This window comes from Paraburkholderia susongensis (assembly GCF_900177725.1).
Lineage (GTDB): Bacteria > Pseudomonadota > Gammaproteobacteria > Burkholderiales > Burkholderiaceae > Paraburkholderia > Paraburkholderia susongensis.
The window spans coordinates 57,672-159,244 of sequence record NZ_FXAT01000017.1 but is presented as its reverse complement, the minus strand read 5'-3'; the positions used below and the strand labels follow the sequence as shown (position 1 = coordinate 159,244).

The following is a 101,573-nucleotide window of genomic DNA, read 5'->3' as shown; positions in this document are numbered from 1 at the left end:
GATGGATTTCTGCCTGTCTCGCGACAGGCGAAAACCTTCCTCTAATACTTGGTGTGAGACTCTTGATACTTTCGCTTCAGCCAGCTCCCGAAAGAGCCGGCCCGCATCCCGCATCAAGTGCCCACACTTATCGGCTGTAGGTTTTTAAAGATCGGTCACAACACCCGCGGTACCCCAACTATCCGGCACCGCTTCGTTTGCGTCGCTGCGTCTGCAGCAGAGAAACGAGATTATGGAGAGCCCACCACAACACGTCAAGCCCCATCTCACAATTTATTTAAAAAATCGAAGCGCTTAAAAAAGGAGCACTGTCACACCAGACTCAATTTAGTTAGTCATCCGATTTAATTAAAAGACTCACCAACCATAAGAACCGAAGAACACCAGAGGAGAGAGAACCTTCAGTGATGAATTTTTGCACTCAGACGAGGACCTCTCACTTACCGCCCTGGCTGAGAAGCTTCGCGGCTATCGCCTGCACACTCTTACTCCAATAGAGAGAACACCAACGCCGAGGTTGCTCAACAGGAAAAGGCGGCGGATATCCAATAGAAGATTCGCAAAAAGCCGCCTGCGAGCTTTTCCACAGAAAATGTTCGCAAGCCTGTGGATAACCACTCCACAACCCCGCCAAGTCATTGAAGCAAAACCGTTCTCTCGCGCTGCGCACGAAGCACGACCGCCTGTGCCGCCATGCCTCGCGCCCAATCTCGAACCGACCCCATCGTCGCGAGTGAAATCGCGATCATCAGAACGTTCACGCGCGCGCCGGCGCAGCCAACATAACTGTAAGCAAGCCCCCTCCCAGCCCATTTAACGCGACTGTCGCATTCGCGCAGCAGACTCTCCCGGCACGGCCGGAATTTCCGATTCAATAGTTTGCTAACGAATATTTTGGAAATACAATACCGCCCATGTCGAATCTCGATGCCCTGCGCCGCACGGTAAGCAGCACCCTGGTCGTCGCTGCCCGAAAGTGGCGACGCACGAGTCATGGCGTGCTGGCGGCCTTCAACGTCTCCGAAGCGTGCGCGACGCCGCTTCTCACCGCGAGCCGGCTTGGCTCGGCGGTGCGCCAGGTCACGCTGGCCGATCACGTCGGCATCGAAGGGCCTTCGCTCGTGCGGCTGCTCGATCAGTTATGCGCGGCGGGTCTGATGCGCCGCGAGGAAGATGCCGAAGACCGTCGCGCCAAGACCGTCGCGCTCACCGACGAAGGCCGCGCGGTCACCGCGAAGATGGAAGAGGAGCTGGTCACGTTGCGCGCACAGGCGCTCAAAGGCGTATCGCGCGACGACCTGGAAGCCGCGTTGCGCGTGCTGGACGCGTTCGCGACGGACGCCGCCGGACGCGCCGAGCCAGGTGGCGAACGCGACGCGCATGCAAGCCGCATGCCGCATGCGCGCTCCGATCCGGCAAAGCATGGGCCGATACAACGTGAAACGACGAAGCGCGATGCACCGAAGCGTGAATCGCCGCAGCGCACATCGTCGGTGAAGCGCGAGCCCGCGAAGCACGCCCCCCTTGCCGGCCAGAGCGGCCAAACCGGCCAGGGCGCGAGTAAAGCCGCCGGCAAAACGCGCGGCGCCGTCAAGGCGCGCAAGTCCACCAAAGGCGGCGCCCGCGCCACGGCGCCGCACAACGCCGATTCCGCGTAAAGGTTTATGGTCTACCCCACCCTTCGCGACTGGCTGTTCTCGGTCAAGACTTTCTTTGCGGCGATGCTCGCGCTCTACATCGGCCTCGCGTTCGAGCTGCCGCGGCCGTACTGGGCGATGGCTACCGTCTACATCGTGTCGAACCCGTTCATCGGCGCGACCCGCTCGAAGGCGATCTATCGCGCACTCGGCACCGCGCTCGGCGCATCGGGTGCGGTACTGCTCGTGCCGCCGTTCGTCGAATCGCCGTATCTGTTCAGCGTGGTCGTCGCGATCTGGACCGGCACGATGCTGTACCTCGCGGTGTCCGACCGCACCGCACGCAGCTACGTGTTCATGCTCGCCGCCTATACCATGCCGATCATCGCGCTGCCCTCGGTGACGAATCCCACCGGCGTGTTCGATCTCGCGGTCAGCCGGACCGAGGAAATCCTGGTGGGCATCGTCTGTGCGAGCATCGTCGGCAGTTCGCTGTTTCCGAGCCGTCTCGCGCCGACCATCATCGAGCGCACCGATGCCTGGTTTCACGACGCCGCGTTCTACGCAACCGAAACGCTGTCGGGCCGCATCGCCAGTTCGGCGATCTCGGGCGCGCGTCAGCGGCTCGCGAGCACGACCAACGGTCTGGAACTGCTGCTGAGCCAGCTCGCCTACGATCACACCCAGCCCGACGTGCTCGCGCGTGCGCACGGACTGCGCGGGCGCATGCAATTGCTGCTGCCGATCATGTCGTCGCTCGCCGATCCGCTGCTCGCGCTCTACAACAGCCGCCACAGTTGGCCCGACGGTCTCGAAGCGCTGCTCGCCGACGTAATCAAGTGGTTCAACCAGCCGCTGCCCGCGCCGAGCGAGGGCTACCGCGCGGACGAAACCGCCAACGCGCTGCGCGAGCGCATCGCCGCGATGCGCCCGCCCGCCGCCGCGCTGGCGCATTGGGACGGCGCGCTGCTGTCGAACGCGCTGTGGCGGTTGAAGCAGGTGATCGACGTATGGCAGGACTGCCGCTCGCTGCGCATCATCATCACGCGCGAGGAAGGCTCGTGGCGGCCGCACTTCCGCCATTGGCGGCTCGGCGGCACCGAGCGCTTCTACGACCGCGGCATGATGCTGTTCGCGACCGTCTCGGTCGGGCTCGCGGTGATTCTCGCGTGCGCACTGTGGATCAGCTCGGGCTGGAACGACGGCGCGAGCGCGGTGACGCTCGCGGCGGTGGCCTGCTGCTTCTTCGCCGCGCTCGACGAGCCCGCGCCATTCGTGTTTCGCTTCTTCGTCGCGACTGCCGTCAGCGTGCTGGCCGCGGGCGTCTATCTGTTCGTCGTGCTGCCGCAGGTACACGATTTCCCGATGCTGGTCATGATGTTCTCCGTGCCGTTCATTCTGGTCGGCACGCTGATTCCGCGCCCGCAATTCAACATGGTGACGGTGCTGGTCGCGGTGAACACGGCGACCTTCATCAGCATTCAGGACGCATACGACGCCAACTTCCTCACGTTCATGAACGCGAATCTCGCGGGCCTCTCCGGCCTGCTCTACGCGTATCTGTGGACGCGCGTCACGCGCCCGTTCGGCGCTGAACTCGCCGCAGCGCGCCTGTTGCGCTCGAGCTGGGCCGACGTCGCGCTGACCGCGTCGACGCGGCCGATCGAAGACCCGCGCAATCTCGCCGCACGCATGCTCGACCGGCTGATGCAGCTGATCCCGCGTCTCGCCGCGACCGACGACCACCGCCATCCGTCGATCGAGAGCTTCCGCGATCTGCGCATCGCGTTCAATGCGCTCGATCTGCGGCGCCTCACGCGCAAGCTCGGCGGCGAAGCGCCGGCCGCGATCGATCACGTGCTGGATGGAGTGCGCACTTACTACGAGAGCTGCGTCTCCCGACGCCGCCGCGAGCCGGTGCCGGATAGCCTGATGTCGTCGATCGACGCGGCCGTCGCGCGCGTCACCGCGCAAGGGCTCGCGAATGCCGCGGCGCCGACCGAAACCTCGCAGACCTCGGCGCGCCAGTTGCGCGACGCGCTGCACGCGCTCGTCGGCTTGCGTCTTTCACTGTTTCCGGCCACGCTCACGAAACCGACGCCAACCGAACCGGAGGCTTCCGCGTGATGCGCCCGTTCAGCCGCCCGTTCCCCCTTTTTTCCAGTTCCCGCGATGATCGGTGAAATCGATATCTTCGGCGTATTCGTGCCGTCCGTGCTGGTCCTGATGTTGGTCGCCTATCTGATCAACCTCGCGATCCGCACCGTGCTCGCGTACGTCGGCTTCTACCGCTTCGTCTGGCATCGCTCCATCTTCGATCTCGGCATCTATGTGCTGGTGCTGGGCCTTGTCGTCGTCGTTTCGCACAGACTAATAACGTGAAAAAAACCTGGTTCTCCGTCGGTCAGATTCTGTTGACCCTGATCGTCGTAGTGATCGCAGCGCTCGTGCTGTGGAAACTGGTCAACTACTACATGTTTGCGCCGTGGACCCGCGACGGACACGTACGCGCTGACGTGATCCAGGTCGCGCCGGATATCTCGGGGCTAATTTCATCGGTCGAGGTGGCGGACAACCAGCAGGTCAAGCAGGGCCAGGTGCTGTTCGTGATCGACCAGGCGCGCTACACGCTCGCGCTGCGCCAGGCCGAGGCGACCGCGCTGCAACGCCGCGCGACGCTCGACCAGGCGCGCCGCGAATACGCGCGCAACCGCCAGCTCGGCAACCTCGTCGCGACCGAGGTGCTCGAGGAGAGCCGCTCGCGCGTCGAAACGGGCGAAGCCGCGCTCGCCGACGCAAACGTCGCGATCGACACCGCGAAGCTGAACCTCGAACGCTCGACGATCAGGAGCCCGGTCGACGGCTATCTGAACGATCGCGCGCCGCGCGTCGGCGAATTCGTCTCGGCGGGCCGCGCCGTGGTCGCGGTGGTCGACATGCATTCGTTCCGCGTCGACGGCTATTTCGAGGAAACCAAGCTGCGCGGCATCGACATCGGCCAGCCGGTCGACATCACCGTGATGGGCGAGCCGACGCCGTTGCGCGGACACGTGCAGAGCATCGTCGCCGGCATCGAAGACCGCGACCGCACGCAAAGCGCGAATCTGCTGCCGAACGTGAATCCCGCGTTCAGCTGGGTGCGGCTCGCGCAGCGCATTCCGGTGCGCGTCGCGCTCGACGAGGTGCCCACCGACTTCCGCATGATCGCGGGCCGCACCGCGACGGTGTCGGTGCGCGATCTGTCGCCGGTCAGAAGGCGGGCGGTGTCGGGAACGGCGGGGGCCTCGGGCTCGATGGCCGCTTCCGCCGCGCCGGTGGCGCCTGGGTCGGCCGTGGCTTCCAGTTCCGCTGCGTCGGCCGCGGCTTCGGCGGGCGCCTCGCAATGAAGCTCGCGCGCGCCCTGTCCTCGCTCGCGCGGCTGCCCGCGCTGCCGCCGCTGCGCCCACTTCGTCCGCTGCTTCCGTTGCTCCCGCTGTTGCCGCTCGCCGTCGCGCTGAACGGCTGCATCAACGTCGGCCCCAACTACGCGCTGCCGAAGCAGGCGCTCGTCAACGCGCCGCTCGCCAATGGAGCGCTCGAAGGCGCCGACCCCACGCTGACGTCGACCCGCAACATGCCGACCGTCTGGTGGAAGCTATACGACGATCCGGTGCTGAACGGCCTCGTCGACGAAGCGCTGAAATCGAACACCGACTTGCGCGTCGCGGCCGCGAATCTCGCGCGCTCGCGCGAGGCGCTGGGCGTCGCTCAAGCCCAGGGCGGCTTTTCGGGCAGCGCGTCGGCCGTGGTCGAACGCGCGCAGGAATCGGCCGAGCAATACCTGCTCACCGAGAAACTGCCGGTCGTGAACGAAGCCGACCTCGGCATCAACGTCTCGTACGAAATCGATCTGTTCGGCAAGCTGCGCCGCGGCGTCGAAGCGGCATCGGCGGACACCGAGGCGGTGGAAGCGGCGGGCGACCTCGCGCGCATCACCGTGGTGGCGGACGTGGTGCGCTCCTACGTCGAGCAATGCTCGGCGGCCGAGGAGCTGCGCATCGCGCAGCAATCACTCACGCTGCAGAAGGAGCGGGTGGACGTGTCGCGCCGTCTGCGCGACGCGGGCCGCGGCAATCAGACCGAAGTCACGCGCGGCCAGACCCAGGTCGAGAACCTGGCGGCCGACATCCCGCGCTACACGGCGCGCCGCAAGATCGCGCAATACCAGCTCGCGGCGCTGCTCGCGCGTGCGCCGTCCGATCTGCCGCCAGCCGTGCTCGCGTGCGACCGGCTGCCGCAAATCAGCCAGCCGATTCCGATCGGCGACGGCGCCGCGCTGCTGCGCCGCCGCCCGGACGTGCACGAAGCCGAGCGTCAGCTCGCGGCGTCGACGGCGCGCATCGGCGTCGCGACCGCGGCGCTCTATCCGAGCGTGAGCATCGGCGCGTCAACCGGCTTCACCGGCGTTCTCGAAGACATCGGCACGTCGCCGACGGCGCGCTGGGCCTTCGGTCCGCTCATCAGTTGGGACTTCCCGATCAACGGCGCGCGCCAACGCGTGCGCGAAGCGGAAGCATCGAGCCAGGCCGCGCTCGCGAAGTTCGACGGCGTGGTGCTGACTGCGCTGCGTGAAACCGAGACCAACCTTGCGACCTATGCGTCGGACTACGAGCGCGCCGAATCGCTGCGCGCGGCGCTGAAGTCGGCGGCGCAATCGGCGGATGAAACGCATCGGCTGTATCTCAGCGGACGCGAGTCGTTCATCTCCGATCTGGACGCGACGCGCACGCTGACAGCGGCGAAATCGCAGTTGGCGGCCGCGGAAGGCCAGGTGGCGGCCGATCAGGTCAACCTGTTCCTCTCGCTCGGCGGCGGCTGGGAAGTCGGGGGACAGAGTACGCCGGGCGAAACGCCGCCGCAGCTGAAGGCCACACCTGTCGCGGCCAAGGCGGCAGCAGCCACGCCGGCAACCGCAACCAGCAAAACACCCTGACCGACTTACCTTACGAATTATTTTTGAAAATCTTTCTTTTTGCTTTCGTTTTCGGTTAAATACGTGACACCACTACACGCTACGGGGTCACATATGTCGCCATTCATGCAGGGGGTCGTCACGTTGGGCGGATGCATCGGCATCTTTACCGCGGTGGTCGCCATGGTGGAGATGTTGGCGAACTGAGTCTGGGCTGCTGAGGGCGGCATGAGGGTGTTCAGCCTTGGCGTTCCTTTGCCCCCTTCGCCTCCTTCACCCCCTTCGCCGCCAGATGAATCGCCGCCCTCACCCGCGGATACGTGCCGCAACGGCACACCACCGGCGTCATCGCCGCGTCGATATCCGCGTCGGTCGGATTCGGCTTGTGCTTCAACAACGCGCAAGCCGCCATCAATTGCGCGCTCTGGCAATAGCCGCACTGCACCACATCGAGTTCGATCCACGCCGCCTTCAGTGCTTGCGCCTCGCGGCCCTGCATGCCTTCGATCGTCGTGATCTTCTGCGTGTGCAGGCTCGACATCGGTGTCTGGCAGGCAAAGCACGCGACGTCATCGAGATTGATCGTGCACGCGCCGCAGATGCCCACGCCACAGCCGAACTTCGTGCCGGTCATACCGAGATCGCAACGCAATACCCATAGCAGCGGCATGTCCGGCGCGGCCTCGATCTGCACCATGCTTCCGTTGATATTCAGTATTCCCATGTTTTTCTCCTGAATCGCGTGGCCTCGGCCAACCCTTCTTCCCATCAGGCGAGCTTCAACGGCAGAGTGCGCAAACGCTGCCCGGTCAACGCAAACACCGCATTGGCTACCGCCGGTGCGATCGGCGGCACGGCTGGTTCGCCGACGCCCTGCGGATGCAACTGGCTCGGCATGATGTCGGTTTCGATCACCGGACATACATTCATCCGCACGACCGGAAAATCCACGAAGTTCTTCTGCTGCACCTGACCGTTGACGATCGTGATCTCATTCTGCAACGCGCTGGAAAGGCCGAACACGATGCCGCCTTCCATCTGCTGGCGGATCAGATTCGGATTCACCGGCAAGCCGCAATCGATCACGCACACCACGCGATGCACGCGAATCTGCCGGTTCGGGCCAATCGACACCTCCGCGACCTGCGCGACGACGCTGCCGAACGCCTCGTGCAACGCTACGCCACGCGCGCAAGGCGCGCCGTCAGCGGCATGCGCGAGCGGACGTCCCCAGCCCGACAAGGCTTCGACACGTTTTAGTACGGCCAGGTGACGCGGATGCCGCGCGAGCAGCATCGCGCGAAACGCGACCGGATCCTGGCCGGCTGTGACGGCGGCTTCGTCGGTGAAGCTCTCGGTGAAGAACGCCTGGTGCGAATGGCCGACCGAGCGCCAGAAGCCAACCGGCACCGGCAACTCGACGATCTTGTGCGACACGCGCGCGGCGGGCCATTCGTACGGTTGGTCGAACGCGCCTTCGCAGGTGGTCTTGTCGATCGGAATGCGCGGCACTCCGTAGTAGCGCGCGAGCGATTCCGGCACGATCGCCTGGCCCGCCGACCTCGCTTGCCACGCCACCAGCTTGCCGTGCTCGTCGAAGCCGGCCTGGAGCCTGGCCGCACATGCGGGCCGGTAGAAATCATGCGTGAAATCCTGCGCGCGCGACCAGATCGTTTGCACCGGACGACCCTCCGCCTCGCGCGCAATCGCCGCGGCCTGGACGATGAAATCGAGTTCGAGACGCCGCCCGAATGCTCCGCCCAATAACTGCAGCTGCATGTCGACCAACTCAGCATCGATGCCGAGCGCCTTCGCCACGTGCTGCCGGGCAAGCCCCGGCACCTGCGTCGAAGCCCACACAGTGGCGGCGCCGTCCGCAACCTGCACGGTGCAGTTGAGCGGCTCGACGGCGCCATGCGCGAGATACGGCACGTGGTACATGGCGTCGATCGTGCGCGCCGCGCGGCTCATCGCACTGTCGACGTTGCCGCGATGAAAGTACACATGAGCGCCGGTGTCATCGAGCGCGTCGACAAGGCGGCGCTCGATCTCCGCGCTCGACACCTTCGCGGCCGCGTCTTCCTGCCAGTCCACCGCGATCGCCGTGACGGCGCTCATTGCGCGATAGGGGTTGTCCGCGATCACGGCCACGCCGCCGGTTCCGCCCGCATACGGCGCTACGGCGAATGCCTTGATGAAACCCGGCGTTTTCCGCGCGGGTGTGTCGTCGAAATGCGCGACGGTGCCGCCGAGCGTCGGGCACATCACGACGCTCGCGTACAGCAGACCAGTAGGCAATACGTCGATGCCGAAGCGCGCCGTGCCGTTGATTTTCGACGCCGCTTCGATGCGGCGCACGGGCTGTCCGATCAGCCTGAAGTCGGCGGGCTGCTTCAATGCGACCTTGCGCGGCAGCGGCTGCTGCGCCGCCATCGACGACAACTCGCCGAAGCTCGCCTTATGGCCCGACGCGTGCAGCACATAGCCCTTTTCCACGCGGCATTCGCCGGACGCCACATGCCACTGCCCGGCCGCCGCGCCGATCAGCATCGCGCGCGCCGATGCGCCGGCCTCGCGCATCGGCGTCCATAGGTCGTTGATGCTCGACGAGCCGCCCGTCATCATCGTGCCAAACTCGCCCACCGCCTTGCGCGTGATCCACACGGCGCCGCGCTTGACGAGACTATCGTCGTCGGGGCGGAACGGCAGATCGTCGACGATGCTCTGCACGCTGTTGTAGATCCTGTCGATCGGCGCTTCATCCACACGCACTTGCGACCAGTCCGCGTCCAGTTCCTCGGCGAGCAGCATCGCGAGGCCCGTGTGAATGCCCTGCCCCATCTCCGCCTTGCACATCATGATCGTCACGCTGTTGTCGGCGGCGATCTTGACCCAGCCATTGAGCGCGATCTGCGAGCCTTGCGCCGGCAGTGGGGTCGAGGTGGTCAGACGCTGCCGCGGCGGCAGCACGGACCAGCCGACCAGCAGCGCGCCGACCGCGCTGGCGCCGCCGAGCAGGAAGGTTCTGCGCGTTAACATTGCATGGCTCGATGGCTTGGCTCGATCGGCTCGCACGATGGCGGGACAGCGGCGAAAGCGCACAGACGCCCGACCGTGTTGGCGGACCATGTTTGCGCTGCGTTCGCGAATAGTAATAAGACGGACAGGCGGGCGGGAGACTTAAATGCGCGCGCCCGCTTCAAACGGCCAGCGGGTACGGGAATACGCGCGATGAAGGCGGGGGAAGGAAATCGTGGGGTGTTTCATTAACTGCAAACGGCGAATCGCGATTCGCCATTCGCGAACCGCAAAGCGCAAAGCGCGGCTGCGCGACAGCGGCGTGCCGGGTTGCGCCGGCACGCCTCGCGTGTTGCAACTCCGCTCATCAGCGGCGGTTCGAGCCCGACATCACGTCGATCCACACGGCCAGCACGAGGATGCAGCCCTTCACGATCATCTGCCAGTAGGCATCGACGTCGAGCATCGACATGCCGTTATCGAGGCTCGCCATCACGAGCGCACCGATCAGCGCGCCGTACACGGTGCCCGAGCCGCCGCGCATCGACGTGCCGCCGATAAAGCACGCGGCGATCGCATCGAGTTCGCCCATCGTGCCCGCCGACGGCGAGCCGGCCGCAAGCCGCGCGGTGTTGATGATGCCGGCGAACGCGCACATGAGCCCCATCAGCGCGAAGATGACGAGCTTCACGCGATCGGTGTTGACGCCGGAGAGCCGTGTCGCCTCGAGGTTCGAACCGACCGCGTAGATGCGGCGCCCGAACACGGTCTGTGTCGCGATCCACGTGAAGATGCCGAGCAGCGCGAGCAGCAGCAGCACGGGCACCGGAATGCCGCCGTAGCGGTCGAGCGTGGCGACGAAGCCCGCGAGTATCGCGCCCGCGCCGATCACCTTCGCGACGTCCTGCCAGAGCGGCACGACGCGCAACTGATAACGCTGACGGTTCGCGCGCTGCCGCATCGTCAGGAATGCCAATAACAGGAACAGCACGACCGCGAGCGTGTCGCCCGCGAGCCGCGGCAAGTAGCCCTGGCCGACGAACACGAAGCCGTCCGACACCGGTGCGATCGTCGAGCCGCCGGTGATGCCGAGCAGGATGCCGCGATACGCAAGCATGCCGCCGAGCCCGACGATGAACGACGGCACGCGCCGGTACGTCGACCACCATCCGTTGAACACGCCGACCGCCACGCCGAGCAGCATCACCACCGGTATCGTCACGCCGATCGGCCAGTGGCGGTTCACGTCGAGAATCGCCGCGACGCCGCCGAGCAGGCCGAGCAGCGAGCCGACCGACAGATCGATTTCACCCGCGATGATGACGAACACCATGCCGCACGCGAGCATGCCGGTAATCGACATTTGCCGCAGCAGGTTCGATATGTTGCGCGGCGTCACGAACGCGCCGTGCGTGAGCACTGAAAAGAAAGTCCAAATCACGGCGACGGCAATCAGCAAGGCGAGAATCTTGTAACGTGCAAATAGCTGCTGAATACGCTGTGTGCCGCCGAATGCGCCTCGCGGCACGGCATTGTCGGTGCGTTGGGAAGTCACTTCGGGAGTCATGCGGCACTCGCTGCGGTTGGGTTCGAAGATAGATGCACAGGGCGGATCGCGGCGCCGAGTATGTCCTCCTGCGTAAGGCCGTCGTTGACGAAGTCGCCGCGCAACTCGCCTTCGCCGATCACGAGCACACGGTCGCTGATGCCGAGCACTTCCGGCAATTCAGACGACACCATCGCGATCGACATGCCACGCTGCGCCAGTTGGAAAATCAGTTTGTAGATTTCGTATTTCGCGCCGACGTCGACACCGCGCGTCGGTTCGTCGAGAATCAGCACCTTCGGATCGGTCAGCAGCATGCGCGTGAGCACGGCCTTCTGCTGATTACCGCCCGAGAGGCTCGCAATCGACAGCATCGGGTTCGCGGCGCGCACCGAAAGCCGCTTCATTTCCGTGTGAATCGTGTCGAGTTCGGCCGCGGAATCGATGCGCCCGCCCGACGCGAAACGCTGCAACACGGCGAGCGTGATGTTATGACCGACGCTCAGGCCCGGCACGATGCCGTGACGCTTGCGATCCTCGGGCACCATCGCAATGCCCGCGCGAATCGCGTCGATCGGCGCGCGAATCTTCAGCGGCTTGCCGTCGAGCACGACACTCGCCTCGCTCATACCCGCATACGCGCCGAAGATCGCCTGCATCAGTTCCGTGCGGCCCGCGCCGACGAGCCCGGCCACGCCGAGAATTTCGCCGCGCCGCAACGCGAACGACACGTCGTCCACGCGCTTGCGGCGCGGATTCGTCACGTCGAAACAGGTCACGTTACGCGCTTCGAAGACGACGTCGCCGATTGGATGCGGCTCGCGCGGAAACAGGTTCTTGATCTCGCGGCCCACCATCAGCGCAATGATGCGGTCGGTGGTGAGTGAATGCATCGGCTCGGTCGCGACATGACGGCCGTCGCGAATCACGCTGATCGTGTCGCAAACAGCCGCGACTTCGTCGAGCTTGTGCGAGATGTACACGCAGGCAATGCCGCGCCGCTTCAGATCGCGCACGATGTCGAGCAGAATCGCGATTTCGGACGCGGTCAGCGACGACGACGGTTCATCGAGAATCAGCAGCTTCGCACGCTTGTTCAGCGCCTTCGCGATCTCGATCAGTTGCTGATGGCCGCCGCCGTAGTTCATCACCGGCTGCGCGGCGTTGATGCCGCTAATGCCGAGTTCGCCCAGCAGTTCGTCGGCGCGCTGATACATCGCCGCGTAATTCATGCGCCCGCCGGGCAGCGTGATCTCATTGCCGAGAAAGATGTTCTCCGCGACCGACAGCTCCGGCACCAGCATCAGTTCCTGGTGAATGATGATGATGCCGGCGCGCTCGGTATCGCGCACGCTCGTGGCCTTGAGCGGCTCGCCTTCCCAGGTGATTTCGCCCTCCCAGGTACCGTGCGGATAGACGCCCGAAAGCACTTTCATCAGCGTCGATTTGCCCGCGCCGTTCTCGCCGCACAGGCCCACGCATTCACCCGGCGAGACGGTCAGGTCGATGCCGTCGAGCGCCTTCACGCCGGAAAACGCTTTGACGATGCCACGCATCGTCAGTAGAGGTTGCGTCATTCGCTATGCCTCGCTGCAAGGTGGGCGGGTGCGGACAACGCTTCCCGGCGCCATGGCCCGGGAAGCGTGGCAATCACGCCGCGCCCGTCTTTCGTCTTATTGGCTCGCGAGCTGCGCCTGCGTGTAGAAGCCGTCCTTCACGACGAGGTCGACGTTGGCCTTCGTCAGCTTGGTCGGCTGCAACAGCACCGTATCGACCTTCTTCTTGCCGTTGTCGTATTGCGCATTGAACGCCGGCTTTTCGCCCTTCGCAAGCGCCACCGAGAGCTTCGCCGCTTCACCCGCAATCAGCTTGAGCGGCTTGTAGACGGTCATCGTCTGCGTGCCGGCCATCACACGCCTGACGGCCGCGAGGTCGGCATCCTGGCCCGAAATCGGCACCTTGCCCGCGAGGTTCTGGGCGGCCAGCGCCTGGATCGCGCCGCCGGCGGTGCCGTCGTTCGAGGCGACGACGGCGTCGATCTTGTTGTTGTTCGCAGTCAACGCGTCCTCCATGATGCGCAGCGCCGTCGAAGCGCTCCACTCCGGCACCCATTGCTGGCCGACTACCTTGATGTCGCCCTTGTCGATCGCCGGTTGCAGCACCTTCATCTGCCCCTGGCGCAGCATCTTGGCGTTGTTGTCGGTCGGCGCGCCGCCGAGCAGGAAGTAATTGCCCTTCGGCCGCACGTCATAGACGCCCTGGGCCTGCATTTCCCCGACCTTCTCGTTGTCGAACGAGATGTAGGCGTCGATATCGGCATCGAGAATCAGGCGGTCATACGAGACGACCTTGATACCCGCTTTCTTCGCTTCGGCGACCACGTTGCCGAGCGTCTTCGAATTGAACGGCACGATCACGATCACGTCGACGCCGCGTGAAATCAGGTTTTCGATCTGCGAGATCTGACGCTCCTCGCTCGCATCGGCCGATTGCACCGACACTTTCGCGCCGAGCTTTTCCGCCGCGGCGACGAAATAGTCACGATCGCGCGACCAGCGCTCGACGCGCAGATCGTCGATACAGAAGCCGATTTCCGGGTGATCCTTGCTGGCGTGCGCGAGCGGCGCGGCAAGCGACAGGCTGGCGAGCACTGCTCCACACAGCAGCGAACCCAGTACGTTACGACGCATTGCGAATTTCATTTCCGTCTCCTTGTTGTGATAGCCGGAATACCGGATGGGTCGGTCTGCGCTGCGAGCCGCAGAACCGGATAAGCAACAACCCACAAGCTTCCTGTTTCGCGCGATCAGCGTGGCCGCGCGATCTTTGTGTGATGCTTCATTTCGTGCATGCAGTACTTCAGGCTGCCATTGCGCGCACCGGAGTGCGTTTCAATGTCCGCTATAAATCGCCTGATTCACGATGTTCTCCATGCGCTCCTGCTGCCCGCTCGCATGTTGCGGATTGAGCTCGCGCGCGATGGTGTCCGATGCGAGTGCCGAGAGCGAGTACTCGCCGGACAGGATCTTGCGGCCGAACTCCGTGTCCCAGCCCGCGTAACGCTGACGCTTGAACTGCTCGAGGCTCTCGTTTTCGATCAGCACCGCCGCGCGCTCGAGACCGAGCGCGAGGTTGTCGATCGCACCGATGTGACCATGAACCAGGTCTTCCGCATCGACACTTTGCCGGCGCACCTTCGCGTCGAAGTTCATGCCGCCCGTCGTGAAGCCGCCGTGGCGCAGAATTTCGTAGAACGCGAGTGTCAGTTCCTCGACACTATTTGGGAATTGATCGGTATCCCAACCGTTTTGCTGATCGCCGCGATTTGCGTCGACGCTGCCGAAAATGCCGAGCGCAAAAGCCGTCGCGATTTCGTGATGGAACGAGTGTCCCGCAAGCGTCGCGTGATTCGCCTCGATGTTCACGCGAATCTCTTTCTCGAGCCCGTGTTGCAGCAAAAAGCCGTGCACGGTCGCGACGTCGTAGTCGTATTGATGCTTGGTCGGCTCCTGCGGCTTCGGCTCGATCAGCAGCGAGCCCTTGAAGCCGATCTTGTGTGCATGGTCGACCACCATGTGCAGGAAGCGCGCGAACTGCTCGCGTTCGCGCACGAGGTCGGTATTGAGCAGCGTGTCGTAGCCTTCGCGGCCGCCCCACAGCACGTAGTTTTCACCGCCGAGCCGCAGCGTCGCGTCGAGCGCATGACGCACCTGAGTCGCGGCAAATGCGAAGATCTCCGGGTTCGGGCTGGTTGCAGCGCCGCCCGCGTAACGTGGATGCGAAAACAGATTCGCCGTGCCCCACAACAGCTTGATGCCGGTATCCTGTTGCTTGCGCGCGAGGTAGTCGGACACGCGCAGGAAGTTTTCGCTGTATTCCTTGACGCTCGCGCCTTCGGGTGCGACGTCGGTATCATGGAACGTGTAGTACGGCGTACCGAGCTTCGAGAAGAACTCGAACGCGGCGTCGGCTTTCTGCATCGCCCGTTCCATTGCGTCACCGGGCTGCTGCCATGGGCGCCGGAACGTGCCCTGCCCGAAGATATCGACGCCGGGCCACACGAACGTATGCCAGTAGCACACTGCAATGCGCAGATGCTCTTCGAGCGTCTTGCCGAGCACTTTCCTGGTTCTGTCGTAGTGGCGGTACGCAAACGGGTTGTCCGATTGCGGACCTTCATAGCGAATCTCGGGGATGTGTTCGAAGTAGGACATCTGCGTCTCCTTGTTATGTTGCACCGCAACCCGCGCGACGGCGCCGCGCCAGCCGACGAAGTGACGCCATGCTGCCGCTTGCACGATGTGCCGGCAATTGCGAAATTGCTCAGTACGCTTGATGTTTCTTACCGCCCGCGCGTTTGTTTACTACGAGCGCGCAATTCGGGGCCTAGAATAACCAGACGCTTAAAAACGGGGCTGCACGCGAGCCCTCGACAGAAAGGAGACAAAGGCGCCGTGGCGACTCCAGCCGCACGCCGATTACCGCCATGACCCGCCCGCAAGCACCCCAGACGAGCCATCGGATCGCCCTGCTCTTCAACGCGAACAAGGTCTACGACCGCGAAATCATCACCGGCATCGGCAATTACCTGCTGTCGACGCGGGTCGCATGGGACCTCTTCCTCGAAGAGGACTTTCGCTGCCGGCTCGCGGGCATCGAGCGCTTCGACGGCCACGGCATCATCGCGGATTTCGACGATCCCGCCGTCTACGAAGCGCTGCGCGGCTGTCCGTTGCCGGTGGTCGCGGTGGGTTCGTCGTATGCGGACCCGGCGCAGTACCCTGAGGATTTACCCTATATCGCGACCGACAACAGCAAGCTCGTGTCGCTCGCCTACACGCATCTGATCGGCGCGGGCCTCGAGAACTTCGCGCTGTACAGCCTGCCGCAGGCGCAGGAAAACCGCTGGGCGCAGCAGCGCGAACTCGCATTTGCCCATTTGCGCAGCGTCGACGGACATGGCGCCGCGCAGGTCGGCAGCGAGATCTATCGCGGCCTGTCGACGAGCGCGCCGTCATGGAACCAGGCAATCGAGCAGCTCACCGCATGGCTGCGGCAACTGCCGAAGCCGGTCGGCATCATCGCGGTGACCGATGCGCGCGCAAGGCACCTATTACAGGCCTGCCTGATCGCGGGCATTGCGGTGCCCGAGGAAGTGGCGATCATCGGCATCGACAACGATCCGCTCACCCGCACGCTCACGCGCATCCCGCTTTCCTCGGTCATTCAGGGCACCGAGGAAATGGGCCGCACTGCTGCGCACATCCTGCATCAGATGCTGCACGGCGCGCGTTTTCCGGGGCGCCGCATTCTCGTGCCGCCGGTCGGCATCAACGTGCTCGAATCGACGCGGCATCAGCCGCTTGCGAGTCCCTATGTGATGCGCGCGCGGCATTTCATTCGCCAGTACGCATGCCAGGGCATCCGCACCGAACAGGTGGCCGATTATGTGGGCGTGTCGCGCTCGTCGCTCGAAGAGTACTTCCGGCGCGAGCGGCAGTGCACCGTGCATCAGGAAATCCTGCGCCACAAGCTCGACGTCGCGAAGTCGCTGCTCGCGAAACGCGATGCGTCGAGCGCCGAAGTGGCGATTCGCTGCGGCTTCACGTCGCTGCAATACATGTACGCGGTGTTTCGCCGCGAACTCGGCTGCACGCCGCGCGAATACCAGGAGCGCGTGAGTTCGGAGCCGACGAAAGCGGCGGGCTGAGCACATTTTTTATTTTTTCTCCGCATTCACCACATGATCAGCATCGCACAACTTTCTTCCGAGCCGTGGGGCACGCTGCACGGCGGCGATCGCGTCCGGCTCTACACACTGCGCAACGCGCACGGCATGAAAGTCGCCATCAGCGACCTCGGCGCGACGCTGGTCTCATGGCACGCACCGGATCGCGCGGGACGTCTCGGCGACATTCTGCTCGGCCACGACACGCCCGCCGAATATGTCGCGGCCACGACCTACATGGGCGGGCTGATCGGCCGCTGGGCGAACCGCATTGCCGGCGCGCGCTTCATGCTCGACGGTATCGAGTACACGCTCGATCGCAACGAAGGCGCGAATCTGCTGCACGGCGGCACGGTCGGCTTTCATCGCGCGCTGTGGGATGTGAGCGAGGATGACGGCGCGTTGCTGATGCGCCTCGAGTCGCCCGAAGGCGACGCGGGTTTTCCGGGCAACGTGACCGTGCAGGTGCGCTACTCGCTCGACGACGACGGCACGCTCACGATCGGATACGAAGCGATCACCGATGCGGCGACGCCGCTCAATCTGACGAGCCATCCGTACTTCAATCTGACGGGCCGCGCGGGCACGGATATTCGCGGCCACGTGCTGTCGATCGACGCCGAACGCTTTTTCGAAGTCGACGCCGCAATGATTCCGTGCAAGCTCGCCGACGTCGCGGGCAACGCATTCGACTTCCGGCAGAGCGCGCCGCTCGGCGCGCGGCTCGACTGGCCGCACACGCAACTCGCGCGAGCCGGCGGCTTCGATCATTGCTACGTGCTGCGCGATGCGGACGAAGGCGGCGCGGGCACGGGCGGCGCGAATGAAAGCACGCCACAGGTGCGTCAGGTTGCCCGCGCGTACGACCCCGGCAGCGGACGAGAGCTGACCGTCTCGACCGATCAGCGCGGCTTGCAGTTCTACACCGGCAATGCGCTGAACGGCGACAGCGGACGCGGCGGCGTGCGTTATCAACGGCATGCGGGTTTGTGCCTTGAAGCAGGCAGCTTTCCGAATCAGGTCAATATGACCGGGCAGGATGAAGTGATCGTGCGGCCCGGCGCTACTTACCGGCAAATAACCGCTTATCGCGTCGATGTACGCAAGGGAGTTTGAGCAATTTTGCGCTGATTGCCCCGTTCCCTTACGAACGGCGGAACGCCGCTATTACAACGAGCCGACTTGTTGTTTGGGTCAATACTGAATTAACTGCCTGGTGGTTTCCCTAAGGTTCATTGCTTTCTAGACTCCGTTAATGGGTGCCGGTATTGCCGCGGTGCCGATAAACAATGTCGGAGGAAAACATCATGAAATCGCTTATCCAGGCGGTCGCATTCGCGGTCGTTATTGCCGCGCCGGTTGCATCGTTCGCGCAATCCCAGCAGCCGGTCACACGCGCGGAAGTCAAGGCTCAACTGCAGCAACTCGAACAGGCCGGCTACAACCCGGCCGAAGCAACGGACGCCTCGTATCCCGCCGATATTCAGGCGGCCGAAGCGCGCGTCGCCGCACAGAACGCCATGGCGCACGGCGACACCACGGGCTATGGCACGCCGACGACGGGAATGTCGCAATCGGGCGGACAGCATCCGATGGTGACGAACCCGGCGGATCAGTGACGCATACGGCGACCGTATAGCAGCGGGCACAAGCAGGTGTTCGGGGAAGCCGCTTGCGTACTTTCGGCGCTTTGAGCGCTTTCTGCACTTTGAGCGCTTGCGGTGCTTGTGTAGTGTTTGCGTTTTGCCGCGGCTAACGCAGCTCTTGCAGCCCTTTTTGCAGTCCCTGTGCACGTGAAGCGGGCGCATGCTTTTCGAAGCATGCGCCCGCTTTTGTATTCTGCGCACGACTCATGAAGTGAAGACGGCAAGCTTCAGCGATGCGAACATCGCCGATTCATCGCGTTGAGCGCACAGTTCATGTTGACGAATCTGGTCAACAATGCGTTCGATACGGAAATAAACTTCCCTGTGGTAAATCCCGATGTTGCACGATCAACGAGGGGGCGTCGGCTCCCTCATTTCATGGAGACATGCCATGCCCCGCAACGCCGCTGAAAAACGCGCCGCCTTCCGTGCCCTGCATACGTCCGGTTGTTTCGTGCTGCCCAATCCCTGGGATGCGGGCAGCGCGCGTTATCTGCAAACCCTCGGTTTCAAGGCGCTCGCCACGACGAGTTCCGGTTTTGCGTGGTCCACCGGACACGCCGACAACACGCTGCCGCGTGAAGCGGTGCTTGCGCACTTGCGCGCCATCGTCGAGGCGACCGATCTGCCGGTCAACGCCGACTTCGAGAACGGCTTTGGCCGGGATCCGCAAGGTGTCGCCGAAAGCGTGAAGCTCGCGGTCGCGACTGGTGTGGCGGGCCTATCGATCGAAGACTCGACCGGCGACCCTGCGGCGCCGCTCTTTCCCGTCGACATTGCCGTGCAGCGCATCAGCGCGGCGCGCCGGGCCATCGACGAGACGGGCGGCGACACGCTGCTGATCGGCCGCGCGGAAAATTTTCTCACCGGCAAGCCCGATCTCGACGAGACGATAGCGCGCCTGAAGGCATACGCCGCGGCGGGCGCCGATTGCCTGTACGCGCCCGGCATCCAGACGCCCGCGCAGATCGAGGCGGTGGTCGCCGCAGTTGCGCCCAAACCATTCAACCTGCTGATCGGCTCGACGTCGAAGCTCACGCTGCAGGACGTGGCGGCGCTCGGCGTGCGGCGCATCAGCGTCGGTGGCGGGCTCGCCCGCGCCGCGTGGGGTGGCTTCATGCAGGCCGCCCAGGCGCTCGCCGACGGCCGCTTCGACTTGACCGGCGCAGCGCCCGGCTCGCAGCTCAACGAGCTGTTCAGTCGCGGCGCGTGACGATAAGCACTTTGCCAAAGCGTTCGCATCATGCGTTGCTCGTAGCGGAAGCGGCCGGCGTTTCCAATGCGAAAAAGCGCGCGAACGCCTTGCGCATCTCACAACGTCCCACCTCCTATCCCGCCGCGGGCCGCATCGGCACTGAACAGGCGCACTCAAACCGGTGTACGCCGCCCGTCAGCCCCGCCGCCCGTCCCTGCCGGATGCGTCCGTTGCGTCAAATGTTATGATCGGAAACATCACTCGCCACGATAAAACGCGGACCCGAACCAGCCGCAAGCCTCATGGACACCCACCTCACCAAACCCATCGACCCTTCCACCACCGACCTCGGCCGGCGCGTGCGCACCGCCCGTCAGGCGCAGGACCTGACGCTCGAAACCGCGAGCCGCCTCTGTGGCGTTTCGCGTTCGACGCTGTCCAAAGTCGAAAACGGCCTGATGTCCCCCACTTTCGACGTGCTGCAGAAAATCGTTCTTGGACTGAAGATCGAAATCGGCGAACTGTTCGGCTCCACGCCGAAAGTGAGCGCGAGCGGCCGGCGCGCGCTGACCCGCAAAAATGAAGGCCAACGCCACGCTTATCGTGGTTATCAGATGGAATTGCTCGCCACCGATCTCGCGCACAAAGCGATGCTGCCGTTTCGCATCCGCATTTCCGCGCACACGCTCGATGCGTTCGACGACTGGGGCCGCCACGAAGGCGAAGAGTTCCTGTACGTGATCAGCGGCAGCGTGTGTCTCTATTCGGAGCTGTACGCGCCGACGCACCTGAACGCGGGCGACAGCCTCTACTTCGACAGCCGCACGGGCCATGCCGCGGTGTCCACCAGCGAAGAGGACGCGGAAGTGTTGTGGATGGCGACCAACGCGGACCTGCCGCAAACGCCGTCAATCGCCATTGGTTCGACGAAGAAATAACGCGCGGCGCGGTACGTGAATGCGCGGCATGTGAATACCCGGGGCGCGCTCATTGCACACCTCGCGCGCGCGAGGCACCTCACATCTGGCGCGCCGCCAGCGCCCGCTGCGCGAGTTGTGCAATATGCAACGCGTGCTGCCCCGTGCCATGCTCGATCTGTTCGCGGCAACTGAAGCCGTTGGTCAGCACGAGCGTCTGCGCATTCTCCGCGGTCGCTTCACGCACCGCCGGAAACAGCTTGTCCTCGCCGATCTTCTCCGACAGCGCGTGATGCTCGACGTTAAAGCCGAACGATCCCGCCATTCCGCAGCATCCCGTATCGAGCAGTTTCCATTTCACCCCGAGTTTGTTCAGCAGCGCCGTATCGCCCTGCATGCCGAACAATGCTTTCTGATGACAATGGCCGTGCACGACCACGTCGGCCGCAAGCGTCGGCCAGTCGAACGGCTGACGCGCGACGAAATCGGAAAACAGGAAGGTCTGCGCGGACAACTTCTGCGCCAGAGCGTGATCGGGCAGTTGCTTCAGCAGCTCGTCCTTGAACACAGACAGGCAACCAGGCTCGAGACCGACCAGCGGCACGCCGGCGGCGATATCGTCCGCGAGGTCGTCGACGATATGTGTGAGCAGCTCGCGCGCGCGTTCGAGCAAGCCGAAGTCGTATAGCGGCCTCCCGCAACACAGGCGGCTCTTCGGCAGCACGACTTGCCAGCCCAGTTGCGTCAGCACATCGGCGGCGGCCCGCGCGACCTCGGGCGTGAAATGGTCGTTGAACGTATCGACCCAGAGGATCACTTTCTTCCCATCGCCGCACGTGTCACTTCTGGATGTGCGCAGCGCGCTCTGTCTGTAAGTCGCCGCGGCGAATTGCGGCAACGCACGCGCCTGCGCGACACCCGCCACCCATTTTCCGAGCGCAGACAAACCCGGCGCCGTCGTCATGAAGTTCGTCAGACGCGCAAAGCGCGCCGCCCACGGCGCCCATTCACCGATCCGTCCCATGAAGAGCGCCTGACGCGGCCGCCGGTTCTTTTCGTAGTAATGCGAAAGAAACTCCGCCTTGTACGACGCCATATCCGTATGCGTCGGGCAATCGGACTTGCAGCCCTTGCATGCGAGGCAGGTGTCGAGCGCCTCTTTCACCTCGCGGCTGTGCCAGCCATCGGCGATCACCTCGCCTTGCAGCATCTCCCAGAACAGATGCGCGCGGCCGCGCGTCGAGTACTTCTCTTCGCGCGTCGCGCGGTAGCTCGGGCACATCGTGCCGCCTTCGAGCGAGCGGCATTTGCCCATGCCGATGCAGCGCTCGATCGCACGCTGAAAACCGTCCCCCTCCTGACTCGCGAACGCCAGCTTCGTATGCAGCGTCACCGGCTTGTATGCGGGGCCCATGCGCAGGTTTTCGTCGGCGCGATAGGCATGCACGACCTTGCCCGGATTCAGGCGGTTAGCCGGGTCCCAGATCGCCTTGAATTGCTCCATCGCCTGCATCAGCTCGGGGCCGTACATGATCGGCAGAAACTCGGCTTTCGCCTGGCCGTCGCCGTGTTCGCCCGACAGCGAGCCGCCGAATTCGACCACGAGTTCCGCGGCTTCGCGCAAAAATCCGCGCCACGTCGCGACGCCTTCGGCGCTGCGCAGATCGAACGTGATGCGCGCATGCACGCAGCCGTCGCCGAAATGGCCGTACAGGCTCGTCTCGTAGCCGTAGCGATCGACGAGCGCCTGGAACGCGCGCAGATAATCGCCGAGCCGCAGCGGATCAACCGCCGCATCTTCCCAGCCGACCACGGGGTCGGGCCGGTTCGGATCGACCGACAACGCCACCGCCGACGCGCCTGTCTCGCGAATCGACCACACCTTCGCCTGCAACGTGCGGTCTTCGACGAGCATCGTCGAGATGTTCAGCCCCGCTGCCCCCGACGAGAAATACGCGGCAGCGGCCTGTGCCTGCTGCAACACCGCGTCCCGTGTGTCCGCGCCGAATTCGAGCACGACCCACGCGTCGCCTTCGGGCAGCAAGGCGATTTCGTCCTTCTTCAAGCCGCGCGCCTGCAAACCACGAATGATCGCGCGGTCGAGCCCTTCGATCGCGATCGGCTCACAGCGCATGAAATGCGGCACCGCATCCGCCGCCGTGTAGATGTCCGTAAAACCGGCCACGACGATCACGCGTTTCGCCGGACTCTTCACGAGGCGCACTTTCGCCTGCAACGTGACGGCGCAAGTGCCTTCGGTGCCGACCAATGCACGCGCGACGTTAAAGCCGTTTTCCGGCAGCAGCTGATCGAGATTGAAGCCGGACACGCGTCGCTTGATCTGCGGGAATTTCGCGCGAATCTGTTCGGCGTAGGTGTCGCGCAACTGCTTGAGCGCCGCGTAGATTTCACCCTGGCGGCCACCTGCGGCGATGATGCGTTCGAGTTCGCCGTCGGACGTCGGACCGACCCAGAAGCGTGCGCCGTCGAAAGTCGCGACTTCGAGCGCCTCGATGTTTTCGACCGTCTTGCCGGCCATCACCGAATGTGCGCCGCACGAGTTGTTGGCGATCATGCCGCCGAGCGTGCAGCGGCTGTGCGTGGCCGGATCGGGCGCGAACGTGAGGCCGTGCTGCTCGGCGGCATCGCGCAGCGTGTCGCATACGACACCTGGCTCGACGATCGCCGTGCGTGCCACCGGGTCGACCGACACCACGCGGTTCACATACTTGCTTGCGTCAGCCACGACGGCCACGTTCACGCACTGGCCGTTCTGCGACGTGCCGCCGCCGCGCGCGAGAAACGGCACGTCGTTGCGCCGGCAGGCGGAAAGCGTGGCGAGCAGATCGTCGATGTCGGCGGGCACCACGACGCCGAGCGGGATTTGCCGATAGTTCGACGCATCCGACGCATACAATGCTTTGGAACCCTGATCGAAACGCACCTCACCGCGCACGTGCTGGCGCAGATCGCTTTCGAGCGCCCGCAAGACGGCGGCGCTGCCCGCGAACGGCGTCGCGCCGCGCGCCTGATTCGGCGTAACGCGCTGGCCCGAGGTTTCCTTCGCCTGCATGCTTACGCGCTGCTCTTCATCCAATGACGTCCCCACTGCGCACCTCGTCTGCGATGCCTGGCCCACGCGCCGCCATGTTGCGCTCAGGCTGCCTGGCTTGCGGTCATCCTGAAGATGCCCTGTGCATTGCCCGCGTCGAAACGCAGGTCCGTTTCCCAGCGGCGCGCGTCCTGATCGAAACTGCGCTTGCGCGTGATGAATTCGTAGAACGAGCCCGGCACGTCGCGCGTGACGACGCTGCCATCGGCCGCGCGAAATTCACGCTGCACGATATCCGCGCGATACGCGGTCTGGAATACGCGCCCGGAACGCGAATGCTCGACTTTCGGCTTCATTGGACGCCCCTTGGCCTTCTCGTCGTCCGACAGCTTGAAGACGTCCGCGACGCGATCCGTCGCGTGATTGAACGCATTGCCTTCGGTCGCGATCCACGCCATTTCCGCCGATTCCTTCAACAATACTTCGTAATCGGCTTCCCGTGGCATATCGTGCTGACGCGCGAAGGCGCCGACGATCACCGGCAGCAGTTCATGCGCCGCATCGAGCGGCAGCACGCCGTCGCGCTCGAGTTCCCACAGCAGGCCGCTCGCGCGCGGCGTCAGCGGATCGCGCGACGCGCCGATCACGTTCGTCACCGCCTGCTGGAACGCCGCGGAAAAACGCTCGGGATGCAATTCGCTGACGAAAAACTGCGCGATCTCATCGGGCGCATCTTCGTGTGCCCACGCACGGCCCGTCATGCCGAGACGATCGAGCGGATAGCGGCCGTTGATACGAAAGCCGAGCGGCCCCAGGATGCGCGCGAACGCGGCCTCGCCCGGCGGCAGCGCACCGCTGTGCGGCCAGCGCACGGTACGCAGCGCGCCGTGATCGAAGTACACACCGCCGCCGCCCGCCACCGTTTCCTCGGTATAGCGGCGGCCGTTCTGCGAGCGCGCGAGCAGGTCGCCGAAGAGCGCCATGTTCATCGCCTGCGCGAGTTCGGCGCGCGTGACGCTGCCGCTCTCCCATTCATCGAGCACGCGCGGATGGTTCAGCGTGGCGAAGAGCCGCGCGGTTTTTTCCGCGCCCAGCAGTTTCAGCAGCAGTTGTTCGACATTCGCATTCTTGAAGTTTCGCATTCGGGATCTCCACGCAGCGCGGCAATCATGACGGGCGAGATTATTCAAAATCCACTGCATGGCCGTAAAGCGAGATAAAATCGCCACTTGATGCGTTTTAGGAATTAACGTGCGAAAGTTCAAGATTCCCAACATGGGCGCGCTGCTCGCTTTCGAAGCCGCCGCGAGGCACGAAAGCTTCACGCATGCGGCACGCGAACTGTTCCTCACCGAAAGCGCGGTGTCGCGGCAGATCAACACGCTCGAGGGCAATCTCGGCGTGCGGCTCTTCGTGCGCGTCAAGCAGCGCGTGGTGCTGACGCGGGCCGGCAAGGTCTATAGCGCGCAGGTGCGGCGCTCGCTCGAACAGCTCGACCGCGACACGCTGTCGATCATCGCGCATGGCAGCGGCGGTGGTTATCTGGAACTGGCGGTATTACCGACGTTCGCGTCGCAATGGCTGATTCCGCGTATGGCCGCATTCAACGAACAGCACCCGGACGTGCGCGTGAACATGGGCGTGCGCACCGCCACGTTTCCGTTCGCCGACACGCCTTTCGAAGCGGCGATCCACTATGGCAAGCCGACATGGCCGGGTACGTCGGCGGACTTTCTGTTCCGCGAGGAAGTGGTGCCGGTGTGCGCGGCGAGTCTGCTGAAGCGGCCGATCCGCAACCCCGCCGAACTGCTGAACTATCCGCTGCTGCATTCCACGACGCGGCCGGATGGCTGGGCAACATGGTTCACCGAGCTCGACGTCGACGACAACCGCACCATGCAGGGCGTGCGCTACGAACTCCACACGATGCTGATCAGCGCGGCCGCGGCCGGCCTCGGCATTGCGCTCGTGCCGCGCTTTTTCGTCGACAGGCAGTTGAAGCAGTTCGGCCTCGTGATTCCGTTCGACACGCCCGCCGTCGCCGACACGGCGTACTACCTCGTCTATCCGACCGAATTGAGTCACGGCAAGCCGCTCGCGAGTTTCCGCGAGTGGCTGTTGCGGGAAGCCGCGGCGTATGGCGCGCTTTATCCTGAGTTGGCGCAAACGCCGGAAGGAGCGTGATCTAACGCGCGATCACGCATACACGCAACACATACGCGCCACGTCTAGCCGCGCTCGCGCGCCTGCGCGAGCGCGGCTAGATTGCCTTCGCCGAAGCCATGATGCCCCTGGCGCTGCACGATCTCGAAGAAGATCTCGCCGGCGCGGCGGCGCACGAAGGTCTGGAAAAACAGCAGCGGCACGCCGTGCGCGCCGATTTCGCCATCCACGAGAACGTGCGTGCGCCGCAGCCGCTCGACGTCGAGCCCGTGGCCCGGCAACCGCGCATCGAGCTGATCGTAATAGCGCGGCGGCGGCTCGACGAATTCGACGCCGTTCGCGAGCAGGTGCTCGACGCACGCGAAGATGTCGTCGGTGGCGAGCGCGATGTGCTGCACGCCTTCGCCCGGATGATCGGGCAGATAGTCGTGCATCAGGCTGGTCCGGCGCGTGCCTTCTTCATAGAGCGGCACGCGGATCGCGCCGCACGGCGACACCATCACGCGCGATTCCGCCGACACGTGCCAGTTCGCATGCAGTTCGTGAATCTCGCGGAAGTTGAGCAGATCGCGATAGAAGTCGATCCATTCCTGCATGCGGCCTTCGCCGACGGTTTGCGTCAGATGGTCGACCGCGACGAGGCCGCTGCCCGTATGGTTCAGATCGGCTTGCGCCGTGTCGATTTCGATGGGGCGGAAATCGATGTCGAAGATCGAAATATCGCCGAGGCCGCCACGCTGGCCGCCGCGCCCGCGCCAACGGTCGACGAAATAGATGTGCGAATCGCCGATGCCCTGGATCGCCGGAATCAGCAGTTCGCCCACGCCGAGGCGCTCGCCCTCGAATTCCCATGCACCGAGTTCCACCGCGCGCTCGAACGCGCGCTGCGCGTCGGCGACGCGAATTCCGATCGCGCAGATGCCGACGCCGTATTCCTCGGCATAGCGCGCGGCAAACGAATCGGGTTCGGCATTGATGAGGAAATTCATCTCGCCCTGCCGGTACAGCGTGACGTCCTTGCTGATATGACGCGCGATGGCCTTGAAGCCGAGCCGCGTGAAGGTCTCGCCGAGCGAGCGCGGATCGCGCGCGGCAAACTCCACGAATTCGATGCCGGCCGTGCCGAGCGGATTGTGCTCAGGTGCGGACACGGCGCGCAGCGCGGCGTCTGGAGTGGGCAAGTCGCTAGGCATGGCAATCTCCTTGTACGGTCTTTCGACGCGGCGGCCGGTCTTTCCGGGGTTCGGCGCAAACCGTTCCGGCTGTTCGCGATGTGGTGCTCAATGCAAGACGTGCGCGTGGTGTGCCGCAGCCTGGACGGGCTGCGGCGGCCTTCGCACCGTGTTTGTACACCGGGTCGCGGGACGTTCGCAACCTTCATTTTGTACTGGATGGTTCATCCGTCAAGCGATCGGGCACTCGGCACCTGCTGCTTTGCCGCTCATGCCGCTCATGCCGGCTGACCGGTCACTCGCCTCGATTGCGCGGCCCGCTGCCCTGGCTACGCTTGCGCGCAAGCTTACCCGGCGCTTTATCCACGGCGTGGCGCGTGTTTTTAGCCGCATCCTTGCCCGTGGTCTTGCCTGCCCCCGCCGCCATCCTCCGCTGCGCGACCTCGCGCACCGCCTCGATAAACGCGTGCCCCACCGCCGACGGCTGCGTATCCGAGCGGCGGATCAGCCCCACTGGCTCGCCGGTGCCCGCGAACGGCAAGGGCAGCCGCACCAGCATGCCATGCGCCAGTTCGTATTCGACGGCGCTCAGCGGCACGAACCACACCGCGTCGTTCTCGAGCGTCAGCGCGCGTCCCGTCGACACCGACAGCACCTCGACGAACGCCGACAGCGGCGGCACGCCCCACGCGCCAAGCAGACTCTCGGCCGACTGGCGGATCAGCGTGCCGAACGGCGGCAGCACGACGGGAAATGCTTCGAGCGAGGTGGCGGGCAGACCCGCGCCCTGCGCGAGCGGATGCCCGGCCCGCACCACGGCGATCAGCGGCTCGGTGAATAGTTGCTCGAAGCTGAGGCCGACCATCCGCTCCGGGTCCGCGAGGCGGCCGATCGCGAATTCGATCGAACCCGCCTTCAGACGCTCGAGCAATTCCGGGTTCGCGCCGGTCGCAAGACGCACGATCACGCGCGGCCACTGCGCCGCGAACTGCCTGAGCACGGGCGGCACGAGCACCGCCGCGACGGTCGGCAAGATGCCGATTTCGAGCGTCGCGGCAGCCGCGCCCTCGGCGCGCGCGAGCAGATCGACGCCTTGTCGCAGCGCGCTGACACAGGCGCTCGCATGCGGCATGAAAAGCTGCCCCTCGCGCGTGGGCACGGCGCCATGACGGCCGCGCTCGAACAGTTTCACGCCGAGAATCGCCTCGAGTTCGGCAACCGTCTTCGAAACGGCGGGCTGCGTGACGGACAGGCTGTCCGCCGCCCGCTGGACGCTGCCGAACTGCGCGACAGCCAGGAAGCACTGGAGATGACGGAATTTGACGCGGCTATCCGCGAGACTGCGTTGCATAACGGAAGGTTATACGAAACGAACGAAAACGTCATTTTGCATAACCGCTAGCTTTGGATAAAGTGCCTGTCATAACGTCGCACCTCACGATTCCTCCCACGGAGACACTTCATGGAAGACTCTTCCCTCACCCCGCGCGATTTCGCGTCCCATCCTGAGTACATCTATCCGCCGTACGGTTCGTCGGTCAAGCGCGGCCCCACGCGCCCGCTGATCCCGCTGAAGGAACGTCTGCGCGACCAGCGCGTGCCGGTCTACGGCACCGACGACCTCGATCCGCTCGACGCCGATCTGACGCGCAACGCGGTGCGCAACGGCGAGCCGCTCGGCGAGCGCATCATCGTGACGGGCCGGGTGCTCGACGAAGGCGGCCGTCCGGTGCGCAACACGCTGGTCGAAATCTGGCAGGCGAACGCTGCCGGCCGCTACGTGCACAAGGCCGACCAGCACGACGCGCCGCTCGATCCGAACTTCCTCGGCGCGGGCCGCTGCGTCACCGACAACGAAGGCCGCTACCGCTTCCTGACCATCAAGCCGGGGGCGTATCCGTGGGGCAATCACCCGAACGCATGGCGTCCGCAGCACATCCACTTCTCGCTTTTCGGCGACCACTTCGGCTCGCGCCTCGTCACGCAGATGTACTTCCCCGGCGACCCGCTGCTCGCGTTCGACCCGATCTATCAAGGCACGCCGGAGCAAGCCCGTGAGCGCATGATCTCGAAGTTCTCGCTCGACATTACGCAAGAGGCCTACGCGCTCGGCTACGATTTCGACATCGTGCTGCGCGGCCCGAACGAAACCCCGATGGAGCGCTAAGCCATGACGACCCTCAAGCAAACGCCTTCGCAAACCGTTGGCCCGTACTTCGCCTACGGTCTTTGCCCGCAGCAATACGACTTCGACTACAGGAGCCTGTTCACGCCCGTTCTGGCCGAGCGTGAAGCGGCCGGCGAGCACATCACGATCGTCGGCCAGGTGTTCGACGGCGACGGCAAGGTGGTCGGCGACGCGATGCTCGAAATGTCGCAAGTGGACGCGAGCGGCCGCTATCCGGAGTCGCGCGCGGAAATCCAGAAGAGCGGCTTCAACGGTTTTGCACGCGTCGGCACGGGCACGGACGCGCACAAGCGCTTTGTCGTCGAAACGGTGAAGCCTGGCCGCGCGAACCCCGGCGAAGCGCCGCACATCAACGTGATCCTGACGATGCGCGGCATGCTGCTGCACACGTTCACGCGCATCTATTTCGAGGACGAAGCGCAGGCGAACGGGCAGGACGCCGTGCTGGCGTCGGTGCCGGCCGAGCGCCGCAACACGCTGATCGCGCGTCGCGACCCGAACAACGCGAGCGTGTTCCGCTTCGACATCCACATGCAGGGCGATAAGGAAACCGTGTTTTTCGATCTTTGAAGCGGCTTTGAAGCGATTTTTTAACACTTTCATATCGCTTTCAAATAAACTCGGCTTGATCCGTCAAGCGACTGGATCGCGAAACTCCGAGTAGTTGAAGTTGAGCCCGCCTTGCGCGGGCTTTTTTTTCGGCTTTTTTCCGTGCGCCCGGCAGCGGCGAAGGCATCGCATTGGGCGGCGCACGATTTTTTGGCATGCGTGACTTCAGCCTCGCTATTAGCGGACAATGCGGTACTCGCTACCGGCCCGTCATGCGATGCACCATCGGCGGGCCGCCCTTCCGGAGACACGACAATGCCCGCCTCAACCGCCATCCTCACGATTCTCGCCGCGCTGCTGCTAGGGGCGATGAGTCCGGGACCGAGCTTCGTCATCGTCGCGCGCAATGCGATCGGCCTGTCGCGCGGCGACGGTCTGGCGACGGCGCTCGGCATGGGTATCGGCGGCGTGTTCTTCAGCGGCATTGCGCTGCTCGGCCTCTACACGCTGCTGGCGTCGGTCGAATGGCTGTACGTCGGCCTGAAGGTGGCCGGGGGTCTCTACCTCATCTACCTCGCGTCGAAAATCTGGCGCGGCGCCGCAACCCCGCTCGCGTTCAACGCAACGCACACCGGCGGCGGCAATCCGCGCAAATCGTTCTGGATCGGCCTCACCACGCAGCTCAGCAATCCGAAGACGGCTGTCTACTACGGCAGCATCTTCGCGGCCCTGTTGCCGCAGCATCCGCCGACGTGGTGCTACTTTGCGCTGCCGCCCGCGATCTTCGCGATCGAAGCCGGCTGGTACACGGTCGTCGCACTGTGCTTTTCGAGCAAACGTCCGCGCGAAATCTATCTGCGCTGGAAGGCGTGGATCGATCGCGTCGCCGCCAGCGCGGTCACCGCGCTTGGATTGCGGCTGATTCTGAATGCACACAAGGTGGGTATCTGATCAGCCCTTGCCCTCCGCCTTGATGCGCGCGCGCAATTCGAACTTCTGGATTTTCCCCGTCGACGTTTTCGGCAACTCGCCGAAGCGCACTGCTTTCGGCAATTTATAGCCGGCCAGAAACAGCCGGCAGTGCGCGATGATTTCCGCCTCGGTCGCCTGTGCGCCTTCCTTCAGCTCGATGAACGCGCACGGCACCTCGCCCCACTTCGGATCGGCCATCGCGACCACCGCCGCCACCGACACCGCCGGATGGCGATACAGCGTGTCCTCGACCTCGATGCTCGAAATGTTCTCGCCGCCCGAAATGATGATGTCCTTGCTGCGATCGCGAATGCGGATATAGCCGTCGGACGTGCGCACGCCGAGGTCGCCGGTATGGAACCAGCCGCCCTGAAAAGCCGCTTCGGTCGCGCGCTCGTTCTTCAGATAGCCCTTCATGCAGATGTTGCCGCGAAACATGATCTCGCCGAGCGTTTCGCCGTCGTCCGGCACCGGTTCGAGCGTGTCCGGGTCGAGCACCGCGACCGCCGCCTGCAGGTGATAACGCACGCCCTGCCGCGCGGTCAGATCGGCGCGCGTGTTGTCGTCGAGCGCATCCCACGCGTCCTGTTTCGCGCAGACGGCGGCGGGCCCGTAGGTCTCGGTGAGCCCGTACACGTGCGTCAGATCGAAGCCGATCTCCTTCATCTTCGCGATCACGGCGGGCGGCGGCGCCGCGCCCGCGACCATCGTCGAGACGCGATGCGTGATGCCCTCGCGCCATTCGGCCGGCGCATTGGCGAGCGCGTTCTGCACGATCGGCGCGCCGCAATAGTGCGTGATGTGTTCGCGGCGAATCAGCTCGAACACGGTCTTCGCGTCGAATTTGCGCAGACAGACGTTCACGCCCGCGCGCGCGGCCACGGTCCACGGAAAGCACCAGCCGTTGCAGTGGAACAGCGGCAGCGTCCACAGATAGACCGCGTGTTTCGGCATGTCCCATTCGAGGATATTGCTGAGCGCGTTCAGATACGCGCCGCGATGGTGATAGACCACGCCCTTCGGATCGCCGGTCGTGCCCGACGTGTAGTTGAGCGCGATCGCCTCCCATTCGTCGGCGGGCGGAGTCCATTCGAAGGCCGGGTCGCCGGCTTGCAGGAACGCTTCGTAATCGGTCGTGCGGATGAACTGCGCGGCGTCGGCGGGCTGCGCGTCAGCCACGCTGATGATGCGCAGCTCGGGAAACTCGAGCGCCGCGCGATGCGCAAGCTCGCCGTATTCCGTGTCGACGATCAGCACCTTCGCCTCGCCGTGGCGCAGCATGAACAGCAGCGACGCGACGTCGAGCCGCGTATTGAGCGTGTTGAGCACGGCGCCCGCCATCGGCACGCCGAAGTGCGCCTCGATCATCGGCGGGATGTTGGGCAGCAGCGCGGCGACCGTATCGCCACGGCCGACGCCCGCCTGCGCGAGCGCGCTTGCGAGCCGCCGCGCGCGTTCGTCGGTCTCGCGCCAGGTGCGGCGGATCTCCCCATGGACGACCGCCAGCCGCTCGCCATACACTTGCGCGGCGCGCACGAGGAAGTCGACCGGTGTCAGCGGGACATAATTGGCCTCGCGCCGCTCGAGACCTTCGTCGAACATGTGCTTTGTCATTGCATCGTCTCCTGAGGCGCGAGCCGCGCCGCTGATTGTTCTGATTCTGTTCTGATTCGTGGACCCTAGCCTAGCAATTGTCATCGCGTACTGTCTGTCATTCAAATGACAGAGTAGCGCTCCCGAACCGGCCCGTCCGGAACCACTCCCAGACCGCTTATGAACGACGCTCCGCTCACCGTCCGCGCCGACACCCGCCCGCCCCAGCGCACCGTGCACAGCGAGCCCGCCAGCCTCGCGCGGCTCTTCGAGCATTGCGCGTGGTTTCGCGCGCTCGCCGCCGAGCATCAGGCGATGGTGCTCGCCACCGCGCACGCGGAGCATCTGGAAGGCGGCGCGTGGATCGCGCGCCGCCAGGAGCCGTCCGACTATTGGATCGGCGTTCACTCCGGGCTCATCAAGCTCGCCATCTACAACGCGTCGGGTCGCAGTTGCACGCTCTCCGGCGTGCCGCCCGGCGGATGGTTCGGCGAAGGCAGCGTCATCAAGCGGGAATTGCGCAAATACGATGTGGCGGCGATCCAGCCTTCGCTCGTGATGTTCGTGCCGTCCGCGACCTTCCATGCGTTGCTCGAATCGAGCCTGCCGTTCACGGGCTTCGTGATCCGGCAACTGAACAACCGCATGGGGGAATTCATCGCGTCGATCCAGAACAGCCGGCTGCTCGACGTGGACGCACGCGTCGCGCAGTCGCTCGCGCAACTGTTCAATCCCGACCTCTATCCGGACACGGGCCGCACGCTCGCCATTTCGCAGGAAGAAGTCGGCCTGCTCGCCGGCGTATCGCGCCAGCGGATCAACCAGGCGTTGCAGAACCTCGAAAAGCTGCAGATTTTGCGTCTGTCGTACAACCAGATCGACGTGCTCGATCTGGAGCGTCTGAGCGCGTTTGGGCGGGAACAGATCTAGGCGCGCGAGCCGGGTGCGATCAGGCTAACCCGCGCGCATGCCGCTCCTGCGCGTCGCGCGCATTTCGAGGATCGCGTCGGTCTTGAACAGCGCAATCATGATCGCGGTCAGCACACCGGATTTTTTCCAGCGCAGATAGTAACGATGCGCGGTCTGGTACGGCACGTAGTGCCCGGGCATTGCGCCCCACGGCGCGCGCGTGTGCAGCACCCACATCACGCTGTTCAGCACGTGGCGGATATCGATCGGCGGACGTCCGCGACGCGGCCCTTCGTTCAGCATTTCAGGCAGGAGCGGCGCGACGCACTGCCATTGCTCGTCGGTTAGATCCTGCACGACAGGCCAGAGCGCGACGGGTTCGGGAGAAGGAATAGTCATGCATAAAAGCGCGCGTGCAAAACATGCGCCGGCGTCGCTGCGTAAATGATGTTTAGGGCAATTATTTTGAGACTACTCGAAGCGAGTGCGAGCAAAAGTCAATTCTTGTCAAGTAAACAGAGGCAATTGTCAAAAACCGCAATATGTACGGCTTCACGCTGTCGTACGTGACGGGCCCGCTCTCGGTCGCGGCCGGTGTGCAGCAGAACAGCGACAACAGCAATCACAAGCAGACCATCTTCAATGCGAACGCGGTCTATGCGTTCAGTTCGACGAAGCTGTATGTCGGCTATCTGCATTCGAAAGACGACACGGGCTTCGTCGACAGCGCGAGAGCCCTGCATGATGCAAAAAAACCCGGTATCCGTTTCTGCGGATACCGGGTTTTTCGCATCGTTTTGCGCCGCCTCGACAATCGGCGAGCGCATAAAAAAAAGGTGCCGCGAACGGCACCTTTTTGTCCTGCATGTGCTACAGGCTGCTTCTGTTGAAGCTTAGAAGCGGTGACGCAGACCGACCGTAGCAGCCGTCTGGTTCTTCGACGACGAGGTCGGAACCGTGTTGTCGCCGCTGTAGATCGATGCCACGCCGCCGTCGCCCATTGCGTGCTGGTACACGACCTGAGCGTAGACGTCCGTGCGCTTCGACAGCGAGTAGTCAGCCTGTGCGCCGATCTGGTGGTAACGGGTCTTCATGTCGTTGCCGTCAGCATTGATGCCGTAGCCGCGTGCGTCGGTGAACGTGTACGCGATGCCCAGGCCGAGAGCCGGCGTCAGGTTGTACTTGCCGTTGATTTCGTAGTTGTTCGTGTGGCCTTGACGCTGACCCACTTCCGCGCCGACCAGGTTGTCGATGCGCGATTGCGTCCATGCCACGCCGACGACTGCCGGGCCGAAGCCGTACGAAGCTGCTGCGCCGAACTGGCGCTGACGGAATTGCGAAGTGGCGGGGTACACGCCAGCCGTGTTCGCAAGGACGCCGTCCGAAGCACCCGACGTGTTAGCAGCCGGGTTGTTCTGCTGTGCGTAGGCAGCACCGAGGTGCAGGCCTTGCCACTGGTATGCAGCACCCAAGCTGTACTGGCGGTTGTTTGCGAATGCGCCAGCCTGGTTCGAGAAGCCGTACGTGCCGCCGAACGTGAAGCCAGCGTAGTTGGCGCTCGAGTACTTGATCGAGTTGTTAACCGACAGACCACCGTTGGTGTTCAGGTTGTCGTTGTTGAACGGGTGAGCGAAGTACGTGCCGCCCCAGCTGCCGGTTGCGGTCAGCGGTGCGAGGTAGTCTTGCGCTGCGTCGTATTGACGGCCCAGCGTGACGGTACCGAATTGCGCGCTCGACAGACCGACGAACGCTTGACGGTTGAAGATGCCGCCGTTGTTACCGAGGCCGCCGTTGTTGATGTTGAAGCCGCTTTCCAACGTGAAGATTGCCTTCAGACCGCCGCCCAGATCTTCCGAGCCACGCAGACCGAACATGCTTTGGTTGATGCCGCCGCTACCAGCTGCCCACTTGGAGTTGCCGGCCACGTTGCTGGTGTACGTCAGACCTGCGTCGAGCAGACCATACAGGGTCACGCTGCTTTGTGCGTGAGCGACAGAAGCGAACGATGCGGCAGCCGCAACGACGATGAGACTCTTTTTCATGGAAACTCCAATTCGAAAAATTTTCACGGGGGAGCAGGACCTGCCTCAGCAGCGGATACATCCCATCTGCCGCCGCCCTGTCGGCCGAACTGTGCGGATCGACTGGGCACCCTTAAAGCGAAGCGTGAGTGTAGGGGGACACCCTAATAGCGGCGCAGGTAGTTTGCGCAACAGGATTTTTCGAAATCCGCAACAATCCGTAGGAGGATAGGGTTAAGTCGTTGTTTTTCCGACGTTTATTGCAATATCGCAGCCCCGGATCGCCTGCTTCAGCCAAAAGCAACTTGCAATGTCTCAATATTCTGAGTTGCGCGTTTGCAACGGTCTTTAATACGCCTGACGTAATCGGGTCGGAACCGTTAACAAATAAGCGAGGGAATTTTTCCGAAAAGGAAGCGATTAAAGAAAGCGTTTTCGGTGTGGTCCGAATTTATTTACGAGAGCGGGGAACTTAATGAAGTTAGAGCTGTCTTTTTTGCGACAACGTTCAATTGATAACTTGCCGTCGGTCGATTGATTTATTTCACAAGCACCTACGGTTATTCGTGCGTATTGGATTGATCGGATTGATTGGATTGTTTTGCCGCGGTCGGATGACCGCACGTCTGCGTGGCAGATCAACGGTCCCGGCTTGCGCGGATCCACGTACGGCCGCCAATAAAAAACCGCCTTCAAGGCGGTTTTTTAATTCCGGTTTCGGCGTGCCTCTTTATCAGCGTCTTTATAAGGCGTCTATACCACGCGCGAGGAAGCCTTCAGCACGGGTGCTGCCCGGAGGTGAATTGCGGCGCCGGCCGCCGCGTGACAAAACCCGTGCTGAAAGCGGATGGCATCCATCAATAAGCCATTCCGTCTTCATTTAACGGTCCGGCAGCGCCCTTTTTCACACGGGAGTTTCCCTGATTCCACCGGATTCCGGCTTATGGGCTGCGTTGCGAGTGCCGAGCCGGTGCGTCGTCGGCCGGTGCCGCCAGAAACGGCTCCAGTCCGAAGAACCACGCAAAGCAGAAAGCGACCCGCGTCAGCGTTCGCGCCAGACGTTGCGGCCTATCTTTGCCGGCGCCGTCGAGCGGCGCGCTCGCCAAGGGTTGAGGCTGTGCAAACTCCACGGCAGTGTCGTCGGATCGCATGATAGTTCTCGTTATTGATTTGGTGTGAAAGCCGACCTGTCACAAACGACATGCCACTCTCCGGGAAACGGATTCGCCCCGGTTGAAACGAGACTATCGCCACGCGAAAGCCCGCTCTGTGCGCTGGCCCGCCAACGGGCGGTGACTGCCTGAATCGGGCGGGAATCCGCAGACAGGAACTGAATTCGCAAAAGAGGATTTTGTCGACGTCCCAGGCGGACGAATGTGAAGCAGCATGTGAAGCGGAATGTGAAGCGTCATCGCATCCAACTAAATTCAGTTCGAGCTTCGCGTCAAACAAAAAGGGGTTCCGAAATTCGGAACCCCTTTCTTCACACTTTCCGGCGTCCTAACAAATGCTTTCAGCCGATCAAACCGGCCCCGCGCTCATCTCCCTGGCATGCGGAAGCGAAGCCATAGCGCCGTGCCGGGTTACGCTGATCGATGCGGCGCAGCGCAGGACGAGATCCGTGTTGACGCTGCCCAGCACGGCGACGTGACCTGACTTCATTTGCGTGTGCCCTCAACCATTGAGGCCTTGTTCGAGCGCATTGAGTTTTTCGACGCGCCGGCGGAAGTCCACATCGGTGGAAAACTGAGCGCCGAGAAACGCATCGATCAGGTCGATCGCGAGCCACGCGCCGATAATCTGCGCACCGAGGCACATGACATTGACGTCGTCATGCTCGACCGACTGATGCGCCGAATGCACGTCATGACACACCGCCGCGCGGATGCCGCGAATCTTGTTCGCGGCGATCGATGCGCCGACGCCGGTGCCGCATACCATGATGCCGCGCTCGGCGTGTCCTGCCAGCACTTCGCTGGTCAGCATCTGCGCGATGTCTGGAAAATCCACCGGCGTGTCGTTGAAGCCGCCGATATCGATCACGTCATGACCGAGCGATTTGATATGGCCGATCACTGCCGCCTTCAGCGACCAGCCCGCGTGATCCGAGCCGATTACGATACGCATCCGAAACTCCCTGTTGTGAATTGGTATGTGGAGGCGCGCCATGTGCGCGCCGTGGGTGTTACGCGTTGCATCAGCGCATCTGCGGCGGCAACTCGCTGTGGTGATATTTCTTGTAGATCGAATTGAGCTTGCCGTTCTTCAGATTCGTGTCGATCCATTCGTTGAGCTTCGCGAGCAGCCGGCTTTCGCCCTTCTTCACGCCGATTGCGAGATCGAACACGTGCAGCGTTACCTTCTTTTCGAACGGACGGTCCGGCGCCTTCTGCGTGATCTGGTTGACGAGCGTGAGCGACGTGGCGATCAGTTCGCACTGGCCGCTGACGGCGGCCGTCACGTCGGTCGCGTCGTCGTCGTAGCGGGCGATCTGGAAGCCCTTGTCGCGCGAGATGCGGGTGAGCTCGACGTCCTGCGTCGTGCCGCGCGTGACGCATACGGTGTGGCCCTTCAGATCGTCGATGCTCTTCACCGCCACGTCCTTGCGTCCGGCGATGACGGACTCCAGCACCGCATACGGCTTCGAGAAGTCGATCACCTGGGCGCGCTCGGGCGTCACCGAAAGCGTGGAAATGGCGATGTCCGCCTTGCCGGTCTGCAGATTGGGAATACGCGTCGCGCCGGTGGTCTGCACGAACTCGAGCTTCATGTCCCAGTCCTTCGCGAGCAATTGCGCGGTCTCGACGTCCGAGCCGACCGGCTTCATGTTGGCGTCCATCATGCCCGAGGGCGGAATCGCGAGATCGGTCGCGATGCGCAGGGTCTTGCTTTGGGTGACGTCGTCGAGCGCGTCGGCGTGCGCGACGCCGATGCCGGCGTTCACGAGGCAGGCGGCCAACGCGGCCAGAACGAGCGACCTGGTTTGTCTCATAGTGCTGCGGTCTCCTTTGTTGAATGTGCTTTCCATCATGACGTGACGCTCGTCGAGCGTTGCGCCGCTACAGGTCGCTTTCGAGGAAGCGCTGCAACTCGGCCGATTGCGGCGCGCGCATGATCTGCGGACCGCCGCGTTCCCAGACGCGTCCCTGATGCATGAACAGGATCTGATCGGCGACATTGCGCGCGAAGCCCATTTCATGCGTCACCATGATCATGGTCATGCCGCCGGCCGCCAGATCCTCGATCACGCGCAGAACCTCGCCGGTCAGTTGCGGGTCGAGCGCGGACGTGACTTCGTCGAACAGCATCACCTTTGGCTGCATCGCGAGCGAACGCGCGATCGCGGCGCGCTGCTGCTGTCCGCCCGAAAGCTGCTCGGGATAGTGATCGGCCTTGTCCGCGAGCCCGACCCGCTTGATGGCGTCGCGCGCCATTTCGCGCGCGGCCTCTTTCGACAACGACTTGGCAAGGCGCGGCGCGAGCGTGATGTTCTGCTCGACCGTCAGATGCGGAAACAGGTTGTACTGCTGGAATACGATGCCGACATCCAGCCGCAACGCCTTGAGCGACACGCCGGGATCGTCGACGCGATGCCCGCATACGCTGATCTCGCCCTGATCGATCGCCTCGAGATGGTTGATGCAGCGCAGCGCCGTGCTCTTGCCCGAGCCGCTCGCCCCGATGATGACGGTTACCGTGCCGCGTCCCACTTCGAAGCTGACGCCGTTCAGGACTTTGTTCGCGCCAAAGCTCTTATGCACGTCCCTCACGATAACGACCGGCTCGGCCTCCTGCATGACGGCCTCGCCGACGCCGGCGCCCACGAGCGCTCGCCCTTCGATGGATTGAGGAAATTCAGTCATGCGCGATGGCCTCCAGTTTCAGCGCTCGCGTGAAGCCGGTGCGGCGTTCGAGCGAGCGGCTAAGACGCGAAATCGGGTAACACAGACAGAAGTACACGGCGGCGATGATCAGATAGACGATGAATGGCTGGAACAGCGAGTTGTTGATGATCTGCCCCGAACGCGCAAGTTCGACGAAGCCCACCACCGATGCGAGCGACGTGTTCTTGATGATCTGCACCATGAAGCCGACCGTAGGCGGCGTGGCGATCTTCACCGCCTGCGGCAGGATCACCCGGAACATGCGCTGCGTGCGCGACAGCGCAAGACATTCGGCGGCTTCCCACTGCGGCTTCGGCACGGATTCGATCGCACCGCGCCAGATCTCGCCGAGATACGCGCTGACGTTGATCGTGAGCGACGCGCCAGCCGCGACGAGCGGCGAGATGGTGATGCCGATCGTCGGCAGCCCGAAGTATGTGACGAACATGATGACGAGCAGCGGCGTGCCCTGGATCAGCTGCACGTAGCCGGTCGCGACAACGCGCACGGCATGGCGCGGCGACACGCGCGCCAGTGCGACGGCGAAGCCCAGCAGTCCGCCGCCGATGAGGGCCACGAGCGAGAGCACGACGGTCCACAACGCTCCGTTGAGCAGGAATTGCAGATGATGGGCGTTGAGATGGAGAGGCATGGTTCGGCTCCGTAGGTCATTCGCACTCAGAGCGGCGTGCCGAGCTTTCTGCGGCGCGGGAACAGCACGGTGCCGAGCGCCCAGAAGCCGATGCGCATGAGCAGCGACAGCAGCACGTAGCCGACCGCGACGACGAGATACGTTTCCAGCGGCCGGTACGTTTCGGACTGCACAAAGTTCGCCACGGCGGTCAGCTCTTCGGTCGAAATCTGCGAGCAGACCGACGAAGCGAGCATCATCAGCACGAACTGGCTCGTCAGCGCGGGATAGACGCGTTCGAGACCGGGCAGCAGGATCACGTGCAAATAGACCTGGAAGCGCGACAGTGCAAGGCACTCGGCCGCTTCGACCTGGCCGCGCTGGATCGAATCGAAACCGGCGCGCAGGATTTCGGCCGCGTATGCGCCCACGTTGATGACGAGCGCGAGGATCGCCACCGTGATGGCGGAGAGCCGCAGCCCCATGCTCGACAGTCCGAAGTAGACGAGAAAGATCTGCACAAGCAGGGGCGTGTTGCGGATCGCCTCGACATAAGCGCCGCAGATGCGTGCAATCCACGCGTGCGAGCTGCGGCGGCCGATCGCGCACCAGGTCCCGATGAGGAAGCCGAACAGGGTCGCCGCGACCGCGAGCACGAGCGACAACAGCGCGCCGTCGACGAGTTCGGGCCAGTGCGACAGCACCACGGAAAAATCGAGGTTCATCATGACGGAAGCGCGCGAGGCGCGATGCGTTGTACTGCCTGGCCGGACCTAGCGGGACGTCTGCGCGGTCATGCGGTCGTACACGCAGAACAGCGCCTGATTGCCGTTGCGTCCCTCGCCGTGGGCGACGGCATCGAGATACTGGTTCGTCACCATTGCCGACGCGGGCAGCGGCACGTTGAGCGCATGCGACTGCTCCTGCACGAGGCGCAGGTCCTTGAGCATCAGGTCGATGCGGAAGCCCGCCGCCGTGTCTGCGTCGATCATCGCGGGTCCGAGCTTATCGAGCATCCACGATGCCGCCGAGCCGCCCATCAACACTTCGCGCAACTGCTTGAGATCGACGCCGGACGCGCGGCCGAGCGCGATCGCCTCGCAGATCGCCTGAATGTTGATACCGCAGATAAGCTGGTTGCACAGCTTGACCGTCTGCCCCGCGCCGCTTGCGCCGACGTGCGTGACCGTCGTGCCCATCGCCTTGAAGAACGGCTGCGACATCTCGAAGCCCTGCGCCGTGCCGCCGGCCATGATGGTCAGCGTGCCGTTCTTTGCGCCGATCGGGCCGCCGGACACAGGCGCGTCGACATATTCGACGCCCTGCGCCGCGCACGCCGCGTGCATGCGGCGCTCCGCGACCGGCGCGATGGTGCTCATGTCGATGATCAGACGCCCGGCCGGCGGGTTCGCGAGCAGACCGTCCTCGCCTAGCACGACCGCCTCCACGTCGGGTGTGTTCGGCAGCATGGCGATGGCAGCGTCCGCGCCCTGCGCGGCGTCGGCCACGCTGGCGGCCGCATGCGCGCCGAGCGTGGCGAGTTCATCGACAGCCTCGCGGCGCACGTCGAACACGCGCACCGCGATACCCGCCTTCATCAGGTTCAGGGCCATCTCGCGCCCCATCGTCCCCAAGCCGATGAAACCCACCGTGCGCAACACTGTGCTCTGTGACATCGAATCCTCTTCTGGTCTCTTATCGAGTAATGAAAACGCGGGCCCCGCCTGCGCTCAGGAAGACTTCCATTCGGTCGCGGCCTTGTGGCGATACTCGTCGCCGATGCTGAAGTGCTCGCGCAGAATGCGGTCGGCGGCCTCTTCGTCACGATCGACCACGGCCTGAAAAATCCGCCGATGATCCGCGATGACGCGCGACTTGATGTCCGGATGCAACCGCACAGTCTCGCGGCGGTTGCGGTGCGAGTGCATCAGCAGCGCGGCGACGGTGGAGTGCAGGTTCACGAGCGTCTTCGAGCCGCCTGCCTGGACCAGAGCGGCGTGGAACTCGAAGTCCGCCTGACTGCCCAGTTCGAGCTGGTCGACGGTCGCCTCGATGCGGTCGATCGCGGCGCGCAGGCGTTCGAGATCGGCCAGCGTCGCGCGCCGGCACGCGAGCCGGATGGACTGGCATTCGATCGCGACGCGCGCCTCCATGACGTCCTCGACCACGTCCTTCTCCTGCGCGAGCGCGAAGGCGAAGAACTCTCCAAGGGTGGACACGTCCGGCCGGCGCACGATGGTCCCCACGCGCTCGCGGATTTCGACGGCGCCGATCATCGACAGCGCGCGCAGCGCCTCGCGCACGACCGGACGGCTCACGCCGAGCTTCAGCGCGAGATCGCGCTCCGGAATGAGCTTGTCGCCAGGCTGGATGGCGCCTTCGAGCAGAAGATCGCGAAGGAAGGAGAAAACCTTCTCGAAGCCCTTGCTGTCTTCATCTTGCCGAACGATTTGCATGACATCTCTTGCGGTAAAACCGTGGTAAGACCAGAAGATAATCGAATGCCTTTTGGTTACCTATACGGGCTTTCCCGGGGGGCTTTACGGTTTGATCGGAGACTCAACGCTTGAAGGAGGTGTTGCCGCTCGGGCATGTGCCTGCGGCCACCGCGATCTGGCGCCACGTCGATCTCTCTGCGGACTGGTGCGACATTCCTCGACGCGGTTCAGTGCACGCGGTCGTCTTCGGCCGTCGACGGTGCCTACCTTCCGCTCGCCTCCGTAGAAATCGCCTGAACGGGTCTTGGCGCGATAAGGCACGGTGAAGCGAAGTGCCCCATGGAAAATAGGATTCCTTATTTAGAAAGCGGGTAGAACTGCCCGGCAAATGCCCGGGTCAAGCCGTCGGTCTGCATTTGCTCCTCGCTCACCGAGCGTATGCAAAATCGACGGTGTCACCACCCTTGATTGGCCCCTTCTTTCATCGCTCCGCCTCATCCCACGACGGGGTCTCTCCGAAGCGTTCCGCCAGAAAGCGTACAAAGGTCCGAATCCGCGCAGGCAGATTCCGGTCTGGCAGATACGCCGCGTACAAAGTCCGTTCCTGCAACCGGTACGCGGACAGTATCTGGACGAGTTCGCCCGACGCCAGATAGCGCCTTGCGATGAACGTGGGCATCATGGCCACCCCCAGACCCGCGACTGCCGCTTCGGCGATTCCATCGCCCGTGTTCGCCCTGAAATTGCCCGCGACCTTGATCAGGTGTTCCCCATCCGGACCCGACAGCCGCCACTCGCGATTGGCGACACCTGCGTAGAGGAGGCAATTGCAGCGCAACAGATCGGGGGGAGCCTTTAATGCGCTGATCGACCTCAGGTACACGGGCGCTGCAACCAGCACCTGCTTGACCGGTGCGAGCTTGCGCGCAACGAGGTTATCCAGCCGCGGCCCTTCCGCCATACGTACCACGACGTCGATATTGCTCGATACGAGATCGGCAAAGCGGTCCGACAGCGTGACGTCGATCTGGATCGACGGATTCTCACGAAGGAAGTCTGCAATCGCCGGCAACAGGTAGAGCCGTCCGAAAGCGAGTGCCGTACTCACCCGGATCAGTCCGTGCGCGCTGCGAGACATGTTTTCGAGCTCGTGTATCGCGTCGTCCGCCTCGGCGACAAGCCGCGCGCAACGCGTATAGAACTGCTCGCCCGCCTGCGTCAGCCCGAGCTTGCGCGTGCTGCGATTCAGGAGCTTGATGCCCACCGCCGCTTCGAGCTCCTGAATATGCTTTGTTACCAGTGCTTTCGAAATGTCCCGGCGCTCCGCGGCGAGCGAGAAACTGTTCGAATCGACGACAGCGACGAAGGTCGCTAATGCATTCAGATCCCGCATAGGTATTTATCCCTCGTGGAACCCGGTCTGCGAACCGGGCACGTAACGCGCGGTAATTCATCGGCTCATTGGCATCGCCCCCGCGATGCAGCAATGTGCTGTGAACGCTGTATTCATGAAAAGCCGTTTAATCAAACGCTTCGAGGCGACACACTCTGCACATCGCCTGCGTTTGTTCACGCCAGTTTGCCAGGCCTGTAAAAACGCTCTTTCTGTTTGACCGTATCGATACACGAAACGTAACGAAAAATGACCTGGACCCAAGACTACTACATCGACAAAGGCACCATACAGCTCTACGTCTATCGCAAATGCAGCGTGGAGCCGTTCGCGGGGCGGACATCGATGCCGGTGCTCTTCCTCGTGCACGGCTCGACGGTATCCGGCCGCAACACCTTCGACCTGCAGATCCCCGGCGCGCCGGACTACTCCGTGATGGACCATTTCGCACGGCTCGGCTACGACGTCTGGACCATGGACCACGACGGCTACGGCCGCTCTGGATGGACGGAAGGATCGAATTCGGACATTCGTTCGGGCGTCGACGATCTCGAATGCGTGATTCCGTTCGTGCTGGAAACCACCGGCGCATCGCATCTCCTGATGTTCGGCACGTCATCCGGCGCGCTGCGCGCGGCACGTTTTGCCGCGGGACATCAGGCATGGGTTGCACGGCTCGCGCTCGCCGCGCTGGTCTACACCGGCGCCGGATCGCCGACGCTCGAGCAGCGCCGCAAACGTCTACCGGAATACCTCGCGTCGCCGCGCCGTCCGGTCGATCTGGCGTTCTACCAGAGCATGTTCGAGCGTGACAAGGCCGGCACGAGCGATGCGCTCGTGCCGCAAGCGATCGCAGCAGCCGAACTGCCGCTGGTCGAACATGTGCCGACCGGAACCTACGTCGACATGTGCGCCCATCTGCCGCTCGTCGACCCAGCCGCATTGGCGTGCCCAGTACAGATCATTCGTGGCGAATACGACGGCATTGCCGCGCCGGAAGACGTGCTGGACTTCTTCGCGAGGTTGCCGAACCCGGATAAGCAATTCATCTCGTTAGCAGGCGTCGCACACAACCCGATGATGGGTCTCTGCCGACACAAGTTCTACGCAGCGCTGGAGATGTTCCTGACGATGCCGGCCGGGGATGGCTCCGGCAACGAGACGATGGCTAGTGCCGGCCGATGAATCACCAGACGCACGACAGGAAACCGATCATGGAAAAGCTGACACTGGATCAGGCAAATGAAATCGCAACCTGCGCATTGCGCGCGGCTCGCGAAAACGCGTATGCACCGATGGCTGTGGTCGTGCTGGACGACGCAGGGCACGTGAAGGCCGTGCAGCGCGAGGACCGTGCAACGGCTCTGCGCGTCGACATCGCATCCGGCAAGGCATGGGCTGCGGTCAACATGGGCATGTCTTCACGCACGCTGCGTCAGCGGGCAGACGATAACGCACCTTTCTTCGGCGCGCTGTCCGCGGTCAGCGGTGGGAGGTTCATCCCGCAAACCGGCGCGATATTGATCAGGTCGGCAAGCGGCGAAATACTCGGCGCCGTGGGTGCGAGTGGCGGTAGCGGCGAGCAGGACGAGGCTATCTGTATCGATGGCGTCGTTGCCGCGGGACTGAATCACGCGTGAGCGATAGCGCGCGCGAGCGATATCAACCAGAGAGGGGAATCGAATGCAGATTGTTCCGTTCATCGACGGCGACTGGAAGGGCGACCATCCGGCCGGCACCATCGTCTTCAAGCATCTGCTCAAGGGCGAACCACAGTCACCCGACAACTTCATGTACATACTCGGCCGTCAGGATGGAGACTTCTTCTATCCACGCCATCGTCACAACTTCGACCAGATTCGTCTACCGCTGCGAGGCGACATGAATCTGGGACACGGGGTCAAACTGCGCGAAGGTCAGATCGGTTATTTCCCCGAGGGCCTTGCATACGGTCCGCAGGAAGATCCGCTTGGCCAAGCGCGCCCAGGCGAGCGGCTGCAACTCGTGTTGCAGTTCGGCGGCGCATCCGGGTACGGTTTCGTCAGCATCGAGCAGCACCGGCAAGCCAAACAGGAAATGAGCCGCGCTGGAAGGTTCGACGGTCCGTACTATGTGCGTGACAGCGGCAAGAAGGAATGGGCGCGCAATGCGATCTGGCATCATCTGTTCGGCACGAAGCTCAAATATGCGCACCCGCGCTACAAGAGCGTGATGATTGCCGATCCGGCGTGTTTCAACTGGCTACCGCTGAAAAGTCAAAGCGGTGTCGAGCGCAAATACATGGGCAGCTTCACCGAGCGCGGCGTATCGATCGAGATGATCCGCCTGCATCCAGGTGCGTCATGGTCATCGCTCGATCCGCATGCGCGTCGCCTGCTCGTCGTGCTGTCCGGTTCCGGCGAAGTCGAAGGTCAACTCATCACGTATCTGAGCGCCCTGCGTGTCGACCCGGGTGAATCTCTGCAGGTGCGCAGCCCTGAAACACTGGAACTGTTCCTGATCGGCCTGCCTCCAGTCGAAAAACCTCTGACCGAATCGGGTCACTACGACCTCGCCGACGATCTGACCGGTGACGCCGTCACGCAGTCCGGCTGATAGCACTGTCGCCGGCCAGGTCCCGGGTTTGGAGAATGATATTGAAAATTAAAATATATAGGAGACTTAATGAAAATAAGATATCTGTTTTTTTGCGTACTGATGCTCGGGGTCAGCACCGCGCACGCGCAAAGCGAAGTCACGCTATACGGCCTGCTCGACACGGGCATCTCGTACGTCAGCAACGCCGGAGGAGGCTCACAGGTCCTCCAGCAATCCGGGATCATGCGGGGCAATCGCTGGGGCATGAAGGGAGAAGAGGATCTCGGTAATGGAGTGAAAGCCATTTTTGCTCTCGAAAGCGGCTTTACACTTGAAAACGGCGCGCTTTCCCAAGGTGGTGCGGAGTTTGGCCGTCAGGCATATGTCGGATTCGAGAACGCGTACGGCCGACTGACGTTCGGACGCCAATACGATTTCGTGTACGACTATCTCGGCACCGCATATGCATCTGGCGTTTTTAACACCGAGTACGCGTTTCACCCCGGGAATCTCGACCGTCTCTCGGGACAGCGGGTCGACAGCGCAATCAAGTTCTCGTCCAAGGAATTCGGTGGCTTGAGATTCGGTGCAATGTACGCGTTCGGCGATCCGGGGCCGATTACCTCGACCTCGTCGACGGGGCGCGCGGTCAGTTTCGGGGCAACCTACGAGCACGGCCCTTTCAGTGCCGGCGCGGTGTACACGGAGGTCAACGACAGGCTGATGACGCTCGCGTCATATTTCGGTGTGACGTCGCTGTTCGGTCAGACGATCGGCACGATCAACCCGCAAACCGGTGTATTGACGGCAAAGTCGGTGCAGATCAACCATACCCGCGAATTCGGTGGCGGAATGAGCTACACCTGGAACAAGCTGACGTTGCTCGGCCTGGTCACCAATACCTCGATCGAGGTCGGTCAGCAATCGGCAATATTCGCCAGTTACGAGACGACCGCCAGCTATAAGCTGCAACCCGACCTGTTTGTTTCCGCAAGCTACGCCTATGAGACGTTTGCCGGATACCGGTATGGGGAAATCGCCGCGACAATCGACAAATTCCTTTCGAAGCGGACGGATATCTATGCGACCGTCGTGAACCTGCGCGGCTACGATGGCACCGATGTTGCGATCCAGTCGCTGACACAGTCGACGACGAGTTCGCAGACAGTCTTTCGCATCGGCATGAGAACACTGTTCTGAGGCGGTATCGATGCAATCCAGAAAGAGACAAACCAGCATGGTCCTGCAGATCATCCGGATACTTTTGTGCGGCCTTGTTGCGCTCGCTTCGATGTCCGTGTCCGCCGAGAACGGCAACGACTATCCGTCACGACCGCTGCACATCATTGTTCCCGCGAATGCAGGCAGCGGCCTCGACAACGGAATCCGGCCGCTCGCGAAATACATGACCGGGACGGCCGGATGGACGACCGTGATCGACAATCGCGGTGGCGGCCACGGCTTCATCGCGGCGCACGCCTTTCTGCGTGCGCCGAAAGACGGCTACACGATATTCACTGGCGGCAGCAGCACGATGGCGTATAACCCGATCGTCTTCAAGCATGCGCCATATGATCCGCTCGACGATTTCACCCCGGTCGCGCGAGCGATGATCGTGCCGGACATTCTGGTCGTGTCCGCGAAGTCCGGGATCCGATCGGTCGCCGATCTGGTCGCGAGGCTGCGCGCGCAACCTGGCAGGCTGTTCTTCGCGTCCGAAAACGTGAACCTGCTACCGGCCGAGCTGTTCCTTCAGAGCCAGCATCTTGATGCGACCAACGTCTATTACCGGAGCAGTCCGGCCGCAATGATCGACCTGATCGGCGGCTCGATCGAATTCATGTTCGTCGACTCGATCGCTGCGCTGTCGATGATTCGCGCCGGCTATCTGACGCCGCTCGCCGTCACGTCGGGCAAGCGATTGCACGCACTGCCGGATGTACCGACGCTGACCGAAACCGGGGTCGCGAATCTGAAATTCTTCGAGTGGTCCGGCCTGTTCCTGCCCAAAAACGCGCCGCCGGAACAGGTCGACCGGCTGCACAAGGTAGTCGACGCGTACTTTCATACTCCCGCGGCGGCGCGCTACCTCGATCACGTCGGCGGTCAATACGAAGACATCTCGCCAGCAGACTTCAGGCAATGGATCGCGAACGACATCGCCCGCAACCGGGTGACGTATCAAAGCTTCACCGCGAGCGAAGAATAGCGGCACATCCAACATCTTGACGGCGGCTCGCATCGGGTGCGCCCACATGAGGAGACAAGGGAATGACGAACGGACCATCAGCACGGCGCTGGTTCGCCGCAGGACAGCGCGACCGCTACGCTGGGATGCTCATCCTGGCGATCGGCGTCGGCGCAATCGTACTGGGCTGGAACTACCGGTTCGGCAGCCTGAGCCACATGGGTTCGGGCTTCTTTCCGGTCTGCGTCGGCGCCGCGCTCGCGCTGCTCGGCATCGCCATCGCGGCCCGTGCGGGCGGAGCATCGTCGCGTGACGACGAGCCCGCGCGCCCGGCAGCCGGCACACCATCGTGGCGTGGCTGGATCTGCGTGCCGGGAAGCATCGCCGCATTCGTTGTGTTGGGCAAATGGGGCGGTCTGCTGCCGGCAACGTTCGCGATCACGTTCATCGGCGCGCTGGCGGATCAGCAGAATTCGCTGCGTGCGGCGCTATCGCTCGCGCTGCTGATGTCGCTCGTGGCGATAGTCGTATTCCACTGGGCGCTGCAGATCCAGTTTCCTCTTTTGTCGTGGGGTTGAGGCAATGCTGACACAGTCGTTGGGCGATCTGGCGCACGGATTCTCGGTGGCGCTGGAGTGGCACAATTTCATGTGGTCGTTCTTTGGCGTGCTGGTCGGCAACCTGATCGGCGTGCTGCCTGGGATGGGACCGCTGTCCGCCATTTCGATCCTGCTGCCGCTCACCTATTCGATGCAGCCGGTGCCGGCAATCCTGATGCTCGCCGGAATCTTCTATGGCGCCCAATACGGTGGCGCGATAGGCGCAATCCTCCTGAATCTGCCCTGCCATCCGCCACACGCGGTCACCTGCCTCGACGGCTATCCGATGACGCGCGCCGGCAAGGGAGGCGTAGCGCTCGGCATCACGATGATCGCGGCTTTCGTCGCTGCTTCGGCCGGCATCATTGTCATGGTGTTCGCCTCACCACTGCTCGCCAGCATTGCATTCCGGTTCGGTCCGGCGGATCTGTTCTCGATCATGCTGCTCGGCTTGCTCGCGGGCGGAACACTGTCGAACGGCGCCCCGCTCAAGGGTATCGCGATGACGGTCTTCGGATTGCTGCTCGGCGTGGTCGGCACCGACGTGACCACAGGCGTGACGCGTCTTACGTTTGGAATGCCGGACCTCGCCGATGGCATACAACTGGTCTCGCTCGCGCTCGGACTGTTCGGCGTGACCGAGTTCCTGCGCAACGTCAACCGGCTGCGCACAGCCGGCTCAGCCACGCGGCTCGGCGTGCGCGAGATGACGCCAAGCCGCGCCGAGCTGAAGCAGGCCCTGCCGGCGCTACTGCGCGGCACGTTCGTCGGGCTAATGTTCGGCGCCATGCCGGGCACCGGACCGACGATCACCACGTTCATTTCCTACGCGCTCGAAAAGCGGCTGTCGCGAACACCCGAGCGCTTCGGACACGGCGCGATCGAGGGCATTGCAGGACCTGAGGCATCGTCGCACTCGAAAACCCAGGTCGATTTCATCCCGACGATGTCGCTCGGCATTCCCGGCGATCCAGCCATGGCACTGATTCTCGGCGCGCTGCTGATCCAGGGAATCCAGCCCGGACCGCAGTTGATCACCCAGCATGCCGACATCTTCTGGGGTCTCGTCGCCAGTTTCTGGATCGGCAACGTTCTGCTAGTCGTGCTGAACGTGCCGCTGATCGGTCTATGGGTGAGGCTGCTGCGGGTACCGTACCGCTTCCTGCTCCCGTCGGCGCTGTTCTTCATTGCCATCGGCGTCTACAGCGCCGACAACAGCCTGTTCGAAGTCGCGGAGGTCGCCGTATTCGGATTGCTTGGCGCGCTGTTCGCGCTGCTCGAGTTCCCTGTCGCGCCGATCCTGCTTGGCTACATTCTCGGTCCGATGGTCGAAGAGAACTTTCGCCGCACACTGCTCTTTTCGCATGGCGATCTGACAGCGTTCGTGCAGCGTCCTATCAGCGCGTGCTTCCTCGGCGCATGCGCACTTTTGCTGGGCACGCGAATCTATATCAACCTGCGCACCCGAATCCGGCAAAAGCGGAATTCGGGCTGCGCGACTGCGGTGCCGGCCGAAAACATTGACTAGATCTCGTCCAGCACCGAAAGCACGGCCCGCACGCCGGACGAGACCCGGTCCGGATGCCATACGGCGGCGATCTTCAATTCCAGATGTTCGCTTCGGTCTGCGATTGTTTTGAAGACCACTTTGGGATGGGAGCAATTACGCACCTGTGCCGGCACCAACGCAACGCCCATCCCGGCTGCGACGAGGCTCACCATGCTGGCAGTTTGCCAGGCCTCCATCGCTACGTGCGGGCTGAAGCCTGCAGCCTCGCACGCGAGCAGAACTTTCGTGTGCAGTGCCGGAATACGATCTGGCGGAAAGTTCATGAATGGCTCGCCGGCGAGATCTTTCAGACGGAGAACCCGAGCCTTCGCACGCGGATGGTCCTTCGGCAGCGCCGCGACAAATCGCTCCGAGCAGATTTCGCGCACGGAAAAATCCGCCGCATTGCTAATCGGCAAACGGACGATACCAACATCGATGCGCCCAGCCGCCAGGCTTTCCATCTGCTCAGTCGACGCGAGTTCGCGCAACTCGATGCGAATGGCGGAAAAGCGGCGGCGTAGCTCGCGCAGGATCCGGGGCAAGATCTCAAAGCTCACCGAGCCGACGAAGCCGATCGTTACCCGTCCGCTCGGACCACTGCTCGCATCCCGTGCGGCGTCGATAGCACGTTGCCCCGCGGCCAGAAGCTCGCGCGCTTCGCTCAGGAACACCGTGCCGGCGGGGGTTAGTTCGACGAAATGGCGCGAGCGCGTGAACAAGGGTACGCCAACGATCTGCTCGAGGTGTTTGATGGCCTGGCTGAGTGGCGGCTGAGCCATATTCAGCCGTGCCGCAGCCCGGCCGAAATGCAACTCCTCGGCCACGGCGATGAACTGACGGAGCAAGCGTGCCTGGATCATGGTGAGACAAAGGATATATCACGAGCCGAAAAAATCATATTGGACACTCACCGACCCAATTGCGAGGATAGGAACCGTCGCTGACAAGTCGTCGCCGGCACGATCGAAACCGTGCCGGCGAAAACGCGGCATCGCCGCAAACGACGGCCTACTTCTAGAGTAACGCACCATGGATCAGAAACTTAGCCGCAATCTGTCCGACCGGCAACTTCCCGCGCTTGCGTCATTGCTGCACAGTCTTGGCATCGATACGGGATCGTTCGGTCAGGTTAGCCTCGATGGCGACGAACTGCTCATCCGATCGCAACATCGGCTCGTGGATGCAGTGGGAACGGCCCAACTGCTGATCGGCGCCGCGGCATCGCAAATCTGGCACACACGAACGGGCAAGATCACCGACATCGCTGTCGACACGATAGACGCCCTGCATTCGCTTCACCCTTCGCATTACCTTTGGCAGGGCGGCGAGTGGTTCGAGGTGGGCGCCGAGCATATGCAGGTCAACGGCTTTCATCCCACTAGCGATGGACGCCAGGTCGTCCTGTGGGCCGGCCCCCCGTATCAGAAACTGCTAAACGGGTACCTGAATTTCTTCGATTGCGGGAACAATCGGCGTTCGATCGATGCGGCAACCGCGCGTTACACCGCGACAGAACTCGAATCGGCGCTTTCGGAATTGGGGCTCCCGGCCTGCCAGGCGTTCACTCCGCAAGAGTGGCGAGCGCATCCTCAAGGCAAAGCCCTATGCACCACGCCAGTCATCGAGATCGAGAAGATCGCGGACGGCGACCCAGTGCCGTTTCAGTCGTCGGCGTCGGGGGTGCTCGACGGCATACGCGTGCTTGACTTTGCACACGTGCTCGCTGGACCGCATAGCACACAGACTCTCGCCGAGTTCGGCGCCGAGGTGTTGCATATAAGCAGTCCGACACGTAGAGACACGCTCGCTCAGCATCTGAGTGTCGATATGGGCAAGTATTGCGCCTACCTCAATCTTGCCCATGCGCAGCAACTTCAGCGCATGCACGACCTCGCCGCACAGGCCGATGTCTTCGCCTGCAGCTACCGGCCGGGCGTCACGCGCCGATTCGGCCTGACACCTGAGGAACTTGCCGGGCGCTCGAGGAAGGGCATCGTCGTAACGTCGGTGAACGCGTACGGCCATAGCGGACCATGGGCCGAGCGAGCCGGCTTCGATCCTCACGGTCAGGCAGCGTCGGGTTTTTCAGCTACCGAAGGTGGGGGGACCCAAACGCCAAAATTCTCGCCGGTGTTTTATCTGAACGATCTGCTGACGGGCTATTTTGCTGCGGCAGGCATGCTCGTCGCGCTTAAGCGGCGTGCTACCGAAGGGGGCTCCTGGCACGTGAAAGTCTCCCTTACCCGCAGTGCAATGTGGGTTCAGGATCTCGGCTTGCTCGACCACGCTTCGATTGCTGCATTGCCAGCCACGGATACCTATCCATGCCGTACAACCACCTCGGCAACGGCATTCGGTGAAGTTAAAACGTTGGCGAACCCGTTGCGCTTCTCGTCTTTGCCATTGTCGCACAACGAGCGCCTGGTTCCCTATGGGGCCGACCGGCCACAATGGCAGCCCGCGTGATCGAACGAGGCATCGCTTCTTCCCTGTTTGATGGTTTGATGAAGCGTGGCAATCTGAAGCGGGCCCAAAGATCAGAGGGAAAGGTGCGAGTGGCGAGCCTGCGATACCGTCACTTGCACCGTAATCGTATTGTTTGGCATCGCATTCGACAAAATCAATAAAACCTGGGGTTGACCGAGTTCCATACAGGGCAGGAGACAGATGATGCAAATTAGCGAGAATCAACAGTTTCTCCCGGATTCCGGAATCGAGCGGCGAATACTCGTCAAAATTAGTGCTCGCCTGATGCCGATTCTCATGCTTGGCATATTCATTTCATACATCGATCGGGCAAACCTGGGAGTTTTGTTCGGACCACTATCAAAAGATCTCGGCCTGACAGCATCCAGTTTCGGACTGGCAGCGGGACTCTTTTATATCGGATATCTGCTCTTTGAGATTCCGTCGAATATGGGCATGGTCAAATTCGGAGCACGCCTCTGGCTTGCACGCATTATGATCACCTGGGGTGCCGTTACGGTCGCGCTCGCCGCGACGCAAGGTACGACGTCGCTATATGTGTTGCGGATTCTACTTGGCGTGGCGGAAGCTGGCTATTATCCAGGCGTGGTCTTCTTCCTGACGCTCTGGTTTCCACCACGCATGCTTACCAGAGCGTACTCGACGCTCACGATATGCATTCCGCTCTCACTGGCTGTTGGCTCCATTCTGACTTCACTGATGCTACGGATGCACGGCATCGCTGGACTTGCGGGCTGGCGTTGGGTTTTCATTCTGCAGGGCGCACCTGCGATACTGCTTGGAATCTGCACCTTCCTGGCTCTACCGGATCGCCCTGACAAAGCGAAATGGCTCTCGGCCGAAGAGAAAAACTATCTGGCTAAGGAGTTGCCCGCTGCACGCGAGGCTGAATCCGTCGATCTGCGTCACTTGCCGTCGATTCTTCGAAGCAAGTCCGTGTGGGTACTTTCATTCCTGTATTTTGCAACCCTCATTGGCGTTTGGGCCGTTACATTTTTTCTGCCGAAGATAGTGCAGGAACGGCTGCATGTTGGGTCAGTCGACGCAGGCCTGATTTCCTCGATCCCGTGGATTTGCGCAGCCATTGCAACGTTCATTGTTGGCCGCACATCGGCATCGAGCGGGGAACGCCGTTGGCATCTGCTGGTGCTGCTCGGTCTTGCCGCAATCGGGCTTTACCTGAGCGCCGCGGTCGACTCACCTTATATCGCGCTCATCGGACTGTGTTTTGGGGCGGCCGGTATGCAGGCAGCCGTTCCACTCTTCTGGACAATTCCAACGTCGATGTTTCGCGGTGCAGGCGCGGCAATCGCGATTGCAATGATCAATTCTCTCGGCAATGTGAGCGGGCTTGCTGGACCCTGGCTCTTTGGGGTTTTTCGAGACCTTACTGGCAGCAGTAGTGTTGGGCTTTATGTGATCTCGTCCTTCACTCTCGTGTCGGCTGCTCTCGCTTTCGTCATGAGCACCACCGTAGACGCGGTACCCAAGATCCGGACCGCTGATTGAGACTACACATAGAAGTCTTTTCCCTCTACCACGACATCGCAATAGCGCGACCATCGTGCCAGAGGGTGACGTGGTCGCCCAGACCGTCATTCTCTGGACACCAAACGTTCTCGTAGAGGCCGGCACGCATCTGCTGGCCAGTACCTGATACAAAAGGAGTACGCCCCATGCAACGATTCGAACTGTACATCGATGGTGAATCACGCCCCTCTTCGTCGGGCGAATGGTTCGAAACAGAAGATCCGTTTACCGGCAAGCCGTGGGCACAGATAGCCAAAGGCAATGCGGCCGATGTCGATAGTGCTGTGCAGGCCGCTCATGCCGCGTTCAGCACCGGCCCGTGGTCGCAATTGACACCGAGCCAGCGCGGCCAACTGCTTCACCGGGTTGGCGATCTTATTGCCCGTGACGCACGCAAGCTCGCGGAGATCGAGGTTCGTGACAACGGCAAGCTGCTCGCTGAGATGTATGGCCAGTGTCAGTATTTGCCGCAGTGGTACTACTATTTTGGCGGACTCGCCGACAAAATCCAGGGCACGGTCATTCCGCTCGACAAGAAAGGCTACTTCAACTTTACGCGCAATGAACCGCTGGGCGTTGTTGCGGCGATTACGCCGTGGAATTCACCACTGCTGCTGGCGACCTGGAAAATCGCTCCGGCTCTTGCTGCCGGGTGCACTATCGTGCTTAAGCCTTCCGAATTCACGTCAGCCTCGACGATCGAGTTCGCAAAGCTCTTCACCGAAGCGGGCTTTCCGCCCGGTGTGGTGAACGTCGTGACCGGCTTCGGAAAGGATGTCGGAGCGCCCCTCGTCGAACACCCGCTTGTCAGTAAGATCACGTTCACCGGGGCTGACTCGACCGGCCGAGCCATCAACGAAGCAGCAGCCCGCCAATTCAAGCACGTTAGTCTCGAGCTCGGCGGAAAGTCTCCCAATATTGTCTTCGAGGATGCCGATCTCGACGACGCTGTGAACGGCGCGGTATCGGGCATTTTCGCTGCGACCGGACAGACCTGCATTGCCGGCTCGCGGCTCCTGGTACAGGACAGCATATATGAGGTCTTCGTAGAGAGACTGCTTTCGCTCGCGAAAACCGCGAGGATGGGTGATCCATCGAGTCCCGACACCCAGATTGGACCTGTGACCACGCGCCCACAATACGAAAAAGTCTTGTCCTATATCGATGTGGCAAAGCAGGAAGGCGCAAAGCTGTTACTCGGAGGCAAGCCGGGAACGGCGCCCGAATGCGGCAATGGCTGGTTCGTCGAACCGACAATTTTTGGTGATGTCAGGAATGACATGCGCATTGCCCAGGAAGAAGTTTTCGGCCCAGTGCTGTCAATCATTCGCTTCAAGGATGAAGCTGAGGCCATCGCAATCGCAAATGATGTGCGCTTCGGCCTGGGCTCCGGGGTTTGGACAAAGGACATTGGCCGGTCGATCCGCGTGGCAGAACAAATTCAGGCAGGTACGGTCTGGGTCAATAGTTACCGGGCGGTCAGCTATATGTCGCCATTTGGCGGTTACAAAGATTCCGGGCTCGGTCGGGAAAACGGCATCAGTGCGATCCACGAGTATCTTCAGACGAAAAGTGTCTGGATCAACACCGGAATGGAAATATCGAACCCATTCATCATGCGCTAACAGAACGCGCGCGTATGTCTTGCGGGCCGCCGCACGGCATACGCGCGTAGTGGCCGATCGCATCACGTCGGAGTAAAGACAAAGATGTTCATGGACAAAGGCCAGGGAACTCAGATGAAGCTGCTATTTAGCCCCGCGTCGCCGTTTGCGCGCAAGGTTTGTATTGTTATCCGCGAGAAAGGACTAGCGTCGCACATCGATGAAGTGGTGACCTATCCGTTCGAGAACGGCGAGAATCTGTTGTCGTTGAACCCGCTCGCCAAAGTCCCGACCCTCGATACGGAAGAGGGCTCATTGTTCGATAGTCCAGTTCTCTGCGAATATATCGACAGCCTGGTAGTTGAGCCGCGACTCATTCCCGCTGAGTTCTCTCAACGTATCCAGGTCATGCGGATGCAGTCGCTAGCGGATGGTGTCATGGATGCCGCAGTGGCATCTGTTCTCGAACTTCAACGTACCGATGCAAATCCATCGGTCTACTGGCTTACCCGCCGGGAAGCTGCGATTCGGCGGACGATTCGTGTATTCGCCGAATCACGGCTGCCCAATGACATCCGGCTCGACGGAATCGCCATCGCGTGTGCGTTAGCGTATCTTGACTTCCGCATGCCGAAAATCTCCTGGCGTGAGGAGCACTCAATGCTTTCGTCGTGGTTTTCCGCCTATTCAAACAGGCAAAGTTTTGCGGATACCGCCCCGCAAACTACGTAGTAGCACATCGACACTTCCTGGCGCTGATAAGCGGAGACCACTTTTCCAGGCGAACGAATGCCCCCTCAGCCAAACGCGGATCAGGACTGGCGCAACTCTATTCCGTCCCATGTTCCGCTTGCGCAGAGCTCTTTGACCAACTCACAAATTGTCGCCCGAATCGCGACCGTGGCCGAACTAACCGGAACGGAGTTGGACCAACATATACTGGCAGGCCGCCTGATTACCGGATCAACGATGCGGCGCATCTTTGGCCTATTGGCGTCCGCTCGAAGAGCAACCGCGGAGGCCGGCAGGATCGTACATGCCATTCCCGATTGCGCAACCGACAACAACGTCGGCAATGAATCCACATCGGCGATGATATTTAGCGGAACCTGCTCACGTGCGAACGTGCGCTCGAGCAATAGGCGCAACCCGTTCGATAGTCCCGGAGCGACTAGTGGAACGTTGGCCAGCGCGCTCAGTGTACAGGTGCGCGAACGTGTCGTTACCTCGCCTCCGGGCTCGCCAAGAACGTAGAGTTCCTCATCGAGCACGGGCAATGTCGTCATTCCCAGCGTACTTGTATCGCGAAACAGAATAGCCAGATCCAGGCGACCATTCGCCAATAGTTCGTCCAGGTAGCCGCTCATACTTTCGAAGAGCTGTAGCCGGATACCGGGATAACGTGCCCGCACCCGCTCGAACACCGGCATTGCCAGGACCGATACCATGGTGGTCGGAAATCCGACGGCAACGGTCCCCGATTCACCGTCGACACCTTCACGAACCTCCTGACGCAGTTGCTCCATCTGATGCAGGACAAGGCGCGCATGCCTATACATGGCCTGCCCGGCGGCCGTCGGCTTTACCCCTTGCGAACTGCGGATGAGCAGCGGCACGCCAACGTCGTCCTCCAGCTTCGCGATCTGTTGGCTGAGTGAGGGTTGAGCCACGTAGAGCTTTTCCGCAGCCTTGCCGAGACTCCCGTAATCGACGATGTTGACGAAGTACCGGAGCTGGCGGATATCCATGATTACGTCCTGCGGGGAGCGAAGGCCCATAGGATACTCCTATGTCGGGTACATTCAATCGATATTTCCCGAGCGCGGCTGATTCACATAGAGTCATCTCATTCCAATCTGAAAGCGCTGGCATAAGCCCCGCCGGAGACGACCCGAATGAGCACTTCCCCGTCCGAACTGCATTCGCAGTCCACCCAAACCACCACGGATTTCATTTCCCCTGCGCCCGCCGCTGCATTGGGTGCCACTCTCGATTGCCCCACGGCGCTTCGTAGCGGCGACCCTCTGCCTCCGATCTGGCACTGGCTCTACTTCTGGACGCCCGCGCCGCAGGCAGAATTGGGACCGGACGGGCATCCCCGGACGGGCGGCTTCCTACCCGACCTCGGACTGCCGCGGCGCATGGCCGCTGGCGGCCGAATTGCCTTCAATGCTTCGCTCACGATCGGCGCCAGTGCCGAGCGGATTTCGCGTGTCACATCCGTTGAACGCAAGGATGGCCGCAGCGGCAAGCTCGCATTCGTGACTGTCGAACATCAGATCCGGGTAGGCGGCGTCACGGCCATCCGCGAAGAGCAGGACATTGCGTATCGCGAGCCCGCGCAACCCGGCCAGCCGCAACCGAAACCCACGCCCGCCCCCGACGGCGCCGAATGGGAACGCGTGATCGAACCGACAGAGGCGCTGCTGTTCCGCTATTCCGCACTGACCTTCAACGCTCACCGCATCCATTACGACCGTGACTACGCGCGCGAGATTGAAGGCTATCCCGATCTTGTCGTCCACGGACCACTCATCGCGACCCTGTTGCTCGACAGCGTTGCACGCTTCGCTCCTGATGCAGTCGTGCGCGAATATTCCTTCAAGGCCGTGAGACCAACCCTCCTTGGCCACCCGTTCTCGGTATGTGGACGCCGTGCGGCCGACGGCAAATCTATCGATCTGTGGGCCAAGGACCATGAAGGCTGGCTGACGATGTCTGCCCGCGCCGTACTCGCATGACCCGACCATCAATTCACCGGACTTCACATCATGAATAACGCAGTCGACCAGTACCAGGACATCCGCGAAGCCGTCCGTGACCTGTGCAACCAGTTCCCCGCCGAGTATTTTCGTAAGGTGGACGAAGAGCGCGGCTATCCCGAAGCCTTCGTCGACGCGCTCACCAAGGCAGGCTGGCTCGCCGCGCTGATCCCGCAGGAATACGGCGGCTCGGGTCTCGGGCTCACCGAAGCATCGGTGATCATGGAGGAAATCAACCGTAGCGGCGGCAATTCAGGCGCCTGTCATGGGCAGATGTACAACATGGGCACTCTGCTGCGACATGGCTCCACCGAACAGAAAGCGCTGTACTTGCCCAAGATCGCTTCCGGCGAACTGCGCCTGCAATCGATGGGGGTGACCGAACCGACAACGGGGACGGATACCACCAGGATCAAGACCACTGCGGTACGTAAAGGCGACCGTTATGTCGTCAATGGCCAGAAGGTCTGGATTTCGCGCATCCAGCACTCCGACCTGATGATCCTGCTGGCTCGAACGACGCCATTGTCAGAGGTGACGAAGAAGAGCGAAGGCATGTCCATTTTTATCGTGGACCTGCACGAAGCGATCAGCAAGGGCATGACCGTCCGGCCTATCCCCAACATGGTCAATCACGAGACGAACGAACTCTTCTTCGACAACCTCGAGATCCCCGCGGAGAACCTCATTGGAGAAGAGGGCAAGGGCTTCAGGTACATCCTCGACGGACTGAACGCAGAACGTACACTGATTGCGGCCGAATGCATCGGCGACGGCTACTGGTTCGTGGATAAGGTCTCGCAGTATGTGAAGGACCGCGTCGTGTTCGGTCGTCCGATCGGACAAAACCAGGGCGTTCAGTTTCCGATTGCGCGGTCGTACGTCAACGTCGAAGCCGCCAGCCTGATGCGCTTCGAGGCAGCACGCCGGTTCGATGCTCACGAGCAGTGCGGCGCGCAAGCAAACATGGCGAAGCTGCTCGCCGCCGACGCGTCGTGGGAGGCCGCGAACGCCTGCCTGCAGTTCCACGGCGGTTTCGGTTTTGCCTGCGAATACGACGTCGAACGCAAGTTCCGCGAGACTCGTCTCTATCAGGTGGCCCCGATCTCGACGAACCTCATTCTGTCGTACGTTGCCGAGCATATTCTCGGCCTGCCCCGCTCGTTCTAAACCTGGGAGTCCGATCATGCGCCCACTCGAAGGAATCAAGGTCATCACGTTCGAGCATGCGATTGCCGCCCCGTTCTGCACGCGACAACTCGCCGACCTTGGCGCCCGCGTCATCAAGGTCGAACGCCCCGGCACAGGCGACTTTGCACGCAACTACGACGAACGTGTCCACGGGCTCGCTTCGCATTTCGTGTGGACGAATCGCTCAAAAGAAAGCATCACGCTGGACGTCAAACGCCCGGAAGCCATGGAAGTTGTCCATGGTCTGCTTGCCGACGCTGACGTGTTCGTTCAGAACCTCGCACCGGGTGCGAGCCAGCGCCTCGGCCTCGACTACGAGACGCTTCAGACTCACTACCCGAAACTCGTTGTCTGCGATATCTCCGGCTACGGCCTCGACGGCCCCTATCGCGACAAAAAGGCCTACGACCTGCTCATTCAGAGCGAGTCGGGATTTCTCAGCATCACGGGTTCAGCAAACGAGCCGGCCAAGGCCGGGTGTTCAATCGCGGATATCGCAGCGGGTATGTACGCCTATACCAACATTCTCGCGGCGCTTATCGAGCGCGGCAAGACGGGGCGCGGCCGCCGGATCGACGTGTCAATGCTGGAAAGTATGCTCGAGTGGATGAGCTACCCGTTGTACTACGCAATCGACGGCCAGACGCCTCCCCCGCGCACTGGCGCCTCACACGCGACGATCTATCCTTACGGTCCGTTCAGAGCCGGCGATGGCAAGACCGTCATGCTCGGTCTCCAGAACGAACGCGAATGGAAGAGCTTTTGCGAAGTTGTGATTCAGAAGTCCGAGCTGGCCGCCGACCCGCGTTTCTGCTCGAACAGTCGCCGTGTCGAAAAGCGCGCGGAGCTCGGTCATCTCATCGAGGAAGTGTTCTCGATACTTACATCGAGTCAGGTCATCGAACGTCTCGAGGATGCCAGGATCGCGAACGCTCATATGAACGACATGCACGCTGTCTGGACGCATGAGCAACTCGTTGCACGAAATCGCTGGACGCGGGTATCCACACCAGCTGGCGAAATTCCCGCGCTGTACCCGCCCGGCGTGACGCAGGAAGACGCGCCACGTATGGACCCGGTCCCTGCGCTTGGTGAGCATACACACGCAATCTTGAGCGAACTCGGATACGCCGAGGACCGCATTCAGGCGTTGCGTGACATCGGCGCCGTCTAAACGCTCCGACGGGTTCGCCAGCATGGCGCAGGCGTAGCTGGCACGTGGACGTGCATCCTCCATTGCCACACCTCACCTCGCGCAGCTTCGCTACGCACTCTTGCAGTCGTACATCTGCGGCGGTCGTCGTCGTTCACACCGACAGCCTGAACAGGTGCCGTTCGTAATTTCCGTTTCCGAGGACTCTGATGCTAAACGTTGCAGGCCGCGAGATTCCCGTCTTTGTCGAAGGTTTCGGAGACGTCGCACCGTTCGACGGGATGTCCATTGCTGAACGGCGAGCCCGTCCCGCTACACAACGTCGTCCGGGCGCATCGAAAGTTGTTCCGGACTTGCGCACCGCATTGGTGGAATGCGGAGTCCGGGATGGCGCGACTCTGTCGTTTCATCATCATCTGCGCAATGGCGACCAGGTGATGAATACGGTTCTTGCCGAAGCTGCGCAACTGGGCCTCCGGAATCTGTCGATCGCGCCAAGTTCGATCTTTCCGGTACATGCGCCACTCGTCGAACTGATCAAGCGAGGCGTTATTACCCGTATCTATACGGCGTACGCATCAGGCCCGGTCGCGGACGCAATTGCCGCCGGTCTGCTCGAACAACCGGCGGTCCTTCAGACACACGGCGGCCGCGCACGCGCAATTGAAAGCGCTGAATTACAGATTGACGTGGCGTTCGTCGCGGCGCCGACAGCCGACGATTATGGAAATATCTGTAGCGTGACAGGCCCTGCTGCTTGCGGGCCGCTCGGGTACGCGACGGCGGATGCGCAATTCGCAAAGCACGTCGTGGCGGTCACGGAAAACCTCGTTCCGTATCCCGCGTATCCCGTTGAGATTTCGCAAGAGCACGTCGATCTGGTCGTGTGCGTGCCTACGATCGGTGATGCAACGCGGATCCTGTCTGGCACGACAACGGTTACGGAGGACTCCTGCGGGCTCGACATTGCCTCGATGGCTGCCCGGGTGACCGAAGCGGCCGGACTGTTACGCGACGGTTTTTCGTTTCAGACCGGAGCAGGCGGCATCTCTCTTGCTGTCGCCCGCTATATCCAGGAAGCGATGCAGAAGAAGAAGATCATGGGCAGCTTCGCATCTGGAGGAATAACTGGACAGATCGTCGAGATGCTCGAACGTGGTCTCTTCCGAACGCTGTTCGACGTGCAGTGTTTCGATTTGCGCGCAGTGCAGTCGTATCGTGACCATACCGCCCATCAACGCATGTCCTCTTCGCTCTACGCGAATCCGGCGTCGCGCGGCGCCGTGGTCGACAGACTCGATGTGATGATTCTTGGCGCGTCGGAAATCGACCTCGACTTCAACGTCAACGTGACTACCGCCAGCGATGGGCGCCTGATCGGTGGATCCGGCGGTCATAGTGATACAGCTGCGGGAGCGAAGCTCTCAATTGTCACAACACGCCTGAATGCTCGCGCCAACCCCAAGATTACCGAACGCGTTCGCACCTTGACGACCCCAGGTTCGACGATCGACGTTGTCGTCACGGAAGCCGGAGTCGCAGTGAATCCTCGTCGCCCCGATCTGATCGAAGCTTTGACTCAAGCACGTATTCCGCTACTTTCGATATCCCGCCTTCATGACCTCTCCCTTATGGCCGCGGGACGAACTAAAGCGGAGCAGCCCGCGACAGACCAGGACAATCGCATCGTCGCACTACAGCAATACCGTGACGGAACGATCATCGATGTGCTTCGAGCCGCAACGCACGGCCCATGATGGCAATAGGTTCGAACTATGCCCGTCAGAACGAATTGATAGTTGTTGAAACTGGGGATTGCGCGTGTAATCGCCAGTCAATTAGAGCGATACCCGTAACCATGTAGGAGGAAAAATGAAGGTACTTGTGCCCGTTAAGCGCGTAGTCGATTACAACGTGAAAGTCCGGGTCAAGTCGGACGGCACGGGCGTCGACATTGCGAACGTGAAGATGTCGATGAATCCGTTCGACGAAATCGCGGTGGAAGAAGCGGTACGTCTGCGCGAAGCGGGCGTCGCGACCGAAGTGATCGCCGTGTCGGCCGGTGTGACGCAGGCGCAGGAAACGCTGCGCACCGCGCTCGCGATCGGCGCGGACCGCGCGGTGTTGATCGAGTCGAGCGAGGATTTGCAGCCGCTCGCGGTGGCGAAGCTTTTGAAAGCGCTGATCGAGAAGGAACAGCCGCAACTGGTGATCCTCGGCAAGCAGGCCATCGACGACGACTCCAACCAGACCGGCCAGATGCTCGCCGCGCTCGCGAACCTGCCGCAGGCGACGTTCGCCTCGAAGGTCGTCGTTGCAGACGGCAAGGCCACTGTGTCGCGCGAAGTGGACGGTGGTGCCGAAACGCTGTCGCTGACGCTGCCGGCCGTGGTGACGACCGACCTGCGCCTCAATGAGCCGCGCTACGTCACGCTGCCCAACATCATGAAGGCCAAGAAAAAGCCGCTGGAAGTCGTCAAGCCGGAAGACCTCGGCGTCGATGTCACGCCGCGTCTGAAGACGCTGAAAGTTGCCGAGCCTCCGAAGCGCTCCGCCGGCGTGAAGGTGCCGGACGTGAAGACGCTGGTCGAGAAGCTGAAGACCGAAGCGAAGGTGCTTTAAGTAGAACGGCAACTATGTTGCATGGGACTGGAGTAAGCGCTAAAGCGCTAACTCCAGTCGACACGGAGACAGAGCAAATGACGAATCTGGTTAACCTGGTAATAGCAGAACACGACAACGCGTCGATCAAGGCCGCGACGCTGAACACCATTGCAGCGGCACAAAAGATCGGCGGTGACATTCACGTGCTGGTGGCTGGTCACAACGCGCAGGCTGCGGCCGATGCGGCAGCGAAGATCGCAGGCGTGGCGAAGGTGCTGCTGGCCGACGCGCCGCAACTCGCAGAAGGCCTCGCGGAAAACGTCGAAGCGACCGTGTTGAACATCGCGAAGAACTACTCGCACATCCTCGCGCCGGCCACCGCCTACGGCAAGAACATCGCGCCGCGCATCGCGGCGAAGCTCGACGTCGCGCAGATCAGCGACATCACGGCGGTCGATTCGCCGGACACGTTCGAGCGTCCGATCTACGCGGGCAACGCGATTGCGATCGTGCAGTCGGCTGACCCGATCAAGGTCATCACCGTGCGCTCGACCGGCTTCGACGCGGTTGCAGCCGAAGGCGGCAGCGCAGCGGTCGAGAAGATCGAAGCCGCGGCCGACAGCGGCCTCTCGCAGTTCGTGAGCCGTGAAGTCACGAAGCTGGACCGTCCGGAGCTGACGAGCGCGAAGATCATCGTGTCGGGCGGCCGGGGTCTGGGCAACGGCGAGAACTACACGAAAGTGCTGGAGCCGCTCGCGGACAAGCTCGGCGCGGCACTGGGCGCCTCGCGCGCCGCGGTGGACGCTGGCTTCGTGCCGAACGACTATCAGGTCGGCCAGACCGGCAAGATCGTCGCACCGCAACTGTACGTGGCGGTCGGCATTTCGGGTGCGATCCAGCATCTGGCGGGGATGAAGGACTCGAAGGTGATCGTCGCGATCAACAAGGATCCGGAAGCGCCGATTTTCAGCGTCGCGGATTACGGTCTCGTCGGTGATCTGTTCGCCGTCGTGCCGGAGCTCTCCAATGTGCTCTGAGTTCAATTCCGCGCTGAATGGTCGGGCGTCTCGTGCTGCCGACGCCGCTGCAGGGCATCCCGATGGCGCTCTTCCTCGTGCCGCTGACAGCAATCATTCTGTCCGGTCAGCCTGCTCATCGAATTCCCGCGGCCGCCGGGACATTGACCGCTGACACAACTAGCCACGGCTTACCAATCGATCAGCGGCGCCAAGACTATCCTGGCCGCGTAGGCCGCGCCGCGTGAAATCCCGGCGCGGTCAACATTTTCAGCACGGAGTGCAGCCCCGCTGAGACCGAATCGGTCCGCCACGCCGCCGCTATCGTGAGATCGAGGTGGGTGGACCGGTTACTCAATGTCTTATAGATCACGCCCGGATGCGGACTCGCACGCACCTGCTCCGGCAGCAGCGCGACGCCCATCCCCGACGCCACGAGGCTCACCATGCTCGACATCTGCCACGATTCGAGCCTGACACGCGGACTGAAGCCGGCCTCCTCACACGCCATCAAAAACTTGGCGTGCAGGCTCGGTATCCTGTCAGGCGGAAACACCATGAACGAATCGCCGGCGAGTTCCTCGAGACGGATCGACTTCGCCTTGCGCGTCGCCAGCGCGTGGTCCTTCGGCAGCACCGCGATGAACCGCTCGCGATGTATCACATGCGTGCGGATATCACCCATGTTGTTCAGCGGCAACCGGACGATGCCAAGATCGATCTTGCGCATATGCAGGCTCTCGATCTGCTCGGTCGATGTCTGCTCGCGCAGATCGACGTGAATCGAGGGGTAACGCGCGCCGATTTCGCGCAGGATGCCCGGCAATATCAGATAGCTCACCGAGCCGACAAAGCCAATCGTAATACGCCCGGTCAAGCCTTCGTTTGCGCGACGCGCCGTATCGATTGCGCGCTGACCGACCGCAAGCCACTCCCTCGCTTCGTCGAGAAACGCGCTGCCCGCAGGCGTCAGCGCGACGCCATGGCGTGAGCGCGCAAGCAGCTGCACGCCGACCACCGCTTCGAGATGCTTGATGGCCTGGCTGAGTGGCGGCTGCGCCATATGCAGCCGGTTGGCGGCGCGGCCAAAATGCAGCTCCTCGGCGACCGCCACGAACTGCACAAGCAAACGTGTCGAGATCATGGTGAGACGTTTTTCATATCGCAAGGGATAAATTCAATATTGGACGCATTCTAGCAACTGTTCCACGCTAACGATCGAGCGGATTCGAGCGCGGGCAACCCAGCCGTCCAACTCAACCGAAACGCTTTAGCAAGCGTAAATGAATCGAATAGAAAGGAGACACCGCCATGGCGGAGCAGAACTACTTTGTGCGCGTAAGCGACGTATCCGGTTATCACCCCGTGAATCATGTGGGTACGCTCAATCGCCGCATCATCGGACGCGAAACGGTGGGTGCGCAGCAACTCGAAGTGATCCACGGCACGATCGAGAAAGGCAAAGGCGCGCTGCCGCACGCGCATCCCGGCATCGAACAGGCGGTGTACATCCTCGAAGGGCGCGCGGTCGCGGAAGTCGCCGGCCAGCGCCGCGAACTCGGGCCCGGCGAATGCTGCTTCTTTCCGGCGGACACGATGCACGTCTTCACCGTCGTCAGCGACGAACCGGCAAAAATCCTCGTGATGTACGCGCCACCCTACGAGGAATCGCCCGATCGCGTCATCCGTCCCGCGTGAAGCATGCGAGCGCGTGTCGCCCCCTGCTTTTTCTCTGATCACACATCATGACTTCCACTTCCGACCCGCATCGCAAGTCTACGCCGGGGCCGCTCACGGGCGTGCGCGTCGTCGATATGACGTCCGTTGCAATGGGCCCATACGCGACGCAGATTCTTGGCGACATGGGCGCCGACGTCATCAAGGTCGAGTCGCATGACGGCGACATTTTCCGCTTTGCAGCGCCCGCGCGCCACGCCGGCATGGGCGCCGCGTTTCTCAACCTGAATCGCAACAAGCGAAGCATCGCGCTCGACCTCAAACGCGTAGACGAACGCGAGAGGCTCGTCGAACTGATCGCAGGCGCGGACGTGCTCGTCTACAACGTGCGTCCACAGTCGATGCGCAAATACGGGCTGGATTACGAGAGCCTGCGCCAGCGGAACCCGCGCCTGATCTATTGCGGTACATACGGTTTCTCCGAACACGGGCCCTATGCAGGCCGCCCGGCTTTCGACGACATCATTCAGGCAATGAGCGGTCTTGCCGCGCTACAAGGCACGAATCGTGAGAATGGACCCGCCTACGTCAACACGATTCTCGCGGACAAGACGGCGGGCCTCACCGCGGCATACGCCATCGCCATGGCGCTGTTCGAACGCGAGCGCTCCGGCGTTGGACAGTCAGTCGAAGTCCCGATGTTCGAAACGCTGGCGTCGTTCAACCTGATCGAACACATGGCAGGGGAAACCTTCCTTCCCGCTGAGGACAAGATGGGCTACGAGCGCGTGCTCTCGCCCCACCGCAAACCTTACGCGACGCGCGACGGTTATCTGGCGCTGATGCCTTACACCGCCGCGCAATGGCAGCGGTTCTTTACCCTCGCCGGCCGTGCGGATCTCGCCCATGATTCGCGCGTCACGTGCGCCGAGGAACGTAGCCGGCACATCGGCGAACTGTATGGAATTCTCGCCGATCTCGTGGCCCGTAAAACCACTGCGGAATGGATGACGCTGCTAGGCGACGCCGACATTCCGATGACGCCGGTCAACGCGCCAGAAGATCTGCTCGACGATCCGCATCTCGCGGCAATCGGCTTTTTCCGGCATGAGACGCACGCCTCGGAAGGCGAGATTCGCACCATCGGCATTCCGGTGCGCTTCTCGCGCACTCCCGGAACCGTTCGACGGCTCGCGCCCAGGCTCGACGAACATCGTGAAGAAATCCTCGACGAAATCACACGATCGACGACACACGAGTAAAGGCAGCCTATCCCGCGTATGAAGCGCGGCGACGCGTCGAAAGCACACAAAAAAGACGCGAACGGATGCGCATTCGCCAGCGCATCCAATACCCTCTTCAGGAGACAAACGATGCAGCATCCCGAAAGCAATGCAGGGCCGGGGGCATCCGGCATGACACCCTCCGTCGCGGCGCGGCAGTCGGACACGACTGCGACACAACCGTGGTATCGCGCGCTCAACCGCCAGCAGTGGAACGCGCTCTTCGCGTCCAATCTCGGCTGGCTATTCGACGGCTATGAAACCTACGCGCTGATCCTGACCGTCGGCATCGCCCTGCGTCAACTGCTCGATACCTCCCTGAGCGCGCAAATCCCCTGGTACGCGGGTCTCGTCATCGCACTGACGGTATTGGGCTGGGGCATCGGGGGATTGATCGGCGGCGTGCTCGCCGACTATATCGGGCGCAAGCGCACGATGCTGTTCGCGATTCTCGCGTACTCGCTCACCACGGGGTTGAGCGCATTCGCGTGGAGTTGGGAATCGTTTGCCATTCTGCGCTTCGTCGTCGGTCTCGCGATGGGCTCCGAATGGGCCACCGGCACTGCGATGACCGCCGAACTCTGGCCGGACGAACATCGCGGCAAAGGCGCGGGTCTGATGCAGTGCGGGCTCGGCATCGGCTTCTTCGTTGCATCGCTGGTATGGCTGTTCGTCAGCGAGACCGGCGATCATGCCTGGCGCTACATGTACCTGATCGGTGTGCTGCCCGGTTTTGTCACGCTCTGGATGCGCTCGGGGATTCCCGAATCGGAGCAATGGGAACACGTGAACCGTGAACGCCGCAAAACGCGCGCGCTCAAGCGCGAAGGTGGCGTGCTCACCGAGCATCAGCAGGCGCTCACCCGTTTCACGCTGGTCGATCTTTTCGCTTCACCCGCCCTGCGCCGGCGCACATTGTTCGCAGTACTGATGTGTCTTGCAACGACGCTCGGCTGGTACGGCATTTCGTCCTGGGTGCCGCCGTATATCGGCTCGGTGGCGGCGCATAGCGGGCTCTCGGCCGCGCGTTACGCGGGCTTCGCGGGCATGACGTACAACCTCGGCGCCATCACTGGCTACATCGTGTTCGGCTTTTGCGCGGACGCGATCGGCCGCAAGCGCATGACGCTACTGTTCTTCTGCATGACGTTCATTATCACGCCCGTGCTCTTCAAGCTGACGCACCGTGTGGACATACTGCTCGTCGTCGCGGGTGTGAGCGGATTTTTCAGCCTCGGCCAGTTCGCGTGGATGCCGACGTGGTTGCCCGAACTCTATCCAACGCGCGTGCGTGCCACGGCCATTGCGTTTTGCTTCAACGTGCCCCGCTTTCTCGCATGGACAGGCCCGCTCGTCGCGGGCACGCTGATCGCGCATTTTGGCGACTACGGCCGCGCGGCGATGATCGTCAATGCGGTTTATGTGCTCGGGATAGTGCTTAGCCCGCTGCTGCCGGAAACTCGAGGCAAGCCCCTGCCGGAAGACGTCTAGTGGAGGATCGTCGGCCACGCGACAGTGCCGGCAATATCTCCGGTCGGTGCTGTGCGAGGTTCTTCGATGGAATAACAAATGGTGGGCCGGGTGGGGTTCGAACCCACGATGTCCTTTCGGAGGTGGATTATGAGTCCACTGCCTGCAACCAACACGGCGTCCAGCCCAGGAAGAAAAAGACCCGGTCGTGACGGCCGGGCCTATTTCGTCGATTGGCCGACATACTACACGAAAAAGGGGCTTCCGCAACCGCCTCGCTGGCGCGAAACGACCGGGAGGCCCCTTCAATCACATCATTGACCGGCCATACGCGCCTGCCGCAATCAATTCCCTTCGAGGAACGACTTCAGCTTGTCCGAACGGCTCGGGTGACGTAGCTTGCGCAGCGCCTTCGCCTCGATCTGACGAATCCGCTCACGCGTCACGTCGAACTGCTTGCCGACTTCCTCGAGCGTGTGATCGGTGCTCATCTCGATACCGAAACGCATGCGCAGCACCTTCGCCTCACGCGGCGTGAGCGAGTCGAGCACGTCCTTCACGACGTCGCGCATGCTCGCGTGCAACGCGGCATCCGCCGGCGCGACCGTGTTCGTATCTTCGATGAAATCACCCAGATGCGAATCGTCGTCGTCGCCGATCGGCGTTTCCATCGAGATCGGCTCCTTCGCGATCTTCATGATCTTGCGGATCTTGTCTTCCGGCATTTCCATCTTCTCGGCCAGTGTTGCCGGATCCGGCTCGAGGCCGGTTTCCTGCAGGATCTGACGCGAGATGCGGTTCATCTTGTTGATCGTTTCGATCATGTGAACCGGAATGCGGATCGTGCGCGCCTGGTCGGCGATCGAACGCGTAATGGCCTGGCGAATCCACCACGTCGCATACGTGGAGAACTTGTAGCCGCGACGATATTCGAACTTGTCCACCGCCTTCATCAGGCCGATATTGCCTTCCTGGATCAGGTCGAGGAACTGCAGACCACGGTTCGTGTACTTCTTCGCAATCGAGATCACGAGACGCAGGTTCGCCTCGGTCATTTCGCGCTTCGCCTGACGCGCCTTCAGTTCGCCGGCCGCCATCTGACGGTTGGTTTCCTTCAGGTCCTTCAGCGGCAGCACCACGCGCGCCTGCAGATCGAGCAGGCGCTGCTGCTGTTCGCGGATCGCCGGAATGTTGCGCGTGAGAATCGCGCTATACGCATGACCTTCGCCGACGATCTTGTCGGCCCACTCGAGATCCGTCTCGCTGCCCGGGAAACGCGCGATGAATTCCGCGCGCGGCATGCCGCACTTGTCGACCACCGTATGCAGGATCTGGCGCTCGACCTGGCGCACTTCGTCCACCTGCGCGCGCAGCGTGTCGCACAGACGCTCGACCGTGCGCGCGGTGAAGCGAATCGCCATCAGCTCGTTCTGGATCGTTTCCTGCGCCTTCAGGTAAGACTTCGACTTGTAGCCTTCCTTTTCGAACGCGCGACGCATCTTGTCGAACCACTCGCTGATCAGCGCGAATTTCTCGAGCGACGCGCGCTTGAGCGCTTCCATCTGCGCCGCGTTGGCCGTGGCTTGAGCCGCGCCGTCGTCCTCTTCCTCGTCTTCTTCGTCCTCTTCCTCGACTTCCTCGTCTTCGTTCTCGATCGCTTCCGCCTCCTGCGCGGAGAAACCGTCGGCGTCTTCCGCGTCGGCGTCGATCAGCCCGTCGACCAGTTCGTCGATACGGATTTCCTCGTTCGCGACGCGCTCGGCCATGGCGAGGATGTCGGCGATCGTGGTCGGGCACGCGGAGATAGCCATCACCATGTGCTTGAGGCCGTCTTCGATGCGCTTGGCGATTTCGATTTCGCCTTCGCGCGTGAGCAGCTCGACCGTGCCCATCTCGCGCATGTACATGCGGACCGGGTCGGTGGTACGGCCGAATTCGGAGTCGACGGTGGAGAGCGCGACCTCCGCTTCCTCTTCCACTTCGTCGTCTGACGAAGCAGCGGGCGCGTTGTCGTTGAGCAGCAGCGTTTCGGCGTCCGGGGCCTGTTCGTAGACCGCCACGCCCATGTCATTGAACGTGCTGATGATGCCTTCGATCGCCTCGGTCTCGGTGAAGTTGTCCGGCAGGTGATCGTTGATTTCAGCGTACGTGAGGAAGCCGCGCTCCTTGCCGAGCTTGATCAGCGCGCGCAGCTTGGAGCGGCGTTCTTCGAGTTCCTCCACCGTGCCCGGCTGCGACAACGCAAACGCATCTTTCAGCAGCGCTTTTTCCTTTGCACGACGGTCGCGAGCCTTGACCTTCTCCACCTTGCCCGGTACGGCGGCAGCGGTTTCTTCGGTCTGGGTTGCATCGTCATCGACAGGTACTTCGTTCAGCTTTTTCGTCATGGAATTCGCCGTACCGGCTGTAGTCTCGACCCCCGGCTGTTGGACAACAGCCGGTTGTTGAACCGTGGATACTGGAGTCACGCGAGCCACCGCATCGTCCTCGGCGGCAGCCGCTTCCCTTGCGCTTCTGACACCCGGCCGCTTCGCAGCCGACGGTGGTACAGCTTTCGCCGCCCTTACCGGAGCCGCCGGCGCGGCCGCAGTGGTCGACGACTTCTTCCCGGCCGGCGCAACGCTGACGGCAGACGTTTTTCTGGCGGATGAAGTCAGCCTGGCCTCGGTAACCTTTGCGGTGCGCTCCCTGGAGCGTGTGCCTGTTGTCTGATTTCCGCCTGTAGTCTTTGCCATCGCCTCGCCTTTCGTCTTTGCCAGGAAAAACCCTTGAAAAAACAAACCGCTAGAAACTTTTTATTATACCACCCGGGCTTCCCGCCTCTCCGTTAAAGCCCAAGCTGACGCTTCATGTCAGCCCGCTTACGATTGAGCTCCGAGAGCTCCGCAAATTCTTCCGGTGTATGCCGGGACTGCCGCGAAAGTTGATCGAGACGATCGCAATAAGCGTCATACCGCATCTTCAGAATCGCGGCCTTCAGTTCCTCACCAACAATGCGCTCCTGTTCGCGCCGTTCCTCGATAACAGCCGCCTCCGCCGGATCTTTCAGCAGCAAATCCCGGACGTTTTCATCATAGTCTAGAATTTTGCGAAAGATTTCCTCGAAAGTTGGGGCGTTCGCGCCATTTCGCAAGAGGTCGGACAACAGCTGGAACTCCGCCGAATCGCCGAGCGCGCGGGCGTGCGTGGTCACTTCCTCGAACAATTCCCCATGCCGGGTCACGGTGAGAAGCGCCTCTTCGGCCTCTGCGTCGAGCATCGCGACCGTGCGCGGATACATGACGAGATTGCGCAGCGTCTTTTCCTCGATCCCGGTCACGCTGCGCCGGTCCTTGCGGGCCGGCGCCCCACGCGCCACGGTCGCGATCCGCGCATCGACTTCGCAAAGCGCCGCCACTTCGTCGAACGGCACGTCGAGCCGGTCCGCGAACATATGCATGATCTGCGCGCGCAGCGCATTGGCCGGCAGCGCCTGCAGGAGCGGTTTCGCGTCGAAGAGCGCACGGGCCTTGCCTTCCGGCTGATCGAGCTCCTTGCCGGTCAGCACCTCGTTGAGCATGAATTGCGACAGCGGCATCGCCCGTTCGACCTGCTCGGCGAACGCTTCAGTGCCGAATTCGCGCACGTAGCTGTCCGGATCGTGCTCGGTGGGCAGGAACAGAAAGCGGATCGTGCGATTGTCCGCGGCATGCGGCAGACAGGCGTCGAGCGCGCGGCGCGCCGCGCGGCGGCCGGCCGCATCGCCGTCGAAACTGAAGACGACCGTGTCGGTCTGGCGCATCAGTTTCTGCACATGAATCGGCGTGCAAGCCGTGCCGAGCGTCGCGACCGCATTCTGGAAGCCCAGTTGGGCCAGCGCGACCACATCCATATAACCTTCGACGACCAGCACATAGTGCTGCTCGCGAATCGCAAGACGCGCCTCGAACAGCCCGTATAGCTCGCTGCCCTTGTTAAATAACGGTGTTTCGGGTGAATTCAAATACTTCGGCTCGCCGCCGTCGAGCACCCGGCCGCCGAAGCCGATCACCTGCCCCTTCACATTGCGGATCGGGAACATGATCCGCTCGCGAAAGCGGTCGTAGCGGCGGTTCTGTCCCTGCGCGTCGGACTTTTCGCTGACGATCACGAGACCCGCTTCGACGAGCGCGTCCTCACGATAGTTCGGGAAAGCCGCTTCGAGGTTCTGCCAGCCATCGGGCGCGTAACCGAGGCCGAACCGTGCCGCGACCTCGCCGGTCAGGCCGCGTTTCTTGAGATATTGGATAGCGCCCGGCGCGCCGCGCAGCTGCTTGCGGTAGTAGTCGCAAGCGGTCTGCATGACGTCGGAAAGCGCGGTGGTCACGGCTTTGGATGCCGCCGGCGCATAGCCGCCGCCGGAACCGCCGCCCCCGCCGCCGTATCCGGGCGAAGGCTCGTGCGGCACGGTCAGGCCGACCGATTGCGCGAGCTCGTTGACCGCCTCGGGAAACGACGCGCCCACGTGTTCCATCAGGAAGCCGATGGCCGTGCCATGCGCGCCGCAGCCGAAGCAGTGATAAAACTGTTTAGTCGGACTAACCGTAAACGAAGGGCTCTTCTCGTTGTGAAACGGACAAAGCCCCATGAAGTTCGCGCCGCCCTTTTTCAACTGCACATACCGGCCGACCACGTCGACGATATCGACGCGGTTGAGCAGGTCCTGCAGGAATGACGGTGGGATCACAGTAAATGACGCTGCCAGGAAAGCTTCAAAATCCGAGCCCGAAAGTCGGGCTCGACACCGCAACCCGGCGCCGCGCTCGCCTTCGACCCACGAAGCGCGCGCAACCCGGGCAAACAGACGGAGATTACTTCGCGAGCGCGGCCTTGACCTGCGCCGAGACGGCGGTCATGTCAGCCCGGCCAGCGAGCTTCGGCTTGAGGACGCCCATCACCTTGCCCATGTCCTGCGGGCCGGCTGCGCCGGTTTGCGCGACCGCAGCCTGCACTTCGGCAACGATTTCCGCTTCGGACATCTGCTCCGGCATGTAGGCGGACAGGACAGCCAGTTCGGCCTTTTCCTTGTCAGCCAGATCCGTGCGGCCCGCGGCCTCGAACTGGCTGATCGAGTCCTTGCGCTGCTTGATCATCTTGTCGATGACAGCGGTCACGCTGGCATCGTCGAGCGTGACGCGCTCATCGACTTCACGCTGCTTGACCGCAGCGAGCAGCAGGCGGATCGTGCCGAGACGTTCGGTCTCGCGCGCCCGCATGGCAGCTTTCATATCGTCGTTGATCCGGTCCTTGAGACTCATCACTCACCTGAATGCGTTGAAAGTTGAAACCGGTCGGGTTGATGGCGGCAATGCCTCGGCATCAACACGAATACCCGCTTGGGACATCTTCCTCAAGCGGGTTGGCGCAATATGTGTAATGGATGCGACCCTGCCGGCTGGCCCGATGGGCCGGGTTTTCCGTGATGACACCTGTCGTGCCGCCATCGGCCTGGATGCTGCCGCCCCACGTTTGAAGCGGAGTGCGGCAACGGAATCAGTAGAATTTCTTCGGCAGCATCTGGCCACGCAGACGCTTGAAATGACGCTTCACCGCCGCTGCTTTCTTGCGCTTGCGTTCAGCCGTGGGTTTTTCATAAAACTCGCGAGCGCGAAGTTCCGTCAGCAAGCCGTTTTTCTCCATGGTGCGCTTGAAACGGCGCATGGCGACTTCGAACGGCTCATTGTCTTTTACGCGGATGGTCGTCATTTTTCAATAACGGAACTTTGTAAAGGTGGAAAAGTATAGCAGAGCTTTCTCACAAAGCTACCGCACCGTCAAGCCCCTCTTGCATATTCCGCGGCCGCCTGGCCGGCCGCCACGCCCGAAGCCCACGCCCACTGAAAGTTGTAGCCGCCGAGCCAGCCGGTCACGTCGACCGCTTCGCCGATGAAGTACAGCCCCGGGACGCGCGCGCTCATCATCGTCGTCGACGAGAGGCCGCGCGTATCGATCCCGCCGCGCGTCACTTCCGCCTTGCGATAGCCCTCGGTGCCGTTCGGGGTGAGCGTCCAGCGCGACAACGCCTCACCGATGCGGCGCAGCGTCTTGTCGGGCAGATCAGCCACGCGCGCTTCGGCGGGAATCTGATGAGTCTCCAGCCACACATGCGCGAGCCGTTGCGGCACCCATTCCGACAGCAGATTGGCGATCTGCCGCTTCGTGCCGTTCTTCGCATCGATCAATGCGGCCGCGGCGTCGCGCTCCGGCAGCAGATTGACGTGGATCGGCTCGCCGGGTTGCCAATAGCTCGAGATCTGCAACACACCCGGGCCTGAAAGGCCGCGGTGCGTGAGCAACAGGTCTTCGGTAAATTCCGCACCGGTCTTTTTATTGCCGGTCGCCAGTTGCACTTCAAGCGATACGCCCGACAGCGCCGCGAACGGCTCCCAGTCGGCCGGCGCGAAGGTCAGCGGGACGAGCGCGGGGCGCGTGTCGATCAGCTTGTGGCCGAACTGCCTCGCGACCCGATACGCGAAATCGGTCGCGCCGATCTTCGGAATCGACAGGCCGCCCGTCGAGATCACGAGCGCGCGGGCGGCGATCGTCCCCGCCGGCGTGCCGAGCCTGAACTGGCTCTGCCCGTCGTGGCTCACCTCTTCGACGGACAGCGGCGCGCGCCACGTCACCGCGCCCGCGTCGCATTCGTTCTTCAGCACGTCGATGACCGCGTCGCTCGACTGGTCGCAGAACAGTTGGCCCTTGTGCTTCTCGTGCCACGTCACGCGATGGCGCTTCAGCAGCGCCATGAAATCGCGCGGCGTATAGCGCGCGAGCGCCGAGCGGCAAAAATGCGGATTCGCCGACAGATAATTGGCGGGCCCCGCGTACAGATTCGTGAAGTTGCAGCGGCCGCCGCCGGAAATGCGGATCTTCTCCGCGAGACGCTGCGAGTGGTCGATCAACGCCACGCGCCGGCCGAGTTGCCCGGCCACGGCCGCGCACATCATGCCGGCCGCGCCCGCGCCGATCACCGCGATATCGAAGGATTCCATGGGGCCGCATTGTACCTGCCGGGCCCGCGCGCGGCCGTGGCCGCGTTCTACGGGCAGCCTGCGCCTGCTTGCCCGCGCTGCTATACTTTTAGGCTTACCTTTCACTTTCGGGCGCGCTTCGCGTGCGCCCACCTCAAGCGACTCATCATGCTCGTTCTCGGCATCGAAAGCTCCTGCGACGAAACCGGTCTCGCGCTCTACGACACCGGGCGCGGCCTGCTCGCGCACGCGCTGCATTCGCAGATTGCGATGCACCGGGAGTACGGCGGCGTCGTGCCGGAACTGGCGTCGCGCGATCATATCCGCCGCGCGCTGCCGCTGCTCGAAGAGGTGATGGAGCGCGCGGGCGTCGCGCGCAGCGACATCGACGCGATCGCCTACACGCAGGGGCCGGGGCTCGCGGGCGCGCTGCTGGTTGGCGCGAGCATCGCCAATTCGCTGGCGATGGCATGGGACAAGCCGACCGTCGGCATTCACCATCTCGAAGGGCATCTGCTGTCGCCGCTGCTCGTCGATGAGCCGCCGCCGTTCCCGTTCGTCGCACTGCTCGTGTCCGGCGGTCATACGCAGCTGATGCGCGTGACGGACGTCGGCGTCTACGAAACGCTCGGCGAAACGCTCGACGACGCCGCCGGCGAAGCCTTCGACAAAACCGCGAAGCTGCTCGGCCTCGGCTACCCGGGCGGCCCGGAAGTCTCGCGCATGGCCGAATTCGGCACGCCCGGCGCGGTCGTGCTGCCGCGCCCGATGCTGCACTCGGGCGACCTCGACTTCAGCTTCAGCGGCCTGAAAACCGCTGTGCTCACGCACGCAAAGCGGCTCGGCGGCGCGAACATCTGCGAGCAGGCGAAAGCCGATCTCGCACGCGGTTTCGTCGACGCCGCCGTCGAAGTGCTGGCCGCGAAGTCGCTCGCGGCGCTCAAGCGCACGAAGCTCAACCGGCTCGTCGTCGCGGGTGGTGTCGGCGCGAACCGGCAGTTGCGCGAAGCGCTTTCCGCGGCCGCGAAGAAGCGCAATTTCTACGTGCACTACCCGGACCTTTCACTGTGCACGGATAACGGCGCGATGATCGCGCTGGCCGGCGCATTGCGTCTGCAGCGTTGGCCCGAGCAGGCCGGCAACGACTACGCGTTCACGGTGAAGCCGCGCTGGGATTTGACTTCGCTCGCGCGCTGAGTCGCAACAGCGGCAAATGCCGGCCATGCCGCGAATCCCGAGTCGATAAAAAAAGCCGCTTTAAAAGCGGCTTTTTTATCGATGCACTCGCAACCAAGCGAAACGCGCGAACGTATCACCCCGCCCGCTTGTCCCGCTCGATCACCGCATACGCGCTGTGGTTGTGAATCGATTCGAAGTTCTCGGCCTCGAGCACATATGCGGCGACGCGCTCGTCCGCATCGAGGCGCTGTGCGACGTCGCGCACGAGGTCTTCGACGAACTTCGGATTTTCGTACGCGCGCTCGGTGACGAACTTCTCGTCCGGGCGCTTGAGCAGGCCCCACAGTTCGCATGACGCTTCTTCCTCGGCGATGCGGATCAGCTCTTCCACGGCGATGTCGCCCGCGAGTTCGGCGTCGATCGTTACGTGCGAGCGCTGGTTGTGCGCGCCGTACTGCGAGATTTTCTTCGAGCATGGGCACAGGCTCGTGACCGGCACCAGCACTTTCAGGAATAGCCGCGTCGCGCCGTTGCGGGTCTCGCCCGTCAGCGTGACTTCGTAATCGAGCAGGCTTTGCACGCCCGACACCGGCGCGGTCTTGTTCACGAAATACGGGAACGACACTTCGATGCGCCCCGCCTCGGCTTCGAGCTTTTCGAGCATCGCGGCGAGCATCGTGCGGAACGCGGGCGGTTCGAGCGGCGCCTTGTTCTCTTCGAGCAGCGCGACGAAGCGCGACATATGCGTGCCCTTCTGCTCAGCCGGCAGATGCACGTCGAGATTCCATGTGCCGACCGTCGGCTGCACTTCGCCGCCCTGCGTGCGCACCGTCAACGGATGACGCACGCCCTTCACGCCGACCCGCTGGATCGGGATCTGGCGCGTGTCGGGCGTGCTTTGCACGTCGGGCATCACAAAGGCGGGATTCATCTGATTCATTTTTTTGTCCTTTCTGGAAAGCGCCGGGCCGCCCAGGTTGTTGCATCGGAGACTGTCGCGCGGCGACAGTTTCGAGGCGCCTAGCGGCCGTGCGGATCAGCACGCGCAAAACGGCGAACGCCGGCTTCTGCCGGCGTTGGATGGCGAGCCACAACGCCCGTCAGTTCAAACTGGAGATTGCCGCGGCCGCCGTCGCAGGACGGCGGCACAAGTCGGCACGACGGCGACAGCGCTTTACGCGACTCGCTTCACCGACGATTGGCCGCTGAGCGCACCGCTCGCGAGGAAGCGTTCGCGAATCGACCGGGCGATGCCCGCGGCGTCGAGACCGCACGCGGCGAGCAGCTTGGCCGGGTCCCCGTGATCGATGAACCGGTCGGGAAGGCCCAATTGTAGTACGGGTCGCATAACCCCACTCTGGAGCAGGGCTTCGACGCAAGCCGAGCCCGCGCCACCCATGATGCAGCCCTCTTCGACGGTGACGATCGCGTCGTGCGTTTCGGCAAGCTGGCGCACGAGCGCAGTGTCGAGCGGCTTCACGAAACGCATGTTCGCAACCGTGGCGTCGAGTTGCTCGGCTGCCGCGAGCGACGGCGCGACCATCGTGCCGAACGCGAGAATCGCGATGCGCTTGCCGGCCGGCGCCGAGGTTTCGCGACGCACTTCGCCCTTGCCGATTGGCAGCGCGCTCATCTGCTTGACCGTTGCGACGCCGGTGCCCGCACCGCGCGGATAGCGCACGGCCGTCGGATTCGACTGCTGCAACGCCGTGTACAGCATCTGGCGGCATTCGTTTTCGTCCGACGGCGCCATCACGGTCATGTTCGGGATACAGCGCATGAACGCGAGGTCGTACGCGCCCGCGTGCGTTGCGCCGTCCGCGCCGACGAGGCCCGCGCGGTCGATTGCGAACACCACCGGCAGGTTTTGCAGCGCGATGTCGTGAATCAGCTGGTCGTAGGCACGTTGCAGGAAGGTCGAGTAGATCGCGACCACCGGCTTCATGCCGTCGGCGGCGAGGCCTCCCGCGAACGTCACCGCGTGCTGCTCGGCAATGCCGACGTCGAAGTAACGGTCCGGGAAGCGCTTCTCGAACTCGACCAAGCCAGAGCCTTCACGCATCGCCGGCGTAATGCCGACCACGCGCGAGTCGAGCTCGGCCGCGTCGCACAGCCATTCGCCGAACACCTGCGTGTAGGTCTTCTTCGATGGCGTGGCGGCCGGCTTGATGCCCTCGGCCGGATTGAATTTGCCCGGGCCGTGGTACAGCACCGGATCGGCCTCGGCCAGCTTGTAGCCCTGGCCCTTCTTCGTCACGACGTGCAGGAATTGCGGACCGCGCAGTTCCTTGATGTTCTGCAGCGTCGGGATGAGCGAGTCGAGGTCGTGACCGTCGATCGGGCCGATGTAGTTGAAGCCGAACTCTTCGAAGAGCGTGGCCGGCACGATCATGCCCTTCGCGTGCTCTTCGAGCTTGCGCGCGAGATCGAGCACGGGCGGCGCGACGCGCAGCACGCGCTCGACGCCCGCGCGCGCGGCCGCGTAGAAGCGGCCCGACATCAGGCGCGCCAGATGGCGATTCAGCGCGCCGACCGGCGGCGAGATCGACATGTCGTTGTCGTTGAGGATCACGAGCAGCGGCACGTCGTCTTCGACGCCCGCGTTGTTCATCGCCTCGAAGGCCATGCCGGCCGTCATCGCGCCGTCGCCGATCACGGCGATGCCCATGCGGTTGTCGCCCTGCAGCTTGCTCGCGACCGCCATGCCGAGCGCGGCTGAGATCGACGTGCTCGAGTGCGCGGTGCCGAACGTGTCGTATTCCGATTCGTCGCGTTTCGGGAAGCCCGAGATGCCGCCGAGTTGACGCAGCGTGTGCATCTGGTCGCGGCGGCCGGTCAGAATCTTGTGCGGATAGGTCTGATGGCCGACGTCCCAGACGATCCGGTCGTGCGGCGTATCGAACACATAATGCAGAGCGATGGTCAACTCGACCGTGCCGAGGTTGGACGAAAGATGGCCGCCCGTCTGCGATACGCTGTCGAGCACAAAAGCACGCAACTCGTCTGCAAGCGGTTGCAATTGGCGGCGATCGAGGCGGCGCAGAGCCGCCGGGTCGTCGATGGTTTTCAGCAAGTCGTACATCGTCGTTCCATTGTAGGAAAACTTACGCGCCCGCACTTCATACATGCACCCGGGGACAGAAGGTGCGCGGCGGCGGGCTTTCGCGTTCAGCTCACCCGGTTCACCACCAGGTCGGCCAGTTCGGCAAGACGCTGCGCGCGCGCGCCGAACGGCGCGAGCGCGGCGTGGGCGTCGCTGCGCAGTTGCGCCGCGAGTGCACGCGACGCGTCGAGCCCGATAATCGACACGTAGGTCGGCTTGCCGTCCTTCGCGTCTTTGCCGGCGGTCTTGCCGAGCGTCGCGGAGTCGGTCGTGACATCGAGAATGTCGTCGACGACCTGAAACGCGAGGCCGACCGCGGCGGCGTAGGCGTCCAGCGAAACCAGCGCCTGCGCATCCGGCGTTTCGCCCGCCAGTGCGCCCATGCGCACTGCTGCGCGCAGCAGCGCACCGGTCTTCATGCGGTGCATGGTTTCGAGCTGCGGGCGCGTCAGCGTATGGCCGACGCTCGCCAGATCGATGGCCTGCCCGCCGCACATACCGATGGAGCCGCTCGCGAGCGCGAGTTCACGCACGAGCGATGCCTGCTGCGGCGCGCTCAGCACATCCGAAGTCAGCGCGACGAAAGCCTGCGATTGCAGCGCATCGCCCACCAGCAGCGCGGTCGCTTCGTCATACTTGACGTGGACCGTGGGCTTGCCGCGACGCAGTTCGTCGTCGTCCATGCACGGCATGTCGTCATGCACGAGCGAATACACGTGGATCATTTCCAGCGCCGCCGCCGCCGCGTCGAGGCATTCGGCGCGTGCGCCGGTCAGCTCGCCGGCCGCGTGGCACAGGAGCGGCCGCACCCGCTTGCCGCCGCCGAGCACCGCATAGCGCATCGCCTCATGCAGCCGGGCGGGTTCGGTCGTTTCGGCCGGCAAATAGTGTTCGAGAGCCGTTTCGACGCGTTCGAGCACCGAGCGCGTCCATTGTTCGAATGTCATAGGTCGTCCCCGCTTTCAGTAGCGGCTGTGCCTGCGGTATTCATGGGCAGCGGCTTGAGCGTCTCGCCGTCGAGCACGCGCACCTGCTGCTCGACCTTTTCGAGCTGCTGTTGACAGAACGCGACAAGCGCGGCCCCGCGCCGGTACGCGGCCAACGACTCCTCGAGGCTCAGGCTGCCGCCTTCCATGCGCGCAACCAGCTCTTCCAGCTCCGCCTGCGCTGCCTCGTAGCTCTGCGGCAGCGGCGTGGCGTCGGCGCCTTCGGCTGGCGCTGCGGCGGTATCTTTCGATGCGGTCTTCGCCATGAATAGTCGCAAAATTAAAACAAGTCGGACATTCTACGGCAAAAGCGGCGTTTCCGATCCGCTCGCCACCGTCATCCCCGCCTTCCCACCCCGTTTTGACCACGCTTCGCCGCAGCGTCGACCCTGAAGTCTCGCAGAAAAAAACCGCCGGGTCTGCGGCGAAAATGCCGAACTTTCCCGACATTTTTGACCCAAATCAGTCACTTAAGCGCCCCAGACAGGGGGAAACAGGTATAATCTTGGGCTCCCTAAATCGAATCTTCGATGGTTGGGTTGTTCACTGCTTTCACGTCTTCATCGGGAGTGGGAATGTCCAATCTGAGCAATGCATTGCAGTTGCGGTCTGTTCACAGCCAGCTGCCAGTCACGGCTTACTTTGACGAAGCGCTTCTTACGCGCGAAATCGACACCCTTTTCAAGAAAGGTCCTCGCTACATCGGCCACGATCTCATGGTGCCCGATGCGGGGGATTATTTTGCCTTGCCCAGCGAACGCGAGGGGCGGGTGCTCGTCCGCAACCAGCAGTCGCAAGTCGAGCTGCTGTCGAACGTGTGCCGCCACCGGCAAGCCATCATGCTCAACGGCCGCGGCCAGACGCAGAACATCGTCTGTCCGCTGCACCGCTGGACGTACGACCTGAAGGGCGAACTGCTCGGCGCGCCTCATTTCGCCGACAACCCCTGCCTCAACCTCGCCGCCACGCCGCTGCAGAACTGGCAGGGCCTGCTGTTCGAAGCGCAGGGTCGCGACGTCGCGAAAGATCTGGCACGCCTCGGCACGAAGCAGCACTTCGATTTTTCGGGCTTCATGTTCGACCACGTCGAAGTCCACGAGTGCAACTACAACTGGAAGACCTTCATCGAGGTCTATCTGGAGGACTATCACGTCGCGCCGTTCCATCCGGGCCTCGGCAGCTTCGTCAATTGCGACGACCTGCAATGGGAATTCGGCGACTGGTACAGCGTGCAGACGGTCGGCGTGCACAAGGCGCTCGAGCAGCCGGGCAGCCCGACGTACCGGAAGTGGCACGACGAAGTGCTGCGTTTTCGCGATGGCAACCCGCCCGAATTCGGCGCGATCTGGATGGTGTACTACCCGGGCATCATGATCGAGTGGTATCCGCACGTGCTGGTCGTGTCGTGGCTGATTCCGCGCGGTCCGCAGAAAACCACCAACGTGGTCGAGTTCTATTACCCTGAGGAAATCGCGCTGTTCGAACGCGACTTCGTCGAAGCCGAGCGCGCCGCCTATATGGAAACGGCCCGCGAAGACGACGAAATCGCCGAGCGCATGGACGCCGGCCGCCGCGCACTGATGGAACGCGGCGAGTCGCAGGTCGGTCCGTATCAGAGCCCGATGGAAGACGGCATGCAGCACTTCCACGAGTTTCTGCGCCGCGAACTCGGCACGATCTGAGTCACGGCCTTCGGTGCATGAGCCAATGCAAGGAAAGACGGGTTTCGCCCGTCTTTTTTTGTTTAGACTACCAACATAGACCGGTCATCCGCCCGTCGCGCCAAAACGCACGGCCGCAGCCGCCATCGCCCGCATCGAGGAGACGCCATGCCCCACACTCACCACACCACCCTGATCTCCGCGCCCAACCTCGCCGAACGGCTTGCGGCCGCGCCGGGCAGCGTGTTCGTCCTTGACTGCCGGTTCGATCTCGCCGATACCGAAGCAGGCGAAAAGGCGTACCTGGCCGGCCATCTGCCGGGCGCGCATTATCTGCATCTCGACCGCGACCTGTCCGGGCCGAAGAACGGCTCGAATGGGCGGCATCCGCTGCCGGATCGCGCGCGGCTCGTCGAAACGCTGGAGTCGCGCGGGTTGAAACAAGGCCAGCAGGTAGTCGCTTATGACGCGCAAGGCGGCATGTACGCGGCGCGCGTCTGGTGGCTGCTGCGCTGGCTCGGGCATGACGCGGTCGCGCTGCTCGACGGCGGGTTACAGGCCTGGCAGGCCGCCGGGCAGCCGTTGACGCAGGATGTGCCGGCGCAGAACACCGGCGACTTCAGCGCGGCCGCGCCGCTCGCTGTCACCGTCGACGCGCAGACGGTCGAGCGCAATCTCGGCTCGAAGGAGCGCGTGGTGGTCGACGCACGCGCGGCCGACCGTTATCGCGGCGAAAACGAGACGCTCGACCGCGTCGGCGGCCATATTCCAGGCGCGCTCAACCGCTTCTTCAAGGACAACCTCACCGCCGACGGCCGCTTCAAACCGGCGCACACGCTGCGCGAGGAGTTCCACGCGCTGCTCGGCGACACGCCACCGGAACACGTGGTGCTGCAATGCGGCTCGGGGGTAACCGCATGCGTGAATTCGCTCGCCATGGAGATCGCCGGCATGCATGGCTCCGCGTTATATGCGGGGTCGTGGAGCGAATGGAGTTCCGATCCGAAGCGGCCGGTGGCAACGGGACCCAATCCCTGAGCTGCCTTGAACTGAGCTGAGTTGGGCTGAGCGCAAGCTACCGCAGATCACACGACGCAAAAAAGCCGTTGCCGCTTCAACGCGGCAACGGCTTTTTCTTCGGACTCTTCGACATCGCTTCCTCGGATCGATGCGCCGGATCGGCAAGACGCTGACGAAGACAGCGCCTCAAGCCACCCCATGCTGCTTGAACCACACCAGCGCGCGGCGCCAGCCGTCCTCCGCGTCGGCCTTCTTATAGCTCGGCCGGTAATCGGCGAAAAACGCATGGCCCGCATCGTCATAGACGACGAACTGCGAACCGCGTCCCGCTTGCGGACCCTGCGCGATGGCCTGCTTCATCTGCTCGAGCGTGTCCTGCGGGATGCTCTGATCCTGGCGACCGTACAGGCCGAGCACCGGCGCATGCAGGTCGGCGACAAGATCGATCGGGTTGGCCGGCGTCATCGCATTTTTCGCGCCGCTCACGCGGCCATACCAGGCGACGCCAGCCCTCACGCGCGGATTGTGCTCGGCATACAGCCACGCGATACGTCCGCCCCAGCAGAAGCCGTTCACGCCGAGCCGCTTCAGGTCGCCGCCGTTCTCGCCTGCCCACGCGGCGGCGGCGTCGAGATCGGCCAGCACCTGCTCGTCGGGCACCTTGCTGACCAACTGCTCGTTGAGCTGCTGCATGCTCGTGTAGACGGTTGGATCGCCCTCGCGCTCGTACAGGTCCGGCGCGATCGCGAGATAGCCCTGCTTCGCGAAGCGCCGGCAGACGTCGGCGATATGCTCGTGCACGCCGAAGATCTCATGCACGACGAGGATCACCGGCAAATGCGTCTTGCCTTTCGGTTGCGCGCGATAGGCCGGCACCAGCGTGCCGCCCGAATGAAACGCGACCTCGCCGGCTTCGAGACCGTCGCTGTCGGTATGGATGGTTTGTGCCGAGACCGGCAGCACGGCCGCCGCGAAACCGGTGCCGAGTGCGGCCTTGATGAAGGTACGCCGGTTGAAGGGAACGTGCGGGACGAGGCTGTCGATTTCAGGTTTCAGCATGCGGCGCTCCTCGATGAATTGTTCGAGGCAACAGGATACGCCCTGCGCGCATCCCGTTGCAGATACCGCCGCGCAGAGAACCCGCGCGCCTCAGTGCAGCTTCACGCGCGGCAGCGTGGTGCGGCGCAGCCAGTGCGCGAAGGTATCGAGCACCATGCGCGGATAGCCGTGCAGCGCGGCGATGTGCAGCCGGTACAGCGACATGTACATGAAGCGCGCGAACAGCCCTTCGATCAGCATGTTGCCGCCGATCACCCCGCCCATCAGATTGCCGACCGCGCTGAAATGTCCGAGCGACACCAGCGAGCCGAAGTCGCGATAGGTGAATTCCGGCAACGGCTTGTTGTCGAGCCGCGCCGCCAGAGCCTTCAGCAGGAAGCTCGCCTGCTGATGCGCGGCCTGCGCGCGCGGCGGCACGTTGCGCTCGTTGCCCGGCCACTGGCAGGCCGCGCAATCGCCGAGCGCGAAGATGTTGTCGTCGATTTCGGTTTGCAGCGTGCGGCGCACGTTGAGCTGGCCGAGCCGGTTGACCGGCAGCCCGTCGAGCTGGCTCAGCACCGCCGGCGCCTTGATGCCCGCCGCCCACACGGTCAGATCGGCGCGCACGGTGTGGCCGCTCGCGGTGCGGATAAAGCCGGGCGCGACTTCGGCCACCGTTTCGCCGATCATCAGCTTCACGCCGAGCTTGGTGAGCAATTCGGCGGTGGCCGTGGAAACGCGCTCCTGCAAGGCAGGCAGAATGCGCGGACCCGCCTCGATCAGCACGATGCCGACGTCATGCCGCGGATCGAGCTTGTGCAAGCCATACGCGGACAGCACCTGCGCGGTGTTGCGCAATTCCGCCGACAGCTCGACCCCGGTCGCGCCGCCGCCGACGATCGCCACCTGAATGCGCGGCTCGCTCGACGACCAGGTGCCGGGCCCCGGTCTCGACTCGACGGGCTCGTGCGCCTGATGCTCGGCGCGCATGCACGCCGCGATCAGGCGCTTGCGGAAGCGCTCGGCCTGACCCACCGTATCGAGCGCAATGGAGAATTCGGCCGCGCCCTTCACGCCGAAAAAGGCCGTGGTGCTGCCGATCGCAATGATCAGCGTGTCGTACTCGAGCTGGCGCTCGGGCAGCAGTTCGGCACCGTCTTCGTCGAGCACGGTGCCAAGCGTGACGCGCCGGTTCGCGCGGTCGAGCCCGGTCAGCTCGCCCTGCTGAAATTCGAAACCGTGCCAGCGCGCCTGCGCCGCGTATTCGAGTTCCTGTGTGAACGGGTCCATGCTACCCGCAGCCACTTCATGCAGCAGCGGCTTCCAGATATGCGTCGGATAGCGGTCGACCAGCGTCACCTGCGCCCGCGCCTCGCTCCCGCGCTTGCCGGATCCGTAGCGATCGCCAAGGCGTGTCGCCAGTTCCAGCCCGCCCGCACCTCCGCCAACGACGATAAATCGATGCATTGAACTCTCCGTGTAGCCGATGAATTATCCGTCGCGACGCTGCGCACGAATGCGCCGTCCTGCAGCGATTGTCCTCGACCCGCACGTGTTGCCACAAGTCATCAATGCACATGTGTGACATGCGAACGACGTTATCGCGCGCATGTCACCGGCGCGTCAATGCGCTTCCTCCCAGTTCATGCCCGCGCCGACCTCGGCGACAAGTGGCACCTTGAGCGCGGCGACGCCGCACATCAGTTCGGGCAGACGCTTGCGCACCTCGGACAACTCGGCGTCGGGTACTTCGAGAATCAGTTCGTCGTGCACCTGCATGATCATGCGCGTGCCGATGTTCGAGTCTTCGATCCACTTCTGCACGGCGATCATCGACATCTTGATGAGATCCGCGGCGGTGCCTTGCATCGGCGCGTTGATCGCGGCACGCTCGGCGGCCTGGCGGCGCGGACCGTTGCCGCCGTTGATCTCGGGCAGCCACAGGCGGCGGCCGAACACGGTTTCGACGTAGCCCTTCGCCTTCGCGCTCGTACGCGTTTCTTCCATGTAACGCGCGACGCCGGGGTAACGCGCGAAGTAGCGGTCGATATACATCTTCGCCGCATCACGCGTGATGCCGAGGTTCGACGCGAGGCCGAACGCGCTCATGCCGTAGATGAGACCGAAGTTGATGACCTTCGCGATGCGCCGCTGATCGCTCGACACTTCGAGCGGCGTCACGCTGAAGACCTCCGCCGCGGTGGCGCGGTGAATGTCCTCGCCGTGCGAGAACGCGCGCATCAGCGATTCGTCGCCGGAAATGTGCGCCATGATGCGCAATTCGATCTGCGAATAATCGGCGGACACGAGCTTGTGCCCCGGCGGCGCAATGAACGCCTCACGAATGCGCCGGCCTTCGCCGGTGCGCACGGGAATGTTCTGCAGGTTCGGATCATTCGACGCGAGCCGCCCCGTCACCGCGACAGCCTGCGCGTAGTTCGTATGCACGCGGCCCGTTTGCGCGTTGACCATGCGCGGCAGTTTGTCGGTGTAGGTCGACTTGAGTTTCGACAGGCCGCGATGTTCGAGCAGGATTTTCGGCAGCGGATAGTCTTCGGCGAGCTTCTGCAGCACTTCTTCGTCGGTGGACGGCGCGCCGCTCGGCGTCTTCTTGACCACGGGCAACTCGAGCTTCTCGAAGAATATCTGGCCGATCTGCTTGGGCGAACCGAGGTTGAATTCGCCGCCCGCGAGTTCGTACGCCTCGCCTTCGAGTTCGATCAGACGCGTGGCGATCTCGCTGCTCTGCTGGCGCAGCTTCTCCGCGTCGATCAGTACGCCCGTGCGCTCCATCTTGCGCAGCACGCGCGAAGTCGGCAGTTCGATCGCGCGATACACGTAGTCGAGCGTTTTCTCCGCGGCGACCTGCGGATACATCGCCTGATGCAGACGCAACGTGATGTCCGCGTCTTCGGCCGCGTATTCGGCGGCCTTGTCGAGCGCGACTTCGTCGAAGCCGATCTGCTGCGCGCCCTTGCCCGCAACCTCTTCGTACTTGATCGTCTTCACGCCGAGATGGCGCAGCGCGAGACTGTCCATGTCGTGCGAGCGATGCGATTCGAGCACGTACGATTCCAGCAGCGTGTCATGTTCGACGCCGCGCATTTCGATGCCGTAATTCGCGAGCACCTGTTCGTCGTACTTCATATGCTGGCCGACCTTCTTGTGGTCCTCGCTTTCGAGCCACGGCTTCAACTTCGCGAGCACTTCGTCGCGCGGCAGTTGCTCGGGCGCGTCCGGGCCGCGATGCGCGAGCGGCACATAGGCGGCGCGGCCCGCTTCGACCGCGAGCGACAAGCCGACGATCTGCGCGGTCATCGGATCGAGCGAGGTGGTCTCGGTGTCGAACGAGGTCAGCGCGGCCGCGTTGATTTTTTCGAGCCACGCGTCGAACTGCTCCCACGTCTGCACGGTGTCGTAGTGGCGCTCCTGATCCACCGCGAGCGCGGGCGGCGTGTCGGTTTGCGGGCCTTCCACCTCATCGGCGGTTTCCACTTCGCGCAGCCACGTCTTGAAGCCATGCTGCATGAAGAGGTCGCGCAGTTCCTCGCGCGATTCGGGCTGGCTCGGCAGGCTTTGCGCGATCGACACGAGATGGCCGGTCAGATCGCAATGACGCTCGACGGTCACGAGCTTACGCGCCATCGGCAGGAAGTCGAGCGCGCGGCGCAGGTTCTCGCCCACCGCGCCCTTGATCTCGCTCGCATGCTCGACGATGCCATCGAGCGAGTCGTATTGCGTGAGCCATTTGAGCGCGGTTTTCGGGCCGCATTTGTCGACGCCCGGCACGTTGTCGACGGTATCGCCGATCAGCGAGAGATAATCGACGATGCGCTCCGGCGGCACGCCGAACTTCGCGACCACGCCGTCGCGGTCGAGCGTTTCATTGGTCATCGTATTGACGAGCGTGACGCGATCCGACACGAGCTGCGCAAGGTCTTTATCGCCGGTCGAGACGATCACGTTCATGCCGAGCTTTTCCGCCTCGGTGCAGAGCGTGCCGATCACGTCGTCGGCCTCGACGCCTTCGATCATCAGCAGCGGCCAGCCGAGCGCGCGCACCGCGACGTGAATCGGCTCGATCTGGCGCGAGAGGTCGTCCGGCATCGAAGGGCGGTTCGCCTTATAGTCGGCATACCAGTCGTCGCGAAACGTTTTGCCCTTGGCGTCGAACACGCACGCGCTATACTCTGCTGTGACTTCCTTGCGCATGCGCCGCAGCATGTTGATCATCCCGTAGAGCGCACCCGTCGGGCCACCCTCGGGGCCGCGCAGATCAGGCATCGCATGGTAGGCCCGGTACAGATAACTCGAACCGTCGACCAACAGCAGGGTCTTACCTTCAAGGCTTCGTTCTTCAGGCATTATGACTAAGAGAAAAGTGATTCCGAGTCTGCGATCACTCGCAGATCAAGAGCGCGCAACGGCCAAGAAGGCCCGCGCATCGTGGCAGATGTTCACGATTATGGCAGAGTTTATCGAGGCGACCGAATACCTCTCGGAGATACGCCCGGCAGTCAGCATCTACGGTTCGGCGCGCCTGAAACCGAGCTCGCCGTACTACAAACTCGCCACGCAGATCGCACGCAAACTCTCGGACGCTGGCTTCGCGGTGATCTCCGGCGGCGGCCCCGGCATCATGGAAGCAGCCAACAAGGGCGCGCATGCGGGCAAGGCGCCGTCGGTCGGTCTGAACATCGAGCTGCCGCACGAGCAATCGGGCAATCAGTGGCAGGACATCTCGCTGCGCTTCCGCCATTTCTTCACGCGCAAGGTCACGTTCGTGAAGAACTCCGACGCGGTGATTGTGATGCCGGGCGGCTTCGGCACGCTCGACGAACTCGCCGAAGTGCTCACGCTGATTCAAACCAAAAAGTCGCGCCACGTGCCGATCATTCTGGTGGGCGCCGAGTTCTGGGAAGGCTTGCTCGCGTGGTTCAAGAGCGCGCTCATTCCCATGGGCCTCATCAATCCGACCGACATCGATCTGATGCAGGTGATCGACGACCCGGACCAGGTGCTCGAAGCGGTGCTGAAGTTCTACGAAGACCACGAGGAAGCCGAAGCGCATCCGGTCAAGTCGGATGAGGACAGGATGTTCTATCTGTGATGGGATGACACGTTTGCCTTGCTGCCCGCCTCGGCGCAAAGCAAACGTGAAGCGCATATGGACCACGAACTCACCTCGTCCGAACCCGCACTGGCGCCTACGCCAACCTTGCGGGACATCTTCGGCGGCTTTCTCGGCCTCGGGCTGATTTCATTTGGCGGCGCGCTGCCGCTCGCGCGCCGCGCACTCGTCGAACAACGCCGCTGGTTGACCTCCGAGGAATTCACCGACTTGCTCGGCCTCTGCCAGTTTCTGCCCGGCGGTAACGTCATCAATCTCTCGGTCGCGATAGGCATGCGCTTTCGCGGCGTGCCCGGCGCGCTCGCCGGCCTGCTCGGTCTCATCGCGGGACCTTCGCTCGTCGTGATCGGGCTTGGCGTGCTCTACGAGCACACGCAGAACGATCCGCACGTGCGCCATCTGTTCGCCGGGCTCGCCGCGGCGGCGTCCGGCCTGCTGATCTCGATGGCGGTCAAGATCGTGCTGCCGTTGCGCAACAAGCCGATGGCCGCGCTCATCGCCGTGCTCGGCTTCGTCGCGATTGCGATCCTGCGCTTTCCGCTGCTGCCGACCATGCTCGTACTCACGCCGCTCAGCATCTACCTCGCGGCGAGAGGCGCGCGATGAACGACACGCTCATCGCTCTCGCCGTCATCTTCAGCCAGCTTTCGCTGCTCGCGTTCGGCGGCGGCAATACGATTCTTCCGGAGATGCAGCGGCAGGTGGTCGACGTGCATCACTGGATGCCGGCCAGCGAATTCAGCGCGCTGTTCGCACTCGCGCAGGCCGCGCCCGGGCCGAACCTGATGGTCGTCACGCTGGTCGGCTGGCATGTGGCCGGTTGGGCCGGGATGCTGGTGACCTCGGTGGCGAAGTTCGGGCCGTCGTCGCTCGTGACGATCCTCGCGCTGCATGCGTGGGACCGCTTCAAGGACCGTCCGTGGCGGCGCTATGCGCAACTGGGACTCGTGCCGGTGACGGCCGGCCTCGTCGCGGCGAGCGCGGCGCTGATCGCGAGAGCATCGAACCCGACCGCGATTGCGTGGGCCATTACCGCGTTCACCGCGGTCATGGCGACGAAAACACGCATTCATCCGCTGTGGCTGCTGGCAGCCGGAAGTTTGATCGGGCTGACGGGGTTTGGGCAGATGTGATGCAACCCACCGCAAACCGCGCCGCCCACTTTTACTGAAACGCCACCTCCGCAAAACTGCGCAGCTTGCGGCTATGCAAGCGATGCAGCCCGTTCGTGCGCAATATCTCCATCGCCTTCACGCCGATCTGCAGATGCTGATCGACCTGCGCGCGATAGAACTGATCCGCCATGCCCGGCAGCTTCAGTTCGCCATGCAAGGGCTTGTCCGACACGCATAGCAAGGTGCCGTACGGCACGCGGAAACGGAAGCCGTTCGCGGCGATCGTCGCGCTTTCCATGTCGAGCGCGATCGCGCGGCTTTGCGAGAGCCGCAGCACCGGCTCGCGATGATCGCGCAGCTCCCAGTTGCGGTTATCGACGCTCGCCACGGTGCCCGTGCGCATCACGCGCTTCAGTTCGACGCCATCGAGCTGCGTGACCTGCGCGACCGCGCGCTCGAGCGCCACCTGCACTTCGGCGAGTGCCGGGATCGGCACCCACAGCGGCAAATCGGCGTCGAGCACGTGATCCTCGCGCACATAGCCGTGCGCGAGCACGTAGTCGCCGAGACGCTGCGTGTTGCGCAGACCCGCGCAGTGACCGAGCATGATCCACGCGTGCGGACGCAGCACCGCGATGTGATCGGTGATGGTCTTCGCATTCGACGGCCCGACCCCGATGTTGACCATCGTGATGCCGCTGCCGTCCGCGCGCTTCAGGTGATACGCGGGCATCTGCGGCAGACGCGGCGGCGGCGTGCCCTCCTGCGCCTGCTCGCCGAGATTCTCGTTGTACGTGACGACGTCGCCGGGCTCGACGAACGACGTGTATTCGCTGCGGTACGCGCGCAGTTCCTCGTCGTCGGTACGGGCCATCATCGTGCGGCCGAGCTTGACGAACTCGTCGATATAGAACTGATAGTTCGTGTACAGCACGTAGTTCTGCACATGCGTCGGCGACGTCGCGGTGTAGTGCTTCAACCGGTGCAGCGAGAAGTCGACGCGCGCCGCCGTGAAGAGCGCGAGCGGATGCGGCTCGCCCGGCATCGGCTCGTACGTGCCGTTGACGATGCGGTCGTCGAGCAGCGCAAGGTCCGGCGTGTCGAATATGTCGCGCATCAGGAACAGCCGCTCGCGGTCCAGATCGCCTTCGAGGTGAATGCCCTCGGCGAACGCGAAGTGAATCGGAATCGGCTGGTCCGACACACCGACCTCGATCTGCACATGATGATTCTTCGCGAGCAACCGCAACTGCTCGCGATAGTAGTTGCCGAACAGGTCGGGGCGCGTGACCGTCGTCTCGAACACGCCCGGCCCCGCGACGAAACCGTACGAGCGGCGTGAATCGACATGCGTGTTGACCTCGGTGCGGACACGCACGAACGGATAGCAGGCGCGCACGCGATGCTCGAACTGCTCGTTGCGGCGATAGCGCGCGAACGCATCGCGCAGAGACGACGTGTTCGCCTCGTAGATCGCCGAGAGGCGGGTGACGGCCTCGGCCGCGTCGTCGAAACCTTCGGTCGGGAAGCTGTTGGCGGGCGTTTGCGCCGTGCGTTGATTGATATCGTTGTTCATCATCGTTCACCCCTATTGATGAGATGACATTACCACGGAACCCGCTCGCGCCGAATGACGTCGCGGCGCTTGCAACGCGGTTCCCACGAGCACCGCGCAAGCGCCGCGCACATCGCGCGAAAGCGGCGCAAAATAAGGCTTGACGCGCGTACGCGAGGCCGGATTTGCTAGAATCAGCGCATCCTCCTGGAGAATCACCATGAAGCCGCTCCTTCCCATCGCCGCTGCGCTGGTCCTCGCCTTCGGCAGCGCCGCGATGGCTGCCCAGCCCGTCGACGAACCGCCGCCCGCCAATGCACCCCAGTCCGCCAATGAACGGGCCGGTCTGCCCGATCTGGACAAGATCAATCGTCCGGCCGCTCAGGTCAGCTCGAAGGTCGACATCAACGACGTTCCGCGCACGCCGAGCTTCCACGAGGTCAGCCCGAACGGCACTGAAATCACCGAATACCGCGACAAGGGCAAGCCGGTCGAAATCAACGTGCATTCGAACTTCGGCACGCGCTACCAGATGAGCGCGCCGCTCGACACGTCGCCCACTGTCCACGACAGCGGCCGTCCGAGCACGCGTTTGCCCTCGGTGAATCTGCACTATTGATGCTTGCGGGAGCGGCGGGCCGGCACAGGCCGCCGCGCCGGCTTCGCGAGGCCTGGACTTCGCCGGCGTGATCTGTTCCAGTGGCTGGCTGGTAAATTCAGCGGCAAATCAGCGCTGAAGGCGGCGCCTGCCACATCGCGACGCCGCACTCGCTGTGCTTGCCGTGTTTGCCATCGAACCCAGCCCGGCGCGCAGGCGCGTCGTTCGACACCGAATCCGCAATCTCCATTCGCCACACTTCGCACTGGCAGCACCGCGCCAGCCCGAACAACCTGAACCGACGTTTCCCGCATGGCTGTCTTCACCGCTGTCAACGAATCCCAACTCGCAGAATGGATGCGTCACTACGATCTCGGCGATGTCGTCGAGTTTCGCGGCATCTCGTCCGGCATTGAAAACAGCAATTTCTTTCTGACGACGACGCACGGCGAATACGTGCTGACGATTTTCGAAAAACTCACGGCCGAACAACTGCCCTTCTATCTGGACCTGATGCGCCATCTCGCGGCTCACCGCGTGCCGGTGCCAGACCCGATGCCGCGCCACGACGGCGCACTGTTCGGCATGCTGCTCGGCAAACCCGCGACGATCGTGACGAAGCTCGAAGGCAAGCCGGAACTCGCGCCGGGGGTTGAGCACTGCGTCGAAGTCGGGCAAATGCTCGCGCGCATGCACCTCGCGGGCCGCGACTATCCGCGCTATCAGCCGAATCTGCGCAGCCTGCCGTGGTGGCGCGAAACCGTGCCGGCCATCCTGCCGTTCCTCGAAGGCGAGCAACGCGAACTGCTGGCGTCCGAACTCGCGCATCAGGAGGCGTTCTTCGCCTCGGCCGATTACGCCGCGCTGCCCGCAGGCCCGTGCCATGCCGACCTGTTCCGCGACAACGCGATGTTCGCGCACGCCGCGCCGGACACGGGCCACGAAGTGCGGCTCGGCGGCTTCTTCGACTTCTATTTCGCCGGCTGCGACAAATGGCTCTTCGACGTCGCGGTGACGGTCAACGACTGGTGCGTCGACCTCGCCACCGGCAAGCTCGACGAGGCACGCACCGAAGCGCTGCTACGCGCGTACCAGACGGTGCGGCCGTTCACCGCCGAGGAAAACCGCCACTGGGGAGACATGCTGCGTGCGGGCGCGTACCGCTTCTGGGTCTCGCGCCTGTATGATTTTCACTTGCCCCGCGCGGCCGAGCTGCTCAAGCCGCACGACCCCGGCCATTTCGAACGCATTCTGCGCGAGCGCCTCGCCGGCGTCGCGCATCCAGGCACCCACACCTCATGCAACTGATCGAAGTCCCCGCGAAAACCGGCTATGTATGGTTCCGGCAAGGTATCTGGCTGTTCCGTAAGAATCCGCTCGCGTTCCTGACGCTGTTCTTTACCTATCTGCTGGTGATGACGCTCGTCGCGCAAATTCCGGTGATCGGCGGCGTGTTGCCGCTGCTGTTCATTCCCGGCGTTGCGGTCGGCTTCATGGCCGCGTGCCGCAATACGATCGCGGGCAAACCGGTGTTCCCGACCATTCTGGTGGACGGCTTTCACTCGTATGGCCCGGTGGTCACGCGGCGGCTGCTGGTGCTCGGTGCGCTATACGTCGTCGCGATGGCGCTCGTGCTGGCCGGTTCCGCGCTCGCCGACGGCGGCATGCTGCTGAAGGTGATGCTCGGCAACGCCTCGATGGATCAGGACACGATCGCCAACAGCAACATCCCGCTCGCGGTGCTCACGGCGCTCGCGTTTTATGTGCCGGTCGCGATGATCTTCTGGTTCTCGCCGATTCTCTCCGCCTGGCATGACGTGCCGCCTGTCAAGGCGATGTTCTTCAGCGTCGTCAGTTGCTGGCGAAATCGCGGCGCATTCATCGTGTTCGGCGCGCTGTGGTTCGCGGTCGCGACGGTGGTGTCGTTCGGGCTGTCCGCGCTGATGCAGGCGCTCGGCGCGGCCGACTTCGCGTTCGCGGTCCTGATGCCCGCCACGATGATCGTCACGACCATGTTGTACTGCTCGTTCTACGCGACATACCGCGGCTGCTTCGGCGTGCAGACGCCGCAAACGCCGGATCTGCCGACCAAGCCCGCGGCCTGATCGACAGTTCACACGCGGGCACCTCCGGGGTGCCCGCGCTTTTTCCGGGCTGCTTTTCCGGGCCCCTTTCGCCCGCCTTCGCGCTTCTCCCCACCTGCGCCTGCGCCTGCGCCTGCGCCTGCGCCTGCGTCTGCGTCTGCGTCTGCGTCTGCGTCTGCGTCTGCGCCTGCGCCTGCGCCTGCGTTCGCCAGTCAGCGTCGATTTGCGGCAAAATGGTTTGTGTGCAATCCATTTGTACGCTCTTCCATTCGAGAAGCACCATGACCCAGCGCCCCTCCCTGCCCTTCACGCTCGACGAACAACTCTGCTTCGCCCTCTACTCGACCTCGCTCGCGATGACGAAAGCGTACAAGCCGCTACTCGAGAAGCTCGGGCTTACCTATCCGCAATATCTGGCGATGCTGGTGCTGTGGGAGACCGACGACGTCGCCGTCAAGGACATGGCCGCGCGCCTGAATCTCGACCCGGCGACAGTCACGCCGCTGCTCAAGCGCCTCGAAGCGCAGGGCCTCGTCGAGCGCGTGCGCGGCGTCGACGACGAACGGCTCGTCTACATCCGCCTCACCAGCGCGGGCAAGGCGCTCAAGCGCCAGGCGCGCGAGGTGCCCGCCGAAATTCTCTGCGCGACCCAGCAAACGCCCGACTTCCTGCTGCGCCTGCGCGACGACCTGACACGCCTGCGCGCAACGCTCAACGACTACATGGACCAGTAGTGCGATAACTGCAAAAGACTAGCTCTCGCAACGATGCAAAAATTGATTTGCACACAAATTATTTGTGTACTATCTTAACGACATGCCGCTTCGCCAGCACCTTGCCAGACCGGCAGCAGCACGAAGCAGCAAGTATGCAACCCCTGACAACCCAGACAAGGAGCAACACCATGAACATCCTCTACAAAGCAAGCGCAACGAGCACCGGTGGCCGCGACGGCCGTGCAGTATCGTCGGACAACGCATTGGACGTGAAGCTGGCCGCGCCGCGTGAACTGGGCGGCAACGGCGCAGCGGGCACGAATCCCGAACAACTCTTCGCAGCCGGCTACTCGGCCTGTTTCCTGAGCGCAATGAAGTTCGTCGCGGGCCAGCACAAGCAGGTGTTGCCGGCCGACACGCAGGTTTCGGCCGAGGTCGGCATCGGTCCGAACGACAAAGGCGGCTTCGCGCTCGACATCGACCTGCGCATCTCGCTGCCGGGCCTGGCCGCGGACTCGGCGAAGGAATTGGTCGACGCCGCGCATCAGGTCTGCCCGTACTCGAACGCCACGCGCAACAACGTCGCGGTCCGTCTGCACGTTGTTTAAGCTGGGTTGGCGGGTTGTTGCGCCGGACATCCCGTTGGCCTTTGCCCCGATAACCGCATCGGCAACGACATAAGCGATCACGCCGCCAACGAACCGCCACCGGCACGACACCCTCGCTCCATCGCGAACAGCGCCCGTACCCTGCACAACAGGGGCGGGCGCTGGCGCATTTGGCGCACGCGGCACGTAATCCGAAAAATTCGCCCCTGACGGGCGCTTTATCGAACACTATCTTCCCCAACTCGCGAAGTTGCCGGCAAAATGGATTCACGCGCCGTGGCTGGCGAGCCTGGAACGATTGGCGGCGTCCAGCGTGGTGCGAGGCAATGCCAGGCGAGAATTATCCTGAGCCGACCGTCGACCACGCGCGAGCGTACGCCAGTCCGCTTCGGCAAGTGAGTGCCCGCTTACATCATCGAATAAAAACGTCTGGAGGGATGAAGATGCGCCGTCTGCCGTCGCTGCTCGTGTTTCTTATTTTGACGCTGGCAGCCGGCTGGGCCGCGAGCCTGTCCTTGCCGGACGCCTGGTATGCGGGGCTACAGAAACCCGTGTTCAATCCGCCGAACTGGGTCTTCCCGCCGGTCTGGACCGTGCTTTACGTGCTGATGGCGTTTTCCGCGTGGCGCGTGTGGAAACGCGACGGCCTGACCGCGGCGATCGTGCTATGGGTGGTTCAGTTGGTGTTCAACGCAGCGTGGATGTGGCTGTTCTTCGGCCTGCATCGGCCCGAAGCGTCGCTGATCGATATCGTGATCCTGCTGGTCCTGATCGTGATGCTGACCTGCGTCTTCTGGCGACGTGACCGTCTGGCGGGTGTGCTGCTGATGCCGTACGTGATCTGGGTCGCGTACGCGGCGCTGTTGAATTACGCGCTGTGGCAGATGAATCCGGCTACCTGATCCGAGCCTGCTGATTGCGCGCGAAGGCTGCGTGGCTGGCGGCTACGGTGAAAAACCCGCGATATGGCAAGCCTGAACGGTTTGCCCAGACACCGGCGCCTCACCACGCGCCGATGTTTTGTCTGACTATCGCAACGTTAGTGCGCGATTAGCCGTAGTGCTGGCTCATCCACGACGGCTGGCGCACGTTCGCTTCACGGTCCAGCTTGCGCATGCGGAATTCGAGATCGTAGAGATCGGTCGCTTCGGAGAGATAGGCGTCAGCGCGCTCTTTCGCGAGTTGGTCCGGCGACTTGGTCAAAAACAGGAACAGACGGCTAAGCAGATACATGGTCGACCTCGGCAATGATAGCTAGGCGTGTTGCGCCTAAGGGATAACCCGCATTATAGGGAAAACCCTAGTATCGCGCCAGTGTTCATTTCGAGGTGTTGTTGTGGGGTCACCGTTCGGCCGATGACGCCGCGGCGACCGCGCCTTCCGCGATGCGGCCCGCGTCCGTGCGGCGCTGATGCTTGAAGAATTCCCACAGCATCGTGCTGGCATCCGGGCCTTTGGCGGAATGGAACGGCAACGCGTCGTCACCGCCGCTCCATGCGTGGCCGAGCCCCTGCACGCGGCACACCCGCACCACGCGCCGCCCGCCGCGCAGATAGTCGCGCATCACGACGCCGCCCTTGCGGTCCTCGCGCATCTCACCGGCGCGGCGCGCGCCATCCGCATCGACCATCCGGTTCAGCCGCAGGAACTGCATCGCCAGTTGGTCCGCGTTGACGGGCGCGACCACGTGATCGGTGTCGCCGTGGATGATGAGAGCTGGCATGCCCGGGTATTGCGCGACATCCACCAGTTCGTCGACCAGCTCGACCGGCTCGCGGCGCGTGCCGCGCCGCATCACGTCCATCGCGGTAATGCCCGAACGGGCCTCGCCGAAAGCGGGGCCGGAATGCAGCGCGACCGCGGCGAAATGCTCGGGATATTTGAGGGCCAGTAGCGCCGTCAGGCCCGCTCCCGCGGAAATCCCGGCCACGTAGACGCGCTCGCGGTCGAAACCGTGCTGCGCGACGAGCGCGTCCACGAGCGACACCACCGCGTGCGCCTCGGCGCCGCCCGCGCTGTCGCTGGCGTCGTACCAGTTCCAGCAGCGGTGCGAGTGCGCGTGCTTCGACTGTTCCGGGTACACCACCGCAAAGCCGTAGCGGTCGGCAAGCAGGTTCATGCGCGTGCCTTCGGCGAATTCGTCGATGGACTGCGTGCAGCCGTGCAGCATCACGACGAGCGGCATCGCCTCGAGCGCGTGTCCCGACGGGATATAGAGCCCGTATTGCAGATGATTGACGAGCCGGCCCGGCGCAACCGGCGCGGAATGGAACGAACGCGTCCACGAGCCGCTCGCCCACGCCGTCGCGCGCGGACGCACCCGCGACTCGCGCTTCACCGGCACGCGCAGGGCGGCGGCCGGCTTGAGCGGATGAGCCTTGCTCGACGGTTTGTTGGTAGCGGCGCGCACGGGTCGCGTCGGCGCGCGCCTGGCGGTCTTTTGCGCGTGTTCGGTTTGAATCGCGAGCAGCCGCTTCAAACCACGCAGCCAGATTTTCGATAGGCTTTTTGCCATCGGCGATAACCTCGCAAAAAGGGACAGGTGCAGACCGGCAAAAACGCCGGATCGCAAGAAGTTGTGCAATGCACAATAACATCATTCTTCGTGCGTCGCTGAGGCGCGGCAAACTCATCCACCTCCGCTTTTCCCTCGGCGAACCTTGCTGCCGCCTCGCCGTCAAACTCTCTCGACGCCCGACGAAGCGGGTAAAAGCCCTGCGTAAAGCCCACGCCAATCCCGCGTCCCCCGTCCGTAACCGCCCGTTAGCCAGCCAACATTTGGCGCGTAAATGCGTGGTGCATGGCAAGACCGTCGAGCGACACCCGTCTATACTGGCGGTTAATCCTGATTGTATCGATCCGGACTGTGCCGGCAATTCGCGCCGGCCGCGTGTGCCGGTTCGATTTGCTCCAACCCGATTCCACGCGGCCTGCGTCGCGTTTCTACCATGCCCGATTTACCGATCCACCTGTGGTATTCGATCACCAGCCTCGGCGGCGCCGGCATGACGTTGCCGCTTGCGCTCGCCATCGCGCTCTGGCTGGCGCTCGGCTACTCGTGGCGGCTCGCGGCCGGCTGGCTGCTGTTGCTCGGCGCGGCTATCGGCGTCGTTACCGTGACCAAGCTGGCCTTCCTCGGTTGGGGCGTCGGCGTGCGGGAACTCGATTTCACCGGCGTCAGCGGTCACGCGATGCTGTCTACCGCCGTCTATCCGGTCGTGCTCTTCCTGATGCTGTTGCCCGCGCGGCCCGCAGTCCGTCTGCTCGGCGTGCTGGCGGGGCTTGCCGCCGGCATCGCGGTGGGCTTGTCGCGTGTCGTGCTGAGCGCGCATTCGCCATCCGAAGCCGTCACCGGGTGTCTCGTCGGTGCGCTCGCGGCGCTCGTGTTCGTGCGCATCGCGTGGAATGCGGAGCCGGGCCGTCTGTCGGCGCTGCCGGTCGCCGTCAGCATGATGGTTCTCGCGGGAACGATGCACGGCGTGCATGTGCCGACCCAGCGCTGGGTCACACATATCGCGCTGAAAGTGTCCGGCCACGACAGGCCGTTCATCCGCGCGAAGTGGAAGGCCGCGCGCGACATCCGCCCGGCCGCAGCGCCGCTGTCGCAAACGCTCAATACGCTCGAACCGCAGCGCGCGTCTCACGTCTGAGCGGCGCGCCGCCGCTTTTCTCAGGCTCCTCCCGGTTTCCCGCAGACCTCGCTCGAAGGCCATGAGCGCTTCACGCGGTATGTGAAGCGCCCAGCCCGATCGCCTGTCATGCGCACCGCTATAACCGCGCATATATTACGATAGCGTTTTTAAACCGCTGCTTCCCGTCCACGTCACTTCAAGATCCTTCATGACACTCTCCCGCCATCTGAAGAAATACGCGCTTTGCGTTGCGAGCGCCGTCTCCGTTGTGGTTAGCGTGAATGCCCACGCCGATGAACTTGTGGTTTCGGCCGCCGCGAGCCTGACCAACGCGTTCAAGGCGGTCGGCGACGCGTTCGAGCAGCAGCATCCGGGCACCAAGGTATTGATGAACTTCGGTGCGTCCGACGTGCTGATGCAGCAGATCGTCAAGGGCGCGCCCGCCGATGTGTTCGCGTCCGCGGACCAGAAGGCGATGGACATGGCCGCCACGCAAAAGGTGATCGTGCCGTCCACGCGGCGTGACTTCGCCGCCAATTCGCTCGTGCTGATCGTGCCGAGCGACAGCCATTTCGCGCCCGCGAGCCTCAACGATCTGACGGCCGCGAACGTGAAGCGCGTCGCGTTCGGCGATCCGGCGTCGGTGCCGGTCGGCCGCTATACGCAAGGCGCGCTGAAGGCCGCGGGCGTGTGGGATGCGGTGAGCGCGAAGGCCGTGCTCGCCGCGAACGTGCGTCAGAGCCTCGACTACGTTGCGCGCGGCGAAGTCGACGCCGGTTTCGTGTTCGGCACCGACGCCGCGATCATGCCGGACAAGGTCAAGGTCGCGATGAGTCTGCCGACGCAAACGCCGATCACCTAT

90 protein-coding genes, 1 tRNA gene and 1 pseudogene (1 of these 92 only partly in view) are annotated in these 101,573 nt (G+C 62.9%); 51 read left to right on the top strand and 41 right to left on the bottom strand.

The window, feature by feature from the left end; translation table 11 throughout:
• Positions 1–914: 914 nt before the first annotated feature.
• Genes B9Z01_RS31805 through B9Z01_RS31785 form a run of 5 tightly spaced genes read left to right on the top strand, consistent with a single transcriptional unit; the run spans position 915 to position 6,609 of the window.
• Positions 915–1,658, top strand: a complete 744-nt coding sequence (locus tag B9Z01_RS31805) for a MarR family winged helix-turn-helix transcriptional regulator (protein ID WP_085489511.1) — start codon at positions 915–917, stop codon at positions 1,656–1,658.
• Positions 1,659–1,664: 6 nt separating this feature from the next.
• Entirely contained in the window at positions 1,665–3,764 is a 2,100-nt protein-coding gene (locus B9Z01_RS31800; RefSeq protein ID WP_085489510.1) for an FUSC family protein, read from the top strand.
• 45 nt (positions 3,765–3,809) lie between these two features.
• Positions 3,810–4,019: a DUF1656 domain-containing protein gene (locus B9Z01_RS31795; protein ID WP_085489509.1), complete on the top strand. Its 210-nt coding sequence runs from the start codon at positions 3,810–3,812 to the stop codon at positions 4,017–4,019.
• A complete protein-coding gene (locus B9Z01_RS31790) occupies positions 4,016–5,023 on the top strand; it encodes an efflux RND transporter periplasmic adaptor subunit (protein WP_085489508.1) in 1,008 nt (335 codons plus the stop codon). Before B9Z01_RS31795 ends, B9Z01_RS31790 begins: the two co-directional genes overlap by 4 nt.
• Positions 5,020–6,609: an efflux transporter outer membrane subunit gene (locus B9Z01_RS31785; RefSeq protein WP_085489507.1), complete on the top strand. Its 1,590-nt coding sequence runs from the start codon at positions 5,020–5,022 to the stop codon at positions 6,607–6,609. Before B9Z01_RS31790 ends, B9Z01_RS31785 begins: the two co-directional genes overlap by 4 nt.
• A 217-nt stretch (positions 6,610–6,826) precedes the next feature.
• On the opposite strand, the gene B9Z01_RS31780 is transcribed toward B9Z01_RS31785, so the two are convergent.
• From B9Z01_RS31780 to xylA, 6 genes are all read right to left on the bottom strand, one after another.
• Positions 6,827–7,312 (bottom strand): (2Fe-2S)-binding protein, encoded by a 486-nt coding sequence (locus B9Z01_RS31780; protein WP_085489506.1) that lies wholly within the window; start codon positions 7,310–7,312, stop codon positions 6,827–6,829.
• A gap of 44 nt (positions 7,313–7,356) precedes the next feature.
• The gene (locus tag B9Z01_RS31775; protein WP_085489505.1) at positions 7,357–9,627 is read right to left on the bottom strand and encodes a xanthine dehydrogenase family protein molybdopterin-binding subunit; all 2,271 of its coding nucleotides are present in this window, start codon (positions 9,625–9,627) and stop codon (positions 7,357–7,359) included.
• 346 nt (positions 9,628–9,973) lie between these two features.
• Entirely contained in the window at positions 9,974–11,173 is a 1,200-nt protein-coding gene (locus tag B9Z01_RS31770; protein ID WP_085489504.1) for a sugar ABC transporter permease, read from the bottom strand.
• The gene (xylG, locus tag B9Z01_RS31765) at positions 11,170–12,729 is read right to left on the bottom strand and encodes a D-xylose ABC transporter ATP-binding protein (RefSeq protein WP_085489503.1); all 1,560 of its coding nucleotides are present in this window, start codon (positions 12,727–12,729) and stop codon (positions 11,170–11,172) included. The genes B9Z01_RS31770 and xylG overlap by 4 nt, the downstream gene beginning before the upstream one ends.
• A gap of 96 nt (positions 12,730–12,825) precedes the next feature.
• Positions 12,826–13,854: a D-xylose ABC transporter substrate-binding protein gene (xylF, locus tag B9Z01_RS31760; protein WP_085489502.1), complete on the bottom strand. Its 1,029-nt coding sequence runs from the start codon at positions 13,852–13,854 to the stop codon at positions 12,826–12,828.
• A gap of 189 nt (positions 13,855–14,043) precedes the next feature.
• A complete protein-coding gene (gene xylA / locus B9Z01_RS31755; protein WP_085489523.1) occupies positions 14,044–15,366 on the bottom strand; it encodes a xylose isomerase in 1,323 nt (440 codons plus the stop codon).
• A gap of 272 nt (positions 15,367–15,638) precedes the next feature.
• Here xylA and B9Z01_RS31750 point away from each other — a divergent pair, with 272 nt between their 5' ends.
• The 5 genes from B9Z01_RS31750 to B9Z01_RS31730 all read left to right on the top strand — a co-directional run bounded on the left by B9Z01_RS31750 (position 15,639) and on the right by B9Z01_RS31730 (position 20,659).
• On the top strand, positions 15,639–16,862 hold the full coding sequence (locus B9Z01_RS31750) for a XylR family transcriptional regulator (RefSeq protein ID WP_085489501.1): 1,224 nt from the start codon (positions 15,639–15,641) through the stop codon (positions 16,860–16,862).
• Positions 16,863–16,895: 33 nt separating this feature from the next.
• Positions 16,896–17,996, top strand: coding sequence for an aldose epimerase family protein (locus tag B9Z01_RS31745; protein ID WP_085489500.1), 1,101 nt, complete (start codon positions 16,896–16,898; stop codon positions 17,994–17,996).
• Between the two features lie 191 nt (positions 17,997–18,187).
• The gene (locus B9Z01_RS31740; protein ID WP_085489522.1) at positions 18,188–18,499 is read left to right on the top strand and encodes a DUF4148 domain-containing protein; all 312 of its coding nucleotides are present in this window, start codon (positions 18,188–18,190) and stop codon (positions 18,497–18,499) included.
• A 418-nt stretch (positions 18,500–18,917) separates the two neighbouring features.
• Positions 18,918–19,739, top strand: a complete 822-nt coding sequence (locus B9Z01_RS31735; RefSeq protein ID WP_085489499.1) for an isocitrate lyase/PEP mutase family protein — start codon at positions 18,918–18,920, stop codon at positions 19,737–19,739.
• A gap of 284 nt (positions 19,740–20,023) precedes the next feature.
• Positions 20,024–20,659 (top strand): helix-turn-helix domain-containing protein, encoded by a 636-nt coding sequence (locus B9Z01_RS31730; protein ID WP_085489498.1) that lies wholly within the window; start codon positions 20,024–20,026, stop codon positions 20,657–20,659.
• 79 nt (positions 20,660–20,738) lie between these two features.
• On the opposite strand, the gene B9Z01_RS31725 is transcribed toward B9Z01_RS31730, so the two are convergent.
• Both B9Z01_RS31725 and B9Z01_RS31720 read right to left on the bottom strand, forming a co-directional pair.
• Positions 20,739–23,747, bottom strand: a complete 3,009-nt coding sequence (locus B9Z01_RS31725; RefSeq protein ID WP_085489497.1) for an FAD-binding and (Fe-S)-binding domain-containing protein — start codon at positions 23,745–23,747, stop codon at positions 20,739–20,741.
• 47 nt (positions 23,748–23,794) lie between these two features.
• Positions 23,795–24,832: a DUF1338 domain-containing protein gene (locus tag B9Z01_RS31720; protein ID WP_085489496.1), complete on the bottom strand. Its 1,038-nt coding sequence runs from the start codon at positions 24,830–24,832 to the stop codon at positions 23,795–23,797.
• 109 nt (positions 24,833–24,941) lie between these two features.
• Between B9Z01_RS31720 and B9Z01_RS31715 the strand changes: the two genes are divergently transcribed.
• Positions 24,942–25,874, top strand: a complete 933-nt coding sequence (locus B9Z01_RS31715; RefSeq protein WP_208626341.1) for a LysR substrate-binding domain-containing protein — start codon at positions 24,942–24,944, stop codon at positions 25,872–25,874.
• Positions 25,875–25,918: 44 nt separating this feature from the next.
• Here the strand turns inward: B9Z01_RS31715 and B9Z01_RS31710 are convergent, their stop codons facing one another.
• Both B9Z01_RS31710 and pcaQ read right to left on the bottom strand, forming a co-directional pair.
• Complete coding sequence (locus B9Z01_RS31710) at positions 25,919–27,046, bottom strand: 4-hydroxyphenylpyruvate dioxygenase family protein (RefSeq protein WP_085489494.1); 1,128 nt, start codon at positions 27,044–27,046, stop codon at positions 25,919–25,921.
• Positions 27,047–27,320: 274 nt separating this feature from the next.
• Positions 27,321–28,376: a pca operon transcription factor PcaQ gene (gene pcaQ, locus B9Z01_RS31705; protein WP_085489493.1), complete on the bottom strand. Its 1,056-nt coding sequence runs from the start codon at positions 28,374–28,376 to the stop codon at positions 27,321–27,323.
• 111 nt (positions 28,377–28,487) lie between these two features.
• On the opposite strand from pcaQ, the gene pcaH reads away from it, so the two are divergent.
• The 3 genes from pcaH to B9Z01_RS31690 all read left to right on the top strand — a co-directional run bounded on the left by pcaH (position 28,488) and on the right by B9Z01_RS31690 (position 30,713).
• Positions 28,488–29,192, top strand: coding sequence for a protocatechuate 3,4-dioxygenase subunit beta (pcaH, locus tag B9Z01_RS31700; protein ID WP_085489492.1), 705 nt, complete (start codon positions 28,488–28,490; stop codon positions 29,190–29,192).
• Between the two features lie 3 nt (positions 29,193–29,195).
• Positions 29,196–29,783, top strand: coding sequence for a protocatechuate 3,4-dioxygenase subunit alpha (gene pcaG / locus B9Z01_RS31695; RefSeq protein ID WP_085489491.1), 588 nt, complete (start codon positions 29,196–29,198; stop codon positions 29,781–29,783).
• 294 nt (positions 29,784–30,077) lie between these two features.
• Entirely contained in the window at positions 30,078–30,713 is a 636-nt protein-coding gene (locus B9Z01_RS31690) for a LysE family translocator (protein WP_085489490.1), read from the top strand.
• Here B9Z01_RS31690 and B9Z01_RS31685 read toward each other — a convergent pair whose 3' ends face one another.
• Positions 30,714–32,348 (bottom strand): acyl-CoA synthetase, encoded by a 1,635-nt coding sequence (locus tag B9Z01_RS31685; RefSeq protein ID WP_085489489.1) that lies wholly within the window; start codon positions 32,346–32,348, stop codon positions 30,714–30,716.
• A gap of 159 nt (positions 32,349–32,507) precedes the next feature.
• Between B9Z01_RS31685 and B9Z01_RS31680 the strand changes: the two genes are divergently transcribed.
• Entirely contained in the window at positions 32,508–33,257 is a 750-nt protein-coding gene (locus tag B9Z01_RS31680; RefSeq protein WP_085489488.1) for a Crp/Fnr family transcriptional regulator, read from the top strand.
• A 24-nt stretch (positions 33,258–33,281) separates the two neighbouring features.
• Here the strand turns inward: B9Z01_RS31680 and B9Z01_RS31675 are convergent, their stop codons facing one another.
• Entirely contained in the window at positions 33,282–33,635 is a 354-nt protein-coding gene (locus B9Z01_RS31675; RefSeq protein WP_085489487.1) for a transposase, read from the bottom strand.
• Positions 33,636–33,775: 140 nt separating this feature from the next.
• Between B9Z01_RS31675 and B9Z01_RS31670 the strand changes: the two are divergent.
• Positions 33,776–34,000: pseudogene (locus B9Z01_RS31670) on the top strand (porin); the annotation flags it as partial.
• Between the two features lie 129 nt (positions 34,001–34,129).
• Here B9Z01_RS31670 and B9Z01_RS31665 read toward each other — a convergent pair.
• From B9Z01_RS31665 to B9Z01_RS31620, 9 genes are all read right to left on the bottom strand, one after another.
• Positions 34,130–35,278: a porin gene (locus B9Z01_RS31665; protein ID WP_085489486.1), complete on the bottom strand. Its 1,149-nt coding sequence runs from the start codon at positions 35,276–35,278 to the stop codon at positions 34,130–34,132.
• A gap of 1,653 nt (positions 35,279–36,931) precedes the next feature.
• Positions 36,932–37,384: a ribose 5-phosphate isomerase B gene (gene rpiB, locus B9Z01_RS31655; RefSeq protein WP_085489485.1), complete on the bottom strand. Its 453-nt coding sequence runs from the start codon at positions 37,382–37,384 to the stop codon at positions 36,932–36,934.
• A gap of 70 nt (positions 37,385–37,454) precedes the next feature.
• Entirely contained in the window at positions 37,455–38,249 is a 795-nt protein-coding gene (locus B9Z01_RS31650; protein ID WP_085489484.1) for a transporter substrate-binding domain-containing protein, read from the bottom strand.
• A 67-nt stretch (positions 38,250–38,316) separates the two neighbouring features.
• Positions 38,317–39,054 carry an amino acid ABC transporter ATP-binding protein gene (locus B9Z01_RS31645; RefSeq protein ID WP_085489521.1) on the bottom strand — a complete coding sequence of 246 codons (738 nt, stop codon included), beginning with the start codon at positions 39,052–39,054 and terminating at the stop codon, positions 38,317–38,319.
• Between the two features lie 58 nt (positions 39,055–39,112).
• Positions 39,113–39,793, bottom strand: a complete 681-nt coding sequence (locus B9Z01_RS31640) for an amino acid ABC transporter permease (protein ID WP_085489483.1) — start codon at positions 39,791–39,793, stop codon at positions 39,113–39,115.
• A gap of 26 nt (positions 39,794–39,819) precedes the next feature.
• Entirely contained in the window at positions 39,820–40,500 is a 681-nt protein-coding gene (locus B9Z01_RS31635) for an amino acid ABC transporter permease (protein WP_420814745.1), read from the bottom strand.
• A gap of 45 nt (positions 40,501–40,545) precedes the next feature.
• The gene (locus B9Z01_RS31630) at positions 40,546–41,448 is read right to left on the bottom strand and encodes an NAD(P)-dependent oxidoreductase (protein ID WP_085489482.1); all 903 of its coding nucleotides are present in this window, start codon (positions 41,446–41,448) and stop codon (positions 40,546–40,548) included.
• A 54-nt stretch (positions 41,449–41,502) separates the two neighbouring features.
• Positions 41,503–42,228, bottom strand: coding sequence for a FadR/GntR family transcriptional regulator (locus B9Z01_RS31625; RefSeq protein WP_085489481.1), 726 nt, complete (start codon positions 42,226–42,228; stop codon positions 41,503–41,505).
• A 463-nt stretch (positions 42,229–42,691) separates the two neighbouring features.
• Positions 42,692–43,603 carry a LysR substrate-binding domain-containing protein gene (locus B9Z01_RS31620; RefSeq protein WP_085489480.1) on the bottom strand — a complete coding sequence of 304 codons (912 nt, stop codon included), beginning with the start codon at positions 43,601–43,603 and terminating at the stop codon, positions 42,692–42,694.
• A gap of 249 nt (positions 43,604–43,852) precedes the next feature.
• Between B9Z01_RS31620 and B9Z01_RS31615 the strand changes: the two genes are divergently transcribed.
• The 7 genes from B9Z01_RS31615 (at position 43,853) to B9Z01_RS31585 (ending at position 50,495) form a co-directional block, all read left to right on the top strand.
• Positions 43,853–44,788, top strand: coding sequence for an alpha/beta hydrolase (locus B9Z01_RS31615; protein WP_085489479.1), 936 nt, complete (start codon positions 43,853–43,855; stop codon positions 44,786–44,788).
• 29 nt (positions 44,789–44,817) lie between these two features.
• On the top strand, positions 44,818–45,243 hold the full coding sequence (locus B9Z01_RS31610; RefSeq protein ID WP_085489519.1) for a GlcG/HbpS family heme-binding protein: 426 nt from the start codon (positions 44,818–44,820) through the stop codon (positions 45,241–45,243).
• A gap of 43 nt (positions 45,244–45,286) precedes the next feature.
• A complete protein-coding gene (locus B9Z01_RS31605; RefSeq protein ID WP_085489478.1) occupies positions 45,287–46,198 on the top strand; it encodes a hypothetical protein in 912 nt (303 codons plus the stop codon).
• Between the two features lie 69 nt (positions 46,199–46,267).
• Positions 46,268–47,380 carry a porin gene (locus B9Z01_RS31600; RefSeq protein WP_085489477.1) on the top strand — a complete coding sequence of 371 codons (1,113 nt, stop codon included), beginning with the start codon at positions 46,268–46,270 and terminating at the stop codon, positions 47,378–47,380.
• A gap of 10 nt (positions 47,381–47,390) precedes the next feature.
• Entirely contained in the window at positions 47,391–48,389 is a 999-nt protein-coding gene (locus tag B9Z01_RS31595) for a Bug family tripartite tricarboxylate transporter substrate binding protein (RefSeq protein ID WP_085489476.1), read from the top strand.
• Between the two features lie 62 nt (positions 48,390–48,451).
• Complete coding sequence (locus B9Z01_RS31590; protein WP_085489475.1) at positions 48,452–48,946, top strand: tripartite tricarboxylate transporter TctB family protein; 495 nt, start codon at positions 48,452–48,454, stop codon at positions 48,944–48,946.
• Between the two features lie 4 nt (positions 48,947–48,950).
• Positions 48,951–50,495, top strand: a complete 1,545-nt coding sequence (locus B9Z01_RS31585; RefSeq protein ID WP_085489474.1) for a tripartite tricarboxylate transporter permease — start codon at positions 48,951–48,953, stop codon at positions 50,493–50,495.
• Here B9Z01_RS31585 and B9Z01_RS31580 read toward each other — a convergent pair.
• Positions 50,492–51,379: a LysR family transcriptional regulator gene (locus B9Z01_RS31580; protein ID WP_085489473.1), complete on the bottom strand. Its 888-nt coding sequence runs from the start codon at positions 51,377–51,379 to the stop codon at positions 50,492–50,494. The two genes, B9Z01_RS31585 and B9Z01_RS31580, sit on opposite strands and share 4 nt — an antisense overlap.
• 169 nt (positions 51,380–51,548) lie before the next feature.
• Here B9Z01_RS31580 and B9Z01_RS31575 point away from each other — a divergent pair, with 169 nt between their 5' ends.
• The 4 genes from B9Z01_RS31575 to B9Z01_RS31560 all read left to right on the top strand — a co-directional run bounded on the left by B9Z01_RS31575 (position 51,549) and on the right by B9Z01_RS31560 (position 56,872).
• Positions 51,549–52,985, top strand: coding sequence for a CoA transferase (locus B9Z01_RS31575; protein WP_085489472.1), 1,437 nt, complete (start codon positions 51,549–51,551; stop codon positions 52,983–52,985).
• A gap of 204 nt (positions 52,986–53,189) precedes the next feature.
• Complete coding sequence (locus B9Z01_RS31570) at positions 53,190–54,515, top strand: MFS transporter (protein ID WP_085489518.1); 1,326 nt, start codon at positions 53,190–53,192, stop codon at positions 54,513–54,515.
• A gap of 167 nt (positions 54,516–54,682) precedes the next feature.
• Complete coding sequence (locus B9Z01_RS31565) at positions 54,683–56,161, top strand: aldehyde dehydrogenase (RefSeq protein ID WP_085489471.1); 1,479 nt, start codon at positions 54,683–54,685, stop codon at positions 56,159–56,161.
• 114 nt (positions 56,162–56,275) lie between these two features.
• Positions 56,276–56,872 (top strand): glutathione S-transferase N-terminal domain-containing protein, encoded by a 597-nt coding sequence (locus B9Z01_RS31560; protein ID WP_208626338.1) that lies wholly within the window; start codon positions 56,276–56,278, stop codon positions 56,870–56,872.
• 80 nt (positions 56,873–56,952) lie between these two features.
• Here B9Z01_RS31560 and B9Z01_RS31555 read toward each other — a convergent pair whose 3' ends face one another.
• On the bottom strand, positions 56,953–57,888 hold the full coding sequence (locus tag B9Z01_RS31555; protein WP_085489517.1) for a LysR substrate-binding domain-containing protein: 936 nt from the start codon (positions 57,886–57,888) through the stop codon (positions 56,953–56,955).
• 147 nt (positions 57,889–58,035) lie between these two features.
• Between B9Z01_RS31555 and B9Z01_RS31550 the strand changes: the two genes are divergently transcribed.
• The 6 genes from B9Z01_RS31550 (at position 58,036) to B9Z01_RS31525 (ending at position 64,887) form a co-directional block, all read left to right on the top strand.
• Complete coding sequence (locus B9Z01_RS31550) at positions 58,036–58,881, top strand: HTD2 family dehydratase (protein WP_085489469.1); 846 nt, start codon at positions 58,036–58,038, stop codon at positions 58,879–58,881.
• 30 nt (positions 58,882–58,911) lie between these two features.
• Positions 58,912–60,072: an acyl-CoA dehydrogenase family protein gene (locus tag B9Z01_RS31545; protein ID WP_085489468.1), complete on the top strand. Its 1,161-nt coding sequence runs from the start codon at positions 58,912–58,914 to the stop codon at positions 60,070–60,072.
• Positions 60,073–60,088: 16 nt separating this feature from the next.
• Positions 60,089–61,267, top strand: a complete 1,179-nt coding sequence (locus tag B9Z01_RS31540; RefSeq protein WP_085489467.1) for a CaiB/BaiF CoA transferase family protein — start codon at positions 60,089–60,091, stop codon at positions 61,265–61,267.
• Positions 61,268–61,455: 188 nt separating this feature from the next.
• Positions 61,456–63,003 (top strand): citrate lyase subunit alpha, encoded by a 1,548-nt coding sequence (citF, locus tag B9Z01_RS31535; protein ID WP_085489466.1) that lies wholly within the window; start codon positions 61,456–61,458, stop codon positions 63,001–63,003.
• Between the two features lie 115 nt (positions 63,004–63,118).
• Positions 63,119–63,868 (top strand): electron transfer flavoprotein subunit beta/FixA family protein, encoded by a 750-nt coding sequence (locus B9Z01_RS31530; RefSeq protein ID WP_085489465.1) that lies wholly within the window; start codon positions 63,119–63,121, stop codon positions 63,866–63,868.
• Positions 63,869–63,954: 86 nt separating this feature from the next.
• A complete protein-coding gene (locus B9Z01_RS31525; RefSeq protein WP_085489516.1) occupies positions 63,955–64,887 on the top strand; it encodes an electron transfer flavoprotein subunit alpha/FixB family protein in 933 nt (310 codons plus the stop codon).
• 196 nt (positions 64,888–65,083) lie between these two features.
• On the opposite strand, the gene B9Z01_RS31515 is transcribed toward B9Z01_RS31525, so the two are convergent.
• Positions 65,084–66,010, bottom strand: a complete 927-nt coding sequence (locus B9Z01_RS31515) for a LysR family transcriptional regulator (protein ID WP_085489463.1) — start codon at positions 66,008–66,010, stop codon at positions 65,084–65,086.
• A gap of 167 nt (positions 66,011–66,177) precedes the next feature.
• On the opposite strand from B9Z01_RS31515, the gene B9Z01_RS31510 reads away from it, so the two are divergent.
• The 3 genes from B9Z01_RS31510 (at position 66,178) to B9Z01_RS31500 (ending at position 69,317) form a co-directional block, all read left to right on the top strand.
• Positions 66,178–66,564 (top strand): cupin domain-containing protein, encoded by a 387-nt coding sequence (locus B9Z01_RS31510; RefSeq protein ID WP_085489462.1) that lies wholly within the window; start codon positions 66,178–66,180, stop codon positions 66,562–66,564.
• 47 nt (positions 66,565–66,611) lie between these two features.
• Entirely contained in the window at positions 66,612–67,805 is a 1,194-nt protein-coding gene (locus tag B9Z01_RS31505; protein WP_085489461.1) for a CaiB/BaiF CoA transferase family protein, read from the top strand.
• 111 nt (positions 67,806–67,916) lie between these two features.
• A complete protein-coding gene (locus tag B9Z01_RS31500; RefSeq protein ID WP_085489515.1) occupies positions 67,917–69,317 on the top strand; it encodes an MFS transporter in 1,401 nt (466 codons plus the stop codon).
• A 79-nt stretch (positions 69,318–69,396) separates the two neighbouring features.
• Here B9Z01_RS31500 and B9Z01_RS31495 read toward each other — a convergent pair.
• From B9Z01_RS31495 to B9Z01_RS31470, 6 genes are all read right to left on the bottom strand, one after another.
• A tRNA-Ile gene (locus B9Z01_RS31495) sits at positions 69,397–69,484 on the bottom strand.
• 156 nt (positions 69,485–69,640) lie between these two features.
• A complete protein-coding gene (gene rpoD / locus B9Z01_RS31490; protein WP_085489460.1) occupies positions 69,641–72,031 on the bottom strand; it encodes an RNA polymerase sigma factor RpoD in 2,391 nt (796 codons plus the stop codon).
• Between the two features lie 92 nt (positions 72,032–72,123).
• Positions 72,124–74,001, bottom strand: coding sequence for a DNA primase (gene dnaG, locus B9Z01_RS31485; RefSeq protein ID WP_085489459.1), 1,878 nt, complete (start codon positions 73,999–74,001; stop codon positions 72,124–72,126).
• Positions 74,002–74,125: 124 nt separating this feature from the next.
• Positions 74,126–74,572: a GatB/YqeY domain-containing protein gene (locus tag B9Z01_RS31480; protein WP_085489458.1), complete on the bottom strand. Its 447-nt coding sequence runs from the start codon at positions 74,570–74,572 to the stop codon at positions 74,126–74,128.
• Positions 74,573–74,807: 235 nt separating this feature from the next.
• Positions 74,808–75,020: a 30S ribosomal protein S21 gene (gene rpsU, locus B9Z01_RS31475; RefSeq protein WP_028196180.1), complete on the bottom strand. Its 213-nt coding sequence runs from the start codon at positions 75,018–75,020 to the stop codon at positions 74,808–74,810.
• A gap of 68 nt (positions 75,021–75,088) precedes the next feature.
• Complete coding sequence (locus tag B9Z01_RS31470) at positions 75,089–76,306, bottom strand: BaiN/RdsA family NAD(P)/FAD-dependent oxidoreductase (RefSeq protein ID WP_085489457.1); 1,218 nt, start codon at positions 76,304–76,306, stop codon at positions 75,089–75,091.
• A 147-nt stretch (positions 76,307–76,453) separates the two neighbouring features.
• On the opposite strand from B9Z01_RS31470, the gene tsaD reads away from it, so the two are divergent.
• Positions 76,454–77,482 carry a tRNA (adenosine(37)-N6)-threonylcarbamoyltransferase complex transferase subunit TsaD gene (gene tsaD, locus B9Z01_RS31465; RefSeq protein WP_085489456.1) on the top strand — a complete coding sequence of 343 codons (1,029 nt, stop codon included), beginning with the start codon at positions 76,454–76,456 and terminating at the stop codon, positions 77,480–77,482.
• A 115-nt stretch (positions 77,483–77,597) separates the two neighbouring features.
• Here tsaD and folE2 read toward each other — a convergent pair whose 3' ends face one another.
• The 4 genes from folE2 to B9Z01_RS31445 all read right to left on the bottom strand — a co-directional run bounded on the left by folE2 (position 77,598) and on the right by B9Z01_RS31445 (position 81,819).
• Positions 77,598–78,404: a GTP cyclohydrolase FolE2 gene (gene folE2 / locus B9Z01_RS31460; protein WP_085489455.1), complete on the bottom strand. Its 807-nt coding sequence runs from the start codon at positions 78,402–78,404 to the stop codon at positions 77,598–77,600.
• 234 nt (positions 78,405–78,638) lie between these two features.
• A complete protein-coding gene (dxs, locus tag B9Z01_RS31455) occupies positions 78,639–80,546 on the bottom strand; it encodes a 1-deoxy-D-xylulose-5-phosphate synthase (RefSeq protein WP_085489454.1) in 1,908 nt (635 codons plus the stop codon).
• 86 nt (positions 80,547–80,632) lie between these two features.
• Positions 80,633–81,514 carry a polyprenyl synthetase family protein gene (locus tag B9Z01_RS31450; protein ID WP_085489453.1) on the bottom strand — a complete coding sequence of 294 codons (882 nt, stop codon included), beginning with the start codon at positions 81,512–81,514 and terminating at the stop codon, positions 80,633–80,635.
• Positions 81,511–81,819: an exodeoxyribonuclease VII small subunit gene (locus B9Z01_RS31445; protein ID WP_085489452.1), complete on the bottom strand. Its 309-nt coding sequence runs from the start codon at positions 81,817–81,819 to the stop codon at positions 81,511–81,513. Before B9Z01_RS31445 ends, B9Z01_RS31450 begins: the two co-directional genes overlap by 4 nt.
• Positions 81,820–82,128: 309 nt before the next feature.
• Here B9Z01_RS31445 and B9Z01_RS31440 point away from each other — a divergent pair, with 309 nt between their 5' ends.
• Positions 82,129–83,235, top strand: a complete 1,107-nt coding sequence (locus tag B9Z01_RS31440; RefSeq protein ID WP_085489451.1) for an aromatic ring-hydroxylating oxygenase subunit alpha — start codon at positions 82,129–82,131, stop codon at positions 83,233–83,235.
• A gap of 147 nt (positions 83,236–83,382) precedes the next feature.
• Positions 83,383–84,252 (top strand): sulfurtransferase, encoded by an 870-nt coding sequence (locus B9Z01_RS31435; protein ID WP_085489450.1) that lies wholly within the window; start codon positions 83,383–83,385, stop codon positions 84,250–84,252.
• A gap of 168 nt (positions 84,253–84,420) precedes the next feature.
• Here the strand turns inward: B9Z01_RS31435 and B9Z01_RS31430 are convergent, their stop codons facing one another.
• The 3 genes from B9Z01_RS31430 to polA form a co-directional block, all read right to left on the bottom strand.
• Positions 84,421–85,293: a dienelactone hydrolase family protein gene (locus B9Z01_RS31430; protein ID WP_085489449.1), complete on the bottom strand. Its 873-nt coding sequence runs from the start codon at positions 85,291–85,293 to the stop codon at positions 84,421–84,423.
• A gap of 90 nt (positions 85,294–85,383) precedes the next feature.
• On the bottom strand, positions 85,384–86,739 hold the full coding sequence (locus B9Z01_RS31425) for an NAD(P)/FAD-dependent oxidoreductase (RefSeq protein WP_085489448.1): 1,356 nt from the start codon (positions 86,737–86,739) through the stop codon (positions 85,384–85,386).
• A 156-nt stretch (positions 86,740–86,895) separates the two neighbouring features.
• On the bottom strand, positions 86,896–89,637 hold the full coding sequence (polA, locus tag B9Z01_RS31420) for a DNA polymerase I (protein WP_085489447.1): 2,742 nt from the start codon (positions 89,635–89,637) through the stop codon (positions 86,896–86,898).
• A 1-nt stretch (position 89,638) separates the two neighbouring features.
• On the opposite strand from polA, the gene B9Z01_RS31415 reads away from it, so the two are divergent.
• From B9Z01_RS31415 to B9Z01_RS31405, 3 genes are read left to right on the top strand one after another with little or no spacing between them, the layout of a single operon-like run.
• Complete coding sequence (locus B9Z01_RS31415) at positions 89,639–90,382, top strand: LOG family protein (protein ID WP_085489446.1); 744 nt, start codon at positions 89,639–89,641, stop codon at positions 90,380–90,382.
• A gap of 57 nt (positions 90,383–90,439) precedes the next feature.
• The gene (locus B9Z01_RS31410; RefSeq protein WP_085489514.1) at positions 90,440–91,009 is read left to right on the top strand and encodes a chromate transporter; all 570 of its coding nucleotides are present in this window, start codon (positions 90,440–90,442) and stop codon (positions 91,007–91,009) included.
• Positions 91,006–91,536, top strand: a complete 531-nt coding sequence (locus B9Z01_RS31405) for a chromate transporter (RefSeq protein WP_085489445.1) — start codon at positions 91,006–91,008, stop codon at positions 91,534–91,536. The genes B9Z01_RS31410 and B9Z01_RS31405 overlap by 4 nt, the downstream gene beginning before the upstream one ends.
• Before the next feature lie 31 nt (positions 91,537–91,567).
• Here B9Z01_RS31405 and B9Z01_RS31400 read toward each other — a convergent pair whose 3' ends face one another.
• Both B9Z01_RS31400 and B9Z01_RS35955 read right to left on the bottom strand, forming a co-directional pair.
• On the bottom strand, positions 91,568–93,094 hold the full coding sequence (locus B9Z01_RS31400; protein WP_085489444.1) for an AMP nucleosidase: 1,527 nt from the start codon (positions 93,092–93,094) through the stop codon (positions 91,568–91,570).
• 12 nt (positions 93,095–93,106) lie between these two features.
• On the bottom strand, positions 93,107–93,295 hold the full coding sequence (locus B9Z01_RS35955) for a hypothetical protein (protein ID WP_085489443.1): 189 nt from the start codon (positions 93,293–93,295) through the stop codon (positions 93,107–93,109).
• Here B9Z01_RS35955 and B9Z01_RS31390 point away from each other — a divergent pair.
• The 7 genes from B9Z01_RS31390 to B9Z01_RS31360 all read left to right on the top strand — a co-directional run bounded on the left by B9Z01_RS31390 (position 93,294) and on the right by B9Z01_RS31360 (position 97,981).
• Positions 93,294–93,692, top strand: coding sequence for a hypothetical protein (locus tag B9Z01_RS31390; RefSeq protein WP_085489442.1), 399 nt, complete (start codon positions 93,294–93,296; stop codon positions 93,690–93,692). The genes B9Z01_RS35955 and B9Z01_RS31390 overlap by 2 nt on opposite strands.
• Before the next feature lie 291 nt (positions 93,693–93,983).
• A complete protein-coding gene (locus B9Z01_RS31385) occupies positions 93,984–94,979 on the top strand; it encodes a homoserine kinase (RefSeq protein WP_085489441.1) in 996 nt (331 codons plus the stop codon).
• Positions 94,970–95,776: a BPSS1780 family membrane protein gene (locus B9Z01_RS31380; protein ID WP_085489440.1), complete on the top strand. Its 807-nt coding sequence runs from the start codon at positions 94,970–94,972 to the stop codon at positions 95,774–95,776. The genes B9Z01_RS31385 and B9Z01_RS31380 overlap by 10 nt, the downstream gene beginning before the upstream one ends.
• 260 nt (positions 95,777–96,036) lie before the next feature.
• Positions 96,037–96,489, top strand: a complete 453-nt coding sequence (locus tag B9Z01_RS31375; protein WP_085489439.1) for a MarR family winged helix-turn-helix transcriptional regulator — start codon at positions 96,037–96,039, stop codon at positions 96,487–96,489.
• Between the two features lie 170 nt (positions 96,490–96,659).
• Entirely contained in the window at positions 96,660–97,079 is a 420-nt protein-coding gene (locus B9Z01_RS31370; RefSeq protein WP_085489438.1) for an organic hydroperoxide resistance protein, read from the top strand.
• A gap of 250 nt (positions 97,080–97,329) precedes the next feature.
• Complete coding sequence (locus B9Z01_RS36810; RefSeq protein ID WP_338047433.1) at positions 97,330–97,428, top strand: hypothetical protein; 99 nt, start codon at positions 97,330–97,332, stop codon at positions 97,426–97,428.
• A gap of 94 nt (positions 97,429–97,522) precedes the next feature.
• Entirely contained in the window at positions 97,523–97,981 is a 459-nt protein-coding gene (locus tag B9Z01_RS31360; RefSeq protein ID WP_085489513.1) for a TspO/MBR family protein, read from the top strand.
• Positions 97,982–98,129: 148 nt separating this feature from the next.
• Here B9Z01_RS31360 and B9Z01_RS31355 read toward each other — a convergent pair whose 3' ends face one another.
• Together B9Z01_RS31355 and B9Z01_RS31350 are read right to left on the bottom strand one after the other, a co-directional pair.
• On the bottom strand, positions 98,130–98,312 hold the full coding sequence (locus tag B9Z01_RS31355; RefSeq protein ID WP_085489437.1) for a DUF3563 family protein: 183 nt from the start codon (positions 98,310–98,312) through the stop codon (positions 98,130–98,132).
• 109 nt (positions 98,313–98,421) lie between these two features.
• Positions 98,422–99,594 carry an extracellular catalytic domain type 1 short-chain-length polyhydroxyalkanoate depolymerase gene (locus tag B9Z01_RS31350; protein ID WP_085489436.1) on the bottom strand — a complete coding sequence of 391 codons (1,173 nt, stop codon included), beginning with the start codon at positions 99,592–99,594 and terminating at the stop codon, positions 98,422–98,424.
• Positions 99,595–100,027: 433 nt separating this feature from the next.
• Here B9Z01_RS31350 and B9Z01_RS31345 point away from each other — a divergent pair, with 433 nt between their 5' ends.
• Positions 100,028–100,729, top strand: a complete 702-nt coding sequence (locus tag B9Z01_RS31345; protein ID WP_085489435.1) for a phosphatase PAP2 family protein — start codon at positions 100,028–100,030, stop codon at positions 100,727–100,729.
• A 190-nt stretch (positions 100,730–100,919) separates the two neighbouring features.
• Positions 100,920–101,573, top strand: partial view of a molybdate ABC transporter substrate-binding protein gene (modA, locus tag B9Z01_RS31340; RefSeq protein ID WP_085489434.1) — the 5' portion only. It continues 120 nt past the right edge of the window; 654 of the gene's 774 nt are visible here — the first part of the coding sequence; it begins with the start codon at positions 100,920–100,922; the stop codon falls past the right edge of the window.

What these genes read in the sequence shown, in the direction of transcription:
- B9Z01_RS31805 (WP_085489511.1), top strand. Translation starts at nt 915, where the DNA reads ATGTCGAATCTCGATGCCCTGCGCCGCACGGTAAGCAGCACCCTGGTC.
- B9Z01_RS31800 (WP_085489510.1), top strand. Translation starts at nt 1,665, where the DNA reads ATGGTCTACCCCACCCTTCGCGACTGGCTGTTCTCGGTCAAGACTTTC.
- B9Z01_RS31795 (WP_085489509.1), top strand. Translation starts at nt 3,810, where the DNA reads ATGATCGGTGAAATCGATATCTTCGGCGTATTCGTGCCGTCCGTGCTG.
- B9Z01_RS31785 (WP_085489507.1), top strand. Translation starts at nt 5,020, where the DNA reads ATGAAGCTCGCGCGCGCCCTGTCCTCGCTCGCGCGGCTGCCCGCGCTG.
- B9Z01_RS31780 (WP_085489506.1), bottom strand. Translation starts at nt 7,312, where the DNA reads ATGGGAATACTGAATATCAACGGAAGCATGGTGCAGATCGAGGCCGCG.
- B9Z01_RS31775 (WP_085489505.1), bottom strand. Translation starts at nt 9,627, where the DNA reads ATGTTAACGCGCAGAACCTTCCTGCTCGGCGGCGCCAGCGCGGTCGGC.
- B9Z01_RS31770 (WP_085489504.1), bottom strand. Translation starts at nt 11,173, where the DNA reads ATGACTCCCGAAGTGACTTCCCAACGCACCGACAATGCCGTGCCGCGA.
- xylG (WP_085489503.1), bottom strand. Translation starts at nt 12,729, where the DNA reads ATGACGCAACCTCTACTGACGATGCGTGGCATCGTCAAAGCGTTTTCC.
- xylF (WP_085489502.1), bottom strand. Translation starts at nt 13,854, where the DNA reads ATGAAATTCGCAATGCGTCGTAACGTACTGGGTTCGCTGCTGTGTGGA.
- xylA (WP_085489523.1), bottom strand. Translation starts at nt 15,366, where the DNA reads ATGTCCTACTTCGAACACATCCCCGAGATTCGCTATGAAGGTCCGCAA.
- B9Z01_RS31750 (WP_085489501.1), top strand. Translation starts at nt 15,639, where the DNA reads ATGACCCGCCCGCAAGCACCCCAGACGAGCCATCGGATCGCCCTGCTC.
- B9Z01_RS31745 (WP_085489500.1), top strand. Translation starts at nt 16,896, where the DNA reads ATGATCAGCATCGCACAACTTTCTTCCGAGCCGTGGGGCACGCTGCAC.
- B9Z01_RS31740 (WP_085489522.1), top strand. Translation starts at nt 18,188, where the DNA reads ATGAAATCGCTTATCCAGGCGGTCGCATTCGCGGTCGTTATTGCCGCG.
- B9Z01_RS31735 (WP_085489499.1), top strand. Translation starts at nt 18,918, where the DNA reads ATGCCCCGCAACGCCGCTGAAAAACGCGCCGCCTTCCGTGCCCTGCAT.
- B9Z01_RS31730 (WP_085489498.1), top strand. Translation starts at nt 20,024, where the DNA reads ATGGACACCCACCTCACCAAACCCATCGACCCTTCCACCACCGACCTC.
- B9Z01_RS31720 (WP_085489496.1), bottom strand. Translation starts at nt 24,832, where the DNA reads ATGCGAAACTTCAAGAATGCGAATGTCGAACAACTGCTGCTGAAACTG.
- B9Z01_RS31710 (WP_085489494.1), bottom strand. Translation starts at nt 27,046, where the DNA reads ATGCCTAGCGACTTGCCCACTCCAGACGCCGCGCTGCGCGCCGTGTCC.
- pcaQ (WP_085489493.1), bottom strand. Translation starts at nt 28,376, where the DNA reads ATGCAACGCAGTCTCGCGGATAGCCGCGTCAAATTCCGTCATCTCCAG.
- pcaH (WP_085489492.1), top strand. Translation starts at nt 28,488, where the DNA reads ATGGAAGACTCTTCCCTCACCCCGCGCGATTTCGCGTCCCATCCTGAG.
- pcaG (WP_085489491.1), top strand. Translation starts at nt 29,196, where the DNA reads ATGACGACCCTCAAGCAAACGCCTTCGCAAACCGTTGGCCCGTACTTC.
- B9Z01_RS31690 (WP_085489490.1), top strand. Translation starts at nt 30,078, where the DNA reads ATGCCCGCCTCAACCGCCATCCTCACGATTCTCGCCGCGCTGCTGCTA.
- B9Z01_RS31685 (WP_085489489.1), bottom strand. Translation starts at nt 32,348, where the DNA reads ATGACAAAGCACATGTTCGACGAAGGTCTCGAGCGGCGCGAGGCCAAT.
- B9Z01_RS31680 (WP_085489488.1), top strand. Translation starts at nt 32,508, where the DNA reads ATGAACGACGCTCCGCTCACCGTCCGCGCCGACACCCGCCCGCCCCAG.
- B9Z01_RS31675 (WP_085489487.1), bottom strand. Translation starts at nt 33,635, where the DNA reads ATGACTATTCCTTCTCCCGAACCCGTCGCGCTCTGGCCTGTCGTGCAG.
- B9Z01_RS31665 (WP_085489486.1), bottom strand. Translation starts at nt 35,278, where the DNA reads ATGAAAAAGAGTCTCATCGTCGTTGCGGCTGCCGCATCGTTCGCTTCT.
- rpiB (WP_085489485.1), bottom strand. Translation starts at nt 37,384, where the DNA reads ATGCGTATCGTAATCGGCTCGGATCACGCGGGCTGGTCGCTGAAGGCG.
- B9Z01_RS31650 (WP_085489484.1), bottom strand. Translation starts at nt 38,249, where the DNA reads ATGAGACAAACCAGGTCGCTCGTTCTGGCCGCGTTGGCCGCCTGCCTC.
- B9Z01_RS31645 (WP_085489521.1), bottom strand. Translation starts at nt 39,054, where the DNA reads ATGCAGGAGGCCGAGCCGGTCGTTATCGTGAGGGACGTGCATAAGAGC.
- B9Z01_RS31640 (WP_085489483.1), bottom strand. Translation starts at nt 39,793, where the DNA reads ATGCCTCTCCATCTCAACGCCCATCATCTGCAATTCCTGCTCAACGGA.
- B9Z01_RS31635 (WP_420814745.1), bottom strand. Translation starts at nt 40,500, where the DNA reads ATGATGAACCTCGATTTTTCCGTGGTGCTGTCGCACTGGCCCGAACTC.
- B9Z01_RS31630 (WP_085489482.1), bottom strand. Translation starts at nt 41,448, where the DNA reads ATGTCACAGAGCACAGTGTTGCGCACGGTGGGTTTCATCGGCTTGGGG.
- B9Z01_RS31625 (WP_085489481.1), bottom strand. Translation starts at nt 42,228, where the DNA reads ATGCAAATCGTTCGGCAAGATGAAGACAGCAAGGGCTTCGAGAAGGTT.
- B9Z01_RS31620 (WP_085489480.1), bottom strand. Translation starts at nt 43,603, where the DNA reads ATGCGGGATCTGAATGCATTAGCGACCTTCGTCGCTGTCGTCGATTCG.
- B9Z01_RS31615 (WP_085489479.1), top strand. Translation starts at nt 43,853, where the DNA reads ATGACCTGGACCCAAGACTACTACATCGACAAAGGCACCATACAGCTC.
- B9Z01_RS31610 (WP_085489519.1), top strand. Translation starts at nt 44,818, where the DNA reads ATGGAAAAGCTGACACTGGATCAGGCAAATGAAATCGCAACCTGCGCA.
- B9Z01_RS31605 (WP_085489478.1), top strand. Translation starts at nt 45,287, where the DNA reads ATGCAGATTGTTCCGTTCATCGACGGCGACTGGAAGGGCGACCATCCG.
- B9Z01_RS31600 (WP_085489477.1), top strand. Translation starts at nt 46,268, where the DNA reads ATGAAAATAAGATATCTGTTTTTTTGCGTACTGATGCTCGGGGTCAGC.
- B9Z01_RS31595 (WP_085489476.1), top strand. Translation starts at nt 47,391, where the DNA reads ATGCAATCCAGAAAGAGACAAACCAGCATGGTCCTGCAGATCATCCGG.
- B9Z01_RS31590 (WP_085489475.1), top strand. Translation starts at nt 48,452, where the DNA reads ATGACGAACGGACCATCAGCACGGCGCTGGTTCGCCGCAGGACAGCGC.
- B9Z01_RS31585 (WP_085489474.1), top strand. Translation starts at nt 48,951, where the DNA reads ATGCTGACACAGTCGTTGGGCGATCTGGCGCACGGATTCTCGGTGGCG.
- B9Z01_RS31580 (WP_085489473.1), bottom strand. Translation starts at nt 51,379, where the DNA reads ATGATCCAGGCACGCTTGCTCCGTCAGTTCATCGCCGTGGCCGAGGAG.
- B9Z01_RS31575 (WP_085489472.1), top strand. Translation starts at nt 51,549, where the DNA reads ATGGATCAGAAACTTAGCCGCAATCTGTCCGACCGGCAACTTCCCGCG.
- B9Z01_RS31570 (WP_085489518.1), top strand. Translation starts at nt 53,190, where the DNA reads ATGCAAATTAGCGAGAATCAACAGTTTCTCCCGGATTCCGGAATCGAG.
- B9Z01_RS31565 (WP_085489471.1), top strand. Translation starts at nt 54,683, where the DNA reads ATGCAACGATTCGAACTGTACATCGATGGTGAATCACGCCCCTCTTCG.
- B9Z01_RS31560 (WP_208626338.1), top strand. Translation starts at nt 56,276, where the DNA reads ATGAAGCTGCTATTTAGCCCCGCGTCGCCGTTTGCGCGCAAGGTTTGT.
- B9Z01_RS31555 (WP_085489517.1), bottom strand. Translation starts at nt 57,888, where the DNA reads ATGGATATCCGCCAGCTCCGGTACTTCGTCAACATCGTCGATTACGGG.
- B9Z01_RS31550 (WP_085489469.1), top strand. Translation starts at nt 58,036, where the DNA reads ATGAGCACTTCCCCGTCCGAACTGCATTCGCAGTCCACCCAAACCACC.
- B9Z01_RS31545 (WP_085489468.1), top strand. Translation starts at nt 58,912, where the DNA reads ATGAATAACGCAGTCGACCAGTACCAGGACATCCGCGAAGCCGTCCGT.
- B9Z01_RS31540 (WP_085489467.1), top strand. Translation starts at nt 60,089, where the DNA reads ATGCGCCCACTCGAAGGAATCAAGGTCATCACGTTCGAGCATGCGATT.
- citF (WP_085489466.1), top strand. Translation starts at nt 61,456, where the DNA reads ATGCTAAACGTTGCAGGCCGCGAGATTCCCGTCTTTGTCGAAGGTTTC.
- B9Z01_RS31530 (WP_085489465.1), top strand. Translation starts at nt 63,119, where the DNA reads ATGAAGGTACTTGTGCCCGTTAAGCGCGTAGTCGATTACAACGTGAAA.
- B9Z01_RS31515 (WP_085489463.1), bottom strand. Translation starts at nt 66,010, where the DNA reads ATGATCTCGACACGTTTGCTTGTGCAGTTCGTGGCGGTCGCCGAGGAG.
- B9Z01_RS31510 (WP_085489462.1), top strand. Translation starts at nt 66,178, where the DNA reads ATGGCGGAGCAGAACTACTTTGTGCGCGTAAGCGACGTATCCGGTTAT.
- B9Z01_RS31505 (WP_085489461.1), top strand. Translation starts at nt 66,612, where the DNA reads ATGACTTCCACTTCCGACCCGCATCGCAAGTCTACGCCGGGGCCGCTC.
- B9Z01_RS31500 (WP_085489515.1), top strand. Translation starts at nt 67,917, where the DNA reads ATGCAGCATCCCGAAAGCAATGCAGGGCCGGGGGCATCCGGCATGACA.
- rpoD (WP_085489460.1), bottom strand. Translation starts at nt 72,031, where the DNA reads ATGGCAAAGACTACAGGCGGAAATCAGACAACAGGCACACGCTCCAGG.
- B9Z01_RS31480 (WP_085489458.1), bottom strand. Translation starts at nt 74,572, where the DNA reads ATGAGTCTCAAGGACCGGATCAACGACGATATGAAAGCTGCCATGCGG.
- rpsU (WP_028196180.1), bottom strand. Translation starts at nt 75,020, where the DNA reads ATGACGACCATCCGCGTAAAAGACAATGAGCCGTTCGAAGTCGCCATG.
- B9Z01_RS31470 (WP_085489457.1), bottom strand. Translation starts at nt 76,306, where the DNA reads ATGGAATCCTTCGATATCGCGGTGATCGGCGCGGGCGCGGCCGGCATG.
- tsaD (WP_085489456.1), top strand. Translation starts at nt 76,454, where the DNA reads ATGCTCGTTCTCGGCATCGAAAGCTCCTGCGACGAAACCGGTCTCGCG.
- folE2 (WP_085489455.1), bottom strand. Translation starts at nt 78,404, where the DNA reads ATGAATCAGATGAATCCCGCCTTTGTGATGCCCGACGTGCAAAGCACG.
- dxs (WP_085489454.1), bottom strand. Translation starts at nt 80,546, where the DNA reads ATGTACGACTTGCTGAAAACCATCGACGACCCGGCGGCTCTGCGCCGC.
- B9Z01_RS31450 (WP_085489453.1), bottom strand. Translation starts at nt 81,514, where the DNA reads ATGACATTCGAACAATGGACGCGCTCGGTGCTCGAACGCGTCGAAACG.
- B9Z01_RS31445 (WP_085489452.1), bottom strand. Translation starts at nt 81,819, where the DNA reads ATGGCGAAGACCGCATCGAAAGATACCGCCGCAGCGCCAGCCGAAGGC.
- B9Z01_RS31440 (WP_085489451.1), top strand. Translation starts at nt 82,129, where the DNA reads ATGTCCAATCTGAGCAATGCATTGCAGTTGCGGTCTGTTCACAGCCAG.
- B9Z01_RS31435 (WP_085489450.1), top strand. Translation starts at nt 83,383, where the DNA reads ATGCCCCACACTCACCACACCACCCTGATCTCCGCGCCCAACCTCGCC.
- B9Z01_RS31430 (WP_085489449.1), bottom strand. Translation starts at nt 85,293, where the DNA reads ATGCTGAAACCTGAAATCGACAGCCTCGTCCCGCACGTTCCCTTCAAC.
- B9Z01_RS31425 (WP_085489448.1), bottom strand. Translation starts at nt 86,739, where the DNA reads ATGCATCGATTTATCGTCGTTGGCGGAGGTGCGGGCGGGCTGGAACTG.
- polA (WP_085489447.1), bottom strand. Translation starts at nt 89,637, where the DNA reads ATGCCTGAAGAACGAAGCCTTGAAGGTAAGACCCTGCTGTTGGTCGAC.
- B9Z01_RS31415 (WP_085489446.1), top strand. Translation starts at nt 89,639, where the DNA reads ATGACTAAGAGAAAAGTGATTCCGAGTCTGCGATCACTCGCAGATCAA.
- B9Z01_RS31410 (WP_085489514.1), top strand. Translation starts at nt 90,440, where the DNA reads ATGGACCACGAACTCACCTCGTCCGAACCCGCACTGGCGCCTACGCCA.
- B9Z01_RS31405 (WP_085489445.1), top strand. Translation starts at nt 91,006, where the DNA reads ATGAACGACACGCTCATCGCTCTCGCCGTCATCTTCAGCCAGCTTTCG.
- B9Z01_RS31400 (WP_085489444.1), bottom strand. Translation starts at nt 93,094, where the DNA reads ATGAACAACGATATCAATCAACGCACGGCGCAAACGCCCGCCAACAGC.
- B9Z01_RS31390 (WP_085489442.1), top strand. Translation starts at nt 93,294, where the DNA reads ATGAAGCCGCTCCTTCCCATCGCCGCTGCGCTGGTCCTCGCCTTCGGC.
- B9Z01_RS35955 (WP_085489443.1), bottom strand. Translation starts at nt 93,295, where the DNA reads ATGGTGATTCTCCAGGAGGATGCGCTGATTCTAGCAAATCCGGCCTCG.
- B9Z01_RS31385 (WP_085489441.1), top strand. Translation starts at nt 93,984, where the DNA reads ATGGCTGTCTTCACCGCTGTCAACGAATCCCAACTCGCAGAATGGATG.
- B9Z01_RS31380 (WP_085489440.1), top strand. Translation starts at nt 94,970, where the DNA reads ATGCAACTGATCGAAGTCCCCGCGAAAACCGGCTATGTATGGTTCCGG.
- B9Z01_RS31375 (WP_085489439.1), top strand. Translation starts at nt 96,037, where the DNA reads ATGACCCAGCGCCCCTCCCTGCCCTTCACGCTCGACGAACAACTCTGC.
- B9Z01_RS31370 (WP_085489438.1), top strand. Translation starts at nt 96,660, where the DNA reads ATGAACATCCTCTACAAAGCAAGCGCAACGAGCACCGGTGGCCGCGAC.
- B9Z01_RS31360 (WP_085489513.1), top strand. Translation starts at nt 97,523, where the DNA reads ATGCGCCGTCTGCCGTCGCTGCTCGTGTTTCTTATTTTGACGCTGGCA.
- B9Z01_RS31355 (WP_085489437.1), bottom strand. Translation starts at nt 98,312, where the DNA reads ATGTATCTGCTTAGCCGTCTGTTCCTGTTTTTGACCAAGTCGCCGGAC.
- B9Z01_RS31350 (WP_085489436.1), bottom strand. Translation starts at nt 99,594, where the DNA reads ATGGCAAAAAGCCTATCGAAAATCTGGCTGCGTGGTTTGAAGCGGCTG.
- B9Z01_RS31345 (WP_085489435.1), top strand. Translation starts at nt 100,028, where the DNA reads ATGCCCGATTTACCGATCCACCTGTGGTATTCGATCACCAGCCTCGGC.